The organism is Colwellia sp. BRX8-9 (assembly GCF_014077245.1).
GTDB lineage: Bacteria > Pseudomonadota > Gammaproteobacteria > Enterobacterales > Alteromonadaceae > Colwellia_A.
On sequence record NZ_JACGVN010000007.1, the window covers coordinates 1 to 115,343 of the forward strand.

Annotated in this window: 72 protein-coding genes, 1 tRNA gene, 4 pseudogenes and 1 riboswitch (1 of these 78 running past the window's edge); of the genes and pseudogenes, 32 read left to right on the plus strand and 45 right to left on the minus strand. The window is 38.5% G+C overall.

All coding sequences use genetic code 11. The features are described 5' to 3' along the window. Positions 1–34 precede the first annotated feature (34 nt). The 10 genes from H4J70_RS07500 to H4J70_RS07545 all read left to right on the plus strand — a co-directional run bounded on the left by H4J70_RS07500 (position 35) and on the right by H4J70_RS07545 (position 14,581). Positions 35–1,312 (plus strand): polysaccharide biosynthesis/export family protein, encoded by a 1,278-nt coding sequence (locus tag H4J70_RS07500; protein ID WP_182250823.1) that lies wholly within the window; start codon positions 35–37, stop codon positions 1,310–1,312. Positions 1,313–1,319: 7 nt separating this feature from the next. Next, complete coding sequence (locus H4J70_RS07505; protein ID WP_182250824.1) at positions 1,320–2,711, plus strand: hypothetical protein; 1,392 nt, start codon at positions 1,320–1,322, stop codon at positions 2,709–2,711. Positions 2,712–3,094: 383 nt separating this feature from the next. Further along, positions 3,095–4,363, plus strand: a complete 1,269-nt coding sequence (locus H4J70_RS07510) for an O-antigen ligase (RefSeq protein ID WP_182250825.1) — start codon at positions 3,095–3,097, stop codon at positions 4,361–4,363. Next, the gene (locus H4J70_RS07515) at positions 4,356–5,498 is read left to right on the plus strand and encodes a polysaccharide pyruvyl transferase family protein (RefSeq protein WP_182250826.1); all 1,143 of its coding nucleotides are present in this window, start codon (positions 4,356–4,358) and stop codon (positions 5,496–5,498) included. The genes H4J70_RS07510 and H4J70_RS07515 overlap by 8 nt, the downstream gene beginning before the upstream one ends. Then, positions 5,458–6,402 (plus strand): glycosyltransferase family A protein, encoded by a 945-nt coding sequence (locus tag H4J70_RS07520; RefSeq protein ID WP_182218489.1) that lies wholly within the window; start codon positions 5,458–5,460, stop codon positions 6,400–6,402. Before H4J70_RS07515 ends, H4J70_RS07520 begins: the two co-directional genes overlap by 41 nt. A gap of 265 nt (positions 6,403–6,667) precedes the next feature. Beyond that, positions 6,668–9,934: an LruC domain-containing protein gene (locus H4J70_RS07525; RefSeq protein WP_259368016.1), complete on the plus strand. Its 3,267-nt coding sequence runs from the start codon at positions 6,668–6,670 to the stop codon at positions 9,932–9,934. A gap of 11 nt (positions 9,935–9,945) precedes the next feature. Next, positions 9,946–10,476: a hypothetical protein gene (locus H4J70_RS07530; RefSeq protein WP_182250827.1), complete on the plus strand. Its 531-nt coding sequence runs from the start codon at positions 9,946–9,948 to the stop codon at positions 10,474–10,476. 218 nt (positions 10,477–10,694) lie between these two features. Next, a complete protein-coding gene (locus H4J70_RS07535; protein ID WP_182173540.1) occupies positions 10,695–10,943 on the plus strand; it encodes a DUF3297 family protein in 249 nt (82 codons plus the stop codon). 256 nt (positions 10,944–11,199) lie between these two features. Continuing rightward, positions 11,200–12,348 (plus strand): ATP-grasp domain-containing protein, encoded by a 1,149-nt coding sequence (locus H4J70_RS07540; protein WP_182250828.1) that lies wholly within the window; start codon positions 11,200–11,202, stop codon positions 12,346–12,348. A gap of 118 nt (positions 12,349–12,466) precedes the next feature. Continuing rightward, complete coding sequence (locus H4J70_RS07545; protein WP_182250829.1) at positions 12,467–14,581, plus strand: S9 family peptidase; 2,115 nt, start codon at positions 12,467–12,469, stop codon at positions 14,579–14,581. Positions 14,582–14,678: 97 nt separating this feature from the next. On the opposite strand, the gene trxC is transcribed toward H4J70_RS07545, so the two are convergent. The 11 genes from trxC to H4J70_RS07600 all read right to left on the minus strand — a co-directional run bounded on the left by trxC (position 14,679) and on the right by H4J70_RS07600 (position 41,377). Further along, positions 14,679–15,134, minus strand: coding sequence for a thioredoxin TrxC (trxC, locus tag H4J70_RS07550; protein ID WP_182218365.1), 456 nt, complete (start codon positions 15,132–15,134; stop codon positions 14,679–14,681). Between the two features lie 277 nt (positions 15,135–15,411). Beyond that, positions 15,412–17,808 carry an RND family transporter gene (locus tag H4J70_RS07555; protein WP_182250830.1) on the minus strand — a complete coding sequence of 799 codons (2,397 nt, stop codon included), beginning with the start codon at positions 17,806–17,808 and terminating at the stop codon, positions 15,412–15,414. Between the two features lie 40 nt (positions 17,809–17,848). Beyond that, on the minus strand, positions 17,849–18,712 hold the full coding sequence (locus H4J70_RS07560) for a VacJ family lipoprotein (RefSeq protein WP_182250831.1): 864 nt from the start codon (positions 18,710–18,712) through the stop codon (positions 17,849–17,851). A 436-nt stretch (positions 18,713–19,148) separates the two neighbouring features. Continuing rightward, on the minus strand, positions 19,149–21,080 hold the full coding sequence (locus H4J70_RS07565) for an EAL domain-containing protein (protein WP_182250832.1): 1,932 nt from the start codon (positions 21,078–21,080) through the stop codon (positions 19,149–19,151). A 4-nt stretch (positions 21,081–21,084) separates the two neighbouring features. Next, on the minus strand, positions 21,085–21,744 hold the full coding sequence (locus H4J70_RS07570; RefSeq protein ID WP_259366455.1) for a transglutaminase-like cysteine peptidase: 660 nt from the start codon (positions 21,742–21,744) through the stop codon (positions 21,085–21,087). 63 nt (positions 21,745–21,807) lie between these two features. Beyond that, on the minus strand, positions 21,808–22,446 hold the full coding sequence (locus H4J70_RS07575; RefSeq protein ID WP_182222906.1) for an OmpA family protein: 639 nt from the start codon (positions 22,444–22,446) through the stop codon (positions 21,808–21,810). Then, entirely contained in the window at positions 22,439–23,833 is a 1,395-nt protein-coding gene (locus H4J70_RS07580; protein ID WP_182222905.1) for a TolC family outer membrane protein, read from the minus strand. The genes H4J70_RS07575 and H4J70_RS07580 overlap by 8 nt, the downstream gene beginning before the upstream one ends. Before the next feature lie 57 nt (positions 23,834–23,890). Beyond that, positions 23,891–25,264, minus strand: coding sequence for an HlyD family type I secretion periplasmic adaptor subunit (locus H4J70_RS07585; protein WP_182218375.1), 1,374 nt, complete (start codon positions 25,262–25,264; stop codon positions 23,891–23,893). Next, positions 25,261–27,435 carry a type I secretion system permease/ATPase gene (locus H4J70_RS07590; protein ID WP_182218377.1) on the minus strand — a complete coding sequence of 725 codons (2,175 nt, stop codon included), beginning with the start codon at positions 27,433–27,435 and terminating at the stop codon, positions 25,261–25,263. Before H4J70_RS07590 ends, H4J70_RS07585 begins: the two co-directional genes overlap by 4 nt. A gap of 110 nt (positions 27,436–27,545) precedes the next feature. Beyond that, positions 27,546–40,469 carry a tandem-95 repeat protein gene (locus tag H4J70_RS07595; RefSeq protein WP_182250833.1) on the minus strand — a complete coding sequence of 4,308 codons (12,924 nt, stop codon included), beginning with the start codon at positions 40,467–40,469 and terminating at the stop codon, positions 27,546–27,548. A 356-nt stretch (positions 40,470–40,825) separates the two neighbouring features. Next, positions 40,826–41,377, minus strand: a complete 552-nt coding sequence (locus H4J70_RS07600; RefSeq protein WP_182222995.1) for a PEP-CTERM sorting domain-containing protein — start codon at positions 41,375–41,377, stop codon at positions 40,826–40,828. A 910-nt stretch (positions 41,378–42,287) separates the two neighbouring features. On the opposite strand from H4J70_RS07600, the gene H4J70_RS07605 reads away from it, so the two are divergent. Then, entirely contained in the window at positions 42,288–44,177 is a 1,890-nt protein-coding gene (locus tag H4J70_RS07605; RefSeq protein WP_182250927.1) for a DEAD/DEAH box helicase, read from the plus strand. A 70-nt stretch (positions 44,178–44,247) separates the two neighbouring features. Further along, on the plus strand, positions 44,248–44,478 hold the full coding sequence (locus tag H4J70_RS07610) for a hypothetical protein (RefSeq protein WP_182250834.1): 231 nt from the start codon (positions 44,248–44,250) through the stop codon (positions 44,476–44,478). Positions 44,479–44,769: 291 nt separating this feature from the next. On the opposite strand, the gene H4J70_RS07615 is transcribed toward H4J70_RS07610, so the two are convergent. Continuing rightward, positions 44,770–47,067 (minus strand): EAL domain-containing protein, encoded by a 2,298-nt coding sequence (locus H4J70_RS07615; protein WP_310740319.1) that lies wholly within the window; start codon positions 47,065–47,067, stop codon positions 44,770–44,772. Positions 47,068–47,839: 772 nt separating this feature from the next. Continuing rightward, a tRNA-Ser gene (locus H4J70_RS07620) sits at positions 47,840–47,930 on the minus strand. 303 nt (positions 47,931–48,233) lie between these two features. Here H4J70_RS07620 and H4J70_RS07625 point away from each other — a divergent pair. Further along, positions 48,234–49,685, plus strand: a complete 1,452-nt coding sequence (locus H4J70_RS07625; RefSeq protein ID WP_182217415.1) for an MFS transporter — start codon at positions 48,234–48,236, stop codon at positions 49,683–49,685. Between the two features lie 83 nt (positions 49,686–49,768). Here H4J70_RS07625 and H4J70_RS07630 read toward each other — a convergent pair whose 3' ends face one another. Further along, positions 49,769–50,800, minus strand: a complete 1,032-nt coding sequence (locus H4J70_RS07630; protein WP_182250835.1) for a LacI family DNA-binding transcriptional regulator — start codon at positions 50,798–50,800, stop codon at positions 49,769–49,771. A gap of 438 nt (positions 50,801–51,238) precedes the next feature. Here H4J70_RS07630 and H4J70_RS07635 point away from each other — a divergent pair, with 438 nt between their 5' ends. The 5 genes from H4J70_RS07635 to H4J70_RS07655 all read left to right on the plus strand — a co-directional run bounded on the left by H4J70_RS07635 (position 51,239) and on the right by H4J70_RS07655 (position 62,362). Beyond that, positions 51,239–53,743, plus strand: a complete 2,505-nt coding sequence (locus H4J70_RS07635) for a glycogen/starch/alpha-glucan phosphorylase (RefSeq protein ID WP_182217411.1) — start codon at positions 51,239–51,241, stop codon at positions 53,741–53,743. Between the two features lie 32 nt (positions 53,744–53,775). Further along, positions 53,776–56,064, plus strand: coding sequence for a 1,4-alpha-glucan branching protein GlgB (gene glgB, locus H4J70_RS07640; RefSeq protein ID WP_182250836.1), 2,289 nt, complete (start codon positions 53,776–53,778; stop codon positions 56,062–56,064). Beyond that, positions 56,064–58,217 (plus strand): glycogen debranching protein GlgX, encoded by a 2,154-nt coding sequence (gene glgX, locus H4J70_RS07645; RefSeq protein WP_070376836.1) that lies wholly within the window; start codon positions 56,064–56,066, stop codon positions 58,215–58,217. The genes glgB and glgX overlap by 1 nt, the downstream gene beginning before the upstream one ends. A 105-nt stretch (positions 58,218–58,322) precedes the next feature. Continuing rightward, on the plus strand, positions 58,323–60,503 hold the full coding sequence (malQ, locus tag H4J70_RS07650) for a 4-alpha-glucanotransferase (protein WP_182250837.1): 2,181 nt from the start codon (positions 58,323–58,325) through the stop codon (positions 60,501–60,503). A 50-nt stretch (positions 60,504–60,553) separates the two neighbouring features. Then, on the plus strand, positions 60,554–62,362 hold the full coding sequence (locus H4J70_RS07655; protein ID WP_182217407.1) for an alpha-amylase family glycosyl hydrolase: 1,809 nt from the start codon (positions 60,554–60,556) through the stop codon (positions 62,360–62,362). Between the two features lie 172 nt (positions 62,363–62,534). Here H4J70_RS07655 and pdsO read toward each other — a convergent pair whose 3' ends face one another. Next, on the minus strand, positions 62,535–63,335 hold the full coding sequence (pdsO, locus tag H4J70_RS07660) for a sortase-associated OmpA-like protein PdsO (protein WP_182250838.1): 801 nt from the start codon (positions 63,333–63,335) through the stop codon (positions 62,535–62,537). Between the two features lie 196 nt (positions 63,336–63,531). Between pdsO and pdsR the strand changes: the two genes are divergently transcribed. Together pdsR and pdsS are read left to right on the plus strand one after the other, a co-directional pair. Then, the gene (gene pdsR / locus H4J70_RS07665) at positions 63,532–64,230 is read left to right on the plus strand and encodes a proteobacterial dedicated sortase system response regulator (protein WP_182217405.1); all 699 of its coding nucleotides are present in this window, start codon (positions 63,532–63,534) and stop codon (positions 64,228–64,230) included. Beyond that, positions 64,220–66,415: a proteobacterial dedicated sortase system histidine kinase gene (pdsS, locus tag H4J70_RS07670; protein ID WP_182250839.1), complete on the plus strand. Its 2,196-nt coding sequence runs from the start codon at positions 64,220–64,222 to the stop codon at positions 66,413–66,415. The genes pdsR and pdsS overlap by 11 nt, the downstream gene beginning before the upstream one ends. Positions 66,416–66,419: 4 nt before the next feature. On the opposite strand, the gene queE is transcribed toward pdsS, so the two are convergent. After that, a complete protein-coding gene (gene queE, locus H4J70_RS07675; protein WP_182172356.1) occupies positions 66,420–67,094 on the minus strand; it encodes a 7-carboxy-7-deazaguanine synthase QueE in 675 nt (224 codons plus the stop codon). Positions 67,095–67,173: 79 nt separating this feature from the next. Here queE and queC point away from each other — a divergent pair, with 79 nt between their 5' ends. Next, positions 67,174–67,833: a 7-cyano-7-deazaguanine synthase QueC gene (queC, locus tag H4J70_RS07680; protein ID WP_070376829.1), complete on the plus strand. Its 660-nt coding sequence runs from the start codon at positions 67,174–67,176 to the stop codon at positions 67,831–67,833. A gap of 74 nt (positions 67,834–67,907) precedes the next feature. On the opposite strand, the gene lysC is transcribed toward queC, so the two are convergent. The 4 genes from lysC to H4J70_RS07700 form a co-directional block, all read right to left on the minus strand. Next, entirely contained in the window at positions 67,908–69,260 is a 1,353-nt protein-coding gene (gene lysC, locus H4J70_RS07685) for a lysine-sensitive aspartokinase 3 (protein ID WP_182250840.1), read from the minus strand. Positions 69,261–69,371: 111 nt separating this feature from the next. Beyond that, a riboswitch (Lysine riboswitch) is annotated at positions 69,372–69,570 on the minus strand. A gap of 165 nt (positions 69,571–69,735) precedes the next feature. Then, positions 69,736–70,143 (minus strand): GNAT family N-acetyltransferase, encoded by a 408-nt coding sequence (locus tag H4J70_RS07690; protein ID WP_182250841.1) that lies wholly within the window; start codon positions 70,141–70,143, stop codon positions 69,736–69,738. A gap of 72 nt (positions 70,144–70,215) precedes the next feature. Further along, entirely contained in the window at positions 70,216–70,500 is a 285-nt protein-coding gene (locus tag H4J70_RS07695; RefSeq protein WP_070376826.1) for a hypothetical protein, read from the minus strand. A 90-nt stretch (positions 70,501–70,590) separates the two neighbouring features. Then, positions 70,591–70,998, minus strand: coding sequence for a hypothetical protein (locus H4J70_RS07700; RefSeq protein WP_182222408.1), 408 nt, complete (start codon positions 70,996–70,998; stop codon positions 70,591–70,593). A 138-nt stretch (positions 70,999–71,136) separates the two neighbouring features. Here H4J70_RS07700 and H4J70_RS07705 point away from each other — a divergent pair, with 138 nt between their 5' ends. Continuing rightward, positions 71,137–71,316, plus strand: coding sequence for a DUF6435 family protein (locus H4J70_RS07705; RefSeq protein ID WP_182172347.1), 180 nt, complete (start codon positions 71,137–71,139; stop codon positions 71,314–71,316). A gap of 104 nt (positions 71,317–71,420) precedes the next feature. On the opposite strand, the gene H4J70_RS07710 is transcribed toward H4J70_RS07705, so the two are convergent. Then, positions 71,421–72,041 carry a hypothetical protein gene (locus tag H4J70_RS07710; RefSeq protein ID WP_070376823.1) on the minus strand — a complete coding sequence of 207 codons (621 nt, stop codon included), beginning with the start codon at positions 72,039–72,041 and terminating at the stop codon, positions 71,421–71,423. 279 nt (positions 72,042–72,320) lie between these two features. On the opposite strand from H4J70_RS07710, the gene deoA reads away from it, so the two are divergent. After that, positions 72,321–73,637, plus strand: coding sequence for a thymidine phosphorylase (gene deoA, locus H4J70_RS07715; protein ID WP_182250842.1), 1,317 nt, complete (start codon positions 72,321–72,323; stop codon positions 73,635–73,637). 102 nt (positions 73,638–73,739) lie between these two features. Beyond that, positions 73,740–74,951: a phosphopentomutase gene (locus H4J70_RS07720; protein WP_182217390.1), complete on the plus strand. Its 1,212-nt coding sequence runs from the start codon at positions 73,740–73,742 to the stop codon at positions 74,949–74,951. A gap of 210 nt (positions 74,952–75,161) precedes the next feature. Here H4J70_RS07720 and pgi read toward each other — a convergent pair whose 3' ends face one another. From pgi to add, 4 genes are all read right to left on the minus strand, one after another. Next, on the minus strand, positions 75,162–76,814 hold the full coding sequence (pgi, locus tag H4J70_RS07725; protein ID WP_182217389.1) for a glucose-6-phosphate isomerase: 1,653 nt from the start codon (positions 76,812–76,814) through the stop codon (positions 75,162–75,164). Positions 76,815–76,876: 62 nt separating this feature from the next. Then, entirely contained in the window at positions 76,877–77,839 is a 963-nt protein-coding gene (gene tal, locus H4J70_RS07730; protein ID WP_070376819.1) for a transaldolase, read from the minus strand. 64 nt (positions 77,840–77,903) lie between these two features. Further along, a complete protein-coding gene (locus H4J70_RS07735; protein ID WP_070376818.1) occupies positions 77,904–79,124 on the minus strand; it encodes a NupC/NupG family nucleoside CNT transporter in 1,221 nt (406 codons plus the stop codon). Between the two features lie 515 nt (positions 79,125–79,639). After that, positions 79,640–80,641, minus strand: a complete 1,002-nt coding sequence (gene add, locus H4J70_RS07740) for an adenosine deaminase (RefSeq protein ID WP_182250843.1) — start codon at positions 80,639–80,641, stop codon at positions 79,640–79,642. A 225-nt stretch (positions 80,642–80,866) separates the two neighbouring features. Here add and H4J70_RS20640 point away from each other — a divergent pair. The 4 genes and pseudogenes from H4J70_RS20640 to H4J70_RS07755 form a co-directional block, all read left to right on the plus strand. Then, positions 80,867–82,054 (plus strand): annotated as a pseudogene (locus tag H4J70_RS20640) (endonuclease/exonuclease/phosphatase family protein); the annotation flags it as partial. A gap of 33 nt (positions 82,055–82,087) precedes the next feature. After that, a pseudogene (locus tag H4J70_RS20645) lies at positions 82,088–83,305 on the plus strand (alkaline phosphatase); the annotation flags it as partial. Between the two features lie 85 nt (positions 83,306–83,390). Further along, positions 83,391–85,781, plus strand: a complete 2,391-nt coding sequence (locus H4J70_RS07750; RefSeq protein WP_182250845.1) for an endonuclease — start codon at positions 83,391–83,393, stop codon at positions 85,779–85,781. Between the two features lie 188 nt (positions 85,782–85,969). After that, a complete protein-coding gene (locus H4J70_RS07755) occupies positions 85,970–86,752 on the plus strand; it encodes a S1/P1 nuclease (protein ID WP_182217382.1) in 783 nt (260 codons plus the stop codon). A gap of 175 nt (positions 86,753–86,927) precedes the next feature. Here H4J70_RS07755 and H4J70_RS07760 read toward each other — a convergent pair whose 3' ends face one another. The 8 genes and pseudogenes from H4J70_RS07760 to H4J70_RS07800 all read right to left on the minus strand — a co-directional run bounded on the left by H4J70_RS07760 (position 86,928) and on the right by H4J70_RS07800 (position 97,367). Beyond that, entirely contained in the window at positions 86,928–87,602 is a 675-nt protein-coding gene (locus H4J70_RS07760; RefSeq protein WP_259368019.1) for a hypothetical protein, read from the minus strand. 234 nt (positions 87,603–87,836) lie between these two features. Further along, positions 87,837–88,310, minus strand: a complete 474-nt coding sequence (locus H4J70_RS07765) for a Dps family protein (protein ID WP_070376816.1) — start codon at positions 88,308–88,310, stop codon at positions 87,837–87,839. A 303-nt stretch (positions 88,311–88,613) separates the two neighbouring features. After that, a pseudogene (locus H4J70_RS20885) lies at positions 88,614–89,533 on the minus strand (diguanylate cyclase domain-containing protein). Positions 89,534–89,732: 199 nt separating this feature from the next. Then, positions 89,733–90,761, minus strand: coding sequence for a two-component system response regulator (locus H4J70_RS07780; RefSeq protein ID WP_182250848.1), 1,029 nt, complete (start codon positions 90,759–90,761; stop codon positions 89,733–89,735). Next, positions 90,745–93,333 (minus strand): ATP-binding protein, encoded by a 2,589-nt coding sequence (locus H4J70_RS07785; RefSeq protein ID WP_182250849.1) that lies wholly within the window; start codon positions 93,331–93,333, stop codon positions 90,745–90,747. Before H4J70_RS07785 ends, H4J70_RS07780 begins: the two co-directional genes overlap by 17 nt. Beyond that, entirely contained in the window at positions 93,330–93,842 is a 513-nt protein-coding gene (locus H4J70_RS07790) for a YfiR family protein (RefSeq protein ID WP_182250850.1), read from the minus strand. Before H4J70_RS07790 ends, H4J70_RS07785 begins: the two co-directional genes overlap by 4 nt. 1 nt (position 93,843) lies before the next feature. Beyond that, on the minus strand, positions 93,844–95,697 hold the full coding sequence (locus H4J70_RS07795; protein ID WP_182250851.1) for a TonB-dependent siderophore receptor: 1,854 nt from the start codon (positions 95,695–95,697) through the stop codon (positions 93,844–93,846). A gap of 632 nt (positions 95,698–96,329) precedes the next feature. Further along, entirely contained in the window at positions 96,330–97,367 is a 1,038-nt protein-coding gene (locus tag H4J70_RS07800; RefSeq protein WP_182250852.1) for an AraC family transcriptional regulator, read from the minus strand. Positions 97,368–97,759: 392 nt separating this feature from the next. Here H4J70_RS07800 and H4J70_RS07805 point away from each other — a divergent pair, with 392 nt between their 5' ends. Continuing rightward, entirely contained in the window at positions 97,760–98,407 is a 648-nt protein-coding gene (locus H4J70_RS07805) for an alpha-ketoglutarate-dependent dioxygenase AlkB (protein ID WP_259368020.1), read from the plus strand. A gap of 188 nt (positions 98,408–98,595) precedes the next feature. On the opposite strand, the gene H4J70_RS07810 is transcribed toward H4J70_RS07805, so the two are convergent. Continuing rightward, positions 98,596–99,828: an NADH:flavin oxidoreductase/NADH oxidase family protein gene (locus H4J70_RS07810; protein ID WP_182250853.1), complete on the minus strand. Its 1,233-nt coding sequence runs from the start codon at positions 99,826–99,828 to the stop codon at positions 98,596–98,598. Between the two features lie 67 nt (positions 99,829–99,895). Here H4J70_RS07810 and H4J70_RS07815 point away from each other — a divergent pair, with 67 nt between their 5' ends. After that, positions 99,896–100,336: a MerR family transcriptional regulator gene (locus tag H4J70_RS07815; RefSeq protein WP_182250854.1), complete on the plus strand. Its 441-nt coding sequence runs from the start codon at positions 99,896–99,898 to the stop codon at positions 100,334–100,336. A gap of 45 nt (positions 100,337–100,381) precedes the next feature. On the opposite strand, the pseudogene H4J70_RS07820 reads toward H4J70_RS07815, so the two are convergent. The 9 genes and pseudogenes from H4J70_RS07820 to deoD form a co-directional block, all read right to left on the minus strand. Continuing rightward, positions 100,382–100,939, minus strand: a pseudogene (locus tag H4J70_RS07820) (EAL domain-containing protein); the annotation flags it as partial. 275 nt (positions 100,940–101,214) lie between these two features. Beyond that, a complete protein-coding gene (gene guaD / locus H4J70_RS07825; RefSeq protein WP_182250855.1) occupies positions 101,215–102,540 on the minus strand; it encodes a guanine deaminase in 1,326 nt (441 codons plus the stop codon). A 4-nt stretch (positions 102,541–102,544) separates the two neighbouring features. After that, entirely contained in the window at positions 102,545–103,078 is a 534-nt protein-coding gene (locus H4J70_RS07830; protein WP_182215979.1) for an ureidoglycolate lyase, read from the minus strand. Between the two features lies 1 nt (position 103,079). Then, positions 103,080–103,448, minus strand: a complete 369-nt coding sequence (gene uraH / locus H4J70_RS07835) for a hydroxyisourate hydrolase (RefSeq protein ID WP_182215978.1) — start codon at positions 103,446–103,448, stop codon at positions 103,080–103,082. Positions 103,449–103,452: 4 nt separating this feature from the next. Then, a complete protein-coding gene (gene uraD / locus H4J70_RS07840; RefSeq protein ID WP_182250856.1) occupies positions 103,453–103,992 on the minus strand; it encodes a 2-oxo-4-hydroxy-4-carboxy-5-ureidoimidazoline decarboxylase in 540 nt (179 codons plus the stop codon). A 173-nt stretch (positions 103,993–104,165) separates the two neighbouring features. Further along, positions 104,166–105,104: a xanthine dehydrogenase accessory protein XdhC gene (gene xdhC / locus H4J70_RS07845; protein WP_182250857.1), complete on the minus strand. Its 939-nt coding sequence runs from the start codon at positions 105,102–105,104 to the stop codon at positions 104,166–104,168. Continuing rightward, positions 105,097–107,469 carry a xanthine dehydrogenase molybdopterin binding subunit gene (gene xdhB, locus H4J70_RS07850; RefSeq protein WP_182250858.1) on the minus strand — a complete coding sequence of 791 codons (2,373 nt, stop codon included), beginning with the start codon at positions 107,467–107,469 and terminating at the stop codon, positions 105,097–105,099. Before xdhB ends, xdhC begins: the two co-directional genes overlap by 8 nt. Further along, positions 107,462–109,015 (minus strand): xanthine dehydrogenase small subunit, encoded by a 1,554-nt coding sequence (gene xdhA, locus H4J70_RS07855; protein WP_182250859.1) that lies wholly within the window; start codon positions 109,013–109,015, stop codon positions 107,462–107,464. The genes xdhB and xdhA overlap by 8 nt, the downstream gene beginning before the upstream one ends. A 35-nt stretch (positions 109,016–109,050) precedes the next feature. Further along, positions 109,051–109,755, minus strand: a complete 705-nt coding sequence (gene deoD / locus H4J70_RS07860; protein ID WP_182215970.1) for a purine-nucleoside phosphorylase — start codon at positions 109,753–109,755, stop codon at positions 109,051–109,053. A 267-nt stretch (positions 109,756–110,022) separates the two neighbouring features. Between deoD and H4J70_RS07865 the strand changes: the two genes are divergently transcribed. Beyond that, positions 110,023–110,598 carry a TetR/AcrR family transcriptional regulator gene (locus H4J70_RS07865; protein WP_259364916.1) on the plus strand — a complete coding sequence of 192 codons (576 nt, stop codon included), beginning with the start codon at positions 110,023–110,025 and terminating at the stop codon, positions 110,596–110,598. Between the two features lie 235 nt (positions 110,599–110,833). On the opposite strand, the gene H4J70_RS07870 is transcribed toward H4J70_RS07865, so the two are convergent. Both H4J70_RS07870 and H4J70_RS07875 read right to left on the minus strand, forming a co-directional pair. Further along, positions 110,834–112,471 carry an endonuclease gene (locus H4J70_RS07870; RefSeq protein WP_182250860.1) on the minus strand — a complete coding sequence of 546 codons (1,638 nt, stop codon included), beginning with the start codon at positions 112,469–112,471 and terminating at the stop codon, positions 110,834–110,836. Positions 112,472–112,787: 316 nt separating this feature from the next. Next, positions 112,788–113,039, minus strand: coding sequence for a transketolase-like TK C-terminal-containing protein (locus tag H4J70_RS07875; protein WP_182215965.1), 252 nt, complete (start codon positions 113,037–113,039; stop codon positions 112,788–112,790). Between the two features lie 611 nt (positions 113,040–113,650). On the opposite strand from H4J70_RS07875, the gene H4J70_RS07880 reads away from it, so the two are divergent. Continuing rightward, on the plus strand, positions 113,651–115,343 hold the 5' portion of the coding sequence (locus H4J70_RS07880; protein WP_182250861.1) for a TonB-dependent receptor. Its footprint extends 1,547 nt past the window's final position; 1,693 of the gene's 3,240 nt are visible here — the first part of the coding sequence; the start codon lies at positions 113,651–113,653; its stop codon lies off the right edge, out of view.

A 115,343-nucleotide genomic window follows, 5' to 3' on the forward strand; every position in this document is an offset into this window, starting at 1 on the left:
GGTGTAGAGAGTTTAAATCGTTATGGAGAATTCAATGTCGTTTCACCCAGCTAAAAGTTACAAAATAATGCCAGCGCTTATCGCGCTCATTGGAATTTTAGTTTTACAGGGGTGTGCTAAACACTCATCAGTAGATATTGATAAGTCTGCACTTAGATTTTATGGCACGCCAGCTGACAATGGTGATGACTTTATTCATGAGCAAGCACCTAAAACGCTATTTTCAGATGGATTAAATTGCAGTCAGTTTCAAGATATGGGCGCAGCCCTAAATTATAGAACAGACAAACCATTAAATTTACATTCATCAAACATGAAAGCTTCAGCAGAGAATGACCCTATTCTTGCGCAAGGTTTATTATTAAGTCCCGGGGATTTAGTTGAAGTACTTATTGAAGATGGTGAAGGTTTTAATGGTCGTTATATTGTTGATAACGCGGGATATGTAAAACTACCTATTATAGGTGTTATTTCAGCAGGTGGTGCGACAACCAATAAGTTAGAAACCAAAATTGAATTAGCCTTAATTAGAGCAGAAATATTTCAACCCGCCAGTGCTAGCGTGACCATACACGTATTAAATTGGTCATCAATTGAGGTGTCTGTTGCCGGTGCGGTTTTTCAGCCTGGTACGGTATTAATTAATAAGAAACCAAATGGTATTCAAAATGCAGAACATTTAGATGCATTTGGTGATTATTCAACAACGCGATTATTGTCTGAAGCGATCAGAGCAGCTTCAGGTATTCGACCTGATGCAAAATTAGATCAAATAATTTTACTCCGTAAAGGCTGGCAGGTTCAAATAGATATGACAGGAATGCTCTCTGGAGAATTAGTTAAGGATTATCCATTAGTGGCAGGTGACCGCGTTATCGTACCCAGTACCGGTTGTTTTCAAGCACACTTAGTTAGACCTAGTTTAATTACGCCTAAGGGATTTCGTGTTTTTATGTCTAATCTCATTGATTCAGCCGGAGATAATGCGAGTGCAGCCGTGGGGCGATATTCAACTAGCCTGCCTTATGGTACACGCTTATTACAAGCGGCGGTTTCTGCTAATTGTGTCGGTGGTAAAGATTGGACCAATGCGCCACGTCGAGTAGTTCTTGCGAGTAAAAATCCAATTACCGGTGAAACACAAGTTATTGAGCGCTCGGTAGAAGCGTTAATGACGACACCGAATCAAGGCAATATTAACCCTTACTTAATGCCTAATGATGCTGTTGCCTGTTACGACTCAGATATTACTAACTTTCGTGATATCGCCAAGACAGTTGTCGACATCCTGCTTCCTATTAAATTGTTATAAGTGAATTATGAAATATCCTATTGTAACGTTAACGTCATTTGGCCTATTCAGAGCAAGAACATACTCAGTGTTAAAACGCCCTTATTTAGTGGTTGGTTTAGCTTGTTATTTAGTTGTTGCACTGCTTATTATGCTTTATTTGAATAAGGCTCCGTCATTTACCAGTGATATGGAAATGGTCTTACCTGGAACCGGTAGCAGTAACAGTGTATCACTGGATAATGTCGGCCAAGTTGTTTCACAAACAAATACCCCTTTTTCTGGTGGTGGCTTTAACCCACGTGTTAATTATAAAGAGATGCTATCAAGCCGAGGTGTTAGGGGGCGTGCTGCTAAGAAACTAAATATTTCGCTTGATGAACTTGGTCAACCAAGAATTAAGCTCACCGAGCAAACCTCTATTATTTCATTGGCGATGAGTGCTGGTAGCTCAAAATTAGCACAAGAAAAAACCTTTGCCATCTATGAATCTTTACAAGACGAGTTGAGTAATCTTCGCGCCGATGAAGTGTTACGACGAGACCGGAGTATTAACCATGTTCTTGACCAGTACCGGGAAAGAATGAATATAACCCGTAATGCTATTGTTGATTTTCAACAGCGATCCATTGTGGTTTCAACCGATCAAATGAACCAATTGGTTAAAACCTTATCCGGTGTCAAAGAAAAACGACTTTATGTCAAAGCTGAAACAAGGCAATTACAAGAATATATTTATCAATTAAGCGAAGAGCTTGGGGTTTCACCCAAATTAGCAGGACAAGCATTCGCCCTGCAATCAGACGTTGAATTTAGAGCTTATATTACCGAATTAAAGGAAAGTATTACTCAACTCACCGAATACAGCTCTCGATGGGGGGTTAATCACCCAAAAGTGAAAGCACAACAAAAAAGATTAAACTTTACCCGAATTGCGATAAACCAGAGAAGCAGCGAAATGTACGGTGTTAATTCAAGTGAGATATTCAATTCCTTAAATTTGGATTTGAACCCAAAACGGGCTGAGTTATTCGCTGACTTAATTGCCGCTTATGCAAAACAAAAAGGCCAAGATTCAATGTTTGCTGATTTAGGACGATCTGTTGAACATCTTGGTGACCAATTAAAGGTCTACTCTAGAGAAATAGTGGAATTAGAGCGGTTACAAAGAGAATTTAACATGGCAGAAGCTATTTTTACCTCAGCAGCCGCAAGATTAGAAGCGAGTAAAGCAGACATTTTTGCCTCGTATCCGGTATTACAAATGCTAACAACCCCTTCTTATCCAACGAAACAAGGTAGTCCTAAAAATATTATTGCCTTTGTTGGTGCTGTAGCTGGGTTTTTATTCATTACCTTTGGCTTATTCGTTTTATCGCAACGCAACAAGTTAATTCAAGTTTTACTCAAGAAAAACTAATTTGGCTAATAGAAGTTAACCCTATCAATGCTTAATCGCCTTGATAGAGGGTTAACTTTAGCCTTGTCTTAGACTTCTCCTTATTTTATCAACCCTATTCCCCGTATTGTGTAGGTTAAATCTGTAAATAATAATGGTCTTTTATAAAAAATAATTAATTGCAAAATGAAAATCCTATTTTTATTTTGCAATTAAAGATAACACTCGCCTCAAGAAAAGAAAATAAAACCCATAACTTCAACAGCTTAAAATAAAAATAGGATTGGCACAGTTTTAGCAATGAGTAGGTTATCAACAATTTATTAATGATTAATACAATACCGGCTAAAGATAATAATACTTTTAGATTAAGCCTTTATTCATCCATTTGGACAAATTAACTTATGGCTTCACAGCATCCCACTGCAACTTCTACCGAAGAAAAGCTAGTTTGGTTTGGGTTAACACTTACCTATCCATTCTTCGCATTCGGTGGTCTTTATGTTATGGGCTCAGTAATAGGTTGGATGATCTTTATTGTGGTTTTATTACGTTGGTATGTAAACGGCAAAGACAAAAATGCAGTGATACCTGCCATTGTTTGGTTATGGATCCTCGGTGGCTTTTTTATGTTAGTCGCGCTACTCATTGGTCATTCAAATTGGGACTTGGGACTAGCGAAAACCATCAAGTCTTCGATTGGTTGGGCAAAAGGATGGGCACTGATGCCGCTATTTTTATTTATTGGTGCCTTTGTTGATATTAAACCGCAATTAGTCGTTAGAGCCATATGCGTTGTTTCATTTCATTCGTTAGTTTTTGCCGGTGTGACTGTTGTTCTTTATATGGTTGGTGCCCCTGGTGATTTATTTATATCACCGCTACAAGTGATTGGCGGACCCGGTGAAAGCTTCTTCACGGTAAGTTTATTTGGTTTAAACCCTGAAACTGGTGGTGGCCGTTGGAGGTTTTTTACTCCTTGGGCACCTGCAGCAGGATTTATGGCATGTATATTTTTAATTTTTACAAGCCAAGAGAAAGAACCTTTTTGGAGAAACTCAGGTTTAGCCGGCAGTTTCATCATGTGTTTACTCTCACAATCACGTGCTGGTTGGGTTATTTATATCGCTTTAGCGCCGCTATGCTTTTTCAGTAAACATTTTAAAAATCCACTGCTTATTATACTTTTTGGCTTGTTCATTCCAACCATTTTATTACTAGGCGAGCCGTTATTTAATTTTATCACTAACAGCTACGAAGACATTAAAGCTTCGCGCCCTGATTCAACACGAGTACGTAATACGCTAGAAGTACTGGCGTTGCAACGTTGGGAGTCAGAGGCTCCAATTTGGGGACATGGCATTGTTGAGAAAGGACCAAAAATCGTTGAAGGAATGCCTATAGGTTCACACCACAGCTGGTATGGACTGTTATTTGTCAAAGGCATAGTAGGACTTTTAGCATTAGCTATACCTTTAACGTTTACCTGTATCTATTTATTTTGGCATAGCCTTAAAAGCGAGATTTGTTATACCGCGGCGCTGATGGCAATCGTTTTTATCTGTTACTCATTTTTTGAAAATCTAGAAATATTAAGTTTTATTTATTGGCCAGCACTTTTATGGATAGGCATTGCCCTTAATCCACTAAAATCAGGAGAAAGACATGTTTAAGAAATACGATGCTTATTTAGTAGGCTATTACGGCATGCAAAATAGCGGCGATGATGCGCTGATGTATGCATCGGCCTGGGCGGCTCAACACATTATTGGTTGTGAAAATACCTTAGTCGGTTTGTACGGCGATTATTGCAGAGAAACACAAACGGATCATCAACTACCGCTCAAGTTTAACCAGCAATTTCCTGGGCAAAATAGGTTATTGCATTATAAAGCTGCACTTCAAAGTAAACGTATTATTTTTGGTGGTGGCTCGGTTTTACACAGTGAAACAGATATAAACCTTAAAAGACAATTAATGTCTTTATCAAGTCCTAAAAATAGCTTAGCAGTAGGCGTAGGAATTGGCCCGTTTAATACAACCGCAGCAGAAAAAGCATGTGCAAAATTTTTAAATGAATGTGGTTATATTGGCGTCAGAGACAGTGAAAGTTTAGACATTGCTCAAAGTATTGCCCCTAATGCTAACGTTAATAAAACCTTTGATTTGGCACCATTACTGCTGTGTTCAGATAAATATAAACCTGAAAAAGTCGAACGTAAAGGCATTGCACTGTCACTATGCTCTGTTGCTATTAATGCGATGGGCAAAACAAATAAAGGTGCTGAACAGCAAAGGTTTCATCAATTTACTCAGTTAATAACACAGTTATACGCCCAAACAGGTGAACCTATTACCTTAATTGAGTTTAACGGACATGGCTCATTAGGCGATTGGAAAATCAACAATAATATTATTGCTCGTTTAAACAAAACGGTGCCCGTAACGATAGAAAAATACCAAGCAGATCCCATTAAATTACTCGAAAAACTGGGCACTTATAAAGCTATTGTTAGTATGCGTTTACATGGTTCTATTTTAGGTTATTTAGCTAACACACCCGTGCTGTCAGTTAATTATCACAGTAAATGTAAAGGTTGGTGTGAGGAGATTGGCCTAGCACAAGACTATCAAATAGATTTATTTAATCTCAATATTAAATCGATTGTTAACCAAATAGTAAAAGGTTTATCAACAAATTTTATACCACCAACGTTATCAGTTGATAGCGCTTTAAAAAATTCTTTATCTAACTGGAGTGATCAAAATGAAAAATATAAAATTTACTGTAATTATTCCGCTGTTTAACAAAGCCGAACATATTTTAAGAACACTTAACAGTGTCGCATGGCAGAAATACCCCGCTGCTGAAATTATTGTTATTGATGATGGCTCTACCGATGATGGCGCCTTAATTGTAAAAAATGCCAATATGGAAAATGTAAAACTCATCCAACAACAAAATCAAGGCGTGTCTGCCGCTCGTAATAATGGTGTTGCGTTAGCAAGCCATGAATACATTGCATTTTTAGATGCGGACGACCAATGGTTACCCTTATTTTTAGATGAGATAGCTCGCTTAATTGTTAGATTCCCGCAAGCAAAGTTTTTTGGAACACGCTACCAAATTGTCGAATCTGAGCATAACTATATCGATGCAAAAATAAAACTAAAAAACATCGACCCAGAGGGCGTGATATTAGCTGATTATTTTGATATCGCTTCTCAAGGAGACCTACCTTTCACTATGTCTTCTATGGTCATTCAACGGTCATTATTTAACGACATTGGTGGTTTTCCTCTGAATGAACCTATAGGTGAGGATCAAGATTTATTCTGTCGGGTTGCGTTAAATACAGATATAGCTTATTCACCAAATATTCATTCTCTTTATCATAAAGATGCACAAAACCAAGCGAGTAAAAATAATATTCCTTCCACAGAGTGTGGTTTTAGTATTCGGATAACAGAGCAAGCATCTCGGTTTAAAGGTAATAAAAGCTCAGCCAATATGCTTAAATATAGTGCAACACATTTATGTCACTTGGCAAAACTCAATATTGGTGACGGCCATTTTACCCAGGCGAGAACATTATTATCAGACCCTCGTTGTAAACTAAAACCTAAACACTTAGTGGGACTTTATGGATTGTCATGGATAAAGCAAACAGAACAATGGTTAGTCAATGGTTTTCAATATAAACAGTTATAACGGTTAACCAGATGAACGCCAAAAGCCGCATCTCAATAGAGCAGCGGCTTAATCCTTTATCAGTCCCCATTAATAAAATAGTAAACTTACTTTATTCTATTTTGCAAAATGATAATTTTCGCAAAACAAAAATAGAAAAACCAACACAAAAACAATAATAACAAACAATATCATCAACTTAACAATTAAAACTATATTGGTTCATTACTTGCAATACCTATCTTAAGTAACAAATAAAATTTTACATACAATTGAGGGTAGTAAGATGAAAAGGAATAATGCTTATATTTGGGATCACAATTTGGCTAATATTGATGTTAACGCATTAATAAATAATATTATGGGTAATGGCGCCATACATTATAGACGCGTAGTAAAACAAGCGAGCTTGGTCATATCCACTTTTCTGTTTTTTACCCTATCTACTGCACAGGCTAGTAATGGACCTTTATTAGATTCAGCGCTAAATAACCAATCACTTTATGCCAGCAGTTATATAACGATGGGCGCACGAACAGTTGTCGGCGGTAATGTTCAAAGTGCAACAGCCATAACACTTGCTGCAAATGCGATTGTAGGTGGTAATGTTGAATCTGGAGCCTCAACAACCCTTGGCGCAGACGCAGCTGTTGTCGGCTATATCCAAGCAGGAACTACAGCAACACTTGGTGTGGCGTCTCTGGTTAATGGCGATATTGAAGCAGGAACCACAGCCACTATTGGTGCGAGTGCGATCATTGCTGGCGCTCTAACAGCAGGAACTACAGTAACAATAGATGCAACAGTAGAAGTATCTGGTGATGTTTTTGCAGGCACAACAGTAACTATAGGTGCCGGTTCAGTTTTTCATGGCAACATAGATGCAGGTACAACCACAACCATAGGCGCAGGGGTCCAAATAGACGGTATTCTTACGGCAAATTCTTTGCTGGCATCTCCCATCCCTAACTTAGTAACAAACCAAGAAGATTTAATTACAAGATTACAAGTAACATTGAAAGCTTTAGGTACTGGAACAGAACTTATATCGACGTCTTTTGGTACTAATGATGAAACACTTGAAGCGGGTATTTACAGTACCATAGATTATTTATCGATAGCTATCGGTAAGACACTAACCCTAGATGGCAAAGGTGTTGACGGTGTATGGATTTTCAACATTGCTAATTACCTAAGTTTAGCCGCAGATTCAAAGATAATACTAAAAGATGTAACAGATAACAGCACTATTATCTGGAATGTACTTGGTGACAAAACAGGCTCAGCTGGCTACACACAACTTGGCGCAGGTGCAGAAGCTCGTGGTTATATATTTGCAAAAGGCTTTGTTCAGACTGGTGCTAATGCTGTGATAGCGGGTGTAGGTGATGATTGTGGCGGTGCTTTTTCAGCCACTAATTTTATTGAGTTTGGTGCAGATAGCATCATCGGGAAAGAGGCGTGCATAAATGGCGTAGTTTTATCGGTAAACCAAGCCATTTTTGGGCAACCGTTTGCTGCTTGTCCAACCGATGCCTTTTTAATACAAGATACCTCAGCAACTTTATTTGGTGTGCAATTGGCTACCGGTCAGTATCAACAACTATCAAATACTATGGGCACAACAAATAAACTTAATGCGATGGGCTTTAATTTTCATGACCAATATCTTTATGCTTGGAGCACGGAATTTTCTGGACCTGTCCGTATTAATAATAATTATCAAGTAACCACATTACCCACAACTGGTTTACCCGAAATATCATTCTATGTTGGCGATATTGCCCTTGATAACAATGTCTATTATTTATACCGCCCTGGTAACACCAATGGTTTATACGCTATCCCATTAGATCCAACTGCCGATAATTATTTAGTTGCAGAACGTATTATTGATGGCAGTAGTTTAAATTTACGTATCTTTGATATGGCCTTTCATCCCTTTAATGGTTTCGCCTATAGTGTTGATAATATCGGTAACCTTCATCGTATTGATGTAAATAATGGCAGTTCAGAATTAATTAATAATGTTGGTGAATCAGGTACGTTTGGCGCTATTTACTTTGATGTCGATGAAAACCTTTATATTAGTCGTAACAACGACGGTAAAGTCTTTAAAATAGATACTAAAGAAGCAAACTCACTTGCTGTTTTATATGCTTATGGACCCAGTTCGAGTAATAATGATGGTGCACGCTGTGCCCTAGCCCCTGTTATTTCCACAGAAAAAGCGAGCATTGACTTTGGTGATGCGCCTGCATCTTACGGTAGCTCTGCTGAAGATAATGGGGCTCGTCATAGTACTGAAAATAATTCTATCTTTATGGGTATTAGCGTTGATGCTGAATTTGATAGCTTTCAATTTCCACTAAGTGATGACGAAACAGACGGTAATAATGATGATGATGGTGTTGCTTTTGTCACAGGTATAGAAGTCGGTAACCTAGCAGTCCTACAACTTGTTGCTTCATCTTCAGCCTTTGTAAATGCATGGATAGATTTTGATGGTAACGGTGTTTTTGGAACCGATGAGAAAATAATTGATGCGTTACCTGTTATTGCAGGTAGTAATATTATTTCATATGAAGTGCCGACATGGGCTGAAGCGAACAGTACTTGGGCACGTTTTAGAATAAGTAGCACTGCTGACTTAGGTCCAACAGGTGGTGTTAGTGATGGTGAAGTTGAAGATTATCTTGTGGATATAACAGAAGCTAACGTTAGCATAGAGTATTACCCAAGTGCTTCTGGCTGGGCTACTATTGCCTTTGAAGATAATTGGCCAATAGTCGGCGATTATGACTTCAATGACTTAGTGATGAACTATCGTATTAGTGAATATATACTTGATGGTGAAGTTATTCGAGTGAAACTTGAAGGGCAAATTGCCGCTGTTGGCGGGTCTTATCACAACGGATTTGCTTTCCAATTACCTGGTATTAGCAGAGAAACGATTAACGAAGATGATATCCGCTATACCATTAACAACGTGCCTCAGCTCACCTCACCTTTAGAGCAGGGGCGTGATAAAGCCATCGCAATAATTACCAACGACGTATGGGACTATGTAAGTGCGGGTGAAAACTGTAAGTATTACCGAAGTGAACCGGGTTGTGGTTCTAAAATTCAAATGCATTTTTCAATGACACTGCCAATGACCCGTGCAATTCCTATTGAAGAAATGCCTGCGTTCCCTTATGACCCATTTTTATTCGCTACTGAAAGCTATGAGCATGGTTATGTATTCGGACAGGCTCCTGGTAGAGCATACGAAATACATTTGCCCAATAAAGCTCCTACCGAAGCTTTTAGAACAGACTTTTTTAACAGAGGTGAAGATAAGAGCGAACCTGATAATGAGCGTTACTTTGTTAATGAGAATGGTATGCCTTGGGCGATCAATGTTGGTTCACAATGGCAATATCCTCTGGAATATATGGATGTAATTTACGCTTACCCCATGTTTTCTAGCTTTATTATCAATGAAGGTCGTATTGATGATGACTGGTTTATAGAAAATAATGCCAATATAAAAAATACATTTTTAGATTAAAGGAGTGACATATGAATAAGCTATATATGAGTGTTCTATTAAGTGCTTTATTAACGGCATGTGGCGGCGGTGGTTCGGCCGGAGAAACAGTATCAGTAACGCCACAACCGGTAGTAGAAGAACAACAACCAGAGATTATTTTGCCTGACCCGATTGTAACCCAACTTGTGGTAACTGAGTTTATCTTAGCAGAAACTAGTCCCCTAGAGGCAAGAGACGTGTTAGAAAGTAGTGCACAAACCAGCGGTGATATATCAGTACCCGATGGATTTTCATTAAATAGTGAGCGTTCATTTAATTTAAAAATAATCAGATCTGATGATGATGATCAAGCTGCCTATTTATCACTGTGCAGTGATTATCAAGAAAATAGCGATGGCAGCTATAACATTAATTATGATAGCTGCTTACTAAGAACATCATTGAATGAAGCGGTTTTTGAAACTGTAATTACCGTCACTAATGATACCGAGGGTTTAGTTGCAGCATTATGGTTTGTCGATGGGAGTAGGAATCCAATCATCAAAGATTGGCGCTTCTAATAACAGTATTGCAACGATGAGTAGACTGACTTGGATAGCCTTTAGTTTTTCTACTCGATAACGGCTTTAAGTATCGAAGATTATCCCCCTTACCGGCGTTATAAACTTGAGGTTTATTTAGACTTTTAAACAAAGGCTAAAAATTTATCACAACAGCGCTTGAGCGCTATCTATATATTGCCTACAATAGCGCAATTTTTTTATCATAGGTCACAAACATGAACGATACTACATCGCTACCCGCTTTACCCGATCGCCTATCAGGTAATCCCCGCAGCCCACATCATGTAGAAGAAATTTTTCAACACGAGATAGGTATTCGACTTAATGGCAAAGAACGTTTCGATGTTGAAGAGTATTGCATCAGCGAAGGTTGGGTAAAAGTCACCATGAACAAAGCGTTAGACCGTCGTGGTCAGCCACTTTTAATGACGGCTAAAGGCACAGTTGAAGCGTTTTACCGTTAAGCCTTATCAATAAAAAATAATAAGCTAATATGCCTTCTCCAAGGCATATTAAATATGGGTCAGCAAAGCAGTATCTACCTCGCTGCCTGACCCTACTTAACAATACAACGACGATCCAAATTTCTAGACTGTTTGAAATTTTCATCCCCCCTCTTCTACTGCGCTAAATTATCTAAATATTCTTATATATTAATTTATATATATTCACTAGACTCAGCAGATAAATATGTGATTTAGAAATTATCAGAGGTATTGAGTGGCGAATGTATTAATCGTGGGTAGAAGAGGTCGATGTTATCGAGCCGCATTAAAGCTGGGCCATAACGTTTTTCTCTGGAGTGATGGTCCCTTTCACGAAAGTCGAAAAGAAAAATTGTCGGGCTGTATTGAAACATCATTTGAAAGCGCAGAAAAAATGCTTTTAAAAGCTGAAATAGCAGCAATTCGTGAATTTAATATTGAATATGTTATCGCAGCCACTGAATCAAGTGTCGATATTGCTGCTATGGTTCGTAAAGAATTCAAACTAACAGGCACGCCACTTAACATTACCCGTATCTTACATAATAAAAACGAGATGAAGCTCAAAGCTTTAGAGCACAACATTCCTATTACAAAATTCCATCTCATCAATGACAACGATACGCCACAAGAATTAGTTGATAAGTTAGGCCTGCCACTTGTTGTTAAACCTGTAGCCGAATCGGGTGCAAGAGGTGTCATGGTGCTAAAAAGCTTAGCGGAAGTAGCATTGCATTCAAAGCCCGGCCTACTGGCTGAAGCTTTTGTTGAAGGAAGTGAAGTTAGCGTAGAAACGTTGATCCATAATGGCGTGCCAATTTTTCATAATATAACCGACTATCTTCACCAATGGAAAAAATCAATATTACCGGCAAATTTAACCCTCGCATTGCAAGAAAAAATCATCGCGATAAATGATCAAGTCATCAAAGGATTTGGCGTTAAAAATGGTATGACTCATGCTGAATTCTATCTGACTAAAGCGGGGCCAGTATTTGGCGAAATGGCCGTTCGCCCACCAGGTGGATACTATATGGAACTCATTCAATATGCCTATGGTTTCAACCCATGGAAAACCTATGTAGAGTTAGAAACTGGAGCGACTCCAACCCCGTTACCTGTCAAAGCTAATAAATTTGCTTGCGTACTCATGATCCATCCTGGTCCAGGAACTATTGATGAGATTTCCGGTATCGAGCAATGCAAAGCACTTAAAGAAATAGACCAATTTAAACTTAATATTGCAGCTGGAGATGAAGTTTACGCACACGACAGTACCAGCAGCGAGGTTGGCCATGTATTTATGTCAGGTGATTCACAAGAGATATTACTTGAGCAATTAAAGTTTATCGAAGATAACCTGATCATTAAGATAAAAACATAGCGAGCTCTGCATAGTCTCTTTACAAGCGTTCACTTAATCTAAAAAAGCTCGATAGACTTTTATCGCGCTTTTTCTTAAATTATTATCATTTCATTTATTATTTAACTAGGAGCACTTAGTGCCAACATCATCATTTATATCAGCGGCGTCAGACAAAAAAATTATAGCACCAATAGCTACAAAAATTCCTCATACGATGGAAAAACACAATCACCAACGCATCGATAATTATTATTGGATGCGTGATGACCTGCGCAGTGATGAAAAAGTTTTAGCACACCTTAATGATGAAAATAATTATGCTGATGCCATGTTGGCCAAGCAAAAACCTTTACAAGCACTACTTTTTAATGAACTTAAAGACAGGATTGTCAAGGACGATAATACTGTTCCAGCAAAAGATGGAAAATATTGGTATCACAGCGAAATTAATGGCGAGCAAGAGTTTTCCAACTATTACCGAGCAACAAGTTTTGCCGGTGAAAATAAAACACTCTTATTAGATGTTAATGAGCGCGCACAAGATCATGAGTTTTATGATTTAGGGGACTTATCAATAAGTCAAAATGACCAAATCATGTCAATATCTGAAGATACCGACAGTCGTCGTATCTATACCATTCATTTTAAAGATTTAACTAAGACATCTGATGGGCCAGATGCTTATTTAGCCGATATTCTTGTTGAAACTGAAGGACAAGTTGTTTGGTCGAACGACAATAAAACCCTTTTCTATGTAAAGAAAGATTTAGAAACTTTGCTTGGCACACAAGTATATCGCCATACATTAGGAACACCACAAGCTGATGATGTGCTTGTTTATCAAGAAGACGACCACCGTTTTTATATCAGCTTAGATAAGAGCAGAGATGACTCTCAGCTTTATATTTGTTTACATGCCACTGAATCTACACATTATTTAGTACTCAGTGCCGATGAGCCCAATGGGCAGTTTACCGAATTATTACCTTATCAAGAACAACATGAATATCACGCCGATAAAATGGGTGAATTTTTTTATATTGTGACTAACTATCAAGCTAAAAACTTCAGGTTAATGAAAGCCACGGCTGCACAAATTGATGATATCAATAACTGGCAAGAAATTATTCCCCACAGAGAAAATGTACTGGTTGAAGGCATTGAATTATTTCACCGTTTCATTGTAATAACCGAAAGAGAAAATGGTCAAATTCGTTTTATCGTGCACACAACTCAGGGAGAAAATGCCGGTCATCACTATCCACTATCTTTTGATGACCCCTGTTATTTTGCTTGTCTTGACGAAAATCCGGAGCCAAACAGTACCATCGCAAGATTATATTATTCTAGCTTAACAACACCCGATTCTTTATTTGAATTTGACTTAGTAACAGGTGAGCGAAAGTTACTGAAACAGCAACAAGTCTTAGGTGGCTTTAACCAAGACGATTATCAAGCAGAACGTCTATTTATTAACGCTCGTGATGGTGCAACAGTACCAGTGTCAATTGTTTATCGTCGCAATAGTTTTAAAAAAGATGGTACCAACCCACTTCTTCAATACGGTTACGGTGCTTATGGCTTAACCATAGATCCTGATTTTTCGAGTCAAACGTTAAGTTTACTTGATAGAGGATTTGTTTATGTTATTGCCCATGTTCGTGGCTCAGAAATGTTAGGCAGGCAGTGGTATGAAACCGGTAAAAAAGCGCTTAAACAAAATACCTTTAATGACTTTATTGATGTAACTAAGGCATTAGTTGCCCAAGGATATGGCGCTAAAGATAAAATATTTGCTTCTGGCGGTAGCGCTGGCGGCTTATTAATGGGCGCTGTGGTCAATCAAGCACCGGAACTATATTTAGGCATTGGCGCTCATGTGCCCTTTTTAGATGTGTTAACAACGATGCTCGATGAAAGCATACCGCTAACCACCAATGAATATGACGAATGGGGAAATCCAAACGAAGCACAAGCCTACCAAGATATTTTATCTTATTCACCAATGGATAATATCACTGCTCAACACTACCCAAATATACTGGTGACCACCGGATTACATGACTCACAGGTTCAGTACTTTGAACCAATGAAGTGGGTAGCTAAAATGAGAGAGCTTAAAACAGATGATAATTTGTTGTTGTTTAAGACAGATATGGACGCTGGCCATGGCGGTGCATCAGGACGATTTAAAAGTTTAAAAGAAAAAGCTTTAGAAATGAGCTTTTTTATCTCGCTATTAAACGAATAACGTTAACTGATAAAATCGTTTAACTTGTTACTCACAAGGATAATCTTTGTCTCTTGTGAGTAACCACAGCACCTATATAGAATGTTCTTTACGACACTTATAATGTGTTTGTCATCGGTAAATTTTCAGTTAGCCATTGTTTGAACTGTGCTTTGGGTAAGGCGCCGGACATTCGAGCAATTTCTCTGCCGTGATGAAATATCATTAAAGTAGGAATAGAACGGATATTATGCCCTCCTGCGGTATTTTGATTGCTTTCAGTGTCTAACTTCACAAAACAAGCTTGTGTAAACATATCGGCAGCAACCTGTTCAAAAGTGGGTGCAAATTGTTTACAAGGCCCGCACCACGGTGCCCAAAAGTCGACAACAACAGGTAAACCGTTGTCGGTAATATAACGGTTAAAGTTTTTATCGCTACCAACAACAGGGTTAATAGAAAGCACAGCTTTACCACACTTACCGCATAGAGGCTGGTCATTGAGCTTAGCCTTAGCTAGACGATTTTTCGTACCGCAACTTGCGCAAACTATTTGAATAGGTGAATCAGTCATAGTAAATCTCACTAAAAAGTATTTTAAAATTCGTTTAATATAAAAAGTAAATATGGGTCTGTACGGGCTTTAATTCAAGCATCTAAATTAAGACCGTTAATTTCAACCCCATTTAACTAGTTACTTATTGAAATATATATCTATTTATAAAGAATAAAAACCGCCACAATTAAACTTTACCCTTATCAGTTTTCGCATTAGCCGATCAGCAGTTAACGTGTGCTTTGATATTTAATTTTTTAACTGATTCATTAGCTCGATTAATATCTTTAAAAGATTAGCTTTGTTTAAGGTTATTTTTAGTTAAATATTTTTTCAATAATACCGGTAAGGTTGTGATGTCGGTAACCAGAGCAACTATCATCGCCACACTGGTCAGTAAACCAAATAATATACTTGGCACAAAATTAGAAAATATTAAGGTGCCAAAACCGATAACAATAACGGTAGTCGTATATATTAATGCATAGCCAATCGATAAATTTGTCCGCTTAATCCAATCATCGCTATTAGCTTGGTCAAGTTCCATTTCTTCTATATAGCGGTGAATATAATGAATAGTATCGTCCATTGAAATTCCCATAGCTACGGCGGCTATAGTAATAGTCATTAAATCTAGCGGAATTGAAAATATTCCTAAGACGCCCATAATCACTACGGTAGTAATAAAATTAGGCACTAAAGCAATCCAGGCAACTTTGAACGATGAAAATATAATCATCAGTGTTATCGCCATCGCACCATAAACAATGAGTATCGTCAGCACTTGCGAATCGAGCAAACGTGACAGTACATCTTGATAAAGGATGAACAAACCAGTTAATGTATACTGCTGCTCTTTAATGCCCATTGCAGATAATTCTTTATGAATATGTGCCAACAAATCGGCTCTATTTAAATCTTTAGTGCTGTCTTGAACCCGCATAGAAATTCGTATTTGGTTATTTTTTTCTGAAAAGTAAGCGCCAAAAAGTTTCTGCTGTAACTCAACATCTAAACTTTTGTAGAGTGCGGTAAGTTCATATTCTGTCAGGGGTTTACCATAGACAACTTGAGCAATTTTAGTGAAGTCGGCAATTGAGGTAATCGCACCAATGGCTTGCTCTTTTGCTAACATATTTTGAATATCTGTTACCGTCTGCACTGCACTGGCTGAGATAACTAATCCTGATTTTATTTGCTTATCTGGAATATTCAATAACAGGTCAAATGGCGTCGAACCACCAAACTCTTGATCGATAAAGGTTAGCTCTTTTCGAACATTGGTTGATTCACTAAAGTAATTTAAAAAACTATTCTCTGCCGTTAACTTTAGGCAACCCAAGGCACCAACAAGGGTGATCAAAGTAGATATAATAATAATCTTTTTTGGCTGATTTATAACAAAAGTTGCTGCGCCTTTCATTCCCCTTTCAATCTGATGATGCTGCTTAACAAAACCTTGTTTATTAAAAATGACCAAGAGTAATGCGGGGAAAAAAGCCAAACTAACAATGAAGCTAACCAGCATGGCAACAACCATCATCCAACCAAAACTTATAACTGGCTGAACACCACTGAAGATAAGTGAGCCAAAACCAATAGAGGTCGTTAAACCTGCATAAAAACAGGGTTTTATTTTTTGTTTAATGGTTGCCAATACAAGTGTTTGATGATCCCAGTCGATGTGTTTTAACACCAACTCTTGGTAATGTACAATAAGGTGAATTATCATCGCTAAAGACAAAATAATTTGCAGGGCAAATACATTCGCTGAAATAACAGTAACTTTAAAGTCCAGTGCCGCGAGTAAACCTATCGTCATAACAACACTTGTTGCACAGCAAACTATGGGTAAAACTACCCAACTTACTTGCCTAAACAAAAAACACAACAACACAATAACCACCAGAACAATTAAAGCACCAAAAAGAACTAAATCATTCTGGATAATTTGAATTAACTCATATGACAATAAATTATTACCGCCTAAATAAAAGGCCCCGTCTTTTTTATAGGGCAATAGAAGCGCGCGAATATTTTCAATTTCATCAATACGAGTTTGCTCGAGTTGCTTATTAAGTTTCTGCTGTTGTTGCTTTAACGCTTCAAGTGCATATTGTTCTTTATCGGTGAGTTCTCGGGTTAATAAGTGACGTTTAATGTCAATAATATTGTCATTTACCTGTTCAACTTTTTTATTTGTCTTAAAAACCACTTGCAACGAAAATGCCGTTTGATCTTTGTTAATAAGCAAGCCCTCATACAAAGGGTGTTTTTTTAAACTTAGCGAGAACGTTTGCTCATCAAACTTTCTATTTTCCCAAGTTAACTCTTCAACATCCGCAGAGACTGTTTTAGCAGAAGAAAAAATAGGCACATTAACAATACTATTGACCTGTTTAACACGAGATACTTTCTCTATTTTTCTGCCAAGTTCAGATAAGATATCAAGATTAATTGTCGAAAATAACTGGCTGTTACTTGGTTTAAATGCAATCAGTATAAATTCTTCAGAGCCATAACGTTGATTGGCTAGCTGGGTTAAAATGTAATGTTTATTGTTATCGACTAACAAAGTATCTGCAGAGGCATCAATCTCAAAGTTTTTCGCTTGCCAGGCTAATGTAGCCGTGAGTATGCAAAAAATAATACAGCTGGTATAAGCCCAAAAGGTTGCACTCGCTTTAAACATATTTATTCCACTTTTGGGTTAGAAGTACTAACAAAAGGCGTTATTGTTGCTTTTGCTTTTCGGTTTTAAAAACTTCATTACGACGTGCTTGACCATCACGTTGGATACTTTGCATATATAAATTACGTGTAAACTCATAAGGGTTTTCAACATCAGTTAATACCTGTGGATACTTAGCTAAAATAGGCGTTTGTGCTTGAATACCATCAACCAATAATAATTGTTGAGCTGCCCTCTTATCATTAATAAAATTAAGAGGATGTGCTAGGTAGTTGAACGATAATGATGCCGTATCACGTAAGTCTGAAGGCCCAAGTAAAGGTAAAACAAGATAAACACCATGTCCGACGCCATAAGAAGCAAGAGTTTCTCCGAAAGTTGTTTTATCACGTTCCAGTTCCATCATGCTGTTGGCTGGGTCAAATAAACCAAACAAACCTATGGTACTATTTACCAACACTCGAGCAAGACTGTTACCCGATTTAGAAAGCTCTCCTTGAAATAAATGATTTAACGCGTAAAGCGGTTCACGTAAATTGTAAAAAAAGTTTCGAATACTTTGATCAACAGGCAAAGGAACAACTTTTTGATAACCTACTGCGAAGGGGCTAAGTACGTAGCGATATACTTTATCATTAAATTTAAAAATGGGCTCATTGATAAATCTTAATGAATCTTCTGGCTCTTCATAGCTGATTACGCTTGGGATATTTTCTTCAGCCGCTATTTCATAGGGGCCTTTTAAGGAGGATTCACTTATTATAGCTTTTTCAACAACGGCCTCATCGTTTAAAGATGAGCACCCTACTACCTGTGTCAAAAATAATAAGAATAAAGTACTTTGTGCTAGGTTTTTAATAAACCTCGATAAATTAAATTTTTTAGTATTATTGATACTTGTCATTCTAAATCCCTGGAATTTGAACAAACTATGGATAACTCATAGTGTTAAATATGACATACCTCTAATGACTTGTGGTTGTTTATTTTAAGATAAATCGTTTATTTAACACATCACTAATCACTTGCTTTTTTGTACCTTAGTCCAAGGTTCTGTACAAAAAAGCAATAATGTTGTTTGCTTGCGCTAACAATTGACTAATCCTTTTGTTATTAATTGTTCTTTTGTAATGGATTAAATTAAGAAGCGTAACGTTTTCATATTTTACTGGCGTTGCTATATATGGGTAAATATTTGATAAAAATTTTCTCCACTTATAGCATTCCTTAAAGAGACAAAAGATGAATATTGTCTCTTTCATAAAATAGTGCCTAAAAAACACTTAATCTAGATAGGAGAGCTAAATTATTAAGCCATTAAAACTTTAATACCCATAAATTTAACTGAGATTAATATCAACGTCTTCAACTGGAGAAATATAGCCTTGATAACCCTCTGCTTTTAATGAATTAAAATCTGCTAATTGCGCTTGGTCTTCAATTCCGGTAATAATAACCGAGATATTCAGTCCTTTCGCCACATTGACTAGCGCACGGCAAAGTTCTTTATTGTGATTTAACTTCTCATAATAAGCGAAAGATAAGTCTAATTTTATATAATTAGGTAAGAGTTTTTGTAAATATTCTAAAGAGCCAATTTGACGACCACACTGGTCAATACCTATCTTAGCACCCGCTGCTCTTACAATTTCTGCTAGCTGATAACATTGCTCAAACGAGGTTATGGCTGCTGATTCGGGTATTTCAAAAGAAATACGTTCGGCATAGGCGGATTGCTTAAGGTATTGCGCTAACCATTGAATAAATTGTGGATCTTTTAAACTATCATGCGTTAAATTAATCGCGATGCCCTCATCTGCAAGGGCCAAAATATTCTGCTGTTCGATTGACTGCAATAAACATCTGTCTAGCTGAGCACCTAACGATAACAACTCTATAAATGGCATAAACTCAGATGCGGTGACAATTTGTTTGTCTATGTATAAACGACAATATATTTCGCGCTGAATAACTTGTTGAGTCGTCATAGCTAAAATTGGCTGCCATTGAAAACTAAAATGGTTGTTATTAATAGAATCAACCAATTTACTGCGCCATTGTTCACGGCTATATTTTTGTGGTTGATCCGCATCTATCCAATGACTTATTTTATGCTCGCGTTGTGCTTGTTGTAGTGCATTATCAGATTGAGATAACAAGTCAGCCGAATTCATGTTATCAATGCGTTGACTAACACCTAAGGCAAAACGAGTATTAGGTGTGCAACCTGCTTTTGCTATCTCTTGATTAATGATCCTAATTAATGACTGCAAGTAGACTTTTATGACGCTTTTTTCTGCTTTAGTGATCAAAAATGCAAATTCGGTGTTGGCAATTCGTGCAATAATACATTCGCTGATTTCTGGCAACTCGGCTTGCATTCGTTTTGACACAACCTTAATAATTTCATCTCGGCCTTGATAGCCATACTTACTATGAACATCTTCAAGCCAATCAAACTTAGCTAAAATAAGTCCGCCAAATCCAGGCTCATTTAACCAATTATTGATTTGTGCAGACAAATATTGTCGATTAGGCAATTGAGAAACCTGATCGATAAATTTATCTTCTTTTAATTCATTAACCTCTTCATCCAAGGTCGAAAATATTTGTTTTAACTGTCCTGACATCGAATTAATCGCGCCAACGACATCTTGTAACTCTATAGTTTTCGGTAACTCAAGGTCTTGACCAAACTTACGTTGTGAAATGTTTTTCGCGTGTATAGCTACATTATGTAATGGTTTTAAAATTCGATTCAATTTGAACCTTAAAACAATAATAGAAAGAATAAAAAGCAAAGATAAAATCATCAAAGTGTCATTCATCACCCGCCATAACTCTTGATAACCTAACGCGGGGTGACCTTCAATTTCAATTGTTGCTAGTTGCAACCAACCTGAGGTAATTAAACTTTCTTTTTTTTGTATGGCAAATAAATCTAGATTTATAAACCATTGTGGAACCCCTTCAATAACAATTGGATTTTCCCAAATTTGCTCTTTGCCATCAACCAGCCATTTAAGCGTCACCTTGCGATAGAAGCCGCCTTCAAAAATGACATTAACCAAGGTTTCTGCTGTGGCTACATCTCCAGTTTCAATATGAGGCCTCAACATTAAACCTAACGAAGTTATAGTGTTGTTTAAATCAGAATCCATCTGCTGATTCATAAAGTCGCGGGTTTGTGTAAATTGAAAATAAACTAAACTGGTCATAACTAGTAAAAAAAGTGCGAACAGTAATGAGTTTATTTCTCTAAATAGGGTCATGGTCTTAAAACTCCATTTTAATTTTGGGTTGTTTAAGTTTTGAAGTAGTTATACGCTGTCTTAAGTCTCGCCAAAGTTTAAGCTTTGATGATTTTCCACTAAGAATTCCTTGCCCCTTTGCTTTGTTCAACCATAATTGACTGGCATTAAAACTATATATAGGGATCAGATCGTTGCGCTGATTTGCGGGTTTTATAACACCGTCTAGATTATCTAAAATTAATGGTACGGCACTAGGCGTTTCGTAGTAAGCGAGTACCATATGGTATTGATTAAGATTGACGGCTTTTACCATAGTGATCCTCATTTTTTCATCCGCAATACCCATTTCTAATAAGGTAAAATATTTAGCAATTGAATAGTCTTCGCAATCGCCACCATTAACACCGATAAATTCGATAGGTGTCGCCCAATAATTGCTCACCCCCCAAAGTTTACTATCATCAATAAACCTAAACATATTAAAGAATTGATTAACTTCTTGTAATGTTTCTAAGGGTGAATGTTGAACTTTTGGTTGCATTAATTTAAACCAGGCTTTGCCTCTTTTACCTGCTCTTTCTCCATAACTTTTTTCTAATGATGAGACAATTTCTTTTTCATTAAGGGGCTGTGTAGATTGAGCAAATATAGCCGCTAAACATATTGTGGTGATGAGAAGCATTTGGATGGGCTTGATGACCATCCATTTAAAAAAAGAACTTCTTCTAATGCTACTCATTAATAATTAATTAGCTTGGTTCACTGTATAAATGGTCCATTTGAGATCATCAATTTTTTCTATATGAGATATCTCGGCCATTATACGACGATTTTCAGCATGCGCTTGTTCAGTATCTGCTAAGTTTTCTAAGCGTTCAAAGCCATAACCAATTGAAGAGATACGCTCTTCATTAATTTTAAAATCATTGATTAGTACCAAAGCAACCGCTTTAGCGCGATTATTTGACAGCACTTGATTTAATTTTGCCACGCCAACTTTACTGCTATGCCCTTCAATCACTACATTGATTTGCGGATTCATTTTAAGAAGTTCTGCTAACTTACTGATGTCTTCATTTGCTTGGTCTGACAGTTGATAAGAATTGTTAACAAATTTAACATCAATTTTAAAAGGCATTATTTTAGACGTTTGAGTACCACAACCATAATTGTCAATCGCAGCACCAATAGAAGTCCCATCACATTTTTCACGCGCTTTTACTACACCATCACTGTCATAATCAGTTAAATCATAAAGCTGCTGTACCGAGTCTTCTAATGTAACTACAGGAGTATCAGCACAAGCACTAATAAATAATACTGCAAAAGCGACCACTAAATATTTTGCCGTAACTTCTATTGGCTTAATTGATAACTTATTCATTGTAAGCTCCTTGTTCGTATTCGTGTTCACCTTTCCATTTTGATGATCTTGTTACTCTCAATGAATCAAGTAGCAGGCCTGTTGCATTTAACAAACGATACTGAGCGCTTAATTCATTAAAGTCTGCATCAAGGTAATCCTTACGAGCTTGAAACAATTCATTTTCGGTATCAAGCAGATCGAGAAGATTTCGCTGCCCAATATCGAACTGCTGTTTGTAGGCTGCCTGTGTATCTTTAGATGTAATAACATGTTGCTTTAGATATGTTTTTTGTAAAGCTAACATTTCAAAAGCATTCCACGAAAGACCAAAACTTTCAGTAACTTGACGGTGAGCGTTATAATTAATTTCCTGCGCTTCTGAAATTTTATAGGCTGCACTTCGTTCGGTAGCAATGTCTTTTCCACCCGAGTAAAAGTTGTAGCGTAAGCGCAGCATTGCTGTTGCATCATTTCGATGACCACCTACGTCAGCGCCAAATCGATTAATACCACTTTCACCACCAATATCATTGTCAGAATTTACACCGAGCTCTAAAGATAAGGTTGGGTAATACCTAGCGTTTATTGAGCTTTTAAATGAACGAGCCGCATTAATATCTTGCTGAGCAGCTTTAATTACCGGATGACGTTTTATTGCTAGAGTTAACCCCGTTGCTTTATTTTTAGGTAACATATCAGCATCAGGTACTGGTAGCACAAGGTTACTCGGTTGTGTATTCGTTAAACGAATAAATTGTGACCTAGCGTCAAGGTTATTATTACGCGCCGAAATCATGTTAGCTTGCGCGCGGGCTAGCCGCCCTGTAACTTGAGACAAGTCGGCAATATTACCCAGTCCTGAATCAGTACGTTCTTTTATTTGATCATAAATGACTTGGTGTGAGGCAATGTTTATTGCTGATAATTTAACAAGCTCATCTGTTTTTATAAAATTTAAATAGGCTTTAGCTACTTGTAAAGCAAGATCTTCTGCATTGGCAATTAATGTCCATTGCTCAGCGCTCGCTTCGAATTTAGTTCTATCTATTTCATTACTCGTGTACATGCCATCAAAAAGAATTTGTTTAATACTAACACCAAATTCACCACGGGCTAATTCAGTTTCACCGTCATCGCCGATGGTAGCATTTCGTCTATTTCCGGGAGTATCTGTATATTCATAACCATAACCAGCAGTTAAATCAATAGTTGGAAAATAGCCTGCTGAGGCACGATTAACATCTTCTTCTTTAGATTTAAATCGTGCAAATGTCTGACGAATATCAGGATGTGTATCAAGTGCGTTTGCAACGGCTGCCTCTAAACTTTGGGCATAGCTATTAGCGGAATATAATCCCGATAAGCCTAAACACCAAACCATAGTTACTTTATTTAATTTAAACATAATGTTATTTATAAATACTCCATATTCTTATTATTATTAATTGCTAGTAGACAAGCCTTACCGTTCCCTTAGTGCAGCCTCATTCGCCCGTAATATGGGGTTTAAAATATATTCTAAAATTGTTCGTTTACCCGTAATAACATCAACATCTGTTAGCATACCTGGAATAATTGGCATTTCTTTGCCATTTTTATTCTTAATGCTTGAAGCATCTGTACGTACTCTAATAAGATAAAAACTGTTTCCCTCTTCATCCTGTGTTGTATCGGCACTTATGTGCTCTACTTTACCCGTTAACCCGCCATATCTTGTAAAGTCATAGGCAGTGATCTTAACAACAGCTGGCAATCCAGGATAAATAAACGCAATATCTCTGGGCTTAATTTTTGCTTCAACCATCAATTTATCTTCGGTGGGCACAATTTCAGCTATGGTTTCACCCGGCTTAACTACTCCACCTAAGGTATTAATGTGTATGGTTTTAATAGTACCAATAACCGGCGATAAAATTAATGCTTTCGTTACTTTATCTTGAGCACCAACCTGTGATTCATTAATTCGAGATAGTTTATTCTCTAATTCATTAAGCTCTGATCTCGCTTCTGTTCTATAAGCAAGTGCTGTTTCTCGACGATTTAAAATTGACTCTTGTATGGCAGACTTTAATTTTGGTGCTAACAAACGAACCGCACTTAATTCACCTTTAAGCTCATTCACGCTACGTTCTAACTTATAGAGTTCGATTTTTGAAACAATGTTTTTTTCTGCAAGCGGTCGTGTTAAGTCGAGTTCTTTACTGGCTATCTCATAACTTATTTTTAAGGTATTAATTTTCGAAACTAATTCAGCAACTTCTTGTTCCCTTTGTTGTATCTGCTGGGCTTGAATTGCTAATTGATTGATTAAATTATCTATTCTTCCAGAATACTCTTCTTGTTGTCTTTCAACCATAAACTTAGCGTTTTGTTGCAAATCGTCTGGGTAAACGGGTACTTTTATATTTATTTCTATTTGTCGTTGCCAACTTTCGCTAACACCAATCAATATACTGGAAAGCTCAGCTCTAAGGCGAATGACATTCGCTCTAAGGCTACTCACTTCCTGTTTTTGTTCTGCAAAGTCAGATCTAAAGCGAGTATCATCAATACTTGCAATCGGTTGCCCTTTAATTACTTGCATACCTTCTTGAACAAAGAGTTTTTGTAATACACCACCATCTAAACTTTGTATAATTTGTACTTGAGTTGATGGTATTACCTTGCCCATTCCTGAAGTAACTTGTTGAAGTTCAGAAAAATATGACCAAATAAGAAAACAAAAAAGTAATCCGCCCATTGCCCATATAGTTAACCGATGTAAACTTGGCACTTCCGTTAGCATTGCACCATATACATCATCAGCCATTTCTAGGTCTTGTTGGCTAACCTTCATAAGTTCGCCTCTTGATTTAAGTTTTCGCCTTTGAGTTGCGCTAACACTTTATCTTTTGGACCATCAATAATCAATTTACCTTTATCTAAAACAAGAATTCGGTCAACCAATTTTAATAAATCCATTTTATGGGTAATTAATAACATAGTGCGATCTTTTGCCGTTGCATTGATTGCTTCAATAAACTTCTTTTCAGCACGAGCATCAAGACTCGCGGTTGGCTCATCTAACAGTAATATTTGAGGTGAATTTAATATCGCTCTGGCTAAAACAATTGACTGTCTCTGGCCACGTGATAATGCACTACCACTTTCCCCCACTTGTTGGTCAAGGCCTTGACTATTATGATCGGTAAAAGCACTGACACCAGATAATTGAACCGCTCTAATAAGTTGATACTCAGTAACTTGACGAGTACCAAAGAGGATATTGTCGCGGATGGTACCATGAAATAAGACAATATCTTGTGGTAAATAGCCAATGTTTTTTCGTAAGTCACTAGGGTGAATTTGCCGGTGATTTAAACCATCAAATTGAATGCTACCCTTGCTTGGCTGATAAAGACCTAATAGTAATTTAGCTAGCGTTGTTTTACCCGAACCATTATGGCCAACAATGGCGATTCTTTCTCCTTGATTAATTTTTACTGACATTGGCTGCAAAGAGTCACTTTCTGCATTAGGGTACTTAAAACTGATATTTTCAGCATTTATATTGCCGCTGAGTTTTGTTCGACTAACCAAATGAGCTTTGTCTTCAAATTCGCCTTCTTGCTCCATTAAAGTATCAAGTTGTTTCAAAGCACTTAAGGTTTGATTAGAGCGCGTCATTAGGCCAGCAAGCTTAGCAATAGGAGATATAGCACGACCGGTTAACATAACAGCCGCTATAATTCCCCCCATCGAGATTAAGTTTTCTGATACCCGATAGACACCTAACACTACAACGGCGACTACTGATATTTGTACAATAAAACTCGCAAAATTTAAGACCGAATTAGTGATCATTTTAGATTTAAGTAACCAGGTCGAGGTATGACCAACCATTTGCTGCCAAGCTCTTTGCACAACACCTTCTGCGCCATTAGCTTTAATAGATTCTAAAGCGCTTAAACACTCAATCAGATGTCCATGGCGTAAACCCGAAAACTTATTACTTTCTTCTATCGCTTTACGCAGTTTAGATTGATTTAATAATGTGTAGCCAATGATAAGTATTGAGGCAATAATTGGAAACATCACTAAGTCTCCTGCAACAAGCCAAATACAAAACATAAAAAGCACAGCAAAAGGTAAGTCAACTAAGGCACTTATTGTCGCAGAAGACAAAAACTCTCTAACACTGTCAAATTCACTCAGCTGCTTTGCCATTCCACCGACACTTGGCGAGCGTTTTTCAAGCGGTATACCAATCACTTTAGCAAATAATTTTGAAGAAACTTCAATATCAATTTTCTTGCCTGCAACATCAATTAGATAACCACGAAGTTGTTTTAAAATAAAATCAAAAATATAAGCGACACCGGCACCAATGGCGAGTACCCAAAGCGATTCAAAAGCGAGATTAGGTATCACTTTGTCATAAATGTTCATCACAAAAAGTGGTGATACCAGAGCAAAAACATTGATCATTACTGACGCAATAATTACATCTCGGTATATCGATGAAGTATTCTTAATTTTCTGCCATAACCAATGTTCTTTTGAACTATTAAGATGAACATCGAAATTTCTATCACCGCGATATTGCTGCTTTATTAAAAATAAATAGCCAACAAAACTCGATTCTAATTCCTCTATTGTTAACTGTTCTTCACCGCCAGTTTCAGGTAAAGAAACTGTTGCTATATTTTTTTCAATATCGAGTTCTTGTAATACTAAGGCTTTTTTATCTTTTAGCATCAAAATACAAGGTAACAACATTGAGGGTAATTCATTCAAGCCTTTACGCACTAATTTTGCACTTAACCCTGCGCGAGATGCTGCTTGAGGTAACAGCTCTGGTGTAAGATTAGCACCAGTAAGTGGTAAACCAGCCGCAAGCGCTTCAGGAGAGCACGGGTTACCATAATGCTCTGTTATAAGCACTAAACTGTCTAACAGAGGGTCTGAACTTAACTTTTGTGAAGCGTTAATTGTCCATTGAGTTGACTGTTGCACTGTTGATTGCACCTAGTATGTTATCCCTTAAAAAAGCCAATAAGCTAATGATGTTGGAAAGTACATCTCATCATTAGCTCATTGTACTTGTTATGTTTTGCTACTTAATTTACTCGACTTAATCATATCTGGTCTGAAGTGTCGAGTTCAATGGGCAATGGCACAATTTCTGATGACGCATCACTGTTCAATGTTACACCTTTATTTAAGAAATTATTGGTGATTATTGTTTCAGTATTTGAAAGCGCGTCGACCTGATCAATATTTTCTAAGGTCAAGTTTTCGTCTGCATAGATAACTGTAACTTCACTTTCTTGATCTGTATTTAAGTCACTTTGCGAAAATTCATCAAACATAAAAGTTTCACTCTGGCTTTGCACCAAAAGATCACTTAAATCATAATCAGTTGCAAGATTTGAACCTTGATTGCCTAGACTTTGGCTGGTAGCAGATTCACTAAAAGACAAGTCGATAAGTTCGCCGTTAGATAAAGCAGAGCTCTCATCATTAGTATCGTTGGCGTTGTTAGTATTTGCACTTTCAAAATAAATGGTTAGAGTCGCATTATCTGTTTCAGGATTGGCGGTATCACCATCTTGGATGGTGTAAACGAATTCAATCGATGTAGGAATAGTATTAACATCAGTCCCTGAAGCTAAAATGAAGTTATACTTCCCTGTATCATACATAGTAAAAATACCAAACCCCGTATCTATAATGTAAGAAGTATTGTTAGTATCAAAAATGTATACTTGGCCTTCAAATTCAAATTGAATTAAGGTTACGGTTCCATCAACTGAGGTATCCTGATTATCTCCAGAACTACCTTTACTTATGACATTTCCTCGGATACCTTCGATCCTTGATTTCCCATCCTTTTCGCGGTATATAATGTAATTATTGTCATCGACAGCAACTGGAGCAGAGTCATTAACAGTAATAATTACATTGGCTGTATCGCTATCAATACCATCAGTTAAAGTGTATTCAAAACTTGGTGGAGTAGCGTCTAAAACATAGCCTTCACTATTTTGATAAGTAAAGTCGCCACTAGCATTAATACTTAAAATACCCCCTTCGACATTAATAATAGCAAAGCCATCTGTTCCAAAGCTTAGTTCGACGCCATTAATATGAGTTATCACTAATGTTGAACCGTCACCACCATCAGTATCGATAACACCATCACCATCGTGATGAAGTATAATATTGCCTGAAACGCTTTCCCCTTCATCAATATTAAAGCCGTCATCTTCTGCAACCGGTGGATCGTTCACTGGTGTTACTGCGATTGTCACAGTACCGGTATCAACATCCGTACCATCACTTAAAGTATAATTAAAGCTTGGTGGTGCACCTACTAGATCGTTACCATTGTGGGTGTAAGTGAAACTGCCATCAGCCTTGATTAAGATAAAACCATCTTTGATATCTACACGGGCTTCACCCGTTAATGGATCAAAGACTAAATCAACGCCATTGACTTGAGTCACGCTCAGACTAGCACCATCGCCACCATCGTTATCCATCACGCCATCGCCGTCATCATGGCTGATCACATTGCCACTGACGATTTCGCCTTCGTTAACACTAAAATTATCATCAGCCGCAACTGGTGGATCGTTCACCGGCGTGACCGCAATCGTTAAGGTCGACACATCGGTATCACCGGCACCATCGGTAATGGTGTAGCTGATCACTGGCACACTGCCATTAAAGTTATCATTCGGTGTAAAAGTGTAACTACCATCGGTATTTAAAGTTAACTCACCTTCAGTGAGAGTAACGGTATCACCTGCATTATACGTATTCCCACCAACAGTAAAGCTGGTGACGGTCATTGGACCGTCTGCTGTTTCAGCATTATCTAACACATTGCCCGTGGCGGTTGTATCTTCAGCTATCGTGACAGTTTCACTATCATCACTTAAATCTGAAACCGGTGTCACTGAAATTGTTAGTGTAGAGCTCTGTGTATCTCCGGCACCATCGGTAACTGTATATGTAATAACAGGAACAGCACCGTTGAAATTATCATTAGGTGTGAAGGTATAACTACCATCGGTATTTAAAGTTAACTCACCTTCAGTGAGAATAACGGTATCACCTGCATTATACGTATTCCCACCAACCGTAAAGCTTGTAACAGTTAATGGACCGTCTGCAGTTGCTGCGTTATCGAGGACATTACCTGTAGCAATTGTATCTTCAGCTATCGTGACAGTTTCACTATCATCAGTTAAATCTGACACTGGAGTCACTGAAATTGTTAAAGTAGAAATTTCTGTGTCACCAGCACCATCGGTAATGGTGTAACTGATCACTGGCACAGCACCGTTAAAGTTGTCATTGGGTGTAAAAGTGTAACTACCATCGGTATTTAAAGTTAACTCACCTTCGGTGAGGGTAACCGTATCACCTGCATTGTAGGTATTCCCACCAACCGTAAAGCTTGTAACAGTTAAAGGACCGTCTGCAGTTTCAGCATTATCTAACACATTACCTGTGGCAGTTGTATCTTCTGCTACAGAGACGGTTTCACTATCATCAGTTAAATCTGACACTGGAGTCACTGAAATAGTTAGGGTAGAACTCTGAGTGTCACCTGCACCGTCAGTAACAATATAAGTAATCACTGGCACAGCACCGTTGAAATTGTCATTAGGTGTAAAAGTATAACTACCATCTGCATTTAAAGTTAACTCACCTTCGGTGAGGGTAACGGTGTCACCTGCACTATATGTATTACCATCAACAGTAAAGCTGGTGACGGTCATTGGACCGTCTGCTGTTTCAGCATTATCTAACACATTGCCCGTGGCGGTTGTATCTTCAGCTATCGTGACAGTTTCACTATCATCACTTAAATCTGACACTGGAGTTACTGAAATTGTTAAAGTTGAAATTTCTGTGTCACCAGCACCATCGGTAATGGTGTAACTGATCACTGGCACGGCACCGTTGAAGTTGTCATTGGGTGTAAAAGTGTAGCTACCGTCTGCATTTAAGGTGAGTTCACCTTCCGCAAGAGTAACCGTATCACCTGCATTGTACGTATTCCCACCAACACTAAAGCTGGTGACGGTCATTGGACCGTCTGCTGTTTCAGCATTGTCTAAAACATTGCCTGTTGCTGTTGTATCTTCTGCAACAGTGACAGTTTCATTATCGTCGCTCAGATCAGACACTGGAGTTACTGAAATTGTTAAGGTAGAGCTCTGTGTATCACCAGCACCATCAGTAACGGTATAAGTAATAACGGGTACGCTACCATTGAAGTTATCATTTGGTGTAAAAGTGTAACTACCATCTGCATTTAAGGTAATTTCACCTTCAGCAAGGGTAACCGTATCACCTGCATTGTATGTATTCCCACCAACAGTAAAGCTGGTGACGGTCATTGGACCGTCTGTTGTTTCTGCATTATCAAGGACATTGCCTGTGGCGGTTGTGTCTTCATCTATCGTGACAGTTTCACTATCATCACTTAAATCTGAAACTGGTGTCACTGAAATTGTTAAGGTAGAGCTCTGAGTGTCACCTGCACCGTCAGTAACAATGTAAGTAATTAGAGGAACAGCACCATTAAAGTTATCATTCGGAGTGAAAGTGTAACTACCATCGGTATTTAAAGTGAGTTCACCTTCCGTAAGAGTAACCGTGTCACCTGCATTGTACGTATTCCCACCAACAGTAAAACTCGTTACCGTGAGTGGACCATCAGCAGTTTCTGCATTATCAAGCACATTACCTGTAGCAATTGTATCTTCAGCTATCGTGACAGTTTCACTATCATCACTTAAATCAGAAACCGGTATTACTGAAATGGTTAGGGTAGAACTCTGAGTGTCACCTGCACCGTCAGTAACAATGTAAGTAATTAGAGGAACAGCACCATTAAAGTTATCATTCGGAGTGAAAGTGTAACTACCATCGGTATTTAAAGTGAGTTCACCTTCCGCAAGAGTAACCGTATCACCTGCATTGTACGTATTCCCACCAACAGTAAAACTCGTTACCGTGAGTGGACCATCAGCAGTTTCAGCATTATCAAGCACATTACCTGTGGCTGTTGTATCTTCTGCAACAGTGACAGTTTCATTATCATCGCTCAGATCAGAAACTGGAGTTACTGAAATCGTTAAGGTAGAAGTCTGTGTATCACCTGCACCGTCAGTAACAATGTAAGTAATTACAGGAACAGCACCGTTGAAATTGTCATTAGGTGTAAAGGTATAACTACCATCGGTATTTAAAGTTAACTCACCTTCAGTGAGGGTAACGGTGTCACCTGCACTATATGTATTACCACCAACAGTAAAACTCGTTACGGTTAGTGGACCGTCTGCTGTTTCAGCATTATCGAGGACATTGCCTGTTGCGGTTGTGTCTTCAGCTGTTGTAACAGATTCATTGTCATCAGTAAGATCTGATAAAGGTGTTACTGAAATTGTTAAAGTTGAAATTTCTGTGTCACCAGCACCATCGGTAATGGTGTAACTGATCACTGGCACACTGCCATTGAAGTTATCATTCGGTGTAAAAGTGTAACTACCGTCTGCATTTAAAGTGAGTTCGCCTTCCGTAAGAGTAACGGTATCACCTGAATTATACGTATTCCCACCAACAGTAAAGCTGGTGACAGTCATTGGACCGTCTGCTGTTTCAGCATTATCAAGCACATTACCTGAAGCAATAGTATCTTCAGCTATCGTGACCGTTTCACTATCATCAGTTAAATCAGAAAACGGTGTCACTGAAATTGTTAGTGTAGAACTTTCGGTATCACCGGCACCATCAGTAACGGTGTAGCTGATCACAGGCACAGCACCGTTGAAATTGTCATTTGGTGTGAAGGTATAACTACCATCGGTATTTAAAGTTAACTCGCCTTCCGTAAGAGTAACGGTATCACCTGCATTATAGGTATTCCCACCAACCGTAAAGCTTGTAACAGTTAGTGGACCGTCTGCAGTTGTTGCGTTATCGAGGACATTACCTGTAGCAATTGTATCTTCAGCTATCGTAACAGTTTCACTATCATCACTTAGATCAGACACGGGTGTCACTGAAATAGTTAGGGTAGAACTCTGTGTATCACCAGCACCATCTGTGACGGTATAAGTAATCACAGGCACAGCACCATTGAAGTTATCGTTCGGTGTAAAAGTGTAACTACCATCGGTATTTAAAGTTAACTCGCCTTCCGTAAGAGTAACCGTATCACCTGCATTGTAGGTATTCCCACCAACAGTAAAGCTAGTGACGGTCATTGGACCGTCTGCTGTTTCTGCATTATCGAGGACATTACCTGTAGCAGTTGCATCTTCTGCGACACTTACGGTTTCATTATCGTCACTTAGATCAGAAACTGGTGTCACTGAAATTGTTAGCGTAGAACTTTCGGTATCACCGGCACCATCTGTGACAGTATAAGTAATAACAGGTACAGCACCGTTGAAATTATCATTCGGTATAAAAGTATAACTACCATCTGCATTTAAAGTGAGTTCGCCTTCAGCAAGACTTACCGTGTCACCTGCATTGTACGTATTCCCACCAACAGTAAAGCTTGTAACAGTTAAAGGACCGTCTGCAGTTGCTGCGTTATCGAGGACATTACCTGTTGCTGTTGTATCTTCTGCTATCGTAACCGTTTCACTATCATCACTCAGATCTGAAACCGGTGTCACTGAAATAGTTAGGGTAGAACTCTGAGTGTCACCAGCACCATCGGTAACTGTATATGTAATAACAGGAACAGCACCGTTGAAATTATCATTAGGTGTGAAGGTATAACTACCATCAGTATTTAAAGTTAACTCACCTTCAGTGAGAATAACGGTATCACCTGCATTATACGTATTCCCACCAACCGTAAAGCTCGTTACCGTGAGTGGACCATCGGCTGTTTCAGCATTATCAAGGACATTACCTGTTGCGGTTGTATCTTCTGCGACAGTGACATTCTCATTATAATCGCTCAGATCAGAAACTGGTGTCACTGAAATTGTTAGCGTAGAACTTTCGGTATCACCAGCACCATCTGTGACAGTATATGTAATAACGGGTACAGCACCATTAAAGTTATCATTCGGTATAAAAGTATAACTACCATCTGCATTTAAAGTGAGTTCGCCTTCAGCAAGACTTACCGTGTCACCTGCATTGTACGTATTACCATCAACAGTAAAGCTGGTGACAGTTAGTGGACCGTCTGCTGTTTCTGCATTGTCTAAAACATTGCCTGTGGCGGTTGTATCTTCTGCAACAGTGACAGTTTCATTATCATCACTTAAATCAGAAACCGGTGTTACTGAAATGGTTAGGGTAGAACTCTGAGTGTCACCTGCACCGTCAGTAACAATGTAAGTAATTAGAGGAACAGCACCATTAAAGTTATCATTCGGAGTGAAAGTGTAGCTACCGTCTGCATTTAAAGTTAACTCACCTTCCGTGAGGGTAACCGTGTCACCTGAATTATACGTATTCCCACCAACAGTAAAACTGGTGACGGTCATTGGACCGTCTGCTGTTTCAGCATTATCTAACACATTGCCTGTTGCTGTTGTGTCTTCTGCTATCGTGACAGTTTCACTATCATCACTTAAATCAGAAACCGGTGTTACTGAAATTATTAAGGTAGAACTCTGAGTATCACCGGCACCATCTGTGACGGTATAAGTAATCACTGGCACAGCACCATTGAAGTTATCATTCGGTGTAAAGGTATAGCTACCATCGGTATTTAAAGTGAGCTCACCTTCCGTGAGAGTAACCGTGTCACCTGCATTGTACGTATTCCCACCAACTGTAAAGCTAGTGACGGTCATTGGACCATCTGCTGTTTCTGCATTGTCTAAAACATTGCCTGTGGCGGTTGTATCTTCTGCGACAGAAACGGTTTCATTATCATCACTTAAATCTGAAACTGGAGTTACTGAAATTGTTAGCGTAGAACTTTCGGTATCACCAGCACCATCTGTAACGGTATAAGTAATAACGGGTACAGCACCGTTGAAATCATCATTCGGTGTAAAAATGTAACTACCATCAGTATTTAAAGTTAACTCACCTTCCGTAAGGGTAACCGTATCACCTGCATTGTACGTATTCCCACCAACCGTAAAGCTTGTAACAGTTAAAGGACCGTCTGCAGTTGCTGCGTTATCGAGGACATTACCTGTTGCGGTTGTATCTTCTGCTATTGTGACAGTTTCACTATCATCGCTCAGATCAGACACTGGAGTTACTGAAATAGTTAGGGTAGAACTCTGAGTGTCACCAGCACCATCGGTAACTGTATATGTAATAACAGGAACAGCACCGTTGAAATTATCATTAGGTGTGAAGGTATAACTACCATCGGTATTTAAAGTTAACTCACCTTCAGTGAGAATAACCGTGTCACCTGCATTGTACGTATTCCCACCAACTGTAAAGCTCGTTACCGTGAGTGGACCGTCTGCTGTTTCAGCATTATCTAACACATTGCCCGTGGCGGTTGTATCTTCAGCTATCGTGACAGTTTCACTATCATCACTTAAATCTGACACTGGTGTTACTGAAATTGTTAAAGTTGAAATTTCTGTGTCACCAGCACCATCGGTAATGGTGTAACTGATCACTGGCACAGCACCATTAAAGTTGTCATTCGGTGTAAAAGTGTAGCTACCGTCTGCATTTAAAGTGAGTTCACCTTCCGCAAGAGTAACCGTGTCACCTGCATTGTACGTATTCCCATCAACAGTAAAACTCGTTACGGTCATTGGAGCATCTGCTGTTTCAGCATTATCTAACACATTGCCTGTGGCGGTTGTATTTTCTGCGACAGAAACGGTTTCATTATCATCACTTAAATCTGACACTGGAGTTACTGAAATTGTTAAGGTAGAGCTCTGTGTATCACCCGCACCATCAGTAACGGTATAAGTAATAACAGGCACAGCACCGTTGAAATTGTCATTGGGTGTAAAAGTGTAGCTACCGTCTGCATTTAAAGTGAGTTCACCTTCCGCAAGAGTAACCGTATCACCTGCATTGTACGTATTCCCACCAACACTAAAGCTGGTGACGGTCATTGGACCGTCTGCTGTTTCAGCATTGTCTAAAACATTGCCTGTTGCTGTTGTATCTTCTGCAACAGTGACAGTTTCATTATCGTCGCTCAGATCAGACACTGGAGTTACTGAAATTGTTAAGGTAGAGCTCTGTGTATCACCAGCACCATCAGTAACTGTATAAGTAATAACGGGTACGCTACCATTGAAGTTATCATTCGGTGTAAAAGTGTAGCTACCGTCTGCATTTAAGGTGAGCTCACCTTCCGTAAGAGTAACCGTGTCACCTGCATTGTACGTATTCCCACCAACTGTAAACCTGGTGACGGTCATTGGACCATCGGCAGTTTCTGCATTGTCTAAAACATTGCCCGTGGCAGTTGTGTCTTCTGCAACAGAAACAGTTTCACTATCATCACTTAGATCTGAAACCGGTGTCACTGAAATAGTTAGGGTAGAACTCTGAGTGTCACCAGCACCATCGGTAACTGTATATGTAATAACAGGCACAGCACCGTTGAAATTATCATTAGGTGTGAAGGTATAACTACCATCGGTATTTAAAGTTAACTCACCTTCCGTAAGGGTAACCGTATCACCTGCATTGTATGTATTCCCACCAACAGTAAAACTCGTTACCGTGAGTGGACCATCGGCTGTTTCAGCATTATCAAGCACATTACCTGTTGCGGTTGTATCTTCTGCAACAGTGACAGTTTCATTATCATCACTTAGATCTGAAACCGGTGTCACTGAAATAGTTAGGGTAGAACTCTGAGTATCACCGGCACCATCTGTGACGGTATAAGTAATAACGGGTACAGCACCATTAAAGTTATCATTCGGAGTAAAAGTATAGCTACCATCGGTATTTAAAGTTAACTCACCTTCAGTGAGAGTAACCGTATCACCTGCATTATACGTATTACCCTCAACCGTAAAACTCGTTACTGTTAATGGTCCATCTGCTGTTTCTGCGTTATCCAGGACATTACCTGTAGCGATTGTATCTTCTGCTATCGTGACAGTTTCACTATCATCACTTAAATCTGAAATCGGTGTTACTGAAATTGTTAAGGTAGAAATTTCTGTGTCACCAGCACCATCAATAACGGTGTAGCTTATCACTGGCACAGCACCGTTGAAATTGTCATTGGGTGTAAAAGTGTAACTACCATCAGTATTTAAAGTTAACTCGCCTTCAGCAAGACTTACCGTTTCACCTGCATTATAAGTATTACCATCAACAGTAAAGCTGGTGACAGTTAATGGTCCATCAAGGCTGTCAGCGTTATTAAGCACATTGCCAGAAACTCCTGTATCTTCAGCTGTTGTGACAGATTCATTGTCATCATTAAGATCTGAAACCGGTGTTACTAAAATTGTTAAACTAGAACTCTGTGTATCACCGGCACCATCAGTAACGGTGTAGCTGACTACAGGCACACTGCCATTGAAGTTATCGTTCGGTGTAAAAGTGTAACTACCATCTGCATTTAAAGTGAGTTCACCCTCAGCAAGAGTAACCGTGTCACCTGCATTATAAGTATTACCATCAACAGTAAAGCTGGTGACAGTTAGTGGACCGTCTGCAGTTTCAGCATTATCTAACACATTGCCTGTGGCGGTTGTATCTTCTGCTATCGTGACCGTTTCACTATCATCACTTAAATCTGAAACTGGTGTCACTGAAATTGTTAAGGTAGAGCTCTGTGTGTCACCAGCACCATCAGTAACGGTATAAGTAATAACGGGCACACTACCATTGAAGTTATCATTCGGAGTAAAAGTGTAGCTACCGTCTGCATTTAAAGTTAACTCACCTTCCGTGAGGGTAACCGTGTCACCTGCATTGTACGTATTCCCACCAACAGTAAAGCTGGTGACAGTTAGTGGACCATCTGCAGTTTCAGCATTATCTAACACATTGCCTGTGGCTGTTGTATCTTCTGCTATCGTGACCGTTTCACTATCATCACTTAAATCTGAAACTGGTGTCACTGAAATTGTTAAGGTAGAAACTTCTGTGTCACCAGCACCATCAATAACGGTGTAGCTGATCACTGGCACGGCACCGTTAAAGTTATCGTTCGGTGTAAAAGTGTAACTACCATCAGTATTTAAAGTTAACTCGCCTTCAGCAAGACTTACCGTTTCACCTGCATTATAAGTATCACCATCAACAGTAAAGCTCGTTACCGTGAGTGGTCCATCTACGCTGTCGGCGTTATTAAGCACATTACCAGATACTGGGGTATCTTCAGCTGTTGTAACAGATTCATTGTCATCATTAAGATCTGATACGGGTGTTACTGAAATTGTTAGAGTAGAACTTTCGGTATCACCGGCACCATCTGTGACGGTATAAGTAATTACAGGAACAGCACCATTGAAATTGTCATTTGGTGTAAAAGTGTAACTACCATCGGTATTTAAAGTTAATTCACCTTCAGTGAGAGTAACCGTATCACCTGTATTATAAGTATTCCCATCAACGTTAAAGCTGGTTACGGTTAATGGTCCGTCTGCAGTTGCTGCATTATCTAGAACATTACCAGAGACTGCTGTATCCTCAGCTGTTGTAACAGATTCATTATCATCAATAAGATCTGATACGGGTGTTACTGAAATCGTTAAGGTAGAACTATCCGTATCACCTGCACCATCAGTTACGATGTAGCTGACCACGGGCACAGCACCATTGAAATTGTCATTGGGTGTAAAAGTGTAACTACCATCGGCATTTAAAGTGAGTTCACCTTCAGCGAGAGTAACGGTATCACCAGCATTATACGTATTCCCATCAACAGTAAAACTCGTTACGGTTAATGGTCCATCTGCAGTTGCTGCATTATCCAAAACGTTACCAGAGACTGCGGTATCTTCAGCTGTTGTAACAGATTCATTGTCATCAGTAAGATCTGATAACGGTGTTACTGAAATTGTTAGCGTAGAATTATCGGTATCACCTGCACCGTCAGTAACGGTGTAGCTGACCACGGGTACACTGCCGTTGAAATTGTCATTTGGTATAAAGGTGTAACTACCATCTGCATTTAAGGTTAACTCACCTTCAGTGAGAGTAACCGTATCACCAGCATTATACGTATTCCCATCAACAGTAAAACTCGTTACGGTTAATGGTCCATCTGCAGTTGCTGCATTATCTAAAACGTTACCAGAGACTGGGGTATCTTCAGCTGTTGTAACAGACTCATTATCATCAATAAGATCTGATACGGGTGTTACTGAAATCGTTAAGGTAGAACTATCCGTATCACCGGCACCATCTGTGACGGTATAAGTAATTACAGGAACAGCACCATTGAAATTGTCATTTGGTGTAAAAGTGTAACTACCATCGGCATTTAAAGTGAGTTCACCTTCAGCGAGAGTAACGGTATCACCAGCATTATACGTATTTCCATCAACAGTAAAACTCGTTACGGTTAATGGTCCATCTGCAGTTGCTGCATTATCCAAAACGTTACCAGAGACTGGGGTATCTTCAGCTGTTGTAACAGATTCATTGTCATCAGTAAGATCTGATACAGGTGTTACTGAAATCGTTAAGGTAGAACTATCTGTATCACCGGCACCATCAGTAACGGTGTAGCTGACCACGGGCACAGCACCATTGAAGTTATCATTGGGTGTGAAGGTATAACTACCATCGGCATTTAAAGTGAGTTCGCCTTCAGTGAGAGTTACCGTATCACCTGCATTGAAAGTATTTCCATTAACAGTAAAGCTGGTTACGGTTAATGGTCCATCTGCAGTTGCTGCATTATCTAGAACGTTTCCAGAGACTGGGGTATCTTCAGCTGTTGTGACGGATTCATTATCATCAGTAAGATCTGATAACGGTGTTACTGAAATTGTTAGCGTAGAACTATCGGTATCACCCGCACCGTCAGTAACGGTGTAGCTGACCACGGGTACACTGCCGTTGAAATTGTCATTTGGTATAAAGGTGTAACTACCATCTGCATTTAAGGTTAACTCACCTTCAGTGAGAGTAACCGTATCACCTGGATTAAAAGTATTACCATCAACACTAAAGCTCGTTATAGTCAGAGGACCATCTGCAGTTTCAGCATTATTAAGTACATTGCCAGAAATAGGGGTATCTTCAGCTGTTGTAACAGATTCATCCGCATCAGTAAGATCTGATACGGGTGTTACTAAAATCGTTAAAGTAGAACTATCCGTATTACCTGCACCATCAGTAACGGTGTAATTGACCACGGGCACAGTGCCATTAAAATTATCAGCAGGTATGAAGGTATAGCTACCGTCTGCATTTAAGGTAAATTCACCCTCTACTAGATTAATTGTCTCGCCCGCATCGAAAGTATTACCATCAATGCTAAAGTTAATCACACTTAATGGGCCGCCTGCGCTGGCACCATTATCTAGCACATTACCTGTGGCTGATGTATCTTCTGCTACAGTGACATTTTCATCAGCATCAAATAAGGCAAAGTTATCATTATTATTTTCGTTATCTAAATCACCGGGTAAGACAAAAATATTATTTTGTTCTGTTGTATCGTATCCAGCCTGCGCTAACGTTTCATCGCCTGTTCTGTTTACCGTGACAAAACTTGTACCTTCATTACTAGTAAGACCAGCTGTTGTTTCAGGAAGCTCAGCATCAATATCAGCATCAATTAAATCTTGAATTGCTGAAATTTCATTCTGAATATTATTGATATCTTCACTATCAACACTTTCTGTATTGTTATCAGGAGAAATTATATCTACACGAATTTCATTTACCGACTCAGCTTCGTAGCTGTAGACTTTATGCTGACTTCCATCAGCATAAGCTAATAAAATTTCACTGCCTTTGATTAAATTAAGAACGGCGCCTGCTTTAACGACATCACCAACTTGTAATAGAGTATCTACAGCCACATCGGTGTGAATTTCACCTTTAACATTAATGACTTGTGCACTTTTTGGGTTGGTATAGTTTTCCATAAACAACTTCCTAATGATTTGGCTTACCACATACTCTAGACAATCTAAAAATACTGCAGCTGATTGATAACTGTAAACATACTTATGGGGTTACATATTACAAGTATTTAGACTAAAGACAATGTATTTTAGGTGGTCTTCTAATGAATTGATTAACAGATAAATTAAATAAAAAGATTAAGTTTTAATACAGAAATATTATAAAACTTAATCTTACAATAATGATTCAATGTATAGGGTCTGTATCTCAGTTAAATAGATGTTATTTATAGAGATAATACATGCAAAATAGATATTAATGTTCTGTAACAATGGCGGTATCGAGTGACACCGCCTTGATTATGATAATAAAATTATTAGTTTTTGAACCTACGAGAGACTAATCCAATTAAAGCAAGTGAGAAAATAGCAATTGTTGATGGTTCGGGCACTGAAGTAGTCACTGATTTAAATACATAATTAAAGTATATTCCTTCAAACGCTCTATCATAAACGTATGCTGAAACATCACCCTCAGCGTCATAACCAATACCACCAGCTAGATTAGTTGCTCTGGCTTGATCGTATGATGTAACACCAGCTATTCGATATTGCTGGTAAAAAGCTTCTTTATTAACAATATAATCTTCAATATTAGTATAATCAGTAATTACGTTTGTACTTAAAGCGTATGATACTGGAATTGTAGGTTGACCAAAGATAAATTCTGCGGCCTCAATACCATTATAAGTAGCAGGTTTAAGACTATAATCATCACCACCAGTTACATCAAAAGAACCTATATACTCCCATTGGATACCAGTATCGTCAGAATAAAGATCACCAATAATTAATCCCGCATTTGCTCTATCGGCAACAAAAAGAGATAACACACAAACTACAACAATATTTATGATTTTAGAACTCATACAACTTCCTTAAGCCCTTAATGGGTTAATAATTTGATGTCGCATAACGACATTTACTTCAAGACACTTGTGGTATGCAAGATATACACCAAAAATAAAACCCTATTTAATTCAATGGCTAATATTCAAATATAAACTTCATTTTTGATAACTGTTAAAAAACACGACACTAAAGCATAACTAAAAAAATTATAATTTAATAACACCTTCGGTACATGATACCTGAATTAATAATTTATGCTAATTTTCAATTTTTATACCTTTCTCTTATGTTAGCAATAATAATATGTTGTGGAGGTAATACTTCTAACTCTCACAATTTTTTAGCCTAATTTTAAGCATTTTAAGAGATAGATAAATACACCACCAAACATTAGGGTAACCTAGTCGTTTAAGATCGATTGTAAATCCTTTCCTAACATTCATTTGTTCAACTTTCATATATTACTAAAATGCAAAAGCTTCGTGCGTTCATAACTTCTTGTTTATATACCCCTTGCTATAGAGATTTGAGCGCTATAAAACAAAAAACCATAATCTTTTAATTATCGGTTTTTCTATATTTTGTGTGAAGAATGGGACGTCTATGGGCACTGGTTTTATTCAATAAATTTCCACTAGAGTAAACTCATGATCATTATAGATAAGAAATTAAACAGATAAATTGTCTGTTTGATTTTTATGAAGTACTCCCTAGTTACTAAGAAGAGACTGTAAAGTTACCTATCAGTACTACTTTGTATAACTTTTTGCAAAAAAATCATATTAGGGCTCAATTACCTCAGTGGTGTTCCCAGTAATGCGCAGCATATTAGTCTTTTATTAAACCCTACTATTAGATTAACTGCTACAAACTAATCAAGGTTTAAAGTTGGTTTTAAATTTTGGACTTATCCACTACTTTGCTATTATGGCTGTTTTCATTTCCCTATTAAGGCAACAGCACTGCGTGGAAGTTTTTCAACTTAGAGATTATCAACAAGAAGCTGTTTCGGCGGTGCTTAAACACTTTCGAAAAACCAACGAATCTGCGGTGATTGTTTTACCTACAGGCTCAGGTAAAAGTTTGGTAATTGCCGAGCTTGCTCGGTTGGCAAAGCGAAAAATACTGGTACTCACCCATGTCAAAGAATTGGTCGAGCAAAATCATCAAAAATATGAAAGCTATGGTGTTACCGCCGGTATTTATTCGGCTGGATTAAAACTGAAAGAAACTCAGCACCAAGTCACGTTCGCCAGCATACAATCGGCAGCTCGCAATTTAGATGACTTTAGTGAGCCCTACTCCTTAATTATTATTGATGAATGCCATAGAGTTAACTTAGCCAGCACTGAGCTGGTTAAAGACGAAGCTAAAGGGGAGCCCAAAGAGCAAACACAAGAAAAAGCAAGCAAGCTGTCCAATACTAACCAGTATCAACAAATTATTGAAAAATTGATGCAAGTTAATCCCGATGTTAAATTATTGGGTTTAACCGCAACCCCTTATCGTTTAGGTATGGGCTGGATTTATAAAAAACATTACCGTGGTTTCATGCGAAGTGAAGAAAAACGACCTTTTGAGCACTGTATTTATGAACTACCCCTTCGTTACTTAATTAAACGCCAGTATTTAACCGAACCTAATTTAGTCGATGCCACCATAGAGCATTATGATTTTAGTCGCCTGCGAGCAAACGCCTCTGGTGAATATAGTCCTACTGATATCAATCATCTATTAAATAAAAATCCCCGGGTGACTCAAGGCATTATTGAGCAGGTCATTGAGTTAGGCTATAAACGTCAAGGTATTATGATATTTGCCGCTACAGTTGAGCATGCAAAGGAAGTCTTTAGTTATTTACCCGCCAAATTGAGTGCTTTAATTACCGGTGCTACCGACAATACTGAACGCGATAAGTTAATTAAGGCATTCAAGCGTAAAGAAATTAAATACCTGGTTAATGTTTCAGTATTAACCACTGGCTTTGACGCACCGCATGTCGATATGATTGCGATATTACGTCCAACACAATCAGTTAGTCTCTATCAGCAAATCATCGGTCGTGGTCTGCGTTTGAGTGATAACAAAAAAGATTGCTTGGTCATTGACTATACGGGCAATGATTTTGACCTCTATCATCCCGAAGTCGGTGAGAAAAAGCCGAATAGTAAAAGTCAGCCGGTGCAAGTTATTTGCCCAAGTTGTGAATTTCCCAATTTATTTTGGGGCATTTGTGATGATGATGGTTATTTAGTGGAACACTACGGCCGACGATGCCAAGGCCTAATTGAAGAACAAGGGTCAGAGAGCCAATGTAACTATCGTTTTGTATTTAAAGAATGCCCTCACTGCGGTGGTGAAAATGACATAGCTGCTCGTAACTGTTTACAGTGTCATGAAGTCTTGGTTGATCCCGATGATATGTTAAAAAAGGCACTGCAACTTAAAGATTCAAAAATTATTCGTTGCGCAGGTCTTAATTTAACGAAAGTTAGTGATAAGGGAGCTGATAAGTTAAAAATCACTTACCATGACGAGGAAGGCGTTGAACTCAATGATTCTTTTGACTTCACTAAGCCAAATCAAGTTAAAGCGTTCAATGATATCTTTTCTAAACGCCTTAGCGCTAAAATTAGTGTTCAGCTGGGCTCTACTGGATCGTTTGAAGTGACTACACTTGAACAAGCATTAAAGTTAGCTAACATATTGCCGTGTCCTGACTTTGTCATTGGTAGAAAACAAAAATTCTACTGGCGTGTCAAAAGCAGACTTTTTGACTATCAAGGTAAATACCGAAAAGCCAATCAGCTCAAATAGACTCACTACATATTAAAATAAATGATTAGTCTAATGAACTGAAGTCGGCCACCTCAACATTTTTGGCTTTATGAAAGCTCGACATACTGCGGTTGTAGAAATCAATAAAGCGCTGGCACTACAGCAAGTGGTGCAATACAAATGTCACCGGCCCGAAATAACTCTATTGTATCAACTTGTTAATCAGTATTTTTCGGTATTTGAAGAAGCACTTACCGAGCAAGATAAACGCTTACCAAAATACGTTGTTCGAGAGTTTGATAATTTTTTGTGTTATGGCCGTCTCCGAGCATGGCTTTAAGCGTGTGGTATGCGGAGATTGCTAACATTAGAAACTGGTTGCCTTACTTTATTCACTGATCCCGTATTCTGACAACAAAGAATGGAAGTCAACGTGCCTGTCTAGCGCTTTTTTGTCGATTTACCGGATAAAATTGATACCTAACACTATCAAATTATAACTTTCTCATCCATTAACCTGTTTCAACAGTTGATTCAATGACCCTCTGTATAGCGAGCGTTCCAAAGATCAATTTTGAGACTGATTTCAGGATCAAAAAAGTAAAATACGTACATAGAATGAGAACAATATCTATGACTTTCTAACTAACCCCTCAAACTCATCAATATGAACAGGTTTACTAAATAAATAACCTTGAAAGTGAGAGCAACCAATAGTAAGTAAAACTTGTCTCTGCTCTTCTGTTTCAACGCCTTCAACAACGACATTTATATCTAGGCTGTGTGCCATTGCAATAATTGTGCGAACAATCACTTGATCATGAATATCAGTGGCAATATCCCGTACAAATGATTGGTCAATTTTTAGTTGATAAATTCCTAACTTTTTTAAATATTGTAAAGATGAATAGCCCGTCCCAAAGTCATCCAATGAGATTTTAATGCCAATTTCCTTCAAAGTGTTGATGGTTGAGACGAAGTTTTCAATGCTCTCTACCAACATACTCTCGGTCAATTCCAGTTTTAGCTTTGTCGGATTAATGCCGTAACGTCGAACTGTTGCGATTACTTGCGCCGCAAAATCTGTTTGAAAAAATTGTTTAGCGCTTACATTGACTGATAAGGTGAGGTAACGTGTCAGCTCATCTTTATCCCATCGATTTAATTGTGCACAAGCAGTTTCTAGTACCCATTGCCCAATAGTAATAATGAGTCCTGTATCTTCTGCTACCGGAATAAAGCTCAAAGGAGAAATCAAGCCACGTTTAGGATGCGGCCAACGAATTAAGGCTTCAGCTCCAAAGGGGCGACCTATGTGATCAACTTGTATTTGATAATGTAATTGGAATTGCTGTTGTTCAATAGCTACGCGTAGCTCATTTTCAATATCAACACGAGCAGTAATTTTATCTTGCATGACTGAGTTAAAGAAGGTGATGGCATTGCGCCCTTTGCCCTTCGATTGGTACATGGCAATATCTGCTTGTTTTAGTAGTTCCTTTGACTTAAGTTCATGCCCCATAAACAATGTAGCTCCTATACTAGAGGAGCTCTGGTAGAAATGAGTATTAAGTTGATAGGGTTTGCTCAGTGTGAAGGCTATTTTTTCAATGATATTGTTAGTTTCAGCGGCGGCTTCGATTGCACTATCGCTTAGGTTTTCGAGTATGATGACAAACTCGTCACCGCCTATGCGAGCAATAGTATCTTTTGTATATAAACACGCAATTAGTCGTTCTGCCACCTGTTTCAGTAACAAATCACCCATATCATGTCCTAGCGTATCATTCAGATTTTTGAAGTGATCTAAGTCGATACACAATACTGCGCCACGTTGTCCACTTTCCGCACTGGCGGTTAATGCTTGTTCAAGCCGATCAAGAAGCAGACTGCGGTTAGGTAAATGCGTCAACACATCATAATAAGCTAGGCTTATAATTTTATCAGCAGAGGTTTTAATCAGAGTGATATCGGTCAATGTTTCCACATAGTTAGTAACAATGCCCTGAGCATCTTTAACTGCCGTAATGGTGATATATTCTGGATAAATTTCACCATTTTTGCGCGTATTGTATATTTCACCTTGCCACGCACCGGTATTGTTGATGCTATCCCACATAGTAATGAAAAAACCTGCACTTTGTTTTTCTGAACTAAGAACGCTTGGCTTTTGGCCAATAACGTCTTCATTGCTATAACCAGTGATAGATGCAAAGGCGCTGTTCACGCGAATAATACGGTTGCTAGCATCAGTGATTAACATACCTTCTTGGGATTCAAAGACTGTAGCGGCAATCATCAGTTCTTTATTAGCGATAACTAGTTCGGCGGCCCGCTTTTCTTTCTCTTTATTTTGAAAATTTAGTTCTTCATTAGCGATAATCAGTTCAGCGGCTCGTTTTTCTTTCTCTTCATTTTGAAAATTTAGTTCTTCATTAGCGATAATCAGTTCGGCGGCCCGCTTTTCTTTCTCTTCATTTTGAAAGATCAGTTCTTTATTGGCAATAACCAGTTCGGTGGCTCGCTTTTCTTTCTCTTTATTTTGAAAATTTAGTTCTTCATTAGCAATAACCAGTTCGGTGGCTCGCTTTTCTTTCTCTTCATTTTGAAAATTTAGTTCTTCATTAGCAATAACCAGTTCGGCGGCTCGCTTTTCTTTCTCTTCATTTTGAAAATTTAGTTCTTCATTAGCAATAACCAGTTCGGCGGCTCGTTTTTCTTTCTCTTCATTTTGAAAATTTAGTTCTTCATTAGCGATAATCAGTTCGGCGGCTCGCTTTTCTTTCTCTTTATTTTGAAAGATCAGTTCTTTATTAGCGATAACCAGTTCGGCGGCCCGTTTATCTTTCTCTTCATTTTGAAAGATCAGTTCTTTATTGGCGATAATCAGTTCGGCGGGCCACTTTTCTTTTTCGCTTGTTTTAATCACTTGTTTTAATCACTTTTTTTAATCACTTTAGCCTCTTTAATTACTTTAGTCCATGGCAAGATTATTATAAATTTAACTTATAGAACATGGCCTGGTCAGGCCGTTTTATATTCAATAGGGGAAATAGATCTTTAATCAAAGTTTAGTTCCCCTCTGTTGCCAAAGTGAACAATAGGTATTCATCAATATTAATTTTTGGGCATGGCGAATATGTGCGAAAGCTAGCGTTCTGAGACGGGCCTGATTAGCATGAATAAGCTTGAAGCGGAGGTTAGGATTCACAAGTTGCTAACTTAACCTGTGCGCCTTGAATTCAAATGGTTAATCTAAGTATTGCTGATAGATTCTTATATTTCTAACTTTTCAAAAGCAAAAGGCCCGTTACTTTCGTAACGGGCTTTTCTTTGTTTGGCGGTGAGAGTAGATTTGAGCTCTACTGGAAGGTTAGTGCTATAAACCCTTTCTTATGATTTCTAGTTTTTAAAAAGCAAAAAACCCGTCAATCTTTCGATTAACGGGCTTATCTTAATTTGCCGGTGAAAGTGGATTTGAACTCTACTCGAAGGTTTAGTGCTATAAACCTTATTTATAATTTCTAACTATCAAAAAGCAAAAAACCGCTAATCTTTCGATTAGCGGTTTTTCTTTGTTTGGCGGTGAAATAGAGATTTGAACTCTACTCAAGGTTTAGTGCTATAAACCCTTATTTAAAATTTCTAACTATCAAAAAGCAAAAAACCGCTAATCTTTCGATTAGCGGTTTTTCTTTGTTTGGCGGTGAGATAGAGATTTGAACTCTAGAAGGGCTATAAACCCTTGCTGGTTTTCAAGACCAGTGCTTTCGACCACTCAGCCATCTCACCTGAATGTCTTAAAACAATTGCTTGCTTCAAGACGGGGCAGATATTAAGACCTGCAATAGCATTTGTAAAGCACTAATTTTACTATTTCTTCTTTATGTTCGATAAATCAGCAAGTGTGCGAAAAAAACAGCTATTTAGCGATAATTTACCATTATTGACGATTTACACAAAAACTTTACCTGTATTTAAATAATAATATTACCTGTTTATATCATGCTGAATACGTATGTAATTTGTTGTGTCAGTTTTTTGGTTGTGATTATATAACTTCATCGTGTGTTACTCTCATAAGAAAAATAATAAATGAAAAACAAACCTCAACTCAGTTTTTGGCAAATATGGAATGTTAGCTTCGGCTTTTTGGGCGTTCAATTTGGCTTTGCTTTACAAAACGCTAATGTCAGTCGAATACTTTCAGACTTGGGTGCTGATCTGCACTCTTTATCTTTATTTTGGTTGCTCGCTCCTATTATGGGCTTACTTATCCAGCCTCTCGTCGGCGCAGCGTCAGATAGAACATGGAATAAGTTTGGTCGCCGTAACCCCTATATATTAATCGGTGCCATATGCGCAACTGTCGGTATGTTATTAATGCCAAACGCGCCGTTATTTGTCTCTGTTATCACACCAATGATTTTTGGTGCAATGATGTTAGCGGTTATGGACGCATCTTTTAATATCGCTTTTCAACCTTTTAGAGCGCTAGTGTCTGATATGGTGCCCGATAATCAAATGAACAAGGGTTATGCTATCCAAGCCTTTTTGATTAATATTGGTGCCGTTATCGGCTCTATATTGCCATTTGTTCTTACAAATGTTGTTGGTTTAGAGAACACCTCACAGCAAGGTAGTATTGCTCCATCTGTTGTTTGGGCATTTTATATCGGCGCCACGGTTTTATTAGGTTCGGTGTTATGGACGGTTTTTAAAACTAAAGAATATTCACCTAAAGAATATTATGAGTTCAAAGGAATGGATGCTGAACAGGTTGCCAAAGAACAAGCCATTGAAAAGTCGTTAATTGAAAAACTAACTGACTTCGTTGGCCTAATGAAATCTATGCCCGAGGTAATGAAGCGTTTAGCACTCGTACAGTTTTTCTCTTGGTTTTCTCTATTCATTATGTGGGTTTATACCATGCCGGCCATTGCTCAACAGGTTTGGGGCATAGATGTAAAGTGGTTTGACCCTACCTATATTAGCTCTGTTGGTGGTATTCCCAATGATATCGCTGCGGCAAAAGGCGCAGCTGGTGACTGGGTAGGTATTTTGTTTGCAGCGTATTCTTTGTTTGCGGCCTTTTTCTCAATTGTGCTGGCCAAGCTTGCCAATACCTTCGGCCGAAAAGCGGTTTACTCGTTTTCCTTACTCGCCGGTGGCTTAGGTTATTTAAGCTTTATGTTTATCAATAACCCTGAACCAACTTTAGTCAATTTATTGATCACTGAAATCACGGTGCCACAAGGCGCGGTTACTTTATTTATTCCTATGATAGGTGTAGGTATTGCTTGGGCTGCTATTTTAGCAATGCCATACTCAATACTTGCTGGTGCATTACCTGCCAACAAAACCGGTGTATACATGGGGATTTTTAACTTTACCATTGCCGCGCCACAAATTATCTCAGGAATTTTTGCTGGCTGGATATTAAATTCAGTTTTTGAAAACCAGGCAATAAATATTATTATCTTAGCGGGTGTCTCTATGGTACTTGGTGCTGTATCCGTTTATTTTGTCAAAGAAAAAAGCGAGTAACCTCTACTCGCTTTTGTTTGTAGGTTAGGGCTCTACCTAAAATTTGTTAGTGAAAAACTAACCTACATAAACACTATAAAACATCAATTGCCACTGCCACAAGATTGACGAACCACAAGTGTGGTTGCCATCAACTCTGTTTTTGCTTCTTCGCCATTCACTAGTGCTAAAAGCTTTTCTACTAATAACTCCCCTGCTAACATCGTATCTTGTTTAGCTGTAGTTAAGGTCGGAAAAGTAAAACTAGCAACCGGAATATCATCAAAACCAAACACGGCTATATCTTCGGGTACGCGCATATTGTGTTCTTGCAAAGCGCGCATCGCACCCACGGCAATTAAATCACTGGCCGCCATAATGGCATCAAAACTTTCACCACCCTTGATAAGATTTAATGCAGCGTTATGGCCAGATTCTTCGGTAGAAATCGCGTCAAATTGAAGTTGGGTATTAACGACTAAGTCGTGATCAGTTTGCGCTTTACAATGACCTAAATAACGATCTAAAAATTCAGGAGAGCCCGTTGAAACTCCGCCTAAAAAAGCAAATTTTTTGCGGTTATTTTTAATGACATGTTCGGTGAGTTGATACCCACCTTGGAAGTTATCGCAACCGACAGAGACAACATCGAGCTCTTTTACTTCAGCCCCCCAACGAACAAAATGGGTTTCTTGCTCTATTAACTGAACAAGCTTTTCTTCGTAATCGGTGTAGTCACCATAACCCAACAATATTATCCCGTCAGCTTTACGGGTATCTTCAAAGTCAGCATGCCAATCGTGGCTCATTTGCTGAAAAGAGACTAATAAATCATAGCCCTTATTACCACAAGCTCGGGTAATGCTGCCTAACATTGACATAAAAAAAGGATTGATTAATGAGTCATCGTTGGTTGGGTCTTCAAACAATAGCAAGGCAATGGTGCCACTACGTTGAGTACGTAAACTGCTGGCGTTTTTATCTACTTTGTAATTAAGTTCTTTGGCAATGGCTTGAACACGTAGCCGTGTTTCTTCATTTACTAACGGACTATTACGTAGTGCTCTTGAAACTGTTGACTGAGAAACGCCCGCACGATAAGCAATATCAAACGAAGTATTTTTAGCTTTAACCATTAAATTAACCAATAACTTATTAATAAATATACTACTTAGATACTAACTTAGCCCCCTAGCCTTGTATACCTTATTAAGAGTAAAGCAAAAAATTACTCAGCTGATAAACGCCGACTTCCATCAAATTTTAATGGTAGCGAGTAAGTCATCACCCTGAACTTTTCATCAAGCGCCAATAATCATCAAAAATGCATACGTATGCATGGCAAATAGTGCATAAATCCATCATGCATACGTATGTAGTTTATTGCTCTAATTTCTAACATCGGCATAATTTAATCATCACGTTATTTATTGTGGAAAGAATTCGTACAACTGATGCAAATAAAAAATAAGGATGAATAAAGTCCTATATATACGCCACAGATTTTAAATAAACAGGAAATAAATCAAAACGTCAGCAACGAACAAGACGGTTTTTGATGATAAAAATTTATTATGATAAATAAAAAAATAAAAAGTAGCACAGCTGATATTACCGCCACAGACTTAAAAAAACGCATTCAGCACCATTTGAACAGTACCTTAGGTGATCGCGTTATTTGTGAAGATGCCTACAAAAACACACCACAAAACAAGCAGGCTTATTGGCAAGCGACATCAATGGCGCTTAATGAAATTATTATTGATAAACTGCAAGCAAGTAAGGTTCAACAAGCAAAATCAGCGACTAAAAGTATTAACTACCTGTCACTTGAATATTTGATGGGGCGACTACTTTCTAACAACTTACATAATTTAGATTTATATAAAAATACCGAAAAGGCCCTTAAATCACTTGGTTTTGATTTAGCCGATTTATGTGAAGAAGGGGCTGATTTAGCCCTAGGTAATGGTGGATTAGGCCGTTTAGCCGCATGTTTTCTTGATTCATTAGCGACACTTGATTACAACGCTATGGGTTACGGCATTCATTACCAACATGGTTTATTCAAACAAAGTTTTAAAGACGGACACCAAATAGAACAGCCTGATATGTGGCGTGAGTTTGGTAGTCCTTGGGAAATTTGCCGTCCTGAATCTACCCAGCTTATTCCCGTTTATGGTTATGTTGAACAACAAGCACAAGCCGACGGTAGTTTAACATCGGTTTGGCGTGCAGGAAAAATGCTCAAAGGAGTTCCTTGGGATATTCCTATCGTTGGCTATAACTCGTCAACCGTAAATGCTTTACGCTTATGGGAATGTCGCGCAGACTCTGCCTTTGACTGGGATACCCTTAATCAGGGTGACTATCTACAAGCGCACCACGATCAAGTCAATGCTGAAACAGTATCTAAAGTTCTTTATCCTAATGACGAACACGATGCGGGTAATGAATTACGCTTTATTCAACAGTACTTTTTCTGTGCTTGTTCAATTAAAGACATTATTAGTCGTTATCAACTGCAATTTGGTCCACTTACCCAAGGAAGTAGTACAAACTTTGCTGAAAAAGTAGCGATCCAACTCAACGATACCCACCCTACCATTGCCATTTTAGAGTTAATGCGCGTATTACTTGATGAGTATGACTTCTCATGGCAAAACGCCTGGCAATTAGCCGGTAAAGTATTTTCTTATACTAACCATACCCTGTTACCTGAAGCGTTAGAAAAATGGTCTGTTTCATTATTTGAACGTGTACTACCACGCCATTTAACTATTTTATATCGTATCAACGAAGCATTTTTGAATGATGAAGTGAATGCGATGTGGCCAAACAACGAGGCAATGCGCGCTCGCCTTTCAATTATTGAAGAAGGTGAACAACGTAAAGTCCGTATGGCACATTTATGTGTCATTACTTCACATAAAGTTAACGGTGTTGCTCAAATCCATTCAGACTTAGTAAAAAAAGATCTATTCCCAGAATTCAACCAACTTTGGCCAGAGAAATTAACCAATGTAACTAATGGTATTACCCCAAGACGTTGGTTGAAATCATGTAACCCATTACTGTCTGAATTACTGTCAAAGCACGTTGACGATGACTGGGCTAAAAACTTAAACAGCTTATCTTCATTATCAACCCTTGCTGATAATGCCAGTTTCCAAAAGAAATTCATGGCAATTAAACATCAAAACAAAGTGGCATTAACCACTGAAATTAAAACCTTAACCGGTATAGATGTCAGCCCAGAGGCCATTTTTGATGTCCAAATTAAACGACTTCATGAATACAAACGCCAGCACCTTAATTTATTGCATATCTTAGCGCTATACCGCCGTTTATTGGCTGATCCTGACTTACCTATGCAACCACGCGTATTTATCTTTGGTGCAAAAGCAGCGCCGGGCTATCAGTTAGCCAAAGAAATTATTTACGCAACCAATAAAATTGCTGAAAAAATCAATAATGACACCCGCATTCAAGACAAATTAAAAGTGGTGTTTTTACCTAACTATCGGGTCAGTTTAGCCGAAAAAATAATTCCGGCAGCCGATGTTTCAGAGCAAATATCAACAGCAGGTAAAGAAGCCTCTGGTACTGGCAATATGAAGCTCGCCCTCAACGGTGCCGTAACCATTGGGACTTTAGATGGCGCAAACATTGAAATAGCTGAAGAAGTTGGCGACGACAATATTTTCATCTTTGGCTTAACCGTTGATGAAGTTAAAGCCCTAGATAACAAAGGCTACAACCCTTATCACTTTTATGAAACGAATAATGAAATCAAAGCCTGTTTAGACTGGTTAGACACGGACTACTTTACGCCAGGCCATATGGGAGAATTATCTTCGATTAAACAAAGTTTCCTTGAAGGTGGCGATCCGTACAAAGTGCTGGCTGATTTTGAAAGCTACAGTGACGCTCAACAAGACTTAGGTGTCGCTTATCAAGACAAAAAACGTTGGGCAAAAATGGCCATTTTAAATACGGCGTTGATGGGTAAATTTAATTCTGATCGCTCGATTGAAGACTATGTGAAAAACATTTGGTTTTTAACACCGAGCGCTTAAGCATTAATTATTAAGAAAACTGAGGAAAATATATGAGTTTATCTGTAAATGACATCAAAGCTTTAGTCAGCGCTTGCCATAAGACACCTTACGAGGTTTTAGGGTTAAATGCTGACCAAAACACTCGTTATTTACGGATCACTTGCTATTTTCCTCACCTTAACGATATTGACGCTGTTGAGATAATGGCCTTAGCCCCTAATAAAAAATCAGCGCAACTTAATAGTCATGAACAGATAAAATCATTAGGTAAATTGGTGAAAGTTCATCACAGTGGACTTTACTCACTTAAGCTACGTCGTAAAAAATTATTCACTTATAAACTCAAGCTGACCTCTGCAAACGCATCATGGATAATTGACGATCCCTATCAGTTTTCAGCTACCTTAGGGGAGCTTGATATTTACTTGCTGCAACAAGGTAATCATCAAAAACCTTACGAGAAATTAGGCGCTCATCTGCAAAATAAAACCCTTAATGGCCAAAAAATTCAGGGTGTTTCGTTTGCTGTTTGGGCACCTAATGCCAGTCATGTTTCTTTGCTTGGTGACTTTAATCACTGGGATGAACGTAGCCATGCCATGCAAAATATCACCTTGGGCGATGTCGCTAGTGGCTATTGGAATATATTTATCCCACAAGCGTCAGTTGGGCAACAATATAAGTATGCGATTAAAGACAAAAACGGTAACACGTTACCATTTAAAGCCGACCCTTATGGCAACCAAGCCCAATATCGACCTGACACAGCGTCAATTATCAGTGCAAAAGACAATTATCTTTGGCAAGACCAAGATTGGTTAGACAAACGTGAAAAACGTAACAGTAGAAACGCTGCAATTTCAATTTACGAAGTCCATTTAGGCTCTTGGCGCCGAGATAAAAATAACGAATTTTTAAATTACCGTCAGATAGCTGATCAGCTTATTCCTTACACTTTATCAATGGGTTTTACCCATATTCAGCTAATGCCGGTCAGTGAATTTCCATTCGATGGTTCATGGGGATATCAACCGGTTGGCTTATTTGCACCAACAGCTCGGTTTGGTAATGAGGCTGACTTTCAGTATTTTGTTGATGCCTGTCATCAAGCCAATTTAGGCTTATTGATTGATTGGGTACCAGGACATTTTCCAAGTGATGATCACGGTTTAGCGACCTTCGATGGTACTCATCTTTTTGAGCATGAAGACCCCAGACAGGGATATCACCCCGACTGGAATACCCTTATTTATAATTACGAGCGTGTTGAAGTTGCCAATTTTTTGCGTGCAAGTGCCCTGCATTGGTTAGATAAATACCATGTTGATGGCATTCGCGTTGACGCAGTTGCCTCGATGCTTTATCTCGACTACAGCCGCAAAGAAAATGAATGGATCCCTAACATCCACGGAGGCAGAGAAAACTTAGCCGCTGTCGACTTTTTAAAACGCTTTAACGAAGAACTCTATCAACAATACCCTGGTACATTTTCTGTTGCCGAAGAGTCTACGTCATGGCCGGGTGTTTCTCGCGCGACCCATGATGGCGGTTTAGGCTTTGGTTATAAATGGAATATGGGCTGGATGAACGACAGTTTACAATACATGCAGCGTGAATCTGTGCATCGTTGCCATCACCATAACGAACTTAGCTTTAGCCTAGTTTATGCCTTTGATGAAAACTTTATTCTGCCACTTAGTCATGACGAAGTTGTTCATGGTAAAGGCTCTATTTTACAAAAGATGCCTGGCGATGATGCTTGGCAACAGTTTGCCAATATACGCGCTTATTACAGTTTTATGTGGGCACATCCCGGTAAAAAGCTACTATTTATGGGCTGTGAATTTGCCCAAGGTAAAGAATGGGATCATGACCACGAACTTGATTGGCATCAACTTGACGTTCACTGGCACTGTGGCGTACAGCGACTGATTAAAGCGTTAAATAAGGTTTATTGCAACACGCCAGCACTCTATGAAAAAGATTGCCAAAGCGAGGGTTTTAGTTGGTTAGATCATCAAAACAGCGAACAATCAATTTACAGCTTTATTCGTTTTGGCAATGACGCCCAAGAGAATGCGGTTGTCGTGGTATGTAACTTTACCTCACAAACCCATCATAACGTTAAGTTAGGGGTACCAAAATCGGGAGAGTACGTCGAATTACTTAACTCGGACGCTGAAATTTATGGCGGCAGTAACACCTTGAACCTAGGTATTTTACCGAGTGTTGAATTGGCCTGGCAAGGTCAGCAACACTATATAGACATTACTGTACCGCCGTTAGCGACAGCGATGTTTATCCTCAAAGATGTACGTTTACCACTTGAGGGTAAATAATGACAACTTGCGCAATTAACACTGCATACAAAGTAACTTCGGGGCGTTCGTATCCGATGGGTGCTTCACTGGCTAAAAGTGGTCTGGGCTGTAACTTTGCCCTATTTTCTGCACATGCAACAAAAGTAGAGCTTTGTCTATTTTCAGGTGACGGTAAATATGAACTACAGCGCATTGAATTACCAGAGTTTACCGATGATGTTTGGCATGGTTTCGTTGAAGGGATCGCAGAAGGTTGTTTATATGGCTACCGTGTTCATGGTCCTTTTGAACCTCATAATGGCCATCGTTTTAATGCTAATAAATTATTGTTAGACCCCTATGCTAAAAAATTGCACGGTAGCTTTATCCGCAGCGACCTTAATTTTAGTTATGATCTAAAAAGCACCCAAAAAGATTTAACCGTTGATAATCGAGATAATTCGGCGACTATGCCAAAGTGTGTGGTTGTTTCACCATTACTGTTTAGTCAAACGCATCCACAAGTTCGTCGCCGTGACACCATTCTTTATGAATTACATGTTAAAGGCTTTACCCAACAAAATCCCGATGTACCCATTGAGCTACGCGGAACATTCGCGGGTCTTGCTAATAAAAAGGTTTGCCAGTATTTAAAGTCTTTAGGGGTAACCAGTATTGAACTGCTACCCGTGCAACAGTTTATTAATGAGGACTTTGTCCAAGACAAAGGGTTAACTAATTACTGGGGCTATAACACCATTTCATTTTTTGTTCCGCACGCCGCTTACTGCCATTCAGGTGAGGTTGGCGAGTTTCGTTCTATGGTTGAAACTTACCATGAAGCAGGTATCGAAGTTATTCTTGATGTGGTTTATAACCATACGGCAGAAGGTGATGAACTTGGTCAAACGCTGAGCTTTAAAGGCATAGACAATGCTAGTTATTATCGTTTACACCCAGCAGACAAACGCTATTATGAGAATTTTTCAGGGTGCGGCAATACCATTAATGTGCAGCACCCTCGTGTTATTCAACTGATCACTGACAGCTTGCGCTACTGGGTAGAAATCATGGGCGTTGACGGTTTTCGTTTCGACTTAGCGCCAGTACTAGGGCGCGATGCACCTGATTTTAAAGCCAACAATCACTTTTTTACCAGTATAAGACAAGATCCTATCTTATCAAGAGTTAAACTTATTGCCGAACCTTGGGATGTCGGTCATGGCGGCTATCAACTAGGCCGTTTTCCCAATAGCTGGTTAGAGCTAAACGATCGTTTTCGTGACTCTTGTCGACGCTTCTGGCGAGGTGAACAAGGCTTAGTTGCAGAGTTTGCTAAACGTTTGCACGGCTCAAGTGACATTTTTGAACAGCCCAGTCGTCGACCTAGTGCCAGTGTTAATTTTATTACTTCACATGATGGTTTTACCTTAACCGATTTAGTGAGCTTCAATAACAAGCAAAACAAGGCGAACGGCGAACAAAACCATGACGGCCATAACAGTAACTTTAGTAATAATTTAGGGACTGAAGGGCCAACCGACAATTGTAGAATTAGTCTTTTACGCCGCCAGCAAAAACGCAATTTACTGACCACCCTCTTTATTGCTCAAGGCACGCCGATGTTACTCAGTGGCGATGAACTCAATAATAGCCAGCGCGGTAACAATAATGCTTACTGCCAAGATAATGAAATATCGTGGCTAGATTGGCAAAGCCCACAAGCACAGCAAGAATCAGATTTTGTTAAAAAATTAATTGCACTGCGAAAAGCACATCCGCTATTAAACAGAACACATTATCAACACGGTGTAAAAGTAAGTGAACATACCGGTTTAGCTGATATCAGTTGGTTAAATTGTCACGGTAAAGCGATGACTAAAGACAATTGGCATGATCAATCCATCAAGTGCTTTGCAATGATGTTAGCCAATACCGAACGCTCATCTACTCCTGAACATCAGCAAGACGATGCCCTACTGATTATTTTTAATGCTCATCAGCGCAGTATCAACTTCTTATTGCCAGTACTTAACGGTTACTGGCAAGTGCTCATTGATACCGCTGTTGATAATCAAGAATACAGCTACGCTGACAAAAAATCGCCAAAAAACATTAGACACCCCGCTATTACTATTGCTGAACATAGCTGTGTGGTATTGCGGTATTTACATAGCCCAAAAGACAAATAGCAATACGGTTCTGCGTTAAGTAGTTGAATCGTAGATAACAAAATCACCACAAGCATTGGCAAAAGTATTCCTTTAGCCACTCAAAAAGAATAGAGTATTAAACTTATGAATTTGATAGAAAAACTTGCCGACCTAGTTGGCTTTCACAGAAGTTACACTGATAGTTATGGGCACCAAGTTCCGGCAAACGAAAGTGCTAGGCATAGCCTACTTTGTGCTATGGGTTATGACCTGTCTAATAACCATACTATCAATAACAGTATTACCGCCTTACAAGAAGATAGCTGGCGTAAAATGTTGCCTGGTGTCCATATTGCTAAGCTTGAAGAACACAGTCACACTATTATTATTAGCCTACCGGTAGATGAAAGTTTAAAAGTTGCTTGGCAGATAACGACTGAGCAAAGCGAAATCTTAACGGGTGAAGTGTTGGTTAGCGAGTTAATTTTCCAAGAAAAAAATCAGCTTGCCGATAAAGAATATCGAAAGCTTGCCTTAACACTCCCTTTGTTATCGCAAGGTTATCATAAACTTAAGCTGAGTTATGGCCAACAAACAGCAAGTTGTCATTTGATTTTTGCGCCTAAAACTTGTTATAGCCCACAGGAAGCCTCACCAGAAAAAATGTGGGGATATGCTGCGCAGTTATATTCACTCAAAAGTGAAAGTAATTGGGGAATGGGCGATTTTGGTGATTTAAAAACACTGGTTAAAAATTCTGCCGAGCAAGGCGCTGCCGCCATAGGTTTAAATCCGTTGCATCCCTTGTATCAAAATAATCCCGCACATCGCAGCCCTTATTCCCCGACCAGCCGTTGTTTTCTCAATAGTTTGTATATTGATGTTACTCAGATACCTAACTTTTCCAGCTGTAAGGTCGCTCAACTTCGCTTTAACAGTGATGAATTTCAAGCAAAAGTTAACTTCGTCCGTAACACTGAACTTATCGATTACCCTGGCGTTGCTGATGTTAAATTTGAAATTATTGAATTACTCTTTGAAGACTTCATTCAAGCGAATAATGACCAGAATGTAAGCGCGACCTACCAAGAGTTCAGCGACTTTAAAGCCGAGCAAGGCGATGATTTATTACTGTTAACCACCTTTGACGCCTTATATGAGCATTTTAGAATGATTGATTCTAATGCTTATGGTTGGAAAATGTGGCCGAGTGAGTTTCAATCACCACATTCAGCACAAGTCGCTGCTTTTCAACAACAGCATGCTAAACGTCTTGATTACTTTGCCTTTTTGCAGTGGCTAGCTCATCGCCAGTTAACTGATGTCTCCGCATTAACAGAACAAACTGGTATGCCGATTGGTTTATATCTAGACCTTGCGGTTGGTTGTGACGGCTCGGGCGTTGATGTTTGGTCTGATAAAGATGTTTATGTGTCTGGTGCAGCGGTTGGTGCTCCACCCGATGCTATGAATACCTTAGGGCAAGATTGGGGGCTAACGCCGATTAACCCAGTAGCACTGCAGCAACAAGGATATTTACCCTTAATAAAAGCACTGCGCAGTAATATGCAATATGCAGGTGCTTTACGTATTGATCATATTTTAGGTTTAATGCGTCAATATTGGGTAGCGCCGGGCATGAAAGCCGATCAAGGTGTTTATATTACCTTTCCATTTAAAGATATATTGCGCATTATTGCCCTTGAATCTCGTCGTAACGACTGTGTGGTTATCGGCGAAGACTTAGGCACGGTGCCCGATGGCTTTAGTGAAATAATGGCCGCCGCAGGTTTACTATCATACAAGGTGCTATTTTTTGAGCGTTGGGAGTCGGGTTTATTTAAACGCCCGGAGTTGTATCCAGCCCAATCTATGGTAACAGTGTCAACACACGATTTACCTACCCTTACCGGTTGGTGGACTGGACGTGATTTACATTGGCGACAAGCATTGAATCTATATCCATCAGACGAAATGGGCCAACAAGAACGCCAAGCTCGTATACAAGACCGTAGCTTATTAGTTGCAGCCTTAGCAGACTTAGACGTTATCGATGTAACAAAAGCGCCGCAACAAAGTCCGGCAATAATCAATACTGAATTATCAATTGCCGTCCAGAAATATATGGCGAAAGCACACAGCCATATCCAACTTATTCCATTAGAAGACACCTTAGAGATTGTTGAACAAGTTAACATTCCCGGCACTATCGATGAACACCCTAACTGGCGTCAAAAATTACCGGTAACTATGACTGAATTTTGGCAAAAAGATTCTGTTAAATTGCTTGCACAAGCGATGCAAAAAGCCAGACCAAAAAGCTAATATTAGTCATAATGTCGATTTTAATGAACACAATAATGGATGAGAATATAATGATAATAACAAATAGTACATTCACATTAAAAAAATCAAAGATTGCGCTACTTATCTTAAGTGGCCTATTTCTTAGCGCTTGTAATGAAACTAAGCCAATTCACATAGAAAAATCAGCCAGCTTAAGTGAGGCAAAAGCCTTACCACTTAAAAATGCTGACGATTTAGCTCCTTATTTAAATAGAAATATACAAGATGAAGTTTTTTACTTTGTTATGCCCGACCGTTTTTATAATGGCAACACCGATAATGACCAAGGTTCTAAGACCGACATAATATCTGCTGGTGGTTTTGATAAAGCCGACAAAGGCATGTATCACGGCGGTGACATTCAAGGTTTGCAGGCTAAACTGCCTTATTTGAAAGGTATGGGGATTAGCGCTATTTGGTTAACACCTATTATGCGTAATCAGGCCATGCAAGGTGATTCTTCGGGTTATCATGGTTACTGGATCTTGGACTTTAATGAAATTGACCCACATTTGGGCAGTAATGAAGATTTAAAACGTTTCATTAACGCTGCACATAAAGAGAATATAAAAGTATTTTTTGACATTATTACTAACCACACCGCTGACGTTATTAAGTATGTTGAATGTCACGGCGAAGATGGCTTACAGTATTTGATGAAAGAAAATGATGGCTGTTTATATAAAACACTTGCTCAAGTGGCAGCGGGTGATACTTATCAAGCCGTTATTCCTAAAGGCCAAGAAAACCTTAAATCACCCGCTTGGTTAAATGATAAAAAATATTATCACAACCAAGGAGATACAACCTATGAAGGAGAAAACTCGATATATGGCGACTTTAGTGGCTTAGATGATATTGATACTAATTCACCTGAAGTGGTTACAGGCATGACCGAAATATTCAAAAATGTCATCAGTGAATTTAAACCTGATGGTTTTAGAATTGATACCGTAAAGCACGTCAATATAGAGTTTTGGGCAGATTTTGCCCCTGCGCTTGTTGACCACGCAAAAGCGATTGGTATTCCAGAATTTTTTATGTTTGGTGAAGTATATAGTGGCGATGTTAAAGAATTAAGTGCTTATACCACTGTAGGTAAAATGCAGTCTGTACTTGATTTTTCCTTACAATTTGCTTTACAAGACACCCTTATTAAACAGCAAGGAACACATAAACTTGTTGAGGTGTTCGAGAGTGATGCTTACTATAATGACAGTGACAGTAATGCCAATCAGTTGCTTAACTTTACCGGTAACCATGACATGGGACGTTTTTCAGGCATGTTGAAAAGTAGTGATTTCAACTATAGCGAAGCAGAAATTATTCAACGCACCTTGCTAGCCCATGCGATGGTTTACTTTCTGCGTGGCGTGCCAATTGTCTATTATGGCGACGAGCAAGGTTTTGTTGGTGATGGCGGAGATAAAGACTCTCGCCAAGACATGATGCCTTCCTTGGTAGACAGCTACAACGATGATGATTTACTCGCAAATATTAAAACAACCGCTGATGACAACTTTGATGAAAATCATCTATTTTATAAGACATTTGCTGAGTATGCGGATATCTATTATCAATACCCAGCACTTAGGTTTGGCGAACAAAAATTCATAAATGCTGATAATAAGCCGGGGATTTTTGCGGTATCTCGTACATTAAAAGACGAAGAAGAAATCATTATTGTCTTTAATACAGCAAAAACAGAAAAGTCTGTCGCGTTAGGCTTTACCCTTAAAAATGGCGAAAAAATATACCCAGCCTTTAAAAATAATGAGTTTGTCGATGGAACATTAACCGTTCCCCCGTTAAGTTTTGCAATTTATCAGGTCAGGTAGCTGAGGATTTAGTGTTTTTGTACAGATAAAGAAAAACCAAGGCGCTATGGGAGTGTCCTTGGTTTTTAATTTATTCTTTAATTAGTAAACTATTTCATTATTTGCTGTTTCACCTCCTTATATTATTTAAATAAATGATTGAACACACCTTTACCTTCACTTATACCAACACTTAATAATTATTAGCCACTTGCTCGGTGTTACTGTGCAGCTTTATTACCACACGTCGGTCATAAAAACTGACTTCTTGTTGAGTGTTAGCCACTACCGGCGCTTGCTCACCAAAAGCAAACAGTTTAATGCGTTCTGCTTTAACGCCTTGATCAATTAAGGCATTTTTAACGGTGTTAACACGAGCAATAGACAGCGCTTGGTTTAATTTTTTATTACCTTGTTTATCGGTATAACCCGATAAATCGATAAAGAGTTTTGGCGATTGTTGTAACATTTCTGCCAAAGCAACGATTTGACTTTGATAGTGCGGCTGTAAGTCACTAGATCCGGTTGAAAATTGTAAACTCATCAGTAAATTTTCAGCTTGTAGTTGACTGGCATTTTGGTATTTTTTATCAAAGTTTTGTTCTAAAACCGATAATTCTAATTGATGATTTTGTTCAGAGCGTTGTAAATTGCGGCGGAACTCGTTTGCAGCCTGCAAATAATCATGCTCTTGCTTTTTCAATGACGCCTGTAGTTCACTCAAATTTTCTTTATCGTTTTGTGTTTTCGCAATAAGTGTACCGGTCGCTCCCACTAAAATAGCGCCAATAGGACCACCAAATATCGCGCCAATGATCATGCCGCTACCTAAGCCAATACTTTCTTTATCTCTGTCACTAAGTTCAACCGAATCGCTTGCTGTTAAGTTTGACTTTTCAAAGGCGTATGCGGAATGACTTAATGTCGGTGCAGCAATAAGCGCTGTGATTAAGAAAAGTTTCGCTGGGTTTAATTTACTGTTAATTTTTTTCATGTTAATTCCTAAATGATTAAGGTGTTTTTTGTTGACGAGGTAATTAAAACAAGAAAAATAGGCTTTGAAACGACACAAAAAAGGCAAAGTAATGAGCAAATGTGGCAACAATGTGGCAATTACAACAATTGCGCGCATTTATAAAAAAACTCTTATATAGTGCCTTAAAATAAGTTAACCAATAGAGTCGTATAGAGTGTTAAAACGAATTGCCATAGTCGAAGATGAAGCCGCTATAAGAGAAAACTATGCGGATGTGCTGCGCGTTCAAGGTTATCAAGTGCAGACCTTTGCTAATAGAGAAAACGCCTGTAAGGCCTTTGCAATAAGTTTGCCTCACCTTGTGATATTAGATATTGGCTTAGAGCAAGAATATGACGGCGGTTTTACCCTATGCCAATGGCTTAGGAATATATCAACGACCTTGCCTATTATTTTTTTAACTGCGCGTGATAATGATGTTGATACGGTGTCAGGATTGCGTATTGGCGCTGACGATTATTTAACTAAAGATATTAGCCTGCCACATTTATCAGCGCGCATTGCAGCCCTCTTTCGTCGCCAAGAAGCACTAAAACAGCCAACTGCTGAAAGTAGTTTACTCACATTAGGGCCACTAACTATCGACAATCAACGAATGAGCATTGTTTGGCAGCAACAAAGTGTTGATTTAACGATCACCGAATTTTGGATGGTCTTTGCCTTAGCTAAAAACCCCGGACATGTTAAGAACCGTCAACAACTGATGAAAGACTCCAACATCTATGTCGATGACAGTACCATTACTTCCCATGTAAAACGCATTCGTAAAAAATTTAACCAAATAGATAAAGACTTTAACTGCATAGAAACAGTTTATGGCATGGGCTATCGTTGGAACAAAGATGAAAAATAAGCTCAATTTTCGTTTCGGCTTACGAACTAAGCTTCTACTCCTGTCTAGTTTTCTCTTTGCCATTCCCTGGTTTGGTTATCAATACGTATGGGAAATGGAAAAGTATTTACGCTTTGGTCAAGAACAAACAATCATAGGAACAGCAAGAGCCCTCGCGACTTCGTTGCATGAACGCCCTAACCTTTTTAATAACCAAGCCAGTTTTTTACCCGACGTTGAAAAAGGTAAAGACCTTTACGGTTATCAATTATCTCAAGCGATAAATCTCGACGGTTTACCCAACGACTGGCCAAGTTTTCAAGAAAAGTCCCACTACTATGGGGTTAATAACCAGCTTGGTCAGCAATTAAGCGTTGATAAGCTCACTAATCATTTCAGTGCCGCTGTTGGAAAATATGATAAATACTTATACTTTTTTATTCAGGTGATCGACGATACGGTTATTTATCGTGATGAAAATGCTCGAGCCATCAACAAAAATGATCATCTGGAATTATCATTCAACGATATTAATGGCAATTTCCAACGTTTTATCGTCAGTAATAAAAATCAGGGGTGGCTTGCTGCCTATCGCATTAATGACCTTGAAAGTAATGAACGGCTTCAATTTCCAAGGCCCGTTAGCTTCATTCAGGGCCAATGGCGCGATACCGAGCAAGGTTATAATATTGAACTGCGCATCCCTTTAACTAAAATCAGTGACCGCTTAGCCTTTGCCATTCATGATGTTGATACGCCATTGAGTGCAGCCACAACAATAATAGGCAGTGCAGATCCAAGTAGCGCAGCAACCTTAGGTACCATTTTGGTGCCGTCACCTGAAATTGAACGCATAGTAAAGGGCATGAGTTACACACAGTCACGTATTTGGGTGGTTGATCAACATCATCGCGTACTAGCAAAAAGTGGCGACATAAAAAAAGCCAGTGGCTTATGGCAAAAAAACATCAATAACTCTGATAACGATGGCTCTTGGTATGCTTGGACACAAAAATACTTACAACCGTTATTTCAACATTTGCTCAACAAACCTCAAGATGATTTTATTGACCGTCTTTACGACACGCAAAACCTAACGGGTGAACATATTGAAGCCGCACTTGCGGGTATGCCAAAATCTCAATGGCGATTAACCACAGATAAAAAAGCGGTTATCATATCAGCTGCATACCCTATCTATATCAGCGATAAGGTCAACGGTGCGGTCATTGTTGAAGAAACAACCAATGGCATTCTCAGTGTACGAAATAAAGCCTTAGAGAAATTGTTTACGTCAATTTTAGCGATTATGTTATTGGGTGCTTTCGCTTTTTTCTTTTTTGCGTCACGTATTTCAAATCGCATTCGCCAACTGCGTAATCAGGCAGAAATTGCTATTGATGAACACGGTCGAATCAATAACGAGATAGCCGAGAGTATGCAAGTATCAACAGCCAATGATGAAATTGGCGACCTCTCTCGCAGTTTTTCTACGGCAGTAAATCGTTTAAGCCAGTACAATCATTATTTAGAAAATATGTCGTCTCGACTCTCACATGAACTCCGCACCCCGATAGCGATTGTTAGAACATCCTTAGAAAATTTGTCTTTACAAGCCTTGCCTGAGAAAAGTTCCGCTTACATTGACCGTGCCCAAAGTGGTATTAATCGCTTAAACAATATATTAACCAATATGAGTGAAGCGACTCGTCTTGAACAAATGCTCAATCAAACTGACAAGGTCAGTTTTAATCTCTTTGATGTGCTTAATGGTTGTGTACAAGGATATCAGCAGATATACCCTAACTTTACTATTGAGTATTTGGCCTCAGATAAAAAAGTAATGTTGGCGGGATCGCCTGAGCATATAGCGCAATTATTAGATAAGGTTGTCACTAATGCCGTAGAGTTTAGTGAAGATAGTAAACTTTTCATAACTACAGCGTTGAAAAATAAAGACATCATCATTCACGTTAGCAATAACGGCACGTTATTACCCGACACGATGGAAGAGCGACTTTTTGATTCTATGGTTTCAATGCGTGAAACACCGCAAATGAAAGAAGATAAGACCCCTCATTTGGGATTAGGCTTATATATTGCCCGTTTGATTTGTGAATTTCATCAGGGGCATATCGTGGCAAGTAATCATCATAATCCGCAAGGTGTCACGGTGTCGATTACCTTGCCATTGCAGGTAAAGTAATTATTTACTCTATACCTAAATATTTATGTACTTGAACGGATAAACGCCAATTATTTTCAATACAGCTTTTTATTGCTAACGCTGTTGCCCGTTCTTTTTGGCTGATCGGTTGCAAATAAACTTGGGTGTTAACAATATTATGTTCGGCTAATAACGCTTTTAAGTCGTCTATATGCTGCTCAGTCGCCACTGGATGTTTAATTTCATTGGCACGTAACATCGCTGAGTTTAATATTTTGTAGCCACCCTTCATGTTTACTTTGGGTGAAACAGTCACCCAGCACTTATCCGTCACCTGTATTTCAAAAGTACCCGATGTTTCTAATTGACAACTAAAACCATTGGTTTCAAGTGCTTGGCACAGAGGGAGTAAATCAACCATCGCTGGCTCACCACCTGTGATAACAATGTGTTTGGCTTGATAACCTTCTGCCGTTATCATCGCTAAAATATCTTTAACCGTAAGCGCTGACCACGTTTGAGATTCAGCTTCTTTTGTTAACATAGCATTCGGTGTTACTTCATCTTCAAGGTTTATTGCCCAAGTATGCTTAGTATCACACCACGAGCAAGCAACGGGGCAACCTTGTAAACGGATAAAAATTGAAGGTTGACCGGTAAAAGCGCCCTCTCCTTGAATAGTTTCAAATAATTCATTAATTTTGTATTTTACGGTCATCGGGGTTTTTGCCTGTTTATTGCTGGTGTAAATTGAAGTAAAATGCGCGATATTAATTATACCCTAAGAGACTTTAGAAATGACAAACAAAGTTGTTGTTATTTATTCTGGTGGCATGGACTCATTCACTGTTCTTAATCGCGCCTTGCATGATGGCAAAGAAGTGTTCGCATTAACCTTTGATTACGGACAGCGTCATGTCAAAGAAATTGAATTTGCCAGTACGGTTTGTCAATCACTTGATGTAAACCATAAAATTATCGATATATCATCTATTAATCAATTACTTGCTGGTTCTTCATTAACCGACAATATTGATATTCCTGAAGGTCATTACGAAGCTGAAAGTATGAAATCAACGGTTGTACCTAACCGTAACATGATTTTGTTATCACTTGCGGTCGGTTATGCCGTTTCAGTGGGGGCTAGCCAAGTTTATTACGGCGCACATTCAGGAGACCATGCAATATATCCTGATTGTCGTCCCGAATTTGTAATGAAAATGAATGAGGTGTGTAAAATAGCTAACTACGAGTCAGTAGAAATATTTAGCCCTTATTTAACGGTTACTAAAAGTGATATTTTAACCGATGGATTAAAAATGGGCTTAAGCTATGATAATACTTGGACGTGTTATAACGGCCGTGAAAAAGCCTGTGGAAAATGTGGTGCCTGCCAAGAGCGTTTAGAAGCTTTCAGTGATAATAATGTTACCGATCCGTTAAGTTACGAATCTTGATAAATAAAAGATAAAACACGGCAAGGTGTTTTATCTTTTTTCTGTACTGACCAAAGAAATAATACGCTTAAAGCTTATGAAAATAAGGCATTGTGTAGCTTTTCAACGGTTTCATTTGCTTGTTTCTCGTCGACTAAGAAACATAAGTTATGTTCACTGGCGCCATGACAAATCATCCGCACGTTTATCCCTGAGATAGTTTCAAAAATACTGGTACCAACGCCATTACTGCGATGCATTTTATTTCCTATAACCGCTATTAACGATAAACCGTGCTCTACGGTCACTTCACAAAGCTGTTCTAATTCTTCAACAACGGTTGAATTTAAAAGCGCTTGCGTCGAACCCGTTGGATTATCAAAGGTTAGCGCAATACTGATTTCACTGGTGGTAATTAAATCAACACTCAGTTCATGTTTGGCTAAAATACCAAAGACTTGTGCAAGAAAACCACTAGCATGTAGCATAGCAGGACTCTTTACCGTTACTAATGTTTGCTCTCTACGTAAGGCTATTGAGCGGTATATTGGGCTCGATTCAACAAACTGTTGAATGCGTGTACCCCCCTTCTCTGGTTCCTTACTTGAACCAACAAAAACCGGAATATTCTTTCTCATCGCAGGAATGAGTGTTGCCGGATGAAGAATTTTTGCGCCAAAGGTCGCCATTTCAGCCGCTTCGCCAAAACTGATTTCTTTAATAGCACGGGCATGCTCGGTAATACGTGGGTCTGTGGTAAAAATACCGACAACATCAGTCCAAATAGAAAGATTATCGGCATGTAACGCTTCGGCTAAAAGTGCGGCACTGTAATCAGATCCGCCACGGCCTAGGGTTGTCGTATGACCGTCCTCGTCTTGACCAATGAAACCTTGGGTAACGATAACTTTATCAACCAGCAAAGGCATAAGAAATTGCTGTGCGTTCTTAGCGAGCATCTCAAGGTTAACAACGGCTTTACCGTATAATGCGTTGGTTTTCATGACTTGGCGAACATCAAACATTTCGCCATTAACACCAACAGATTTAAGGACTTGTGCAAAGATATATGAACTCATTTGTTCACCAAATGACAAAATTGCATCGGCTATGCGTGGGCAATAATTAAGTGATTGCGCGTTAGAGAACTCGCTTAACTCATTTAACAGTTGATCAATTTGAAAGTTTAGCTGTGTTTCTTCAGCTAAATGTTGGGTAATATTAAATTGGATAGCACGAATACTGCTAATGATTGTTAATTGTTCATGCTGAGATACATCTTTTTGACTTAAACGAACCAGTAAATTAGTAACGCCTGAACTTGCAGATACGACAACAACTTTGTTACTTGCATCGTTTTTAATGATCTGAGCGCATCGTAACATCGCTTGATGATCAGCTAGACTTGTGCCGCCAAATTTTGCAACAGTAAAAGGTAATAATGACATCTAAGGTCTCCCTAATTAAGCTCCCAGTAATAATTATAGGGTAACTTTATAAACTTCAAGGAAGAGCATGGCTGAATTAAGAAGTGTTCTTGGTAAGATAAACTAAACTTTTCAGCCAGAAGCTCTCCACCATAATCTAATTAGCACTTAATATACTAACTAGAGGTGACAATCCTAGGGATTCAGCCCTAGTAACCGAATAAATAACGCCACTCGCTAATTACTCTCGGCAATAGTCTCCCTCAATAACAGTCAAAAGAATGGTGGTTCTTCGTGTTATCTACCTAGCTACTGCTCCTCTTCTGGTTGATTATTAAAAACATACAATTTGAGTATTTATTCTAATAACCGACATGTGGATTAAATCCTATCTGTAATAATAAATCAACAGGCTAAGTCGATCTTTTTTAGAAATAATAGCTTAATAGCATTGCCCGAAGTTCAACTAAAGCATAGCTAGGCTTTTATATAAAAATTAACGGTTGCTGCAGCGCATTAATTTTATACCACCGACATCCGTTGAAAAACCAAGATTTTTATAAAAGCTCTCCAGTTCAGGTAAGCAATATAATTCAAAATGTTTTACTTTGACTAATTCATCATGGTTTTTAACCAGGCTCATCAATTGCTGACCGATACCATTACCGCGATGAGAGGCGCTTACAATCACATCAAAGATGATTGCTTTGTAGATAAAGTCGCTGATAATTCGCGTAAAACCAATGAGCTTATTGTCTACATCGAGAATGCCGATACAAATTTGAGAACCACGAATACAATTTTGAGTATCTTCGAGTGAGCGTTCTTTACCCCACCATACACTTTTATAAAGCTGGTGAACTTGCTTTATATAGTCGTCAGAAAATCTATAAATTATGGTCATCTTTAATTTTTAAACTCAATATTCACTGACCTATTAACTGAACTATTAACAGACAGTCATTAGCCAGCAATATTATTTAATAAGGGTAACACCCGCAACTTCTACCACTGTTTTTGCATCAGCACGTTCAATAACTTTTAATAGTGTTGTTTGAATAGTTTCATCTTTTCTCGCATCACCTTTACTGGTAAATTTTTGCTCTTGTGGAGCATCACCTTCAGCGGCAATAAAACCAACCACAACTTCAGTAGCACAATCAGCTGACTGACCAAAATAAGCTAATGAAATTTGTGGGTAGCCTTGAAATCCTTTCTTAACTCTTTTATCAATACGTTTAGTCGATTTGTCTAAGTTCATAATAATTATCCAAAAAATAACGCGATATTAGCGCGAATAAAACAATAGTTATCTAAAGTCATAAGTGATTTATCAATATAAGCTAACTCACTACAACACATGCTGAACCCATAAGATGAATATCAATACTACATGAGGAAATGCAACAGTAGGCCTAATTGATTGACAGGCATATTCTTTAATTAAGGCAAGACCTGATAAGCTAACTTTATGATATTCAGAGTTAAATTGACATACATTTTCACTACTGTCGGCTGAAATATATTTTTCCAGCTGTAAAAGCCGTGTCTCAATACGTGATTGAAATGTCTTCCAAACAGCATCTTGAAGCCATAAAACGACTAAGATTAAAAAGATAGGAATCGTGATTACATTCGATATAATGGCTATTAGTAAAACGATTACGGCAATAAGTTTTATATAAAGCGAATGTTTCTCATAGCTGTCAAACTGATTTTGGAGTAAGGACCATTCTGAGCTGAATTTATTTTTTTCCATTTTTCCCTCTTATAATGAGAATAAATTTTTGCAACACGTAGCACGATACAATAAGTTTTTAATTAAAATGTAAATAATAAAAACTAAAATCGATTTGTATACGTATAACTAACAGTAACCAACTCAATGGTAAATAAAATGTTTGGAATATTTAAAAAAGACCCGATAAAAAAATTAAATAAACTCTATGAAGCTAAGCTTGAACAAGCGATGTTTTCGCAAAGAAATGGAGATATAAAGTCATATTCGATGATCACTGCTGAAGCAGAAAAAATAGCCGTGCAGATTAAAGATTTAGAAGATTCAAAAAAGAACTAACGCGCTAATAGCGAACACCCCGCCACTTCATTTAAGGTGATGGCGGGATTTTATAGCTTGCCCTTTTAAACCCGGTATTTATCTGCTTGCAGTCTTCAGTACACTCAATTGATTAATAATTCGTAATGATCAGCCTTTTTGGTAAAGCCAACCCGTCTCAAGTAAAGTTCATGAGCATCATCTGATGGCTCGACGATTAAATGTTTAATACCTTCTTGTCTTAGTTGATTTTGTTCAGCAGAGAACATAAATTTGGCTGCTTTAAAATCTCGGTCTTCGGGAATGATATAGTCGAGTAGCACTTCAACCTTACCGTCCTCATCTAACTCCCGATAAGCAAATAATCCTACGGGTTTCATGTTCCTAAACAATAACAATACCACGGCATCATCAAGTTGCTGCCACTGAAAGTTTTTACATAAGCCAATGATATCTTTACCGTAACGTTCCTTTAACAAGTTGAAAAAAGATGATTCCACTGATTTTAATTTAATTAAATCAAATTGATCTTTTTCTTGATAAATACGAATTAAATAGTATACATCAACCAAAGCTATCCAACCGTTTAAAATAAAAACAGGGTAGGCATCAATAAAGTACCCGTAAACGCTAAAGGCAGCAGCACCAAATAAATTTATCCAACGCAATCGTTTGATATTAGACATCATTAACGATAAGGCAATTAGCACACTTGCAACATAACCAAAGGCTTCTAACAGGGACATGACAATACTCTTTTAGTAAAACAACGGGCATAGTATAATAATCTGACCAATTGGTCAGAAAAACACGATTAGATCTTGACACATGAGTCAGGAAAACACAATATATGGCTATTAAATGTATTAAACAGCTAGTTATGGCTCAACTATAATACTAAATAAAAGCAATACATAGCTATGCTATTAGCAACCAATTAACAAATTAACAAATTAAAAAGCATGGACGTTTACATAATTGTTACCTAATGCTTTTCAACTCAATTATTATCTAAAGGGATCACTATGCACTTACCTCAAAATATCATTCGTCAAAAACGTAATAAACAAGCTTTAACTGTAGATGAAATTCAATGCTTTGTTGACGGTCTTAAAACAGGTGATTTCACCGATGCACAAGTTGGCTCTATGGCTATGGCTATTTGGCTTAATGGCATGACAACCGATGAAGTTGTTCATCTAACCATGGCTATGCGTGACTCGGGTACGGTTGTTGATTGGCATAATAAATTAAACAAACCCATTGTAGATAAACATTCAACGGGTGGTGTAGGTGATAAAGTAAGCTTAATGCTAGCACCAATAGTCGCGGCATGTGGGGCTAATGTGCCAATGATTGCAGGACAAGGTTTAGGTCATACTGGTGGTACGGTTGATAAATTAGAGGCCATCCCTGGTTTTAATGTTCGCCCTAGCCTTGCAGAGTTCCAAGCAACAGTTAAAGAGCAAGGCACAGCAATTATTTCACAAACCAAAGATTTAGCACCAGCCGACAAACGTCTTTATTCAATTCGTGACGTAACGAGCACAGTAGAATCCATCCCATTGATCACTGCTTCTATTTTATCAAAAAAATTAGCAGCTGGCCTCGAGTCTTTAGTCATGGATGTAAAAGTAGGCAATGGCGCGATGATGGCCGATATTGAATCAGCTCAAGCATTAGCTCATTCAATTGTGTCGGTCGCCAATGGCGCAGGAACACCGACACAAGCATTAATCACTGATATGAATCAACCGCTAGGAACCACAGTGGGTAATGCGCTTGAAATACAAGAAACTATAGATTATTTGACTGGAAAATATCGTGAACCAAGGTTGCATGAAGTCACCATAGCCCTTGCTGCTCGAATGTTATTAACCAGTAAAATAGCCAGTGATATTGAACAAGCAACAACGTTGGCCGAAGAGGCATTAACATCAGGTAAAGCCGCTGAAATATTTGGCAAAATGATCACCGCGATGGGTGGCCCAGCTGATTTATTAACTCACAGTGAAAGTTTACTGCCTAAAGCTAATATGACTAAAAACATCGTCGCCTCAAAAGCTGGTTACATTGGCATTATGGATACTCGTGCTATAGGTATGGCATTAGTAGAAATGGGTGGTGGTCGTGTCGACCATAATCAAAGCTTAGATTACAGTGTCGGCTTTAGTGATATTAAGCCAAAAGGCACGAAAGTCGCTGAAGGTGACATCATTGCTATTGTTCATGCCAAAGATGACGCTCAAGCAACTCAAGCGATTAAACAATACTTAAGTGCGGTTGAAATTTCAGTAGCGCCAGTTATTGTTGAACCTGTGATACATCAACTCATTACCTAATTATTGATACTCAACTGAGATGAATCCATTATTAAGGCGACTGTAAAGTCGCCTTAACTTTTTATCCCCTTCTTTAAATAAATTTATAAAATGAGAACAATTATGTCGAGAGCAATTATTTTGGTCATTGACGGTTTTGGCTTAGGTCATGCCCCTGATGCAGAAGCTTTTGGTGATGTTAACGCCAACACCTTTGCAAATTTAGCTGAAAAATTTCAAGAAATTAAAGGACGCCCTTTAAAGCTTCCTCATTTAAGTAAACTGGGCTTAGTTAAGGCTTGTCAACAAGCGTCAGGTCGCACGCTTTGTGTTGAACCCGTTAAGCCAACGAAAGGGGCTTATGGTTACGCTGCTGAAATAAGTACTGGTAAGGATACCCCTAGTGGTCACTGGGAAATGGCAGGAGTGCCGGTTTTATTTGATTGGACTTACTTTACTGATAAGAAAAATAGCTTCTCAGCAGAACTGATGGCACAAATAAACCAAGCCACAGGTTATGCTGATATGTTAGGAAATTGCCATGCCTCTGGTACCGATATTATCGCTAATTTAGGCGAACAACATATAAAAACAGGTTTACCTATTTGTTACACCTCAGGCGACAGTGTTTTCCAAGTTGCCGCCCATGAACAACACTTTGGCTTAGATAATCTTTATAAATATTGTCAACAAGTGCGGGTAATACTCGATCCGTTAAATATAGGACGTGTGATCGCTCGCCCTTTTATTGGTGAGATTCCTGCCGATTTTGAGCGAACAGGTAATCGCAGAGATTATTCAGTATTACCTCCAGCGACCACCGTATTAGAAAAATTAACGCAAGCCGATGGTACGGTGATAAGTGTCGGTAAAATTGCCGATATTTTTGCGCATCAGGGTATTAGTATCAAAACCAAAGCAACCGGACTACCTGCGTTATTAGATGCAACGCTCGCACATATGAAAACCGCAGCAGATAAGAGTATTATTTTTACCAATCTAGTTAATTTTGATCAAGACTTTGGTCATCGACGTGACCCTGTCGGGTTTGGCGAAGCGTTAGAATATTTCGATGAGCGTTTAGCGGAGTTTTTAGATCAAATGGCTGATGATGACTTACTGCTATTAACCGCTGATCACGGTTGTGATCCTACTTGGCCAGGCAATGATCATACGCGTGAATTCGTGCCAGTTATCGCTTATCACAATCATATCCATTCGATAAACTTAGGCCAACGCAATAGTTTTGCCGATTTGGGACAAACTTTAGCCAGTTTATTTACCTTAGACGCAATGGATTATGGTCAGTCTTTTTTAGACGAACTAAAGTTTTAATCATTGAAGCCTTAACTCAAGGACCCTAGTTGGTCCCTTGATAAACGTATTTACTAACAATAAATTGGCTTTTCAATTTGCCAACAGATTTAACAACACTGCCTGATATCAACAGATTAAATAAAAAAACCGAGTAAACTATTATTGATACATAGTCTTACTCGGTTATTAATCATTGATTTTTATTGAGTATTTAAAGAAGGCCTAATGTTACATCAATGATTTATTAGCATCTCGGTATTGCGCAAGGAGTAATTCTGTCGAACTGTCTGAAAGTTCAGTATTATTAGGCTGTCCAATGCGAGATAATATATCATCACCTAATATTTTCCCAAGCTCGACCCCCCATTGGTCGAAGGAATTTAAGTTCCAAATAACCCCTTGAACAAAGACTTTATGCTCATATAAAGCAATTAGCGTCCCAAGTTGGTATGGTGTTAATCGGTCAAAGGTCAAGGTATTCGATGGTCGATTCCCTGGCATTTCTTTATGTTTGGCAATCACTTTGGCTAATGCTTCTTCCATACCTGAAGCGACAAGTTCATCATAGGCTTGTTGATGTGTTTTACCTTGCATTAGCGTTTTACTTTGTGCAAAACAATTGGCAACGAGCATATCTTGGTGACCGTTCATATTATGTTCAGCAACTAATGGCTGAATAAAATCAACCGGTACTACTGACGTACCTTGATGTAATAACTGATGAAAAGCATGTTGACCATTCGTGCCTTCTGCGCCCCAAATAACCGGACCGGTAGTACTGCTGACAATTTCATTATTAAGCTGGCAGCTTTTACCGTTAGACTCCATGTCCATCTGTTGTACATACGCAGGAAAACCACGTAAATAATGACTGTATGGTAATAAAGCATGAGTTTGACAACCAAAAAAGTTATGGTTCCACACCCCTAACATCCCCATGAGTACCGGTAAGTTTTGCTCAAGCGGTGCCTCTTTAAAATGCTTATCAAGATCGGCAGCACCTTTTAGTAATTCAGTAAATCCTTGATTACCTATTGCCATCGCAATAGGCATGCCAATAGCTGACCATAATGAATATCGTCCCCCAACCCAATCCCACATCGGAAAAACATTGTCACCATTAATACCAAATTCGACCGCTTTAGTTACATTGGATGATATGGCAATAAAGTGTCGGTTTAGCTGCTCAAACGTAACACCATAGTCATAAAACCATTGGCGAGTAGACTCGGCATTCGTCAGAGTTTCCTGAGTATTAAAAGACTTTGATGCGATCAACACCAAGGTTGTTTCAGGGTTTAAATGAGTTAAAACATCATGTAGATGATTTCCATCTATATTGGCCACAAAATGCTGTTTAGGCCCACCTTCAACATAAGGTTTTAATGCAGTAGTCACTATTTTAGGCCCTAAGAAAGAGCCACCAATACCTAGATTTAAGACATCAGTAATAGATTTACCACTATAACCTAACCATCTCTTGTCACGCACTTGGTTAACGACTGCTTCTACCTTAAGGCGCACCGCTTTGATTTGAGGTATAATATCAACACCGTCAACAAGTACAGGTGTACTGTCTTGTTGTCGCAAAGCTGTGTGTAATACCGATCTGTTCTCAGTATTATTAATCGGCGCACCAGCGAACATCGCCTCTCTTTTTTCAGCTAATTGCGCTGATTCGGCTAACTCGATTAACAAAGCGCGCGTTTTCTCAGTAATACGATTTTTTGAATAATCTAAATTTAAGCGACAAGCACTAACCGATAAATTTTCTGCTCGTAGTGGATCACTGGCAAACAAGTCACGCAAATGGCTACTTTTTATCTCAAGCAAGTGTTGTTGAAGTTCTCGCCACTTATCGTTAAAAGTATCCATTAACATGAGTGTTGTCCTAAAGTGTCGTTAAAAGTATCCATTAGCATGAAGGGTTTCCTAAAGTTATCTTAAAATAATTGGCTTAGTTGTACTTCGAGCTTGCACTGGTCAATGGCAAAGTTACGAATACCTTCTGCTAGTTTTTCTGTTGCCATCGCATCTTGATTCATTTCCCAGCGAAACTCAGCTTCAGTTAATGCTACGGGTTTATCTTGAACACGAGTTGCAGGCATTAATTGCTGCGTTATACCTTGATAATTATCTGATAATTCACTCATTAATGGTGGACTGATCGTTAATCTGTCACAGCCAGCAAGGGCGATAACTTCATCGATATTACGAAAACTTGCGCCCATCACCACAGTATTGTAGTCATGCTGTTTGTAATAATTAAAAATTTCTGTAACAGAAATCACCCCAGGATCTTCATTGGCTAAATAGCTATCACGACCAGTATCTTTTTTGTGCCAATCAAGAATTCGACCAACAAAGGGTGAAATTAAATACACTTGTGCTTCAGCACAAGCTTTTGCTTGAGCAAAACTAAATAACAAGGTTAAATTACATTGAATCCCCTCTTGCTCAAGTTGTTTAGCCGCTTGAATACCTTCCCAAGTTGACGCCATTTTTATCAAAATACGTTCTTTACCAACACCGGCTTCTTGATACATAGCGATAAGTTGACGAGCCTTAACAATACTTGCTTCTTTATCAAAAGATAAACGTGCATCAACTTCAGTAGAAATACGACCGGGTACAATCGCTAAAATTTCTAAGCCAATTAATACTGATAATTTATCAGCCGCAAGACTGACTTCAATGGCCTTGTCTTTAGTCTGACTTTTTGCCCAATTAACAGCTTCTGTCAGTAAGTTTTGATAAGCAGGTATAGCAGCAGCTTTTAATAATAATGAAGGATTAGTCGTCGCATCCATTGGTGAAAATTTTGCTATGGCTTCAATATCCCCCGTATCAGCAACGACAGTTGTCATGGTTTTTAATTGTTCTAGTTGAGATAGTTGTGCTTGCATAATAATTCCTGTTAAAAAGTTTCTGTTTATTCGTTTGTTTATTCGTTTAAATTAATGAGGTAAATTAGATAAAAATTCCCGCAATAGTTGCGCTCATCAGGTTAGCCATAGCCCCAGCGAGAACCGCTTTCATGCCAAGCTTAGCAATATCGGGGCGACGAGAAGGTGCCATGTTACCCATGCCGCCCAATAAAATAGCCACGGAAGATAAGTTAGCAAAACCACAAAGTGCAAAGGTGATAATGGCTTGGGTTCTGGCACTTAATTGATCAGCAACAGTAATAAAATCTAGATAGGCGACGAATTCATTGATGATAATTTTTTGACCAAGGAAACTCCCAGCCATGTTTGCTTCATGCCAAGGGATCCCAATAAGATAAGCGACCGGTTGAAAAATATAACCTAAAATCAGTTGTAAGCTTAGGTTTTGTAGGCCGAACCATTCTCCAAAGCCACCTAGCAAACCGTTTACCATCGCCAGTAGAGCAACAAATGCTAATAACATAGCACCAACATTTAGCGCGAGCATCATGCCATTAGATGCTCCGGTGGCGGCTGCATCAATAACATTAACGGCCTCTTTAACATCGCTTTTCATATCGTCTAAATTGTCGTTCGGCTGTTCAGTTTCAGGCACTAACATTTTTGCCATAAGCAAGCCGCCAGGGGCAGCCATAAAGCTAGCAGCGATGAGGTATTTTAAATCAATACCAATACCAGCGTAACCGGCGACTACCGAGCCTGCTACCGATGCTAAGCCACCCACCATTACCGCAAAAAGTTCAGAGCGGGTCATCTTAGGCAAAAAAGGTTTTATCACTAAAGGCGCTTCGGTTTGACCAACAAAAATATTTGCGGTCGCTGACATAGATTCAGCTTGACTGGTTTTAAGAAGTTTTTGCAAACCACCACCAATAAACTTAATTACCAACTCCATTACACCAATATAATAAAGCACGGCAATCAACGCCGAGAAAAAGACGATGACGGGTAAGACATGGAAAGCGAACATAAAGCCTAAGCTTTTTTCACCTATTTGTTCGCCAAATATAAAGCTAATACCGTCATTGGCATAGCCAATAACATTAGATACACCGCTAGCAACACTCAACAAGATATCTTTACCTGCGGGGATATATAACACAAAAGCACCCAGAGATATTTGTAACACTAGTGCACCAATAATCGTTCGCCAATTAATGTTCTTTCTATCTGACGAGGCGAAATAGGCAATAGCTAAAAGGACAAAAATCCCCAAAATGCTGCGTAGTATATTCGTATCCATGTTATTCCCTGTTATTTTGATTTTATTATTATTTTGATGACAATGGAGACTAAGACCAAATACAGCATTTTATTTATTTTGAGTATTGATATTAAAAACCTGACTATATAGTCAGGTTTTTAATCTAAACTAAGATTCTACTTAGGTCAATAGGATATTATCGAATAACCACCAATTACTCGGATACTACAACAGCAATATTTATCGATAATATTAATGATGATGCCACTAGCAATTTAGCTGATAAATTGAATCTATAGACAGGTCATAACAACGAGGTTAAAACTTTAATGTATTGCTGTTATTTACCAAAAAAAATTAATTTTTATAGTGCTATTGACGGCAATCAAGATAACTTAAATCACTATATCAACTACTTATGATTGTTAGTAAGACTGCTGCACTATCTGCGATAAGTCATACCTAGTTGGTCAAAGTTAGATTGCTAAAGGCTTTAGCACAGCCAACTCCAACAAATAAACACCGTAATATTAGCGTTTATGTTATGACACTTCTCAACCCCTCTTCATTGCTGTCTGTCTTAAGAGTCGCTTTTCATGGTCAGATAAGAAAGCCATTTTTAACGCGTTATCTTGCAATGTACGACACTGGGCTTGACTAAGCCCCGCTTCAAGTGCCGCATGCTGATATTCATATTTTATGTCACACCCCTGCACAGCAGGATCGTCACTGTTGAGGCAAACAAGTAAACCTCTATCAAGAAATGTTTTAACGGGATGCTGACTGATATTTTTGACTGTCCCTGTTTGATAATTTGACGTTAAACATGATTCAATGGCGATATTATGCTGATACATATAATCCATTAATTTTTCATCACCCACAGCGTGAGTACCATGGCCAATGCGGGTTGCATGTAATTCATTGATAGCCTGATAGATACTCGATGCTCCATCCGCTTCACCGGCATGAATAGTCACCTGTAAGCCGGCTTTATTAACCAAAGCAAAGTGTTCAACAAAGAGTTGGCCTGGCTTGCCTAACTCATCTCCAGCTAAATCGACCGCGACAAGTTCATTTTTGTGTGCAAGTAAGGCATGTAACTCCTCAAAACAGGCATTAACACCAAAGGTACGACTTAAAATACCAATAAGGTTAATTTGGACAGGAAAATCTTTTTGCGCTAACTTTACGCCGTCGACCACTGCAGCAACCACGTCGGTGACGTTGAGCTTATGTTCCATAGCCATATAATAAGGAGAGAATCTTAATTCAGCATAATCAAGCCCTTGCAAAAAAGCGTCTTCAACGTTTTCATAAGCGATACGTTTACATGCCTCTAAATTAGCTAACACGCTAACGCCATAATCAAGTTTTTGTAAAAAAGAGACTAAGTTACTTTCTTTACCTTGAATTTGTACATGCTGTAATAAATCAGTCAAATTATCTGCGGGTAATTCGATACCATGCTGTTGTCCTAATGCCAGAATTGTTTTTGCTCTTATATTGCCGTCTAAATGGCGGTGTAAATCAATAAAGGGAATATCTCTAAACATTCTACTATTCCTTAACATTTTATCTGTTTATACTCATGGACAAAGAAAACTTGACCATATGGTTAATTTATTTTACATTCTAAACATAACCTGACACAAGTGACAAGTTATGTTTGATTAATGACTTATTCACCTACTAATATAAGTACATGAAATTGTGATAAATATATGAAATTTAAAATACAATTACTGACTAAAATTAAACATAAAAAGACCTATAAACCGCTGAAAATTAATTTTATTCAGCTAGCTTTACCGCTTTTATTAGCTGTTTTTGTCACTCAAGCATCCGTTATTCAACCTGCAATAGACCAACAACCTCACATTAGAGTAGCAACATTTAATGTCAGCATGGACGCAACTAATTACCTACCTAACAATAAAATAGGGTCAGGTGTTGAACTTATCGCTGCTCTTAAAGACGATCGTCAACAAATTAAGAATATTGCTGAAATTATTCAACGTAACCGCCCTGATATTATTCTCCTTAATGAATTTGACTATATTGCCGATCCAAAACAAGGCGTTGAAATATTTTTAAAGCAATATTTAGGTAAATCACAACAGGGAACAGCCGCCATTGATTACCCTTATTATTATTTTGCACCGGTAAATACCGGTGTAAGCACACCTTTTGATTTGGACAATAACGGTAAAAAAACTAATAACCTTGGCGACGCTCAAGGTTATGGCCACTTCCCAGGTCATTTTGGTATGTTGGTGCTATCTAAATATCCAATTGTTGAGGATAATATTAGAACTTTCCAACATTTCCTTTGGAAAGATATGCCCAATGCCATAGTGCCAATCAATCCAAGTACGAAAGAACACTGGTATAACGAACAAGAATGGCAAATGCTGCGTTTATCGTCTAAATCGCACTGGGATATTCCGATTAATGTCCAAGGTAAACTTGTTCATATACTAGCAAGCCACCCTACACCACCGGTTTTCGACGGTGAAGAAGACCGTAATGGCGCTAGAAACCATGACGAAATACGCTTTTGGCAAGACTATATTACCCCCAACAAAGGCAATTATATTTACGATGACCAAGGTGGTAAAGGTGGCTTAACATTAGATAGCCGCTTTGTTATTTTGGGTGATCAAAACGCCTCTAAAGATGAAGGTGCTGCCCGCAAAGAAGGTATTAGTAACCTTTTAGCTAGTCCTTATATTAACAATGATATGACACCTGCTAGTGTCGCAGGGATAAAAAACAGTAACAGCCCTTTTGCTGCTAATCATACCGCTGGTTGGGGTATGCAAGCAGACTATGTTTTACCTTCTCGCCTTGGCATTAACTTACAAAATAATGGTGTTTTTTGGCCAAAGAAAGACAGCCCACTCTATCGCTTAATTGAAACCCGCTCCGCTTCATCTGATCATCGTTTGGTTTGGGCTGATTTAACTTTAACAGCCAAAGATAAGCAGGCTAAAAATATTATCATGGTTATTGGCGATGGAATGGGACCCGCTTATACCACGGGTTATCGTTATTATATGGATAATATAAATACGCCACGGGTAGAAACAACTATTTTTGATGAACTGCTAACAGGCATGGCCAGTACTTATCCGGTTAATAGCCAAGGTTACGTTACCGATTCTGCCGCAGCCGCTACTGCATTATCTACCGGTTATAAAACCTATAATGGTGCGATTGGCGTTGATGTAAATAAAAAACCATTATTAACGCTAATGGAGCGAGCAAAACAATTAGGTAAGAAAACGGGCTTAGTGGTTACCTCCCAAATCAACCATGCAACTCCTGCTGCTTATTTTTCTCACAATGAAAGTCGCAAAAATTATAATGAAATCGCTGACAGTTACTTTGACGAAAAAATTAACGGTCACTTTAAGGCTGATTTAATGCTCGGCGGTGGTAGCAAATATTTTATTCGCCCAGACAGAGACTTAGTCAGCGAATTCAAGCAGGCAGGTTTTCAATATATTGATGACTTATCAAAACTTACTTCGCTTAATAAACAACAATCGGTATTGGGTTTATTTGCTGAAGTCGGACTACCTTGGACACTTGACAATAAAAATGAAAACCATCTACTGGCAATGGCTAAAGCTGGTGTACGACATTTAGAAAATAATCAAGGTTATGTACTACTTGTTGAAGCAAGTCAAATAGACTGGGCGGGTCATAGTAATGATATTGCTGCTGCTATGGCTGAAATGCAAGATTTAGCCGAAACACTTACTTGGTTGAATAACTATGTAGAAAATCGTCATGACACCTTATTAGTTGCCACGGCAGATCATAGTACTGGTGGCTTAACCCTTGGTGCTAATGGCGATTATCGTTGGCAGCCTGAATTTTTAAAAAACCTATCCGTATCACCTAAAAGTATTGCAACAAAATTAGCGCATCAAAACACAGCTATTTCTGCTCAGCAATTAACAGACGCACTCGGCTTTATTATTACCGACCAAGAAGCTAATTTGTTTATTGATCGCAGCGATGAAAAATCTATCTATGAGCAAATTAAATTATTAATTGATGCAAGAACTAATACCGGTTGGACTTCTAGTGGCCATACCGGTATTGACGTACAAGTCTTTGCCACCGGGAATGGTGCTAAAGCCTTAAACCGTCATCAAACTAATACCGACATAGCTAAGCAGCTATTTTTGGTGCTTGAAGGCAATTAACTAAGATTCACTAATGGTCATTAATGACTGAATAATACTAACGAAGAGACTCAATACCATTGAGCAAACAACCTAAAGGAAAATTATGAAAATACAAATGTTAACAGCGGTACTCGGCCTTAGCGTGCTTTCTAGTCATGCTAATGTTGTGATCACTGAATATATTGAAGGTGGAGGTAGTAATAAAGCCATTGAGATTTCTAATCTTGGCAGCGAAAATGTCGACTTAGCCGCGGAAGGTTATAAACTCGACCTTTATTCTAACGGTAAAACAGAAACAACTAACGGTATATCATTGCAAGGCGTATTAGTTCCAGGCTCGAGCATTGTTGTTTATAACAAGGATGCCACTGCCGAATTTAAATTTGATGCTCCTCAAGGCCTTGAAGATTCAAGTGCCACTTACTTTAATGGTGATGATGCCCTATTACTTTCAAACGCTAATGGCGTTGTTGACAGTTTTGGACAATTAGGAACAGACCCAGGCAGTAACTGGGGTGAAGGTGATTTTTCTACTAAAGATCATACTTTACGCCGCTTAACATCAGTCACTGAAGGTGATACTACCTCTGACGATGCTTTTGACCCCGCGACACAATGGGCAACCTTTCCAAAAGACACCTCAGACGGTTTAGGATGTTCTGGTATAGCAGCCTGTGATGGCAATCAACCCTTACCGACTGAAGGCGGCGCATCCACTGGCCAAGGCATTGTTATTATCACTGAGTATGTTGAAGGCGGTGGCAGTAATAAAGCCATTGAAATATCTAACTTAGGTACTGCAGATGTAGATTTAGCGGTAGATGGTTATAAACTAGAGCTTTATGCAAATGGCAAGACAGATTCACCAAATGAGCTATTATTGCAAGGTTTACTTGTACCTGGCTCTAGTATTGTTGTTTATAATCAGGCGGCAACTGAGCTATTTAAATTTGATGCTCCTCAAGGTATTGAAGACACAAGCGTAACTTACTTTAATGGTGATGATGCTATTTTACTTATTAACAATACCGGTATTGTTGATAGCTTTGGCCAATTTGGTGTTGACCCAGGTAGCAATTGGGGTACCGGTGATTTTTCAACAAAAGATCATACCTTACGTCGCCTAAACTCGGTTACCGAAGGTGATACCACTGCTGATGATGCTTTTGATCCAGCAACACAATGGGCTACTTTTGCTAAAGATACTGCTGATGGTTTAGGCTGTAGTGGCGAAGTAACTTGTGATGGTTCACAAGCTTTACCTACTGCTGGAACGCCTACTGGTGATGGATCAACACCTGCTACAGGAATTTGTACAAACTGCCCTGATTTAGCAAAAATAGCTGACCGAACGACTTATGTCGAAGCCACTTATTATAGCCAAGCAAACGCTGCAGAAGCCGCCGGTTTACGTGCAGCAATCACAGCGGATATCAGTGTTAATCATAAACAGCTAACCTACTCAGAAGTATGGACCGCGCTAACCAGTACCGATGAAGATGCTACAAATGCTGATAACATAATTTTACTCTATTCAGGACGTTCAATTGCCAAAGCAGATAACGGTAGTGGTTCTGCTTCAAGTAACCAGGATTTTTGGAATCGAGAGCATACATGGGCTAAATCACATGGTTTTCCAGAGACTAACCAATTAGGTTATACCGATATTCATCATTTGCGCCCTACTGATATATCGATGAATAGTGACCGTGGTAATCGTGATTTTGATATTGGTGGTACCGCTAATACTGAAGCGCCTGAAAACAGAAGCACAGCAGATACTTGGGAACCAAGAGATGACGTTAAAGGTGATGTTGCCCGTATGATGTTTTATATGGATGTACGTTACGATGCAGGTACAGAAAGTACCATGCCTGATTTAATTTTAGTTGATACTGTTGGTACAGCAACGAGCAAATTGAGTGATGGTACTGGCAAACTAGGTAAATTGTGTACCTTGTTTGATTGGCATTCACAAGACCCCATAGATACCTTTGAAATAAACCGTAACCACACTATCTATGAGTTTCAAGGCAACCGTAATCCTTTTATCGATCACCCTGAATGGGTCGATAGTCTTTATGCTTCAGCTTGTGGTGCTGCTAGTGATGGTGGTGATGCTAATGCAGCACCAACCGTTTCAGCTGGTGATGAACAATCAGTTGCTTCAGCTGCTAACGTAACACTAACCGCAACGGCTGCAGATAGTGATGGTAGTATTGCTAGCTATGTTTGGACACAAACTAGCGGTAAAGTTGCTGATATTGCTGTTTATGACACAGCTACCATTACTTTTGTTGCACCGAAAGTTGGTAAAGATGAAAGCCTAATATTTAACGTGACTGTTACTGATGATCAAGGTAAAACAAGTTCAGCCGCTGTTACTATTAATGTCGCCGCTGAAGTAATAGCAAAGGAAGACACCAGTGGTGGTACTTTTTACTTTTTACTTACAGGACTTGCTCTATTATCGTTAAGAAGACTTAATAAGTAGGTTACAACTCACCTTCTTGTTAGCAGAATGAGTTGCATTAATGATAAATTAATGCAACTCGCATCTCGCAACTGCCAGCAAAACCTCTCCAAGTAATAAAGTTCTTTACTGCTCTACCAAGCTTACTCATACTTAGATATAAAATAGTTTACTGCAGATAAGAAAACACTAAAACAAGGATTATGTAGATGATAAATAAAAGTTTGATGGCTGTTATGGTCATTACACTCGCACACTTGCCGATTAAATCAGCATTAGCACTTGGCCCTAATGGGCATCGTATGGTTGCTAAAATAGCAGAAGATAACTTAGAACCTTCGGCCAAAAAGGCGCTAATGCAGCTAACCGATGGTGCACCATTAGCTCAAATGGCTAATTGGCCTGATAACATACGTTCAGATAAAAAATGGGATTATGCTAAGCCTTGGCATTATATTTCTATTGATGATGACGAAGTATTTAAGGGGCTAAAAAGAAATGAAGATGGCGACATATTAAAAGCTTTAGCTGATTTTGAAAAAAAACTTCGCGATAAAAAAATCACCAAAGAAGAGAAATGGCAAGCACTAGCTTTCTATATTCACTTTGTTGGCGATATTCACCAACCGCTTCATGTTGGACGCAGAGATGACCTTGGCGGTAATAAAATAACCGTAAAATGGTTTGGAAAACCAACAAAACTTCATGCTGTGTGGGATTCGTCAATAATTGAGCATCAAAAACTTTCTTATACCGAATATGCTAACTTTTTAAATAATCAAACGCCTGACACCATTAACCTATGGCAAGATACCGTTTATCTTGATTGGGCTAAAGAATCTAAATCGAACAGAGAAACAGTCTATGACTTCCCTGAAGATAAAGAATTAAGTTACCAGTATGCGTATAAAAACACTCCGATATTAAATGAGCAAATAGCCAAAGCAGGCTTCCGTCTTGCTGGAATGTTAAACGATATTTTTAAAGAATAAATAATCGTTATTCACATAAAAGCCCAGTTAATACCTGGGCTCTTTCAGTTCAGTAAAACGCCTCAACTAAATGAGTAAAATCATTATTTAGGCTATATTACCCTTGTTTATTCATGGTTTTATCACAAAATTCTTAATTTATTCAATCGCTACTATTTTGTTGGCGCATACGATTTTACTTCATTAGATATTTAATTGTCGTCTGCACGAACTGCTGTAAATTTATTGGAATAATAACAAAGAGCGCTATCCCTTTATCAAAGTCAGGGTTGAGCTGACAATAATATTGAATTTCTGCTTTGTCGCTACAGCGCAACATTTCCAACTCCTGCTCGCTATAATTACTGCTTCGATTGACTGAAACTAAACAACGCAACTGATTTTCATTACTGTTTTTTCCGTTTGGATTAAAACGCGTAAACAATTCCTTGGGTGCAGATTGCCCAAAATGTGGCCAAACAATGGCGGTATTCTTGGCAATTGCTCGATACATAGCAGGGCTGAGCATAGTATCGGCATAATAGTGTTTGCGCCAGGGTCTTTGTAACCAGCTTTTAAAGCTCTCTTTAATTGAAAATAAAAAAGTATTACTCCCCTTTCGATATTGTGGAAGAAATGCAGCAGAAGCCTTAATTACCGTATAATTTGCACTGTCCGTGAAGGTGAGTAAGCAATAGCCTACGATTTGCTCATTATTGAAGTAAAGTCGCAGCTTCCTCTGGTTGGGCTCAGGGCTATCAAAATATTTTAGCAGATAATCTTCTGCATCTATATCAGCAAAACTAACCTTGATAATTTCGCTAAGTGCGTTTCTTTGCCAAGCTGACAACCATTGTTTAGACTGTATCAAGTCTAAGGAGCTGAGTTCACTAATAACAAATCTCTCCAATAATGTAAGTTAGGGTGCTAGATTAATTTGAAAAGCTTATGGGTGCAAGCCATCAAATAAGCTACTGGGCCAATTAGAAGCGTTATTTATAGAGTATTTTTAAGGGCTAGTCGGAGTATTTTGTAAGGTAGGCGCTAAAAACGGAAAATAAGAGGGGTGCGATATCCAACCGTTATTTTCCGTTTAATTAACTTATTATGATTCTTTAGTCGCTCTTAACATCCACGCTGTTTTCTCGTGTATACGCATACGATCAGACACTAACGAAGCGGTTGATTCATCATCAGCAGCTTGTGCAATTTTTAAAACTTCACGCGATGTTTTAATGACTTGTTCGTGCCCTTTGGTAAGTAACTCAACCATCTGTGCAGAACTTGGTACACCGTCAACCTCTTTAATAGAGCTTAATTTTGAAAACTCTTTATAGGTTCCTGGTGCAGGTACATCTAGGGTTCTAATACGTTCAGCGATGTCATCAACAGCAATTGCTAATTCGGTATAATGTTCTTCAAACATCAAATGTAACTCACGAAATTGTAAACCGGTTACATTCCAATGAAAATTATGTGTTTGCAAATATAGCGTATAAGAGTCGGCTAAAAGTCGTTTTAAACCGTCTGATATTTCCGTTCTATTTTCTTTATTTATGCCAATATCTATATCAGTCATGTAATTCCCTAATTTTTAGAATTTGATAAATGTATAACGCCTATCGAACGAACGATAAATTGTTGACTAAAATTGAAAACTTCAAACGCCAGTCAACTGTTTGCGTTTGTTTGAGCAATTTAGATAATTACTCTGCTTTGATTTCTAAAGCAATTCATATCATAACACAAATCACCCTTGCCTATAAACCAGCATAATAATAGTAAATATTATGCTGGTTTATAGGCAAGGGATTTATCATCAATTTTAGTAAAAATATAGAATAAAGTTTAAAGCGTTCATAACAACAATAATTTTTACTCGTTATTTAAGCTGTTTTTGCCGATACATCATGCGGTCAGCGTGATCAATTAAGTCTTCTAGTGATTCGCCATGTGTTTTCCAGACAGCGAGACCATAAGAAATGGAAGTAGGTGTGTTTTTCGCCAGACTATACTCATCAACCCCTTTAGCTAGTCGTTCAGCAAGTTTAGTCACATGATTTTCAGAAAATATATTAGTCAAGACAATGATAAATTCGTCTCACCCCATCGCGCCAAAATGTCTTCTGTTCTCAGTTCTTTTAATAGCCCTTTCGCCGTGTTTTTTATCACCATATCACCATATAGATGACCTTTAACATCATTCAATGATTTTAATTTATCGATGTCAGCAATCATAACTGCATAGAGAAATTTATGATTAAGACATTGATGAGTTACCCTATTGAATGCCTCATAGAAGCCAAACCTATTTAGGGTATCTGTAAGTTGGTCTAATTGAGCCTGCTCCTTATAAAGTGCCATATTTTCAGTGTCGCGGTCTTTGTCTTCAAAAAACATAATCACGCCATTATTTTTATCATTAAACACGATACTGGTAAAAGATGTTTTACAGGTTTTGTGGCCCTTAATGTTAGTTCTAATCGCTATTTCTCTGATGTATCGACTTTGATTCTTTATCATCACATCTGACAATATTAATTGCAGCTCATTAGACATTAACTCATTGATTAACATTGATACCTGCTCAAGATTTTTAAGCTCGGCAGTGTTAGGGGTAAACCATAGTGAAAATTGAATGTTCACATGGAGTAACTTACCATCAACATCAAATATTGCTACAGGGATAGGCATCACATCTAGAATACTTCTAGACAACGAAATCGGTTTATTCACTCGATGACTTAAATTAAACAAGTGGTCACCAACCTTGTCAATATCAGTAAAATCATAAATATTCATCCTTTTATAAAGGGTTTGACCTGAAGATTTTTTATTAAGAATCTTCAGGAACAAAGCCTGTCCATTTTATTATTTCGCTCGTAACTCTAATGGCGACTTAACCACTAATTTTTAGTCATTTAGTTTGCAGTAAATTTTTCTCTTAATAATGCTTTTTCTGAGAGTATAGTGTCTCTTAAATAACGAGATTTCAAAATCACTAAGATACTTTGTTAATAAGTGATGAGCTTGCTTTTAACTCTGGCCACTTATTTTTTATAAGTAAAATATCCGGTAACACCGCATTGAAAAGCTTAATAAGATCGGGATCAAAATGACTCCCCGAAACTGAATTCATATGAGCAATAGCCTTATCAACTGGCCATGCTTCTTTATATGGCCGCTCAGACGTTAACGCATCAAAGACATCAGCAATAGCAACGATTCGCCCAACCAACGGAATTTCTTGCCCTTTAAGATGATTAGGATAACCAGAGCCATCCCATTTTTCATGGTGAGTTAAAGCAATACTAAGCGCCATACTCAGTAGTGGAGAGTCATGCTCGCCGATAATGTCGGCACCAATATTGGCATGGGTTTTCATAATAGCCCACTCCTTGGCATCTAATTTTCCTGGCTTTAATAAAATATGATCGGGTATACCAATTTTACCGATGTCATGCATCGGGGCAGCATTAAGAAGTGTTTCTTGAGTAAACTCATCTAAGCCAGCAGCCATAGCAATTAGTTTTGAGTAGTGGCTCATACGAATAACATGTAAGCCAGTTTCATTATCTTTATATTCGGCGGCTCGCCCTAACCGCTGAATAATTTGCATTCGAGTTTCTTTTAGCTCATTTACCCCAACCAAAGACAAATGGGTTTTCACTCTAACGCGCACTATTTCTGGGCATATCGGTTTAGTAATATAATCGACGCCCCCTGCTTCAAATCCCTGACATTCATTTTCCATTTCAGACATTGCCGTAACAAATATAATAGGGATATGAGCTGTACTTTTAATGTTTTTTAATTCTCGACAGACTTCATAACCGTCCATTCCTGGCATCATGATGTCGAGTAAAATTAAATCAGGTTGCTGCTCTATTGCAATTTCAATGGCACGCTGCCCATTTTTAGCAAACACCAATTGATAATTTCCCACTAGCACTTGATTAATGACCTGTAGGTTATTAGGTTCATCATCAACCACCAAAATTTTCGCTTTAGCATTATAAGTTAACTGCATTTGCTGGCTCCTTGCTCAGTAGTAATTCAATATCGATTAACGCAATGACTCCTCGTTCAAAATCAAAGTCGGCAACAGCACAACGTAACTTGTTGGTCAGCTCATCAGGGATGTTTAAATGAGGCAATTGCTGAATTAATTTTTTTAAAATCAGGTCATCTAGCTGAAAGTTCTCGAATAATTCACGTAAATTTTGAATTTTTTCAATAGCTTCAAGGTTGCTTATAACCGGGTAAGGTTGACTACTATTAGTGGGTTGCACTAATCCGTTGATTAACGCCAAACTGCGTGTAAAGGTATGTGTTAAAATAGTCAGATGATCTTGTGCTGCTTCGATATTTTTACACTTAAAGTAATCATTCATAATTTGCAACTCACCGTAAAGTTCGATGAGTGCTAAATTGCCTGCCGTACCTTTTAATGCATGTAGAAAACTTAACCCTTGTTCAAAGTCACTCTCGGTAATCGCAGCTTTAATAGGTAATATGCCGCGGTGATGTCGTTGCGCAAATTGTTTTAAGTTTTCTATATAGGTGAATTCACTCCCCCATGTATTAATGCCGCGTTGCATGTCAAGGTAAGGAATTTCATCTTGACCAATAAATTCAGTAATATTGGTGTTTAGATGCTCGGTGACGGGAAACTGCCTGTTTAATAAACTCGCCATTTCAACAAATAATTCATTAAAATCTAAAGGTTTACTAACAAATCCGTCCATACCAGCATCAAAACAAGCCTTACGGTCTTCATGAAGCACGCTTGCGGTAAGAGCTATAATAGGAGTACTTTGGCCATTGGGTAGTTTTCTAATTTCTTTAGTGGCTTGTAATCCATCCATAATAGGCATTTGAATATCCATCAAGACAATATCAAAGGCTTTATTTGGGAATGTTTCCACAGCTTTTAGCCCATTAACCACCCAAGTTATCTTATGCCCAAGTCCTTCAAGCCTGATGCACAGCAATTTAGCATTTTGCTCAACATCTTCTGCAACTAATATTTCCAGTGATTTATGAGTGGTAAGTAACGTGGTATCTACGCAAAAATAATCTTCAGCTAGGGTTTCATCTGTTGGTGTTATGGATATTGTGAAATAAAAAGTACTGCCGACACCAAAGTCACTTTCTAGCCAAATCTTTCCCCCCATTAATTGAACTAACCTTTTTGAAATGGTCGTACCAAGACCAGTTCCGCCATATTTACGACTAATAGAGGTATCAGCTTGATTAAAGTTTTCAAAAATATGTGCTAATTTATCTTTAGCGATACCAATACCGGTATCTCTGATAACAAATTGAATTTCACCGCTATCAAGCTGGTCAACGACTATGGTTATTGAGCCCGACTCGGTAAATTTAATGGCGTTGCCAATGAGGTTGGTCAATATTTGCTTAAGACGTAAAGAATCACCTATAAATCTTTCTGGTAAGCTCTGTGGTATGCGTTTTATAAACTGTATATTTTTATTCTTAGCACTTATCTCGAATGTTTTAACCACATGATTAACAACGTCTATTACAGAGAATGACGTTTGCTCTAATTCAACTTTACCCTCTTCAAGTTTTGCCACGTCAAGAATATCGTTCAATAAATTGTGCAAATCTTTGGCAGATTTTCTCACGGTAGATAGATGTTCTCGATAGACTTCATCCAAATCGCCCTCTAAGACAATATCAACAAAGCCTATAATTGAATTCATCGGTGTCCGTATTTCATGGCTCATATTTGCTAAAAAATTACTCTTAGAACGATTAGCTTGCTCTGCCTTATCACACATAGCTATCAGTGCTAGTTCGGTTTTTTTACGCTCTGAAATTTCATCTTCCAAACTAATATTTAAAGATAGTATTGATTCTTGTTTCGATAGTTCACATAACATCGCATTTAAACTATCGGTTAATTGGCCAATTTCGTCGTCACGGTGTTTTATTGCTCGAGCAGAGAATTCTTTATGTTGATAAACCCTTGTTGCCCATTTAGACAATTCTTTAAGAGGGTGGGTAATATGCCTTTTCGACCAATAAGACATAAAGAGGGTTAACAGCACAATCGCGACGAGCAAACCGGTAAAGATGACAATAAACTGCTTCCAAATCAGTTGCCATGCGTCAAACTTTGACTGTAAACGCAACCAGCCTAGGCGTTTACCATTAACGACTATCGGTGCAACCGCATAATAAAAACCCTGTTCATAACGAATTTTTTCGGTAAACAGCACTTCACTAAAAGGTATTGCATTTGTATTTATTGGAAAGCTTGCAAAAATTTGTTTATCTTTATATAAGATAGCCGAAATTATGTAGGGATTGTTATCCAAAGCCGATAATATATTTAGCCCCGCGTTAGCGTCGTTAAAGGTTAAGGCGGCGCCACTATTACCAGCAAGAGCTTCGGCAAGTACCGTTATTTGTCGCTGACTACTGTCATGGAAGTGTGAGTTGGTCGATAATGACAAAGTAATCGTTGTGATTAGTAAAACCATAAATGCAAAACTGAAAATGCTGTACTGAATTTTTTTCCTTATGGAGATAGTATTCCATAAAGAAAAACGCTGTATATTTTTTATAGTCATCTATCCAATGCTCCTAACGAAAGTAATTGTGCTGCCACCTTGAATTGGGTATGCCCCACTAACTTTTGATTGACCCGAAAGTGAATAGAGTCATTTTCTAGGAATAATTCGATATACCCTCCCATAGCAATAAAAGCTGGAAATTCACCTATGCTTAAGACTTCTTCTTTATTAATTTTATCAAGTACATTTTGACTAAAAGTTGCGTCTGAGCCGACAACATAAACCACCTGACAAGAAGCAATTTGTATGGGATCGGTAACATATTCAAACATAGTTACGGCTATTTCTCCTTGGGGTGTTTCTGCTCCCTTTAACGGATTCAAAGCTTGTCCAAATTTGTTTTTACCGATGATACAGACATTAATTTGATCAGAAATACTACTATTAGAAAAACGTACAAACTGTAAAAAGTTATAGATATAAGAGGCTTTAATTTGATAAACAACACCTTCTGCTGCACTTGATGTCATCATTGAAAACAGTAAGAAAAATAAGATTTTGCGCACGTTATATTCCCCACCTAAAATTAATCATGACTTCTTGACCTACAGGCACTCGCTCATCCCACTCTTGATGCGAGTTATTACCGAGGTTGAGTGCTGATAATTTTATTGAAAAACGTGAAGAAATTTGCCATTGCAGTGTCGCATCTACAGTCCAATAACTAGCAATGTTATTACTGGGCAACTCATCAACATAACGTAAATAACCATTGAATTTCCACTGTTCGTTAATGTCCCACATGGAAATAACTTGAGCGCTGTTTCGCGGCATTTGTCCTTGGGTTACCTTAGCACCGTCTGTTGATAAACTATCACTTGCTGTTATAAGGTTCATAGTGGCATGAGAGAGGTTGAACCTTACTAACCAAGAGGGTTGTAATTGAACACTGTTACTTAACTCGATTCCCTGAACATTTCCGGATACTTTATTACGGTAACCCTTCTCTTCAACTGAAAGTAAATTTTCATATTCAGCTCGGTAAACCGTTGCATCAAATTGCCAAGCATCAAACCATTTTTTACGCCAACCTAATTCATATACATTGGCATGTTCTGCCCCTAAACGTTCACCGCTAAAGTTACCGTAACGTATATCACTTTCTACTCGGGTGGGAACTCGCACAGCTTTTGACCAGGCACTCCAGACCAATGACTGGGGCAATTGATAAGACAAGCGCACACTAGGTAGCGATTCATTTCCAGAATAATCATTGTTTTCGAATTTAATGCCAACAATTAGATGTAAGTCATCATCGAGTAAAGCAATATCATCTTGAATAAATGCATTAATCACTTCATCATGGCGATTTTTTGGTGCAATAAAATCGAATGGGCTAGTCGTTATTTCATCGTGTAATAAGCGATAACCTACGCCTCCAATCAAGGCATGCTGTTGCCATTGCTGTTGAAATTGATAATCAAGGTTCCATATTTCACGTTTATCATCCAACATAGGGACGCTTAGTTGAGTTTGCTCATAATAACTGAGTAGTTTATGTTGACTGTTATTGTTATCAGTAAATTGCCAATTAAGCAGAAAGTTTCCGCCAGATTGTGTTTGACCATCAGGCATAGCTTGACTCGCCACGTTGCCAATCACCCCAGAATAAAGATCACCTTGTAACGTCAAGGCATTGTTAGTAGCCAGATCATAATCAAGGCGAAAACCCACTTGATTATGTCGGTTATTGTCATTACTAAATTGCTGATTAGTATTGTCATGCTGGCGATGTTTAGCATAAATGCGCATATAAGCATTCTCTGCTAATTGCCAACCATAACGCGCGCTTATTACTTTGCTTTGTTCACTTCCCAGACCTGCTTCAAGTAAAACTCCCTGAGTTTCTTGGGCTTTGCGGGTAATAATATTAATAACGCCATTGACCGCATTCGCCCCCCATATAGCGCCACCAGGACCTCTGATCACTTCGATACGGTCAACATCTGCTAGTACTACATCTTTTTCTGCCCAAACGACACCTGAAAACAAAGGACTATAGACGCTGCGACCATCGATCATCACGAGTAATTTATTAGCAGCAAGACTATTAAAACCACGAATACTGATAGCCCATCGACTCGCATCAATATTTGCTACCTCAACACCTGGAACATAGCGTAGTGCATCTGCAATGGTAGTCACGCCAAGGCGATCTATTTCATTATGAGTAAGCACATAAACAGCGGCAGCTGCCTTATTTAAAGCCTGCTTTTTTTTAGAGAGTGAGGTTATTTTAAGATTGAATAGTTCGGTAAGACTAATGCCAGTAATATCGATGCTGGTATCGTCTGAATTAGCCAATGCACTAGCACTAAATAATAGTGAAAGTATTTGTGCGGTAAGTAATATTCTCATCATTATATTCCTTTACATTACTTATCCTTGTCGCAAAAATTTATTATCCAAAACTATAATAAAATCATAGGATACGACTGGATGTGCTCAAGTAGCTTTTAATACCTGAATTAAATAGGTTTGCCTAAACGGCCGTAACGACTGTGATCAATAAATGTGCCTTCAATTAACCTATTGACTCAACTCGTTTTTATTGGGCTAACTATAAGCGTTTATTGAGAATAATCCTTAACCAGTAACGACATTATCTAGACAACTAAAGACACTTCACTAAGTGGCTAACTTATAATTGTTATCTTTATAACAAGTAAGCTACATAAGCATCAGATCAGCTGTTTTCAATGTGGTTTTTTAGATCGTTACTAAAGATTACCAAGTAATATTGACGCCTTAATGTCGCGAGTTTACCCAGTAAAATAAGGTAAAATTATTGATGTTAATAACAGTTGAATACGGTGGGTACATTTAATGAGAAAATTTTAATTTTATTGGCTATTCAACAACTGCAAAGCTTTTATGAGCAAGTGTTCAGTGTTTGAAGTGTCTAGTACCATAATGAAAACAGTTACGTTAAATTATTACCAACTGATAGGGAGTTACATAGCCAACCATTGAGTAACCCGCATGTACATTATTTACTGATAATCTGATGGCGAAACACCTGTCCATTTCTTAAATGCCCGAGAAAAACTTGAAGGCGAATTAAAACCCAGCCGATAAGAGATTTGAATTAAACTCAGTCTGTTTTGCTTTAATAGCATTTGCGCATGATTGATTTTTTTGGTTTTCAATAAAGCACTAAAGTCAGTATTGAAGCGTTTTAAACGACGTTGCAAGGTCTTGACACTGCTGTTTATTTGCTCAGCTACAAAAACGATATTTAGATTATTTGAAGCAATATTTTCAGTCATTAAATTCTCAATATCAGAGAGCAATTGAATATCAGTTTTAGACAATTTATTATCTACGAAGGGCTCTAAACCAATCGAATGCGTTGAAAATAAATTTTTGGTCGCAAGAGCGTTTTTCTTAAAAACAATGACATATTCCCCGCTATCGGTGTACGTAACCGGATAATCAAATATTTTTTCAAAGTTCTTTCTTTGACTTTTTAAATCAAGCGTTATCTTTGAGATAATATCTAAGTGAGCAGGAAATATTTGATTAATTATTTTATAAACCAGGCAAAGTCCAATTTCTAGTGTCGTTCTATGGACACTAGCCAGCTCTGCCCGCGATGAAACAACTAATAAGTTGCAATCAGCCTTAATGACTAGAGTGACCTCAATCGATTTATTCATTTGCTCACTAGCAAAAATAATTTTTTCTAATAAATCACTTAGCGATTTAGCATCTGATACGATGACACCCGTATGACGTAAGAAATGCAATTGAAAAATAGCAGCCACTGCAGCAGGTAAGGTATCTAAACCTGAATATAGTGCAATATTATCATATAGCTTAAGCACAACGTCCCGTTGAATAGAATCTAATTCACGTAAAGAAGCGACGTTAATACCTACTGTCGATAATAAATTGTTTGCGGGTAAATTTTGTTGTTGCAACGCCATATAAATAAGACGTATCCAGCTACCGTCAACGAACTGCTTTATATCGTAGTTATTTTGCTCTGGGTGGATAATTGCAGAATCTAGTTTTTTAACAACGACCATGGGTTTCCAAAATAGATTTATCTTACATAATTGACAATGAGTATTAGATAAAACTACTTACTGCAGTAAAGTTTCTACTTAAGACATTGAACCATATATTTTTTAACAACATTATTCTTAACCTGCCAAGTCTTTATCTACACCGTTAAGGACATTTTTAATAGCAGAATATATGCTCAGACAATATCTAATTCCAATTTCATCTTCAATCAGGGAAAACCCCTACAAAATGTTGTTTTATTGTGGTAAATATTGCTGAATTTTAAAGTGGCGACGTAAGTATCGATGAGTTTTATTATCTACTGTGCTATTATTTTCAAAAAGTTCAGGTAATTGCTTGGGGTGTTAACTTAAACACGCTTAGCCCATTTTCATTAACTGCTGTCTGTACTATGGCTACTTCACCTTCTCATTTAAGTGTTATCGACATGGATCTATTTTCATCTTTATTTGAACAGCCGATTAATCTTTTGCCATATGATGGTGATGTCGATTATTTTGGTGAAATTATCTCTTTAGACGATAGCGACTATTACTTTAATCGCTTACTTAACGGTATTGATTGGCGTTGTGACCAAGCAGTTATATTTGGCAAAACTATTGAAACAAAAAGAAAAGTGGCTTGGCATGCTGCTGAATGTTTTAGCTATACCTACTCTAACATTACTAAAACAGCGTTGCCTTTTACCGATGATTTGCTTTCGTTAAAAGCACTTGTCGAGCGCCATAGTGGTGAAACTTATAATTCATGCTTACTTAACCTTTATCACAGTGGAGAAGAAGGCATGGCTTGGCACAGCGACGGTGAAAAAGATTTAAAGGACCAAGGTGCGATTGCATCGTTAAGTTTTGGTGCTGAAAGAAAGTTTGCTTTGAAGCACAAGATATCAAAAGAAGTCATTACCTTACCCCTTAAAGCGGGCAGTTTGTTAGTCATGAAAGGGCCAACACAACAGCATTGGCTACATCGTTTACCGCCAACTAAACTCATTAAAGACGCAAGGATAAACCTTACGTTTAGAACGATTGTTAACACATAACGTATTATCGTTAACAAGAGTAATTTTCGCCACTTTATATAAGCAAGGTGATGAATATGCCGCCATTAACCGTCAAACTATGCTTTATTGTCAACTTCCTTAGGCCCTAGTCAACCGCTAATCAACGGGCTTACTCGACACTATCTGTTGACAATGCCTTATATAAGATTAAAAAATATCAATATGCCCTATTCATTTTCATAAGTTTTTCGATAGATTTTAGTCAGTTTTTTAAGTCGTAGTTGGTCAAAAATCAGTGAAAATAATGGTGATGAGTTTAATTTTGGGGCTTTACCTTTGCCAATACGTTGTAATTGACGTTTGGTAATAGCCATAGTTGCAAGTGCGGCTAAAGTTTTATCTTGCCATTTTACTTGAGGTAAAATGGCTACCGCGTCTGGTGACGTTTTCCAGCGTTGAGGAAGATTTGGACTAAATGCCAGTGCTCTGCCAATGCCGAGCATATCTACGCCTTCATCTACTACTTTTTGTGCAATCGCTAAACGGACAATGCCTCCTGTTGTCATAATTGGCATAGGAGCTTGTTTGGCAATTTCTTTCGCAAACTCAAGAAAATAAGCTTCTCTATTTAGGGGCTGTCCATCAGCTGTATTACCTTGCATTGCTGGGCTTTCATAGCTACCACCTGACAATTCAACTAAATCTACGTTTAAATGGCCAAGTTCTTTTACCACAACTAAGGCATCTTGTGCATCGAAACCACCACGTTGGAAATCTGCGGAGTTTAACTTAACCGCTATCGCTATATTTTCAGGTATAACTAGCTTGACCGCTTTAACAATTTCAAAAAGGAGGCGAGCACGGTTTTCAAGGCTGCCACCCCAGTTATCATTTCTCTTATTGGTCAGCGGCGACAAAAATTGTGATAACAAGTAACCATGGGCTGCGTGGATCTCGATACCATGAAACCCAGCTTCAACAGCACGTGATGCTGTGACAACAAATCGCTGAATTAATGCTTGAATTTCAAGCTCGGTCATCGGACTTGGTTTACTAAATAACTGACTATGCTTCCCCATATCCAATGCAATATCTGAAGGAGAGAATACCTGCCCTCCCATAGCAGCATAGACTTGTCGGCCAGGATGGTTTATTTGCATCCATATTTTTGTGCCATTTTTGCTTGCTATTTCAGCCCACTTTTTAAAGGGCTCTAAGGGTGTATCTGCCTCTAAAGCAATACCTCCTGGACCGGTCATTGCACGGTGATCTACCATGACATTACCCGTAATAAGCAGGCCAGTGCCTCCCGCAGCCCATGTTTTATATAGTTGAAAAATATCATCGCCGGGTAAATGGCCTTCAACAGCCATATTTTCTTCCATGGCGGCTTTTGCTAAACGATTTGGCAAAATTGCGCCATTAGGAAGAGTTATCGGTGTAAATACAGAGTGACTCAAGTAGAACTCCTGTTAATAAGTTTAACGAGCTGGATTTTGTACAAGTATAAGCTTAAAGTTAACTTTAATGTCAACAGTTTACATACGCATAAAGTGGGTACCGATGAAAATCAGCGAGTTAGCAAAAATAAGTGGTATAACAGCCTCTACTATACGGTTTTATGAAGCCAAAGGATTACTCCCTAAAATACAAAGAAATATAAATGGTTATCGACATTATTCGCAAGCTAGTGTGCAGCGTTTAGCAACGATTGAATGTGCGAAGCGGCTAGGTTTTAGATTGGCAGATATCTTAAATGTTTTAGCAGATAGTGGCGTAACTGAAGGACTTGATCACAACAAAATAGTCGAACAACTTGATATACGCTTGCTTGAGGCCGAAAGTTTAATTAAGGGACTATTAGCACAACGAGACGAAATAGTATTATTTAAACAACGCTTACAAGAGAGCTGGCAACAAGGTAAATGCTTAGCGGTGGACGAAATACTTTCAGCAGATAAAAGGTAAAACAGGGATAAAAAACTTATGGATCAGCTTGTTAGTCTCTCATTATTAAAGGTCGCTAAAGTCAACCAAAGGTAGATTTTCAAAGCCCGGTCTGGCAAAAAAGTAACCTTGCATTAGTTCAATACCAAAATCACGTAAACAGCGGTATTCTTCTTTAGTCTCTATTCCCTCAGCAAGCGGAGTAATGTTTAGGTCATTAAAAATATTTAAACAATTTTTTACTATTGACTGACGAACCTTATCTTCATTAATGTTACGGATTAACCCCATATCAATTTTTACGATGTTAGTTTGAAAATCAGCTAATAAACCCAAACCAGCATACCCTGCACCAAAGTCATCTATTGCAGTTTTAAAGCCTATTTTATTATAAGACTCAACAATATTCTTAATAAAAGCGGTATCATCAATTTTTTCAACTTCGGTAAATTCAAACATTATTTTTTCAATGGGAAAGCTATACTTCTTGGCTGCCTCCAATGTTGTGCGAATGCAACGCTCAGGTTTATATATAGCGTTGGGGAGAAAATTTATGCTGAGCATAGATTGAAGTTTTAACTTGGAGGCAAGAGCTATCGCTTTAACTCGGCAAAGCTGATCAACCTTAATCCAATATTGTAGCTGTATATCAGTAATTAACACTCAATAATTTATATTAATGACCTTAAATATGATCACCTGAACAACAGATAGGCTGTTTGTTGAGCAATGATGCTGATTCTCTATCTAGATATTGTTTAACGAAGGATGAAATATTGTCTTGTCGCACCGGTAATTAGTGTGGTTGACACGAATAACGCGCCAACCTGAGTAACACCGTCCACTAAAGGTAAAAACCGTAAAATTAACTTTAGCTATTGCTTATCTTATTGTAAGCACTAATCGTAATTAATCTCAGCTAATTCACCTTGTATATAAGTAGCTTTAACCGCACGGTCATCCCCTAATATAGTGAAAGAAAAAAGTTTCTCTGCCAATGATTGGCACTGCTCTAGCCGTAATTTCATTAATGGTGTTGCATGATAATCTAAGACTATAAAGTCAGCCTCACAACCCACTTGAAAATTACCTACTGTACCTTCTAAATCTAGCGCTCTTGCGCCACCTAAAGTTGCCAAATAGAAAGATTGTAATGAATCTAATTTTTTGCCTCTTAACTGCTGCGTTTTATAGGCATCTTTTAAGGTCTCTAATAGTGAAAAACTGGTTCCTGCGCCTATATCTGTACCTAGACCCACTTTAATATTGTGTTGCTGGGCAACATCAAGTTTAAACAGACCACTCCCTAAAAACAGATTTGAACTTGGACAAAATGACAAGGCTGAATTAGATTGAGATAAGTCGCTATATTCAGCATCACATAAATGTATACCATGAGCAAAAACACTACGACTGCCAAGTAATTGATGCTTTTTATAAACATCTAAATAGTTTTCGCAATCGGGATTAAGCGATTTAACCCATTCAATTTCTTTTAAATTTTCAGACAAATGGGTTTGCATATAAACACCTGGGTGCTCTTTTAATAGTTGCCCAGCCAAGCTTAACTGTTCATCACTACTGGTTGGCGCAAACCTTGGGGTGATAGCATATTGCAAACGCCCTTTACCATGCCAATCTTTGATAAGTTGCTTAGACTGCTGATAACTACTTTGCGCGGTATCGAGTAAATAGTCAGGAGCATTCCTATCCATCATCACTTTGCCAGCAATCATGCGGAGATTTTTGGCTAAAGCCACTTCAAAAAAGGCATTAACTGACTCAGCATGGACAGTGCCGAAAACTAATGCGGTTGTTGTGCCGTTAGCAAGCAATTGATTGAGGAAAAACTCACTGATTTTAGTGGCGTAGGCTTTATCAGCAAACTTTTTTTCGGTCGGAAAGGTATAATCTTCTAACCATTGTAATAATTGTTCACCATAACTCCCTATCATCTCAGTTTGAGGATAATGGATATGAGTATCAATAAAGCCTGGGACAATCAGGCCATTTTCAATATGTTGAATCTCTAGGGAATGCTCTAAATCAGCCAACATAGCTTTAGCTGTGCCCAACTGTTTAACCTTGCCATTTTCTATCAGCAAAATACCATCTTCAAAATACTGGTAGCTGCTCTGCTCTGCTTGCTCTTTATCTTGGCAAGGCGTCGAGGCTGGGTCTTCGACAAAATGTAAAATCTCACCGCGAAATGCTTTTACTGACATCGACTTAATCGCTCCGGTTATCTAAATTGAAATGTATGGTAATTTTATTTTCTAAAGCGATTTCATCGCAGTTTTTGCCGACACCTTTTCGGTCAACAACTAAGAAATCAGCGGTTTCACTTAAAGCTAAACTATAATGATGCCAAGTACCTTTGTGGTAATTAACACCTTGGTTGCCTGTAGCAAGAAATACGGCTAATTTAGTCACATCAAATTCGCCCGCAGGTCCAACAACTACCAAATAAGCGTTAGCAGACAAAGGATAAAAAGCCTGGCTTGATAAAGGATGACGTTCCATACAGTCAATGGTTATTTGACCTATACCGGCGTTGATCTGACAGCATTCTTTAGGCGACGAGCGAAAAACACTGATAATACCTTGCCCTGCTTCCTCACTAACATCTAGCGTCGCTAATGCATGATATCTTTGTGTAAGCCCATAATTTATTGATATTTTTTCTACTTGATCATTGACTTCAATCACATCACCAAAAGCTTGAAACGCTTTTTGGCTTAGTGGTTTAGCATGTAAAATCATCTTAGCTGCCACGGTAAGTTGAGTAACCAAAAGCGGTCAGTAATAATGGAATATGATAGTGTTCACCATCACCACTGATATCAAAAACAATATCAACATAGGGATAAAAAGCTTGCTCATTCAGCGCGTTAAAATAATCACTGATCGCAAAATGAACGCGATAACTCCCCGCAGGCAATATTCGTTCTTTATCAAGTAAGGCCGGCACTCGCCCATCACTGTTTGTTTGGCCTTGTGCCAAAAGTGACCACTGTGCTTGGATACTATTGTCACCATCATTTGAACCCTTAAGTTCAAAGAGAGAAATAGTAATACCAGCAGCGGGTTTACCGCGACTAGTGTCTAATATATGTGAAGTTATTTGACTCATAAACTTAGGTCTCTTTTACGTTTGAAGCAGTAGTGGCAGTTTCAGCAATCATTTTTTTGATTCTTAACTGAAATATTTTTCGTTGCTCTTCTGCTGCATTAATGATTTCTTCCGCGCGATTATTCGCGTAACGTTTTACCAATATATCTAACATCTGCGTGGCTGTTTTACCTGTGGCACAAACAATAAAAATGAAGCCAAACTTTTCTTGATAGTCATCATTTAATTGCTTTAACTCACTTAATGCTTGTTCTGTCGCTGTGTTAACACCCGATTGTTCTCCCGCGGCAATTTTCTCTGTCGAGCGGTATTTTTCTCTTAGGCTAGACACATCGCCAATTTTAGGGTGGCCTTCAAAAGCCTGCAAATAATCGGCTTCTGTAAGGTTTTTCCAGCTGATATCAGCGTGTGCAGATAACGCCGCTAAATTGTTATATGGCATAGCAGCCACCATGCGGCTTACCCAAGTATTGGCTGTACAACACTGCATAAAGGCCAAGTGGGCCGCCTGAGGTTGCAAAGCATTTAACACGATAATCGACATAACGTTTCCTTATTCAAGGTAACCAATAATGCCCTTTTTCTTAAGAGCATTATTAGGATAAATATATAATTTGATCTCATTATTATGCGGTTTTTAACCTGTCGCTGTTAATAATAAGTGTTGCCGCTTTTATACCTTCTAGGGTAAAAACGCCTGTTGAACCTAAGGTAAAGTTATTCATTAATCTTATCTGTAATCGGTTTGCTATCAGTTACTTTATTTTTGCTTCGACCGGTAACATGGAGATTAGTCGCGCTATTAAGTAACGGCGTTAACGCTTTGAAACTGATCCCTTGCGCGGTAGTTGACTGATGACCCGCATGGTCGTCTTTTTGATATAAACCAATAATTTCAGCCGCAATTGATACCGCAACTTCCATAGGACGTTTACCCGGCACGGCACTTAAACCAATAGGACAAGTGAGCTGATCAATAGCCTGCTGACTAAATTCTCGATGTTTTAAGCGATGCTGAAAGCGTTTCCATTTTGTCTCAGAACCAATTAAACCGGTATACGCAAAATCACCACGCTTTAACAGCGCCTGGCATAGTTCAAAATCTAATTGATGATTATGCGTCATAATGATAAAAAAACTGCCTGCAGGCATGCTAGCTATTTCATCTACCGGATTGTCACTAACAACACACTCAATATTAGCCGGCGCATTTGCCAGCATCTGAACAGGAAACTGTTCTTGGCGATTATCAACCCATTTTAGCTGGCAAGGTAAGTCAGCAAGGATGGTCGTTAACGCTTTACCAACATGGCCGGCGCCAAAAAGCATTATTTGAGTTTTACAAGCTGCAAAGCTTTCAAATAATACGCTACAATCTCCGCCGCAACATTGCCCTAAGGAAGCACCTAAAGAAAAGTGCTCGATATGTTGATTCTTATCTTCGTCTGCTAATAATTGTTGCGCTATCGCGATAGACTTAAACTCTAAGTGACCACCACCAATAGTGTCATAAGTGCTATTGGCACTCACCACCATCTTAGTACCAGAATTTCTAGGCGCTGAGCCATGCACACCAATAATTGTTAGCAAGACAAAGGCCTCTCCTTTGATCTTTAATGAACTAACCGCTTCAGACCAACTTTGTCGGTTATTCATCGGCTGCCATCCCTTGCTGGGCGGTTATTAATTGCACAGCCTTTAAAACTCGCTCTGGTGTGGCAGGAGTATCAAGCGACGGAATAACACCTTTGGCTCTATCTTTTGTAGCAACAGAGTTAGCAATAGCGGCGCGCAGCGCTGACCAGACAGAAATAGCCAACATAAACGGTGGCTCGCCTACCGCTTTAGAATGGTAAATGGTCGCTTCACGATTAGGAGAATCTTTCAACAACTCAACGTTAAAAACTTTTGGTGCGTCGCTAATAGCAGGAATTTTATAGGTGGCCGGCCCAGTCGTTAACAAACGTCCCTTATCATTCCAATGTAATTCTTCAGTGGTTAACCAACCGACGCCTTGAATATAACCACCTTCAATTTGGCCTATATCTATCGCAGGGTTTAAAGAGTCACCAACATCATGAAGGATATCGGTTTGTAATAACTTGTATTCACCGGTCAGCGTATCGATTAACACTTCAGATACTGAAGCACCCATCGCAAAATAGAAAAACGGTCGACCTTGGGCATTTTCTCGATCGTAATAAATTTTTGGCGTTCGATAAAAACCGGTCGACGATAAAGACACCCGAGCAAAATACGCTTTTTGGACTAACTCTACAAAACTGAGTTTATGTTCACCGGCATCGATTAAATCGTCACTAAAAGTTATCTCGTTACTCTCAACAGCAAAGTGCTCGACAGCAAAATCAATTAACCTTTGTTTAATTGTTTGTGCAGCGTTTTGAGCGGCTTTACCATTGAGATCGGTACCTGAAGAAGCCGCTGTTGGTGAAGCATTAGGGACTTTGTCGGTCCGCGTTGCTGATACTTTTACCTTATCAACGGCGATACCAAAAACTTGTGCAACGATTTGGGCAATTTTAGTATGCAACCCTTGGCCCATTTCAGTGCCGCCATGTGTAACATCAACACTTCCGTCGGTATAAATATTAATCAGCGCCCCTGCTTGATTAAGATGCTGAGCAGTAAACGAAATACCAAATTTAACCGGTGTTAGTGAAATACCTTTTTTAAGAAATTTACTGCCGGCATTAAATTCATCAATTTCTTGGCAACGCTCGGTATAACGAGAGCTATGCTCAAGTTTGGTTATCATCTCAGCTAAATTATTGTGCTCTACTTGCTGATGGTACGGGGTAATATTGCGCGCATCGGTACCGTAAAGGTTAGCTTTACGCACAGCAAGTGGGTCTAATCCTAGAGAGTAAGCAATATCATCCATGACACACTCAATAATCATCATACCTTGTGGACCACCAAAACCTCGAAAGGCGGTATTGGAGGCGGTATTCGTCTTACAACGATTACCAATAATACTGACATGGTCCAAGTAATAACCATTATCAGCATGAAACATGGCTCTGTCGACGATGGCATCTGATAAATCAGGTGAGTAACCACAATTACCATTGACCGTTATATCTATGCCTTCAATAACACCTTGACCATTAAACCCTACTTGATAATGATTTTCAAAAGGATGACGTTTACCGGTCATCATCATATCGTCGCTACGATTTAAACGCAGCTTTACTGCTTTTTGGGTTTTATCAGCAAGTACCGCCGCTAAACAAGACCAACCAGCCGCTTGTGTTTCTTTGCCGCCAAAACCACCACCCATACGTTTCATATCGACAACGACGCGATTAAAAGGGATACCTAACACTTCTGCCACAAGTTTTTGAACTTCAGCAGGATGTTGGCTAGATGAATAAACGGTCATTCCGCCATCTTCGGTGGGAATAACACTGGCTATTTGACCTTCCAAATAAAAATGCTCTTGGCCACCAATGGTAATCTCACCACTCAGCTGATGCTTAGCTTGCTCAATAGCAGTGGCACTATCACCACGTTTCATACTATGCGGTGGACGAACAAAGCTCTTAGCTTCTAACGCTTGTTTAATAGTCAGTACTGGTGTTTTTTCTTTATAGTCAATTTTTGCCAACGCTACCGCTTGTTTTGCTAACTCATGGCTCGTCGCAGCGACCGCAAAGATAGCTTGACCATAAAATTCAACGACATCTTTGGTGAGTATTGGATCGCCCGGAAAAACAGGACCAATATCAGTATGACCAACAATGTCATCTAAGGTAATAACAGCAACTACACCCTTGGCGGCGCGTACTGCCGATAAATCTATCGCGGTAATATTACCACTGGCAATCGTTGCCATACCCACAGCAGCATGCAATTGCCCTAACGACTCTAATTTGTCATCGGTATAAACGGCTTTGCCGGTAACATGCATTTCAGCACTTTCATGCTTGGTCGATTGCCCAACCGCACCAGAACTTTTTTTACTTTCAAGACCTTTATCAATTTCACTTAATTTACGCATGAGTCACTCCTTTCCCTTCAAAGGTATCGACTTCAAAGGTTTCGATTCGGGTTGCTGCATGCGTTTGCTCTAGTTCATAAAAGCATTTTCTCACTAAGTTTTTTGCCACTTGTAAGCGATATTCACTGCTCGCGCGCACATCTGACATCGGAGAGAAGTCTTTTGCTAATGCTGTCATCGCTAAAGCAATATTTTGTTCGCTAGGCTCTTTACCCATTAAAGCTTGCTCACAGGAAAAAGCGCGTTTTGGGATGCCTGCCATACCGCCAAAAGCAATGGTAATATTAGCCACTTTTTTATTGGCAAACTTAATATAGAAACAGGCAAGCACCGTTGAGATGTCGTCATCTAAACGTTTTGATATTTTAAAGACTTTGAGATGTTTATTACTGTTAGCTTTTGGAATTTCAATACGTTCAATGAACTCACCACTTTCGAGTTGTGTCACTTTGTAATCAACAAAGTAATCTTCAACAGATATTTCACGAGTACGCTCGCCTTTGCGAAGCACTAACTTAGCACCTAAGGCGATTAATACGGGTGGCGTGTCTCCAATAGGAGAAGCATTACCGACATTTCCCCCTAACGTGCCCGAGTTTCTCACCTGAGTTGAACCAAGGCGATAAAGCATTTGACCAAATTCTGGATAATGCTGGCTTAATAACTGATGGCTTTGCTCATAGCTCACCATAGCGCCAATGGACAAAGTTTCTGTTGTTTCATTAATTTGTGCAAGCTCGCGCACATTGCTCATCGAAATCATGGTTTGTATTTGCGCCATACCTTGGGTAACGCTTAACGCTAAATCTGTACCACCGGCTAACAATTTAGCTTTCGGGTATTGTTCAACCAATTTTGCTAATTTATCTAAGGTATAAGGAAGATAAAGACTCTTGCCATTATTGTGCAGTTCAACAGTTTCTTGTTGCTGAGCTATGAGTTTTAATTGCTTAATAGTCGCCGCTTGCTCGTGCTCAAACTGATCAACGTCATTGTTATCACAAGCTTGTTTTGCCGCTTCAGTAATAGAGCGATAGCCAGTACAGCGGCACAAGTTACCCGCTAAGCCATGCTCGATGTCTTTGTCTAAATCAACAGCAGGAGAATTATCTGTCGCATCAATAAACTTGGCTTGCGCTAAATTTTTCTTTAATGAAAAAAGTGACATTACAAAACCAGGAGTACAAAAGCCACATTGTGAGCCATGGCAATCGACCATAGCTTGTTGAACACTATGTAATTTATTTCCTTGCTGTAAGTCTTCTACTGTAACAAGCTGTTTGCCATGAAGTGCAGATAAAAAAGTAATGCAGGTATTAATCGATTGATAGCTAAGATGTTCGGTTATTGTTTGACTTTTTGCTGAGTGAACCACTTCAGCAAGCACTGCTGTACAGGCACCACAGTCTCCTGAAGCACAACCTTCTTTCGTCCCTTTTCGACTCAACTCTTCTCTTAAATAGTTGAGTACCGTCATATTAGGATCACAATTTTCGATAACTTTACGTTCGTTATTTAACAAAAATTGAATGTTATTTTCTGACATATGGTTAATTACCTATACAAATATGCGTACTAAAACTAAAGAATACTTTCTAGAGTAACTTCAATCATTTCGCCAAATTTTAACTGACGATCTTCTGCTGACATTTTTTCGCCCGTTTTAATATGATCACTTACTGTTAGCAGGCATAGCGCTTTTTTACCTAATTCAGCGGCAACGCCATAAAGACCAGCCGCTTCCATTTCTACCGCAAGAATGCCATATTGTTCTAACTTCGCGAATACTTCAAATTCTGGTACATAAAACAAATCAGCTGAAAAAACATTACCTACTTTCGGCGTTTTGCCTAAACGCTTCGCGGTGCTAACCACTTTTTCGAGTAACTCATAGTTAGCTATAGCCGCAAAATCATAATTATTCAATCGTTGACGATTAACATTAGAGTCGGTGCTGGCACCCATAGCAATAACGATATCTTCAAGTTGTATATCGTCACGAATTGAACCACAGCTACCAACACGAATAATATTTTCAACGCCATAATCTCGGTAAAGCTCAGTCGCATAAATAGACATCGAAGGGATCCCCATACCTGAGCCCATCACTGAAATACGTTTACCTTTGTATTCGCCCGTGTAACCAAACATATTTCTAACTTCGGTGACCTGTTTAACATTGGTTAGGTAGTTGTCTGCGATGAATTTTGCACGTAAGGGATCACCCGGCATGATAACCGTTTCGGCAAAATCTCCGACATTAGCTGAGATATGTGGTGTTGGCATAATAAATTTTCCTAATAGTTCAGAGATGTTTTAATTATTTTATAGCTATTTATTTTCACATAATAGAAATAACCTGACACCAGTGTCAAGTAAAATCATAATTCTGCTAAAATTAAACCCTAAATTGACTATTAACTTTATTGTTGAAATAGCTTATATTTGCCACCCTGCTAATAAATGCTGCAAAGATGATTGATTAATATGCCAATAATAAAGAATCAACAACCAAACACGTCATCAACTGGGCGGGTCAGAAAAAAGAATCAATTGATCATTTTAAAAGCTGCCGAGCAAGATTTCTTAGAGCATGGTTTTAAAGGGGCATCAATAAAAGGCATTGCTGAACGCGCCGGTATCCCACGGGCAAATGTTCATTATTATTATAAAAATAAAGAAGCTATTTACTCTGATATATTATTAGAAATTCTTACCTTATGGGATTCATCCATTATTACCTCGACTGAAGAACCTGCTAAAGTCTTAGGTGATTATATTCTTGCTAAGGTGATGTATTCAAAAACTAATCCTGAAGCATCACGGATATTTGCCGGTGAATTTATACACGGTGCTCCTCGCTTGCAGGAATACTTAAAAACCAGTTTTAAAACTTGGATAGATGAGGTTAAAGCGACTATTGAAGGCTGGATTAAGCAAGGTAAGATGGACCCAATTGATCCACTTTATTTACTCTTTACTATTTGGGGAGCCACGCAACATTATGCTGATTTTGCCCCACAAGTTAACGCAGCCATGGGTAAAGATAAGTTAAGTAATGAAGACTTTGAACAAGTGGCTAAAACCCTTACCCAGATAATTCTTAAAGGTTGTGGTATCAGTAAGTAAAAAATTTACACTGATAGATATAAAGCTAGACGTGCAATATTACGCACTAATTCCTTGAAAGACAGGATGTCTGAGAGAGGCCATCCTGAACATCGTCTCTCCTTCACATCCATGTGACCGTGACATACCGTTCATCCTGAACATAAAAAGGCATTACACTTTTAAAAATGAAATGCCTTAACGTTACTTTGTTAGCTAATACTTTAAAAGCTATGAATAAGAGAAGTTCCCTTAATTAATTACCCCAGATACTGTCAACATATTCAGGGTGGTCAACAAAAGGATTACGGTTGCCTTGATGACCAAGTGCCGCTTCATTTCGATCTATTTCTTTTTGACTGACCGGGTCATTGGTATGCCAACGTAATAACATTTCTAATTGCCATAATTCAAAAACTTGATTACTACTACCATCTAAAATAGCATCACCATACACCGAATTATTCTGCCAGCCGCCAATCAAGTTTTCATAACGCGTCGCCATGTAAAATTGTGCGCGGGCTAAATCACCTTTAAATTCATCAATGGGTTCAAACACAGTACCGCTATAACCTAAAGTCGTGGTTGCTGAGCCTAATTTACTGTTATTAGTTGAAGTAAAAGATGCTGTGGCAACTTCACCGTAAGGGTAACCACCGCGTTTCGAATTAACAAAGCCGTCGGTTGCATAGATGTGATGAACATCAGAGTTCATTGGCTCTACTTTGCCGCCAAACCAGCTTTTTGGGAAAGTATGTTCTCGATTATAACAACCGCCTTCACCGCTATAATTACCACACTGATCGGTGACTTTAATAAAATTATAATTGTCACTTACCAGCGGATTTTCAGAATATATATCTAATATAGAGCCATCATTTTCAAAATAAACATCCAAAGAATGGTTTTCATAGAAGGTCCATAGCGCTGAATAGCCCTGATTTTCATGATCTTTGATTAAATTATAAAGCTCTGTTTTTAACGGGTAACCTGATGTCGAGCTAATGCCGTCATAATAGGTACCAGAATAAGTGCCTGAGCCACTGCCTCCTCCACCCGGAATTCCGCCTGTGTTACCTAAAGTAAAGGTTTTGGTTTCACTACTGTTGAAGTCACCACCGTTAATTAATGCAGTTCCGGCAAGAGAAAATTCATAAGAGCCATTGCCGTAAGTACAGCAAATACCATCACCATAAGTATCATTAATGGTAAAAGTATAATCATCATCGGCTAAACAATAACTTTCATTATAGCTGGTCGAACTTTCGTAGTTATTACCACTAGCAACTTCTTGATTACTCGTGTTGGTTAATGTCCAACTAGTTTCGTAACCGTAATTATCTGTGGTTAAACTAAAAGTCACATTATTGGTACTGCAACTACCTGTCCCACCGCCCGATGCTTGAGTAGGTTGAAAATAGTCAACATAGACAATTTCAGAACCATCAAAACCGGCAATGTCGTAAAAACGTAAGCCAACAGCAATATCTGACGTTGCGCTTGCGGTATAACTATGGGTAACTTGTTGCCATTGATTAACTAGACTTTCATTCGAGTAGCCCTGATAGCCATCGATATATAAACGCGCTTTAATACTACCTTCTGTATGGTAAACCCAAACAGAAAATTCGTAAGTTTGCCCTGCAACAACACTAACCAGTTGTTGAATGTCGGTAGAACCTTGTGTACCGGTATTAACGGTAATTTCAGCTGAACTCAAACCTTCTTGAAAAACAGTGGTATTTTTATTCACGCTAATACCAGAATCAATCGTCGTCCAACCCGAGGGGGTGCCTGCTAACCATGTTTCAAAGCTTCCATTATTAACGTCTGCAACAGCATAGTGGCTGGTAGCACAGAGTAATAAAGCAGCAATATTATTTTTATAGTTCATTTATATACCTTATGTTTTTATTAAATAATGGTAACACTCCCTATATTATCCATAATGCTTGCAACTCCGTAATAAAACCCGAATAAAACGTACACAAATACAGTGCAAATTTGACACGACACCAAGATAAATAATCTTAACCAAGTAGTCAACAAATAACAAAAAGTAATAGTGCAGATTGTATATTAATACCACAGCATAAATTATTATCTAATGGCTGTGGCATTACTTTTAAATTATTATTACCAAACGTTAACTTTTTTAACAACCTCATCAACAGTAAAGATAAAGTACGCCATTAATACTTTACCCGGAGCTAACTCTCAAAACGACTAAGACCAACAACGCCGCCACTTAAACCGATATACTTCCTCCAAAAATCGCTATGGACGGCGCCGATAGCAACAGGTTTAGTAACGGCGACTGGCAGTATGTCTTTTTTACAATAGCTACTTTGTTCATCAAATATATTGGTTGATAGTATAGAAACAACTTGTACTTTTTGTCCTTGCGCGGTCAGTACTTTGCCAGCATTTAAAGTAAGTTCAACTTCTATAGCCTGTCGCAATTAAGATAACCTCTGGTGCCCCTTTACAAGTGGTTAATACGCAGGCACCTTTTTTCAATATTTGCTAACTGTGATTCATTGCGGGGTATGGCTGATAAATTTTGACGTGAAAAAATTAATGCACTGGTGATTTTTAAACGCCATTTTCCAAACAACAGTAGATTCAGTGGCATCACAAGGACGCCAAGTTGTCAGGTTAGGTATAGTAGGTAAATTGGTTAGTTGTTCTATCGGTTAATGCGTTGGGTCATCTTCTCCTTGCCCAAAGGAAACATAGCATTAGTTAACTTTTTACGTGGCAAGAGGGTTACTCCTACTTTAAGTTTCATTGTTTATGATACTATTATTTAAAATATTATTTTCTTGTCCAATTGGTCAAGTAAAACTTGACACATATGACAAGATAGTATTATTTTAATGATGACTCTATAGAAGAAAAATGCTGCTCGATATTGAAAAATATTGCTAAATAAAGCTTAAGAGTAAAAATAATTATTTGAAACGTTGATTATTTTATAGAGATTATTTGAACTAACGGATCACTGATATTTCAATGAAAATGTTACAGAATAACGTTGGTTCTTTTTAAAAACTTAGGGAACAAATATAAAATGAACAAACTAAGACTGTCAAAAATAGCCAGTGCGATTGTGATCGCTGTTGGCTTATCGACTTCTGCAATGGCTGCAGATACCTCGTCTTCAATGCGAGGTAAAATCCTAAGCCCTACGGGCGAAGCCGCTAGTAATGTTAAAATCACCGTTATTCATGAGCCTTCAAAAACCAGCCGTGAGTTTATGACAAATGCCACAGGTACCTTTACCGCTAAAGGTTTACGTGTTGGTGGTCCTTATACTGTTATTATTGATTCAGACACATATAGTGATACCACTTTAGATAATATTTTTCTTAATCTTGGTGATACTCATCGTATTAGCCAACAACTACAAGCAGATAATATTGAACGTATTCAAGTAACAGGCTCAAGTTTTCTTCAAAAATCAGGTGGTTCAAGCAGTATTTTTGGAGCAGAGCTTATTCAGAATACGCCAAGTTTTAACCGCGATATTAAAGACATTGCCCGTTTAAACCCATTAGCAAGTATTAATGGTAACGGCGAGTTAATTATTGCTGGTGGTAACCCACGTTCAAACAGTTTAACCGTTGATGGTATTGGCCAGAATGATGACTTTGGACTTAACTATGGTGGCTACCCAACAGAGCAACCACCAATATCGTTAGATGCTATTGCGCAAATATCAGTCGATGTGTCACCATTTTCAGCACAAAAAGGTAACTTTGGTGGTGGTACCATTAATGCAGTTACTAAATCAGGATCTAATGAATTTAAATTTTCAGGCTTTGCTGAAACTTCAACACCGGATATGGCTGGTGATGTTCAAACAATCGATATAGCAACTGAAGTTTATTATACTGATTCAGACGTCGATAAAAAAAACCCCAGAGTACGTAATATATTAGATGATGATGACCATCAAACATTTGTTACGAAAACGGTTGCCCCTATCAAAACACAATCACGTTTTGGTTTTAACGTTGGCGGCCCTATTATAGAAGACAAACTATTTTTCTTTGTTAACTATAGTAACTGGTCTAGTGAGTTGGCCATGGATTATGGTTTCCAAGGCAGCGGCGCTACCCATGAATACGATATTTCTCAAGAGCAATTTGATGACTTCAATACAATTTTAGGTGATGTTTATGGCCGCACTGATTCTTTAGGTGGCGATCAAGAAGATACCAATGAAACGTTATTAGCTAAATTAAGCTGGAACATCAATGATGATCACCGACTTGATTTCACCTACCAATGGCAAGATGATCAAGATGAGCGTAATGCCGGCACCGGTGGTACAACCGTTAGCATGGCATCAAACCGCTATACTTATGCAACTACATTTAATAACTTCGCCACTAAAATTTATTCAGACTGGACTAATGACTTCAGTACTGAAATGGGCATAAGCTACAAAGATGTTGCTACAGATAGCAATACTAATAGTGATATCGGTGAAATAACCGCTATTACAGAATATCGTGGTCCACAGTTTGTTTTTGGACAAGACCAGTTCCGTCATGCCAATGAATCAGCCACTCAAAACCTGACATTGTCGTTAGATGCGACTTACTTGATGGATGACCATGAAATTAATTTTGGTCTCCAATATGAAGATTTAAACTTATACAACTTATTTGGGGCTAATTCACTAGGGTCTTGGGAGTTTGCAAGCTTTAAAGATTTTGCCGCACGTGATTTAGCTAGATATGGCGAATTTACTTATC

Coding starts and splice junctions, on each gene's coding strand:
- H4J70_RS07565 (WP_182250832.1), bottom strand. CDS start 21,080: ATGACCCTATTTAGAGAAATAAACTCATTACTGTTCGCACTTTTTTTA.
- H4J70_RS07500 (WP_182250823.1), top strand. CDS start 35: ATGTCGTTTCACCCAGCTAAAAGTTACAAAATAATGCCAGCGCTTATC.
- H4J70_RS07655 (WP_182217407.1), top strand. CDS start 60,554: ATGATAATAACAAATAGTACATTCACATTAAAAAAATCAAAGATTGCG.
- H4J70_RS07505 (WP_182250824.1), top strand. CDS start 1,320: ATGAAATATCCTATTGTAACGTTAACGTCATTTGGCCTATTCAGAGCA.
- glgX (WP_070376836.1), top strand. CDS start 56,064: ATGACAACTTGCGCAATTAACACTGCATACAAAGTAACTTCGGGGCGT.
- queE (WP_182172356.1), bottom strand. CDS start 67,094: ATGACCGTAAAATACAAAATTAATGAATTATTTGAAACTATTCAAGGA.
- H4J70_RS07585 (WP_182218375.1), bottom strand. CDS start 25,264: ATGAAGGTTAGCCAACAAGACCTAGAAATGGCTGATGATGTATATGGT.
- guaD (WP_182250855.1), bottom strand. CDS start 102,540: ATGTCAGTAAAAGCATTTCGCGGTGAGATTTTACATTTTGTCGAAGAC.
- xdhA (WP_182250859.1), bottom strand. CDS start 109,015: ATGTCAGAAAATAACATTCAATTTTTGTTAAATAACGAACGTAAAGTT.
- H4J70_RS07780 (WP_182250848.1), bottom strand. CDS start 90,761: ATGCAGTTAACTTATAATGCTAAAGCGAAAATTTTGGTGGTTGATGAT.
- H4J70_RS07700 (WP_182222408.1), bottom strand. CDS start 70,998: ATGGAAAAAAATAAATTCAGCTCAGAATGGTCCTTACTCCAAAATCAG.
- uraH (WP_182215978.1), bottom strand. CDS start 103,448: ATGAGTCAAATAACTTCACATATATTAGACACTAGTCGCGGTAAACCC.
- add (WP_182250843.1), bottom strand. CDS start 80,641: ATGTTTAGAGATATTCCCTTTATTGATTTACACCGCCATTTAGACGGC.
- malQ (WP_182250837.1), top strand. CDS start 58,323: ATGAATTTGATAGAAAAACTTGCCGACCTAGTTGGCTTTCACAGAAGT.
- H4J70_RS07580 (WP_182222905.1), bottom strand. CDS start 23,833: ATGTTTAAATTAAATAAAGTAACTATGGTTTGGTGTTTAGGCTTATCG.
- H4J70_RS07735 (WP_070376818.1), bottom strand. CDS start 79,124: ATGGATACGAATATACTACGCAGCATTTTGGGGATTTTTGTCCTTTTA.
- H4J70_RS07600 (WP_182222995.1), bottom strand. CDS start 41,377: ATGAGTTCTAAAATCATAAATATTGTTGTAGTTTGTGTGTTATCTCTT.
- H4J70_RS07605 (WP_182250927.1), top strand. CDS start 42,288: ATGGCTGTTTTCATTTCCCTATTAAGGCAACAGCACTGCGTGGAAGTT.
- pdsS (WP_182250839.1), top strand. CDS start 64,220: ATGAAAAATAAGCTCAATTTTCGTTTCGGCTTACGAACTAAGCTTCTA.
- deoD (WP_182215970.1), bottom strand. CDS start 109,755: ATGCCAACACCACATATCTCAGCTAATGTCGGAGATTTTGCCGAAACG.
- queC (WP_070376829.1), top strand. CDS start 67,174: ATGACAAACAAAGTTGTTGTTATTTATTCTGGTGGCATGGACTCATTC.
- H4J70_RS07595 (WP_182250833.1), bottom strand. CDS start 40,469: ATGGAAAACTATACCAACCCAAAAAGTGCACAAGTCATTAATGTTAAA.
- H4J70_RS07705 (WP_182172347.1), top strand. CDS start 71,137: ATGTTTGGAATATTTAAAAAAGACCCGATAAAAAAATTAAATAAACTC.
- H4J70_RS07575 (WP_182222906.1), bottom strand. CDS start 22,446: ATGAATAAGTTATCAATTAAGCCAATAGAAGTTACGGCAAAATATTTA.
- H4J70_RS07800 (WP_182250852.1), bottom strand. CDS start 97,367: ATGGTCGTTGTTAAAAAACTAGATTCTGCAATTATCCACCCAGAGCAA.
- H4J70_RS07560 (WP_182250831.1), bottom strand. CDS start 18,712: ATGACAAGTATCAATAATACTAAAAAATTTAATTTATCGAGGTTTATT.
- glgB (WP_182250836.1), top strand. CDS start 53,776: ATGAGTTTATCTGTAAATGACATCAAAGCTTTAGTCAGCGCTTGCCAT.
- H4J70_RS07635 (WP_182217411.1), top strand. CDS start 51,239: ATGATAAATAAAAAAATAAAAAGTAGCACAGCTGATATTACCGCCACA.
- H4J70_RS07610 (WP_182250834.1), top strand. CDS start 44,248: ATGAAAGCTCGACATACTGCGGTTGTAGAAATCAATAAAGCGCTGGCA.
- H4J70_RS07870 (WP_182250860.1), bottom strand. CDS start 112,471: ATGAACTATAAAAATAATATTGCTGCTTTATTACTCTGTGCTACCAGC.
- H4J70_RS07815 (WP_182250854.1), top strand. CDS start 99,896: ATGTCAACAGTTTACATACGCATAAAGTGGGTACCGATGAAAATCAGC.
- pgi (WP_182217389.1), bottom strand. CDS start 76,814: ATGTTAATGGATACTTTTAACGATAAGTGGCGAGAACTTCAACAACAC.
- H4J70_RS07525 (WP_259368016.1), top strand. CDS start 6,668: ATGAAAAGGAATAATGCTTATATTTGGGATCACAATTTGGCTAATATT.
- pdsO (WP_182250838.1), bottom strand. CDS start 63,335: ATGAAAAAAATTAACAGTAAATTAAACCCAGCGAAACTTTTCTTAATC.
- uraD (WP_182250856.1), bottom strand. CDS start 103,992: ATGTCGATTATCGTGTTAAATGCTTTGCAACCTCAGGCGGCCCACTTG.
- H4J70_RS07555 (WP_182250830.1), bottom strand. CDS start 17,808: ATGTTTAAAGCGAGTGCAACCTTTTGGGCTTATACCAGCTGTATTATT.
- H4J70_RS07515 (WP_182250826.1), top strand. CDS start 4,356: ATGTTTAAGAAATACGATGCTTATTTAGTAGGCTATTACGGCATGCAA.
- H4J70_RS07720 (WP_182217390.1), top strand. CDS start 73,740: ATGTCGAGAGCAATTATTTTGGTCATTGACGGTTTTGGCTTAGGTCAT.
- H4J70_RS07710 (WP_070376823.1), bottom strand. CDS start 72,041: ATGTCCCTGTTAGAAGCCTTTGGTTATGTTGCAAGTGTGCTAATTGCC.
- deoA (WP_182250842.1), top strand. CDS start 72,321: ATGCACTTACCTCAAAATATCATTCGTCAAAAACGTAATAAACAAGCT.
- xdhB (WP_182250858.1), bottom strand. CDS start 107,469: ATGCGTAAATTAAGTGAAATTGATAAAGGTCTTGAAAGTAAAAAAAGT.
- H4J70_RS07510 (WP_182250825.1), top strand. CDS start 3,095: ATGGCTTCACAGCATCCCACTGCAACTTCTACCGAAGAAAAGCTAGTT.
- lysC (WP_182250840.1), bottom strand. CDS start 69,260: ATGTCATTATTACCTTTTACTGTTGCAAAATTTGGCGGCACAAGTCTA.
- H4J70_RS07530 (WP_182250827.1), top strand. CDS start 9,946: ATGAATAAGCTATATATGAGTGTTCTATTAAGTGCTTTATTAACGGCA.
- H4J70_RS07630 (WP_182250835.1), bottom strand. CDS start 50,800: ATGGTTAAAGCTAAAAATACTTCGTTTGATATTGCTTATCGTGCGGGC.
- tal (WP_070376819.1), bottom strand. CDS start 77,839: ATGCAAGCACAACTATCTCAACTAGAACAATTAAAAACCATGACAACT.
- H4J70_RS07830 (WP_182215979.1), bottom strand. CDS start 103,078: ATGATTTTACATGCTAAACCACTAAGCCAAAAAGCGTTTCAAGCTTTT.
- H4J70_RS07695 (WP_070376826.1), bottom strand. CDS start 70,500: ATGAACTTAGACAAATCGACTAAACGTATTGATAAAAGAGTTAAGAAA.
- H4J70_RS07785 (WP_182250849.1), bottom strand. CDS start 93,333: ATGACTATAAAAAATATACAGCGTTTTTCTTTATGGAATACTATCTCC.
- H4J70_RS07535 (WP_182173540.1), top strand. CDS start 10,695: ATGAACGATACTACATCGCTACCCGCTTTACCCGATCGCCTATCAGGT.
- H4J70_RS07625 (WP_182217415.1), top strand. CDS start 48,234: ATGAAAAACAAACCTCAACTCAGTTTTTGGCAAATATGGAATGTTAGC.
- H4J70_RS07570 (WP_259366455.1), bottom strand. CDS start 21,744: ATGCTTCTCATCACCACAATATGTTTAGCGGCTATATTTGCTCAATCT.
- trxC (WP_182218365.1), bottom strand. CDS start 15,134: ATGACTGATTCACCTATTCAAATAGTTTGCGCAAGTTGCGGTACGAAA.
- H4J70_RS07690 (WP_182250841.1), bottom strand. CDS start 70,143: ATGACCATAATTTATAGATTTTCTGACGACTATATAAAGCAAGTTCAC.
- xdhC (WP_182250857.1), bottom strand. CDS start 105,104: ATGAATAACCGACAAAGTTGGTCTGAAGCGGTTAGTTCATTAAAGATC.
- H4J70_RS07750 (WP_182250845.1), top strand. CDS start 83,391: ATGAAAATACAAATGTTAACAGCGGTACTCGGCCTTAGCGTGCTTTCT.
- H4J70_RS07805 (WP_259368020.1), top strand. CDS start 97,760: ATGGCTACTTCACCTTCTCATTTAAGTGTTATCGACATGGATCTATTT.
- H4J70_RS07755 (WP_182217382.1), top strand. CDS start 85,970: ATGATAAATAAAAGTTTGATGGCTGTTATGGTCATTACACTCGCACAC.
- H4J70_RS07765 (WP_070376816.1), bottom strand. CDS start 88,310: ATGACTGATATAGATATTGGCATAAATAAAGAAAATAGAACGGAAATA.
- H4J70_RS07795 (WP_182250851.1), bottom strand. CDS start 95,697: ATGATGAGAATATTACTTACCGCACAAATACTTTCACTATTATTTAGT.
- H4J70_RS07520 (WP_182218489.1), top strand. CDS start 5,458: ATGAAAAATATAAAATTTACTGTAATTATTCCGCTGTTTAACAAAGCC.